This window comes from Lysinibacillus sp. NPDC096418 (assembly GCF_044762775.1).
Classification (GTDB): Bacteria; Bacillota; Bacilli; order Bacillales_A; family Planococcaceae; genus Lysinibacillus.
This window is the reverse complement of sequence record NZ_JBIWEY010000005.1, coordinates 1-115343: the sequence shown is the minus strand read 5'-3', so window position 1 is coordinate 115343 and position 115343 is coordinate 1. Positions and strand designations below refer to the sequence as shown.

The window sequence follows — 115343 nt, the reverse complement described above, 5'->3', positions numbered from 1 at the left end:
TTAAACGTATTTTCTATATGAATCTATTTGATATTTATTATTTAGATAAAAGTGTTTGTGAAAAAGAATTTTATTTTTATGAGGTGCCTATTCAAGAAGTACTAGAACATGAAAAACGTTCAGAGCTTATTTCATATTATTTTAAAGGCTATAAGCTTTATAGCGAGGATAAACAAAGTATTTCATTTTTACAACATGATCGTTGGATACGTGAGGAATCCACTGGATTTATGCAAGAGTTGCCGTCAAATTCTACTTATGTAAAAACGTTTGATAGCCATAATCTTTCGAATGTTGTAGGTGCGGTACAAAAAAAGAAACAAACAATTTTTACTTCTGTAAAGTGGTATGAGTGGCGAAAAAGGAGAGAACTTGCTAAATTGGGGTTCCAAAAGATAGAGCGAATATGGGTGAATCGATTTTTCAAGTGGAAAAAGATGGCCCGTCAAAATAATAAGTGGGAGAATTTCATTCAGAAAAAGGGGCAAAGCTTGAACCAAGTTTGGCATATGATTTTTTTGCCACTACTGATTTAGCTTTGTGACATCAATATAAAAAGTCCTCATCTGCGAATGTAGACGATGAGGACTTTTTCATATAATTAAAAATGGATACCTGGTTTGTCGCTTAGTTTACAACCTGTGCCGTATTTTGCTTTAAGAGCACCTTTGAAAGTTGTTTCTTCAAGCTCTGGGAATGCTTTCTTCCATAACTCAAAGACATTGTGATTAGAAGCGGCGCCATCTTTTGAAAGACGTACGATATGGAACCCGTACTCGTCATTGCAGCGCGCCATTGCACGGTGCTCACGAACAGAAATCACACGGCCACTTGTTGTAATTTCATATAACTCTTCATAGCCTGTAATTGCGCGGCTTTCTTCTTCAAGGTTAGAAGTTTCAACTTTTGCCGGTTCTTCTTCGAGAGCAGCTGTAGCAGCAGTTTCCTCTTGAGTAGGAAGATCTTCGACGATCATAAAGTCCTTATTGGACGCTTTGTCACTCATTGTTGACATAACATTCATGATCGAGCCTACATAATGCATTGGTGTGTCGTTACCTTCCTCATAAACGAATATATTATAATCAGTTTTATTGAATTTTTTCATAATAATATTGCCGTTTGTAATGGTGAAACCGATGAATTTATGTTTGTTTAATGCTTGTAATGCTTGTTGCTTCGTTAAAATCATTGTAATTCTCCTAAGAAATGTTTTCTCTATTTTACCATAAAATAGAGTTTTCTTCGATGTTTTATAAAAGTACTATAGAAGCATCTATCTAATGAATTTTAAAAATGGTAATATTAAGTATTATTTACATTTGTAAAAAATTATTAATTTTTGATGACATTTGTAAAATATTTAAGGCGAGGTGTTATTGGTTTGATTAATGTATTAGGGGGCATTGGGTTATTTTTACTCGGTATGACGATGCTTACTAACGGATTGAAAGAATTGGCTGGAGACGCACTAAAAAAGTGGCTAAACCGTTTTACGGGCGGTACGATTACCTCTGTACTTTCGGGGGCATTAATGACCATGATCGTTCAATCTTCAACAGCGACAACGTTAATTACGATTGGCTTTGTGAGTGCCGGTTTATTGACATTCATACAATCCATCGGAGTCATTATTGGTGCGAATATCGGTAGTACGAGTACAGGCTGGATCATTTCATTAATTGGTTTCAAAATTAATATGCAAACGATGTCATTACCGTTTATTGCACTGGGTGTATTTGTCCAGCTACTAGCGCCGCGCGATTTTAAAGCGGCTGGCGGTATTTTAACAGGTTTCGGATTATTATTTTTAGGGATAGATGTACTGCAAGGTGGTATGGCATCTGTTCAGGACATGATCCCATTCGATTCATTCCAAGCGGATTCAATAAGTGGGAAAATGATTTTAATTGTACTTGGTCTTGTCATGACGGTTATTATGCAAGCTTCTAGTGCGGCGATTGCAGCGACCTTAACGGCACTTTATGCTGGGGCTATTGATTTTGAACAGGCTGCTTATTTAGTAATCGGTCAAAATATTGGTACGACGGCGACGGCGCTTTTTGCGGCGATTGGTGCTTCAACAGCGGCAAAACGTACGGCAATGACGCATGTCATGTTTAATGTAGCTACAGCGATTATTGTAACGCTAGGTGCATCACTGATGTTTTCACTGACAAAAACTGTGACGACAGTGATTAATGGTAGCTTCGATGCAACGCTTGGTATTGCGGTATTTCATACATTATTTAGTGTGATTGGTGCGATTATTTTTGTACCGTTTGTTCGACCATTTGCACGTTTTATTGAGAAAATGATACCTGAGAAGGGTAGTTATTTAACGCGTAACTTGGATGATAGTGTTGCGAAGGTTCCAGGTGTTGCTGTAGAAGTATCATTCAATACGTTACAGGAAATTACGAAGGAAGTAACAGCAGTTATTGTGGCTCTGATTCAGACGAAGAAAATGACGACTGAATCGGAAAATAAATTGAATCAAATTGAAGAGGCAATTGAAAAAACACGTGCTTTTATGGATTCGATTCAATCGACTTCTACAAAGGATCGCTACAAGCATATTTCACTGTTACACGCTCTAGATCATTTGTATCGTTTGGCAAAAGCATTACGAGAGCAGAATCCAAATACATTACAATTACAGCCGGCGTTGACGGAAAAGTGGTTACATGTGTTGGAGGAAGTTCTTACCACAATTGATGAAGATGCAAAGCTTCCTCAAATCGCAACGCAATTACAGGAGACTTCAGCAGAAATGGCTGCTGAGCGACGGGATAAAAGAATTGCGTATTTTGAACGTTCTGTGGAAAATGCAACTATGCTAGAAGTGACTGTATCGAAGGTAGAAGCGTTATTATGGCTCGATCGCCTTGTCTATCATTACTGGCGTTCAACAGCTCGATTAGCGGAATATCAAACAGCCACGAAGAAAAGCAAGCACGGAGAGGCAACACAAAATTATGCTTTAGTAGATTAAAAGAATGCCTTGCTCCCAGATAGTTGGAAGCAGGGCATTTTTGTTTGTGGACTAAAGGTTCGATTGTAAAAAGATTATAACTAAGTGGTTCTAACTAACTGACTTACTTATTATAATGTATTTATACATGGTGGTTGATTTCCGTTCCGGCAGTGCGCTTTCCAGGGGGCGTCTGATGAGCCGCTTCACTCGCTCCAGGATCTCGGGCCAACGTAATTTTGGTCACGAAGGCGTTGTCACAGGATGTGACGTTTTTAGCCTTCCTTCCTTTATTATGCTTCCCCAGGAGTCGTCCAGCCTGCAATCGATGAGTTCTTAAAAAGAATGCTACATTAATTGGTAGAAGTCGGTCTCTCTTTTATAGCAAGTAGTTTCTTGGAAGGTCACTCTCATTTTATTAGATGGAGATAAATGACTTAACTCATTAAGAGTTAGGTAAATAATTAACGCTTTCAAATTCGTATTTAGGTTTTTTTCTTAGAATTTATAGCTAATATAGGTTCCTTTTATTGAAAAAAGATGGATTAAGTTTTTCTTGTCGAAACTTTTGCTTCAAAATTGTCTAATAGAATTGGAGAAGGGGGTATGTTTTATGGTACAACATACGTTTAAGATGGATTTAAAGTGGGGAGATGGACGAAATGGTTCTGGTGTCTTGCAGGCGGACAAGCTAAAAAGTGAGATTTCTATTCCTCAAGAAATGGGTGGTCTTGGGATAGGGACCAACCCCGATGAAATGCTACTGGGCGCAGCGGCAACTTGCTATTTAATAACGTTAGCAACATTACTTGAAAATTCGAAAATTCCAGTAGCGAGTTTATCGATGCAGGCAGAAGGGATTGTCAACGTGACAAAGGGCGTTTTTACTTACGAGAAAATACTTCATAAGCCATATGTTTTATTAGACTCTCCAACGGAACGTGAAAAAGAGCGGGTAATGAGAATTGCCAAAAAAGCAGAGCAAACATGTATGATTAGTAAGGCGTTAAAAGGCAATGTGACGATAGAATCTTATGTACAAATTGAACAAGCACGATGATTACTTATGTAGTCATCGTGCTTTATTTTTTATTAGTTTTCTGTTGTATTTACTTTCCCTAAATAGTTCTATTAATGACCAAATCGAATATATAAGTGGTAAGGGCTAAAAAATTGAAAGGTTGATGCCATGGACCAACAAGCAACACAAATTGCAACATTTTACGGACAATACGGGAAAAGGATTTTTGACATAATAGTTGCACTTGTTTTGCTACTCATCTTGTTACCTTTTATGTTTGTTGTCTTACTTGTTTTACTGCTCACTACTGGACGACCTGTTTTTTTTACACAAACGAGAACAGGTATTCATCAGCAGCACTTTATGATTTGGAAGCTTCGAACTATGGAGATGCGTACAGTCTCACTTGATATACCAATCATGAGTACAGACGGTATACCAGATGATTTTTATTTTAAAACAGCTACGGATGCACGTGTTACTAAAATTGGTGCTGTTCTTCGAAAGTTAAGTATTGATGAAATTCCACAACTCATTAACGTATTAAAAGGCGAAATGAGCATTGTTGGACCAAGACCAGAAGTTCCAACGATTACAAATGCTTATAACGCGATGCAGGCAGGCCGGCTTGACGTGAAACCAGGCTTAACAGGACTGGCACAAGTTAATGGAAGATCAGATATTTCACATGGGCAAAAAATAAAATATGACTTACAGTATGTAGAAGAATATAGCTTATGGTTGGACATTAGAATCGTCGTAAAAACCCTTTATGTTGTCTTAGCAAGAACAGGAGCTTACTAACGCACATGAGGGGAGAATATACGTACTGAAAATTGTCCAGTTGATTACGCGTATGGATAAAGTCGGTGGCGCTCAAAAGCATGTCGAGGCGCTTGCGATCGGGTTGAAGCAAGATGGACATGAAGTGACGATTGTAACGGGATTGTATGAAGCATCTCTATGGCATTTAGAAGAAGAGCAAATTAGTGTGATCAGTATACCTGCTTTACAGCGAGCTATTCATGTAACAAAAGATTTGCAGGCTTTATGGCAATTACGAACGGTCATCAAAAATTTACAGCCAGATATACTTGCAGCACATTCTTCGAAAGCAGGAGCAATTGGCCGTATCGTAGGAGGTTATTTACGTATCCCAACAGTTTTTACTGCGCATAGTTGGAGTTTTACAGATGGTGTGCCACCTAAGAAACAGTTTATTTATCGTCACCTTGAGAAGGCAGTACAGCCATTAACAACGAAAATTATTACGGTGTCAGAGTATGACAGAAAACTAGCGCTTGCAAAAAGGATTGCCCCTACACATAAAATGATGACGATTCATAATGGCATTGAGCTATTAACGGAGAACAATCAAATTGAACGCAATCGACATGAGGGCCCATTAATTGTAATGGTTGCTCGTTTTGAAGTGCCGAAAAGACAAGATTTATTGTTGGAGGCACTATCTGAACTAACAGATATCCCTTGGCAACTTCACTTTATCGGAGACGGTTCGCTACGCCCTTTACTCGAAAAATATGTAGCAGAGCATAATTTAATGGGGCGCGTGCAATTTTTGGGCAATCGAATGGATATCACAACATTGCTTGCGAAAAGTCAGCTATTTGTTTTGTTATCTGATTGGGAAGGCTTGCCGATTTCTATAATTGAAGCGATGCGTGCAGGGCTTCCCGTCATTGCTACGAATGTGGGAGGGGTCAATGAGTTAATAGTAGATGGTGAACATGGATTTCTCATTGAACGTAATGAGAAATCATTGCTGAAGACACGATTACGGCAGTTGTTGAGTGACGAGGTACTAAGGGCAAAAATGGGCAACAATAGTGAACGACATTTTCTAAGGTATTTTACATTTTCCCCAATGTATCAAAAAACGCTGTTTGTCTACGAGCAAGCATTTGCGAAAAAAAGGTGATGAAACTGCAAATAATACGCATACAAACGGTTAGGGAACTCTTACTATATAAAGGATTTTGGGATGGGATTTTAGAAGCTGAGCAAAATGATAATCCATTTATAGAATTTGCTTGGTTTCATAAATGGTGGCAAATCGTAGGGACTAATGAGCATGTAGTTGTGTATGCCATAAAAAAGGACAATGATATTATTGGTTTTTTTCCATTTAGTATTAAGAAAAGATGGGGGATAACTGTATTTTCACTGACAGGATCAAACACCGCGAATTATTCGGGTTTTGTTGTAAAAAAAGATGGGGCGCTGCAAACTGTTTCTTTTGTATTTGATGAAATATTGAAACGACATCGACATGTGCTTTTTTCTTTTCATGGCTTACTGGAAAGTGAAAATTCTTCTAAATTGATTGAACGGTATTTTGTTGAACGACAATTGGTCAAGAGTATTTTTCGTGTTGTAACTCCGTATCTTTCTTATGAACAAACTGATTTCCAAACGTTTTTTAATGCTCGAAAAAAGATGCATGGGCTGGATCGTCGAGAGAAGAAGTTACGAAATCTAGGCTCATTAAGCTGTAAGAAACCCGAACATAATGAGCTTTGGCGAATGTTTAAACTGTTTGATAGGCGTTGGTCGAAAAGAAATGATTCGAGTGGTTTTACTGTGGGGAAGAAGAAAGAGTTTTTTGAGGAACTAGCACTTATTGAAGGTGAGGCCTTACAAATTGAGGTAGATTCATTGGTTTTTGAAAACCAATGGATCGCCTTTACGTATGGCATCTGTTGTAGAGGGCGCTACGTAACGTATGCACTTGGCCATGAGCCGAACTTTAATTTATTTGGAGCAGGACGGTTAGTTAATCAAGAAACAATGAAGCGTACTTTTTCACAGGGATATAAAGTTTTCGATTTCAGCATTGGGTATGAGCCTTATAAATTTGATTGGCATACAGATATTGATTTTACAAGAAAAGTACTAGTTAGTGGTGAGACGAAGCGTGCTAAGCTTTTGTACATTTGGTTAGCTACAAAAGAACGCGTGAAAGAAATGCTTAAAAGTAGTCGGCGAATAGTAGAGTGGAAACGTAATGTTTGGGGACAATGGCGTTACTTAGTAAAACGCGGTCGTATGAAGGACTGGTTACACTATACACAACAGCTATTCAGGAAAGTTTTTCGTTATGAACAGATAGATTTATATGAATTAGTCGGATCTTCATCAACTATTCCGCTTCGTCCAGTTGGACAACTTTATGAAGAAATGTCTATTCAAGAAGCGGTGCAGCTGGAGCATGATAATTTGATTCCATTATTTTATAAAGGCTATACCGTCTATAAGGATTGCTTTGCAAAAACGAGTAAACGTGCTTTTGCCCTGCATTCAAGATATTGGCGCGTAGATGCTTTGCAAATTGTCGAGCCACTTCCACAACATACTTATTTTTTAGCACATGATGATCGGCAAAATATCGAAGTGACAACGGCCTTTTTTCAAAAGATAAAACCAACAGAGGGACTATGGGTGACAGCAAGTTTTTGGCAATGGAAGAAGCGGAAACGATTACAAAAACTAGGGTATAAAAAGATTTCTCAAATGAAACGTTTGAAATGTGGTCGTTTTGAACGTAGTCAAGTTAAAAAATTTTCAGAGACTGGGGGCGGTGTTCATTCTATCAATTAGACGCAAGCGTTGGAGTATGGCAATCCAGCATATTTATTTTGCAGATAAGCCTACTGTAGCAAGGAAAAAAATGAAGCTAGTACGTCATGTACATTCTCTAATACCGAGTCGGAAATTAGCGAGAAGTGAAACGGCTCATATTTCTTTAATACAGGATGAAAAGCAATTACGGGCAGCTATGTCCATGCGAAATCTACAAATGATTGAGCGTGCACAGAAAGAGCCATATCAAGTATTTTTATATGAAGCCCCTACACCTTCTAACTTACGTGATTTTCAGAAGTTTTATAATCAGATTGCGAAAGAGCAAAAGATAGAGCCGATTGGTCGTCGCGAAATGGACACGTTCAACTTACTAGCAAGAGAAAAGGCGTTGTTACTAACGGAAGTACGCAGCGAATGTGGACAAACACTATGCTATGGGATGGATGTTGTACATGGTAAAAAAGCGATGTCTTATTATGTTGCAACAACGAATCTGTTCATGAAACCCGAACATTTGAAACAACCTATCCGTTATGCACATTGTTATTTACTTTGGCATAATTTACTTTATTTGAAACGTCGTGGCTATGAAGTATATGATATGGGCGAGTTAACGGATGATGTTGCTGTTAGAGAATTTAAGCTTGGCTTTGGTGGACAAATTGTAGATGTATATTCGGGATATATTGCGCAATCAAAAATAAGCGCGCTACTATTAAGTATGAAAAAGTGGAGGAAGCAACAATCGATGTGAGAAATGGTGGATTGGTCATTTCGCTGGATTTTGAGTTGAATTGGGGTGTTCACGATGTATTTCGTGATGGACAATACGATGAAAATTTATTGGGTGTTCGAGCCGCCTTGCCAAAAATACTCGCACTTTTTGAGAAATATGACATACATGCGACATGGGCAACGGTTGGATTATTATTTGCCAATACGAAAGCTGAGATGACACACTATTTACGAACAATACCTGTGAAGTATGAAGAGATGCTTTATGCCGCATATACACAGCTAGAGCACGTGGGCGAAAATGAGCAGCAGGACCCTTTACATTTTGGTCAATCATTAATAGAACAAATTATCCGTACACCTCATCAAGAAATAGGGACACATACGTTCTCGCATTTTTATTGTCTGGAAAATGGACAAACGGAAATGGATTTTCGAGCAGATTTACAGGCTACAAAAGGTATTACTGTTGATCAAATCGCAGATATGAAATCCATCGTTTTTCCTCGTAATCAAATAAATCCACGCTATTTCACAGCATGTAAGGAAGTGGGTTTGTTGTGTTATCGAGGTAATGAAGAACATATATTATACAAGGCCACAAAATTTACAGATAAAAACATACTACTCAGGATTGGTAAATTGCTCGATACTTACATTAATATTTCAGGGCATCATATTATACGACTCGAGGACATGCAAAAAGAGGCATTCATTAATGTACGTTCAAGCGTTTTTTTAAGACCTTATTGTGCTTTTTTAAAAGGATTAGAAGGTTTGAAAGTAAGGCGCATTAAGGCGGGGATGCTTAAGGCGGCCAAGGAGGGGGCTTATTACCATTTATGGTGGCATCCCCATAATTTTGGCAAGCATACAGACCAAAACCTAGCAATACTCGAGAGACTATTACAGTATTATAAAGAATTGAATAAAAATTATAATTTTCAAAGCTACTCGATGCAAGAAGTAGCAATGCTTTGTCGGCAATAACGTTTCATTAGCGGAATGTTATTGCTTTTTTGCAATTTCGAGAAAATTTCATTGTTAATAAGAGGGAATTCGATAAGGTGTGCCGAAATTGTTAATTACAACAGGTAGTAATTAATCATTAGGTTCTTCATCAAAAGGTAGGGTGGACATAATATATAGCGTTGATTGGAGTGAAGCCAGCGTGACTCCTTGGGGCTTATCTGACGCCCTCAGTAAAGCACGCTGGCGAAACGGAAATCAACCCCTGGCTACGGCGATGAACTAAGCATTAGAAACAAATGGGGGAATTAGGGATGACGGAGATAACACAAAAACCAATTTGGATTCAAAATATTTCACAGTTAGTGACGCTTGCTAGTAAAAAAAAGGGGCCACGTGTACGTGAAGAGATGAGAGAATTAGGAATCATTGAAGGTGGAAGTGTTTGGATAGAGAACAGCATTATTAAGGATGTCGGTACAACACGCCAAATGATTTTGAAGTATTTATCAAGGGCCAAAGAGGCAGATATAGTGGATGCTACGGGAAAAATTGTGACACCTGGGCTGATTGATCCACATACACATGTAGTTTTTGGGGGGAGTCGCGAGAACGAATTTGAAATGCGTATGGAGGGTGCCAGTTATATGGATATTATGAATGCAGGGGGAGGCATTCATGCAACGACGCGAAAAATGCGCACATTATCAGAGGAACATATTTTCAATCAGACGGCTAGGCGCTTAGATTTATTTTTACAACATGGGGTGACAACGTTAGAAAGTAAAAGTGGTTATGGCTTGGATTTAGAAAATGAGCTCAAGCAATTACGTGTCATGCGTAGATTACATAAAAAGCATCCAGTAGATATTGTACCGACATTTATGGGGGCACATGCAGTACCTGAAGAATTTCAAAACAATCCAGAGGCATATGTTGACTTAGTAATCGAAGAGATGATTCCAGCAGTAGTTCAAGAAGATTTGGCGAAATTTATAGATGTGTTCTGTGAGGTAGATGTCTTTACACCCGAACAAGCTGAACGTATCTTATTAGCTGGTAAGGCACATGGGCTAGTTCCAAAAATTCATGCAGATGAAATTGAAGAGAATAAGGGAGCACACGTGGCAGCAAAAGTTGGCGCTATTTCAGCGGAGCATTTACTAAAGGTATCAGATGAGGGCATTCAGGAACTTGCGAAATCAGGTGTAATGGCATGTTTATTGCCAGCGACAGCGTTGTATTTGGGTGAGAAACCAGCACGAGCACGGGATATTATTGATGCGGGTGTGCCTGTAGCTATTTCAACGGATTGTAATCCTGGCTCTTCTCCAACGATCTCAATGCCACTTGTGATGAATCTAGCGTGTATAACAATGCATATGACACCAGCGGAAAGTCTGTGTGCGGCTACTTATAATGCAGCTTGTGCCCTACAAATTGAAAACCGTGTTGGTTCTATTGAGGTGGGGAAACAGGCTGATTTAGTATTATGGGATGTGCATAATCATCAAAAATTACATTACATTTTTGGTGTTAACCACGTGAAAATAGTATGGAAAAATGGAGTGAAGGTGGTCGGCTAGTATGTTTATAAAACCGAGGTGCAGCTGGGAGGAGAGTAAAGGCTCAGGCTTGCATCAATGGATTAAACAAAAAGAAAATCCACATCCAAGTGAAGTTGATGTGATTGTATATGGTTCATTATTATCGTATGCCGAGGATCCAACAAGAACGGCGCAGTACCCTAATTCATTTCGTGAGGCTTGGCCGGATTTTCAATCTTATAATTTAGACGAACAAATAAATTTACGTGCGTTATCTGTTGTGGATATTGGCGATGTAGCCATTTATCCAACCGATAAAATGCTGTCCCATTCGGCAGTAGAAGCTGCAGCGGAAAATTTATGCATGGCGTTCTCAAGAAGCTTTACATGTTTAATTGGAGGAGATCATTCGATAACCGCCGAGTCAATACGTGGCATTAAAAATGCATATCCAAGAGATCGTATTGGCATTATCCAACTTGATATGCATTTAGGTGCACACAACTTTGGTGAAATTAGAATGGGCAATAAAGCACCAATTCATGAGTTAATGGAAGCTGGGGTCGTTGAAGGGGCGCATATTTATCATGTTGGTTCGTACGGTTTCTTCAATTCGCCAGAAATGATTCATTATACACGTGAACATGGGATACATATGATTACACTAAAGCAAATGCGTCGTGATGGTCTTCAGTTAACGATTCGAGAAATGCTACGTCAACTTATGTATGAGGTAGATCGTATTTACGTTTCGGTGGATATGGATGTACTGGATGTAATGTTTGTTCCAGAAGTGCCAGCTGCTGCTTCTGGCGGTTTAACAGCTTTTGAATTATTTGATATATTAAAGCTTATCGGTGAGAACGCAGGCGTACGCCACCTTGATTTTGTCTGTGCCGATTCAAAGAAGGACGAACTACATCCAACAACGGTGAAAACAGGCATTATTGCATTTTTAAATTGGTTGACTGGCATCCAACTCGACAAGCACAATCGAATTTGATTTCTTTTTCCTGTAACTAACAATGAACAAATTTTAAAACAGTTATTTCCATTCTGTTAAAGTATAATAGCTTTTTGCTGGCACACGTAAGCCGCAACCCGCGCTACACGCCTTATCTAGTAGTGTGGAAATATTAATAACTATTTTTGCTCATTTAAAGCTGTAAGTGAAATGTTTATTAACAGCTTAGTTCAATCATTGTTTGCTATAATACAAGAATGATTGATAGAGAGGATTTTCAACGATGACAACAAAACCAAAACTTTTAATTGTAGATGGAATGGCATTATTATTCCGTTCATTTTTTGCTTCTGCAGCAATGGGGCATTTCATTCGTTTGCCAGACGGGACACCAACAAACGGGGCACAGGGGTTTGTACGTCATGTCTTAACAGCGCAATCACTAATGCAACCTACGCATATGGCAGTATGTTGGGATATGGGATCACACACATTCCGCAATGATTTATTTGATGGCTATAAAGCAAATCGTCCTGCACCACCAGAAGAAATGCTGCCTCAATTTGATATGGCTAAAAATTTATCTGCGCAAATTGGTTGGCAAAACTTCGGCGTTCCAGGGATGGAAGCGGATGATTTAATTGGCTCAATGATTGAAAAATGGAAGCACGATGCAGAAATTACTGTCATCAGTGGGGACAAGGATTTATTGCAGCTATTAAATCCATCAACACAAATTGCTTTTACGAAAAAAGGCTATACCGAATACGACGTGTATACTAATACCCGCTTTAAAGAGGAATACGGCATTGAGCCTTTACAATTCGCACAGGTGAAGGCGTTTATGGGTGATTCAAGTGACGGCTACCCTGGCGTTAAAGGAATAGGACCAAAGCAAGCCTTAACACTGATTCAAACATATGGTTCGATTGACAACGTCCTTGCTTCATTAGAGGAGTTAAAGCCAGGCCAACGTACGAAAATCCGTGAAAATATGGATATGTTGAAATTATCACATGAGCTTGCGACGATTCATACTGGTGTACCAATTGAAGCGGACTTTGCGAATCTAGTGATACAAGAATATGAACAACAGACATTCAAAGCACTAAATGAAAAGGGCTTCACATTAATTGCAAAACAAGCACGTTCTTTATACTCACTTGTTTAAGAGTAATTTGTACACATTTATATAAGGGCAGTCTAAGTAGTAAAAACCGAGTGAAGCGAGGGTTGCGACATAAGCGGTGCCCACGGTAAGCGTAGCGAGACTGTGTTTTGCGACGAAAGCGAAGCGACAGGAGTCGACGAAGCGGCTCAAGGCTCGCCCTCTGGAACGCCGTCTGCCTGGAACGGAAAACGACGGGTCCCTTGCACAAAAGAACCGCATTTCACATCTTGTGTGAAATGCGGTTCTTTTTAATTATTGTGCTGATAAGAAGTCCATCACTTGTTGTGGTGATTTAGCGTTTGCGCTATGTAAATGTGCTAACTTTTCACCGTTTTGGAAAATCAATAAGCTTGGAATTCCCATTACATCGTATTTGTCAGCGATTTCTGGAAGCTCGTCGCGGTTAAGCTCGTACCAGTCATAGTTGTTGTAATCAGCAATGATTGGATCGATGAACATGTCCATACGTGTGCAATCAGGGCACCAACCAGCATAAAATTTCACTAGTACTTTTTGGTCTCCAGCGATCAGTTCGTTGAATTGTTCAGCAGTTGTTATTGTTTTCATTAGTAATTCACTCTCCTCGTTTATCATTCTACACATTTTTTACATTTCTCGAAAGTTTTCTGTTTGTAGATTTTTGTGAAACTACTTGTTGTCGTGTTTTCGCTCGTTAAAAACGAAAAAAGATATATATTACAAAAATATTTGTTGAAAAAAGATTGCCAAAATTAACAAAATAATCTACACTAAAAACAGAAAAGGTTCTTTTATATTTTTTTGGTCATAAAATGAATGACTATTCATTCAAGGGAGAATAAGGGGGAATTGCTTGTGACTTACAACATTAAAAAAGCGGCCGTTCTAGGCTCAGGGGTAATGGGCTCTGGGATTGCAGCACATTTAGCAAACATCGGTATTCCAACACTACTATTAGATATCGCACCAAAAGAACTAACAAAAGAAGAGGAAGCAAAGGGACTTTCTCTGGAGCATCCAGCAGTTCGCAATCGTTTTGCTCAAGGCGCTCTACAAAAATTATTGAAGCAAAAACCAGCACCACTTACTTCTAAGAAAAATTTAGCGCTACTAACTGTAGGTAACTTTGAAGATGATTTAGAAAAATTAAAAGACGTTGACTGGATCATTGAAGTTGTCGTTGAAAATCTAGCAATTAAACAAAATTTATATGAAAAGATTGATGCCGAGCGTACGCCAGGCACAATTATTAGTTCAAATACATCAGGTATTAGTATTGATGCGATGGCAGAAGGGCGTTCAGCAGATTTCCAAAAGCATTTCTTAGGGACACACTTCTTTAACCCACCACGTTACTTAAAACTATGGGAAGTGATTCCGGCAAAAACAACTGCACCAGAAGTTGTAAGTTTCATGAAAACATTTGGGGAAGATGTTTTAGGAAAAGGTGTCGTACTAGCGAAAGATACACCAAACTTCATTGCTAACCGTATTGGCACATATGGGTTACTGATCACTTTGCAGGAAATGATGAAAGGCGGCTACTCCGTTGGGGAAGTTGACTCTGTAACGGGTCCAATCATTGGTCGTCCGAAGTCAGCGACATTCCGTACATTAGATGTTGTAGGGTTAGATACATTTATTCACGTGGCGAAAAACGTTTATGATCAAACAACAGGCGCAGAGCAGCAAGTATTCGTGGTGCCAGAGTTCCTACAAAAGATGGTGGAAAAAGGTTGGTTAGGAGCGAAGTCTGGGCAAGGTTTCTTTATCAAACAAGGAAAAAATATTTTGGAAATCGATCCGAGTACATTGGAATATAGCCCAGTGAAAAAATTGAAAACACCTTCTATTGAAATGGCAAAGCAAGCTCGTGGTCTAGCAAATAAAGTGAAAGCTTTAGCATATGCAAAAGACCGTACTGGTGAATTACTTTGGAATATTTTTGCGCCAACTTTAATTTATTCGGCGCAACTTCATGGGGAAATTGCGGATGATATCGTGGCGATTGATAATGCGATGAAATGGGGCTTCGGCTGGCAACAAGGTCCATTTGAAACATGGGATGCACTTGGCGTAAAAGATTCCGTTTCAAAAATGGAAGCGGAAGGTCTTGAAGTACCTGCATTCGTTAAAGAAATGTTAGCGAATGGCTTTGATACCTTCTATTCAGAAATTGATGGGGATTTAGCTTTCTATAATGGGGCTGAGTACGTAAAAGTGCCAGTGAATGAAAAAGAAATCAACTTAAAGCGATATAAGAAAAAACATGGTGTGATTAAATCAAATACAGGTGCTAGCTTAATAGATTTAGGTGATGGCATCGCTTTACTAGAATTCCATTCGCAATCAAATGCAATTGGTCTAGACATTATTCAAATGATTAACTTTGCAATTGACGAAGTAGAAGCAAACTACAAAGGCTTGGTCATTGGAAACCAAGGGAAGAACTTCTGTGTAGGTGCAAACTTAGGTATGATTTTAGTCGAAGCACAAGATGATAATATTTTCGAACTCGATTTCACAATTAAAGCATTCCAAGATGCAATGCAAAAAATCAAGTATTCTGGTAAGCCAGTAGTTGCTGCGCCATTCGGCATGACACTTGGTGGCGGAGCAGAAGTTTGCTTACCAGCAGCGCATATTCAAGCAACAATGGAAACGTATATGGGCTTGGTAGAAGTTGGTGTCGGACTAATTCCTGGCGGTGGCGGAAACAAAGCGCTTTATGAAAAATTCCTTAAGGGGTTACCAAAAGGTGTAGAAGTAGACTATCAAACGATTGCGAATAAAGTATTTGAAACAATTGCTACAGCAAAAGTTTCAACATCAGGTGAAGAAGCATGTGATAATAACTTCCTTAACTTTGCAGATGGCATTTCAGTAAATCCTGATCATCAAATATATGATGCGAAGCAAGCGGCTTTAGCGCTATATGAAGGAGGCTACTTACCACCTGTACCAACGAAAATTCCAGTAACGGGTGCTTCAGGTTACGGAACGTTAGTAATTGGTGCACAAGGTATGCTGCAGTCAGGTTTTATTAGTGAGCATGATTTGAAAATTGCCAAAAAATTAGCTTATGTAATAGCGGGTGGTAAAGTTCCATATGGCACATTAGTTGATGAACAATATTTATTGAATTTAGAACGTGAGGCGTTTTTAAGTTTAGTCGCTGATCCACTGTCACAACAAAGAATGCAGCACATGCTTCTTAAAGGGAAACCACTTCGTAACTAAAAGAGAAATTATTCGATACTATTTGCACATGTAAACAAAGGGGGATTTAAACGATGCGTGAAGCCGTTATTGTAGCAGGAGCACGAACTCCAATTGGAAAGTCAAAAAAAGGTTCTTTAGCAACGGTAAGACCCGATGATTTCGGAGCAGTCGTTGTCAAAGAGACATTAAATAGAGCGGGATATACAGGGCAGGTAGATGATCTTATTTTAGGTTGTGCAATGCCAGAAGCGGAGCAGGGGCTTAATGTGGCACGAAACATTGGAGCACTAGCGGGATTACCAGATACAACACCAGCAATCACCATTAATCGCTACTGTTCATCTGGTTTACAGGCAATTGCTTATGCAGCGGAACGTGTTATGCTGGGGCATTCAAAAGCGATACTTGCTGGCGGAGTTGAGTCAATGAGTATGATTCCGATGGTGGGGAATACACCACGTCTAAACCCTGAATTAGCTGAAAATGCACCGCAATATTATATGGGTATGGGTCATACAGCCGAAGAAGTAGCTCGCCAATATAATGTGAGCCGTGAAGACCAAGATGCATTCGCTGTACGTTCACATGAGCTAGCTGAAAAAGCGATAAAAGAAGGCAAGTTTAAAGATGAAATCGTACCAATCGAAGTGGAACAGCATTATGTAGATGCGAATCATAAACCACAAGTAAAGAAATTTACATTTGACATGGATGAAGGAGTTCGTCCAGGTACATCTGTTGAAGGATTAGCAAAGCTTCGTCCTGCTTTCAATGTGAAAGGGAGTGTTACAGCTGGTAATGCTTCACAAACATCTGACGGTGCAGCAGCAGTACTTGTAATGGATCGTGAGGAAGCTGAAAAGCTAGGCATGAAACCGATGGCGAAGTTTTTAGGCTTTGCAGTGGGAGGCGTTCCTCCTGAAATAATGGGGATTGGCCCTATCGTGGCTGTGCCAAAAGCGTTAGAAATTGCAGGCCTAGCTATCGAGGATATCGATCTTTGGGAAATTAACGAAGCATTTGCCTCACAATCACTACAAGTCGTTCGCCATTTAGGAATCGACCAAGAAAAGGTGAATGTCAATGGAGGAGCAATTGCGTTAGGGCATCCGCTTGGTGCAACAGGCGCCATTTTAACACTAAAGCTCATCCATGAATTAAAACGTCAAGGGAAAAAGTACGGTGTTGTGACAATGTGTATCGGTGGCGGTATGGGTGCTGCCGGAGTATTCGAGATTTTATAAGTTTGCTAGACAAGTATCTGGGTGCATTGTTTTCGGTTGCCTCCGAATGATGTACTCAGAGCTTATCTATAGATGGGGATTGTATCGAGCATTTTAAAAAATAGATATTTAGGGAGGAATTTAACATGACAGAAAAAACAACGGATTTCATTAAAGGCGGCGGATTTATTATTGAAGATGTGGAGTTAGATCGAGTATTTACTCCGGAAGATTTCACAGATGAACATAAAATGATTGCAAAAACGACTGAAGAGTACGTAACAAATGAAGTACTACCAGTAGTAGAAAATCTTGAGCATCATGAATTTGAGCATTCAGTACGCTTGTTAAAGAGTGCTGGTGAGTTAGGCTTACTAGGTGCAGATGTACCTGAAGAATATGAAGGTCTAGGCTTAGACAAAGTTTCTTCGGCATTAATCGCAGAAAAAATGTCAGTAGCAGGTGGTTTCTCGATTACACATGGTGCACATGTTGGTATTGGTTCATTACCAATTGTACTTTTCGGTAACGAAGATCAAAAGAAACAGTATTTACCGAAGCTAGCTACAGGTGAGTTAATCGCTGCTTACGCATTAACAGAGCCAGGTTCAGGATCTGACGCATTAGGTGCTAAAACGACTGCAAAGTTAAACGCAGAAGGAACACACTATATTTTAAATGGTGAAAAGCAATGGATTACAAATGCTGGCTTCGCTGATGTATTTGTTGTGTATGCAAAGATTGATGGTGACAAATTCACAGCATTTATCGTTGAACGTGCGTATAACGGCGTTTCAGTAGGTCCAGAAGAAAAGAAAATGGGCATTAAATCTTCATCAACACGTACATTAGTACTTGAAGATGCAGAGGTGCCTGTTGAAAACTTATTAGGTGAAGTAGGTCGTGGTCACGTCATCGCCTTTAACATTTTAAACATCGGGCGTTATAAATTAGGTGTGGGGACAATTGGTGGTTCTAAACGTGCGTTAGAGCTTGCTATCCAATATACAAACCAACGTCAACAATTCAAAACTAAGCTTTCTGATTTCAATTTAACGAAAGAAAAATTATCGACAATGGCTTCTCAATTATATGCGTCAGAGTCATTAAACTATCGTACAGTAGGTTTGTTCGAAGACCGTTTAAGCCAACTTAGTCCAGAAGAACAAAAGCAAGGTAAAGTGATTGCAGGTGCAGTTGCTGAGTATGCCATTGAATGTTCAATCGCAAAAGTATTTGGTTCGGAGACATTGGACTACATTGCTGACGAAGCGGTACAACTACATGGTGGTTATGGCTTTATGGCTGAATACGAAGTAGAGCGCATTTACCGCGATTCTCGTATTAACCGTATTTTTGAAGGCACAAACGAAATTAACCGCATGATCGTACCAGGTACATTCATGAAAAAAGCATTAAAAGGCGAGCTTCCTCTACTTCAAGTCGCACAAAATCTACAAACAGAATTACTAATGCTAATGCCTGAAGAAGTAGGAACAGAAGCTTTAGTACAGGAAAAATATCTTGTGAAAAATGCGAAGAAAATTGCAGTCCTTGCAGCTGGTATGGCAGCACAACGCTACGGTGCGAAACTTGATCAAGAGCAAGAAGTACTTGTTAACATTGCGAACATCGCAAATCAATTATTCGCAATGGAGTCTGCGGTGTTACGTACAGAAAAAGCGATTGCTCGTGATGGTGTTGAAAAAGCAAACCAAAAACTGCTTTACACACAAATCTTCTGCCAAGAAGCATTTGCAGAAATCGAAAAAGAAGCAAAAGATACAATTATTGCTTCAGTAGAAGGTGATGCTGCACGTATGACGCTTTCTGCATTACGTAAACTAACACGCAACAATCCATACAATTTAATCGCGAAAAAACGTGAAGCTTCAGTGAAGCTAATTGACGCTGAAAAATTCGTGGTTTAATTTTATTGGCCTGGCTACTATAGTGGTAGCTGGGCTTTTTTTATTGTTAAGGAAACTATAAAGTTTAATCTGTGACATAGTTGTCGTCTAGGCTAAAGCGCAACATCATCGAGGTCGCTTTGATCCCACGGGCAAAAGTGGTGGCGCGCATACATTTACTTTGGGCTCGCAAGCAGCTATCGGATGTAAAACGAGCGCTTTAGTGCACTTGTTCTTTAGACGGATAGCCATAGCAAAGTGACGGGTAGAATGGTTAAAATGACGGATGATCACTGTAATAGGGTTTTATTTTATCTGTGCTTGTTCAGATGGTATACTACAGAAAAATGAAAAAAGAGGAGTTTTACTTATGACGATTCAATTCATTCAATATCCAAAATGTACAACATGTAAAAAAGCTCAAAAATGGTTAAATGACAACGGAATTGCTTATGAAGAAGTACACCTTGTAGAGCAAACACCAACAAAGGAACAATTGGAGAATTATTGGAAAGTAAGCGAGCTTCCGTTGAAGAAATTTTTCAATACTTCTGGTATCAAGTATCGCGAGTTAGGTTTAAAAGATAAGCTTGCAGATATGACCGAAGAGGAGCAGTTAGAATTGCTTGCTTCAGATGGAATGCTCATTAAACGCCCAATTGTGACTAATGGTAAAAAAGTGACTCTAGGGTTTAAAGAATCCGAATTTGGGGACACTTGGAAATAACGGCTTATAACCTTGTTTTTACTGAAAAAATATGGCACACTAAAAGTGATTGTATTACATAATTTTGGAGGGATTTTTCATGAGCACACCTAAAGACTTACGCTACTCTGAAGAACACGAATGGGTAAAATTAGAAGACGGCAAAGTACGTATTGGTATTTCACACTTCGCACAATCTGAACTTGGAGACATCGTTTTTGTTGAACTTCCACAAGTTGGCGACGAAATTAAAACGGACGACCCATTCGGTAGTGTAGAATCAGTAAAAACTGTTTCTGAACTATACGCACCAGTTTCAGGTAAAGTGGTAGAAGTAAATGCTGATTTAGAAGATAGCCCAGAATTCGTAAATGAATCACCATACGATAAAGCATGGATGATTGTTGTTGAACTATCTGACGCTTCAGAACTTGATAACTTAATGACAGCAGAACAATATACTGCAATGATCGAAGAATAATTTACAGTATGAATAAAAAGCGTCGGCGTATTTGCTCCGGCGTTTTTTCTTATATAAGGATACATTAGGTGAGTAGTGCAAATGGAGGTGGCCGCTGTGTTTGAAGGTAAATGTTTGATTGTTGAGGGGCGATCTGATAAGCTTCGTATCGCACCAATATTAAATGAAGAAGTCACAATTCTTTGTACAAATGGTACAATTGGTGTTCATCAATTAGAGGAATTACTGGATCCATATGAGCAATACGAGCTGTTCACGTTTTTTGATGCGGATGCATCTGGAGAAAAATTACGTGCATTGATGGACAGACATTATCCAGAGGCGGAACATTTACGGACAATGCCGACATATAAAGAAGTGGAGACCACGCCTAGAAGGGTGCTAGCGGCGATTTTATTACGTGCGCATTTCTCTATTCATAAAGAATATATTTTGTAAGGTTGCGTGAAAAAATGGAAGAGTGGTCAAGAGAACAATGGGAAGCATCTGTACAGTCGGGTGCAAAAACTGCGTTTTATTTATACACACCGATGTGTGGAACGTGTGCAGTGGCTTCAAAAATGGTGGACGTTGTTGAGCAGCTTCTACCGGATTTACCTTTAGGTAAGGCGAATCTTAACTTTATGGAGCAACTAGCATATGATTATCATATTGAAAGTGTACCTTGTTTACTTGTTAGTGAAAATGGAAAAGTGACAGAAAAGGTTTATGCGTTTCAATCCGTACCATTTTTGTACGAATTGTTGAAGAAATCAATTGACTGAACTTTGATCGCGTGGTAAAGTAACAACTATATTAAAAAAATCTTATATCGAACTCTTATGAAGAGTGGCGGAGGGAAGTGCCCTGTGAAGCCCGGCAACCATCACGATTGTGAAAAGGTGCCAAATCACCCAAAGAAATTTCTATTTTCTTTGACAGATGAGAGAACGGTTCAACGTATATGGTACGTGGCCCCTTCTACTTGTTTGTGAGTGGAGGGGGCTTTTTATATGCATTCAGCAAATGTGTTCCTATCTCGACATCGTAGTGAAAAGTTACAGGAAACGACCACTTCGATAGTTGATGAATGAACAAACATAGAGCCTCCGGCGTAAGTCACAGATTTTGAATTATGCGAGGACAATTCAAAATCTGGATGCATTGTTTTTCTGCGCGAAAGCAGAGAGTCAGCGGCAATTTCGTCAAGGCGTAATTGATTATGAAGAAAAGGAGTTTTCGCTATGATACAGCTTCAAAATATAACGAAGAAGTACAAAACCGCAAATGGCGAATTAACAGCAGTCAAAGATGTAAACCTTTCTATTAACAAAGGTGAAATTTTTGGCATTATCGGCTACAGTGGTGCTGGTAAAAGTACGATGATTCGTTTATTAAACGGTTTAGAAAAGCCGACATCTGGTACGGTGACGGTAAATAACCAAGAATTTTCAGCAATTAAAGGGCAAAAGCTTCGTGATGCTAGACAAAAAGTAAGTATGATTTTCCAACATTTTAACTTACTTTGGTCAAGAACAGTGGCAGAAAATATTTCTTTCCCACTAGAGATTGCAGGAGTACCAAAAGCACAGCGCGATACACGTGTGAAAGAGCTTATTGCATTAGTTGGATTAGAGGGACGTGATAAGGCGTATCCTTCTCAGCTATCTGGTGGTCAAAAGCAACGTGTGGGTATTGCTAGAGCACTTGCAAACAACCCGGAAGTACTGCTTTGTGACGAAGCAACGTCTGCACTCGATCCAGAAACGACAGACGCTATATTAGATTTACTAGTCGACATTAATGAACGATTAGGCCTAACGATTGTGCTGATTACGCATGAAATGCATGTTATTCGCAAAATTTGTCATCGTGTGGCGGTAATGGAAGCTGGGAAAGTTGTTGAACGTGGTGAAGTGCTACAAGTATTCCAAGCACCTCAAGCTGATATTACGAAAAAATTTGTATCGCAAATTACAGATACGAAAGAAACACAAGAGACAATCGCTCAATTAAAAGCACATTATCCAACAGGACAACTTGTGAAGCTTACTTTTGTCGGTGAAAAAACTGAGGAGCCTGTTATTTCACAATTAGTGAAAAAATTTGATGTAGAAGTAAGTATTGTACACGGGAATATTTCACAAACAAAAAATGGTCCATACGGTACGCTTATTGTACAAGTTGACGGCTCGGCAGAAAATGTGTCAGAGGCATTAAAGTATTTAAATACAGTTGAAGTTCAAACGGAGGTGATTGAACATGTTAACTAGTCTTTTTCCGAACGTCGATTGGGAAAGTATGTGGGCAGCTGCATACGAAACACTTTATATGACAGCCATTTCAACGGTAATCACATTTATTCTTGGACTAGCCATTGGGATTGTATTATTCCTAACGAGTCCGCATCAGTTATGGGCGAATAGGGTTGTCAATTTCTTAACAGGTTCAATTGTCAACATCTTCCGTTCGATTCCGTTTATCGTGTTAATCATTTTATTAATTCCATTTACAAAATTTTTACTAGGTACAATCCGTGGAGCAAATGCAGCTTTACCAGCACTTATCATTGGCGCAGCACCGTTTTATGCACGTATGGTGTTAATTGCTTTACGTGAAATCGATAGGGGTGTTATTGAAGCAGCACGTTCAATGGGCGCAAAAACGTCCACTATTATTTGGAAAGTTTTAATTCCAGAATCCTTACCGGCTCTTATATCAGGAATTACCGTAACAGCAGTAGCTTTGGTTGGTTACACAGCGATGGCTGGTATTATCGGTGCTGGTGGCTTAGGGAACTTAGCCTTCTTAGATGGTTTCCAACGAGGTCGTGATGATGTAACGTTGATGGCAACAATTTTAATCTTAGTAGTCGTATTCATCATTCAATGGATTGGCGATATGATTACATCAAAAACAGATAAACGCTAATCAAGTAGGTTATTCCGGTATATTGCCGCTAACATATTTTAGATAATAGAAAAGGGAGTGTAATCAAATGAAAAAGTTTTTAGCAGGTTTATTAATATCAGTACTTGTACTAGCATTAGCAGCTTGTGGCACTGATAAAAAGGAAGACGCTGGTTCAGGTAATGCAGATACAGAAAAAGTAACATTAAAAGTAGGTGCTTCCAATACACCTCACTCAATCATCTTAAAAAAAGCACAACCAATTTTAGCTGAGCAAGGGATCGATCTTAAAATATCAACATACCAAGACTATGTACTTCCAAATCAGGATTTAGAATCTAAGGACCTAGATGCAAACTACTTCCAACATTTACCTTATTTAGAGGGTGAAATTGAGGCGAAAGGTTATGATTTCGTCAATGCTGGAGCAATTCACGTTGAGCCAATCGGTATTTACTCTAAAAAATACAAATCACTTGAAGAACTACCAAAAGGTGCGACAATTTTACTTTCAAACTCAGTAACTGACCATGGTCGTATGCTAACATTACTTGAAGCAAAAGGCCTAATCAAATTGGCTGATGGCGTAAATAAAAATGAGGCTGAATTAAAAGACGTTGTAGAAAATCCTAAAAACTTTGTATTTGATGCCAACACTGCACCTGAAATGTTAGTGTCAATGTACGAAAACAATGAAGGCGATGCTGTTCTAATTAATGGTAACTATGCAATTGACAATGGATTAAATCCATTTGAAGATTCAATCTCACTTGAAGATACAAAATCTTCATATATAAATGTTATCGCAGTACGTGCTGGTGATGAAACAAAACCAGAAATAAAAAAATTAGTAGAAGTATTAAAATCTGAAGAAATCCAAAACTTCATCACAGAAGAATGGAAAGGCTCAGTCATCCCGGTTAAATAATTTACTTAGTTGAAAAAAATAGTGATATTAGTAGTACAAACCTAGATTATGGTTTGTACTATTTTTTTTTCGAGATTAGGTAAGGACGGTCAATTTAGAATCTGTTGTAAAACAAAGAGATTTCGATCATGTGTGCTGTAGAATTCTATGATTAGTTTTGAGGGATAAGTAAGTTACATATTCTTACATTTAAACAGGTGTGTCGATTAACAAATTCTCATTATTATCTATATAAAATTACAAAGTTGCGTTCAGCTTTGGGATGCTCACTTTCCATGCGGAAACAGGAGTATCGCTTCTACCCTCAATAAAAATGTATTAACACATGCTAGCATTGAGTGAGGAAATAACCAATCTTTTGATAAGTAGAAACCTCATATTCTCCTAGTTAGCGCAAATGACTTTAAATGTTATTACAAAGGGGCGTGTGGTTTTGGTTCCCATTATTGATATTTATCTACAAGAGAATTTCCGATATAGTATAACTTATCTAAATGAATGGAGATGTTTCATATTTTAAAAAATCGAATGATCAAGTTGACGGTAGTATGCATATTATTTATGTCATTGAGTATAGGTAGTACAACGATTAGAGCTGAAAACATTACTGTATTTGATCGATCTACATGGATATGGAATCCGTGGATACTTCTAGATAATGAAGTTGATACATTGAAATTTTTAGAGAGTAAACAAATTAACAAGGTTTATTTACAAGTTGATAGTGATGTTTCAACAAGCGTTTATCAGAAATTTATTGAAAAGGCTACGGCAAAAGGTATACATATTTATGCATTAGCTGGAGAGTCTTATTGGATTACAGAGAATGGCATGGAATATCAAAGTCAATTTTTGAAGTGGGTCGAGCGTTACCAACAGGAAGCAACAGATGCCCAACGATTTTTGGGTATACATTTAGATATTGAGCCTTATGATACGAATATTTGGTCGACAAAACAAACGTTGGCGATTCAGACCTATCAGCAGCTAATTGTACAAGCAAATAAAAAAGCACAGGTCTTAAAATTACCATTAGAGTTAGATATCCCTTTTTGGTACGACGAAATTAAATATAACACTAAATATGGAAAGGGGATTTTGTCTGAATGGTTAATTAAAAATTCGGATGGCGTGACGATAATGGCCTATCGTGATACATCAAAGGAAATTATAAAAATCGTTAAAAATGAAATTGAATATGCTAAGCGGATGAGTAAACCAGTAGTTATAGGTGTTGAAACATTGAAATCAGCTGAGGGAGATAATATTAGCTTTTCAGAAGAGGGGGAGCTATATATGAATAAGCAGCTGAATAAAATTCAAAAACATTATTCAAAAAATCCGAGCTTTAAAGGCGTAGCAATCCATCATTTCGATAGTTGGAAAGGAATGGAACCGTAATAACGATTTCGTGGATAATGATGTAAAAGATTAGTCAACATGACTGATTGAGTAACTTTATATATTTTATTCGAATAATGTTCAGATTTTGTTTAGATAGTACTGATATCGTATAAAAGGTAATCTATAATGCCAATTCATGTGATTTTTTGTAATTTAGTTTTTTGAAAGTGCTTAAAGACAGTCAACTTTGATTGCTATAAAGAGTTTTTATTTTCAATTAGCTGAAAACGATCGCCTCTTTGGTATTGAGATGAATATGATTCTAGCTTTTTGCGATGGAGCTTATGCTCAAAACGCATGTTCTTTGGCAATCTGAGTGATTAACAGCCTGTTAATCGGAGCATGGGGCGGATAGATCAGTTAGATAGAAATATGCATTTCTGTCTAGTTGTAAAGTCTTATTTATTCGGGTCGCTATTTCAAACGTCCGACTAATTATGTTATTATTTACCTAATATATTCCTTATAATAGATTGTTTGGAGATGTATTCAAAACAAAATTATAAGGATTTTCTTGTTCCACAGAAAGGGTTTTTATTACAAAAATAATATAATTTATCAATTTATTAATGAAGGTTAGACGATCTTTATTATGTTTAATGCACTGTTCATGATTATAGACCTAGTTCGTTTGAAAATATTTAAAGCTTAATGAAGTTATTTATTTTCGTAGGGAAAGTAGAGGAGTATGAAATGAATATGTTAATAGAATCGCCTAGAAAGATGAATATACTGAAAGGCAGTGAAGTTATTCCTCTATTTGATGTTTTGAAAGCAAGTATTAGTCGTTCGAATATGGAGTTGACAGTTGTGTTTTTAAAGGCAGCTGCACCAAATGTAAAAAAAGAGTATGAGCGTGAAGATTTTGAAGAGAAAATTACGGATTTTCTTTTAGCGAAAGTTCGGAATACAGATCTGCTTTTTAAGCTAGAGAACAACTTGCAATGGGGAATATTGTTAATACAAAATGGTGAAGAAGAAGGAAATGCGTTTTTAAAGCGACTTTTTCATCTCGCTAAGAATGAGAATCTTTTATTGCATAACGATGATTGTGGTACATTGCAAGGCAGTGTTGTAGAAATTAAAGATGAACAGGTGTTGTTTGAAGATTTAATCGCCAGTCAATCAGCTATTTTTAGTCGAGAATCCGAGCCTTGGAAAATAGATATCGAAACGAGATTTAAGGCACAGCCTATTAAAAATGTGAAGGTAAGTATCATTGAAGAAAATGCTATTTTTAGAGATGTGCTAGAAATAACAGTGCAGAAATTGATTGTAGATTACTTCCACATTGAAACTAAAGTTTTTTCTGATGGCTATGAATTTTTACAATCGGATTGGTATTTTTCAGGGCATACGCATATTGTCGTAATGAATGATATTTTACCCCGTAAAAATGGGATGGAAGTATTACATACATTACGGAAATTAGCGAATCAAAAGAAATTTATTATTTATATGATGACGAATAGAAATTCACAGGCTGATATGGTATTTGCCTATGAAAGCGGTGTGGATGAATATTTATTTAAGCCATTCGATTTACGTTTATTTAAAGCTCAATTACAACGGACATTTGCGAGGCTATGATGATTGAATTATCTATTCAGTTTTTATTAACCGTCATTGTCGTTCTTTTTATGATTTGTGGTGTATTAATTATGTATTTGATTTTTCAAGGAAGACGCGAGGCTCGAGAGAAACGAGAGAAAGAAAATTATACCCAGGATACAAAAATATATTGGCAAGAGTACTTTTTGGAGGATCGTCCACTTGAAAATAAGTTAATTCCGAAAAATAAAAGTGAAGTAGCGGCGATTGAGAATATATTATTATCCTATTTGAAAAATATTTCTAATCCTAATATACATCTTAAAATTCACTCTTTCGCACAGATATATTTAAAGGCCTATTACGAAAAAGAATTGAATAGCAAAAGGTGGAGCCGTAGAATGAATGCGATGTACCGTATTGCGGATTTTCAAATAAAAGATTTAATCAGTACTTGTGAAGTATTGGGTAAACAAAAGTATTCTGTAGAGACATTTCAATTATTAAAAATATATTCGATTCTTGAGAAGGAAAGCTTTACACGTGAATTATTGGCATCGAATGTTACGTTTTCGGAAAGTGAGTATAAAAAATTATTTTCCTATTTAGAGGTAGCGATGCTTGAACAACTTATTATAAAAATCGAGGACTTACAAAAATCTGCACAATATGCATTAATTGATATAATTTCGGTGAAAGGGAGTATGGATGTTATTGAGAGTCTAGAGAAATTGTTAGGTAATGATAATGATGAAATTCGGATACGTATTCTAAAAGGGCTTGATAGAATGGGTGTTATTAGACAGTTAGATACATTTATTCCATTTGTCAATTCGCCGATATGGGAAGAAAGATTAATGGTTGCAAAAGTATTTAAACACGTACCTCTAACATATACAGCTGATTATTTAGAAATATTGCTACAGGATAGTAACTGGTGGGTGCGTTCACAAGCAGCAAGTACGATGATTGAAGATCCAAAAGGTCGTCAGAAATTAAAAGAATTTATTGAAACAGCCAATGACAAATATGCAATTGAAATGGCTAATGAAGTATTAGAAAAAGGATACCTATAGTATGAGTTTATTAGGCAATTTAATGTGGTTTTTTGGTGAACTAATTTTAATATATATGCTACTAGTCATAGTAGTATATGGCATTATGTTTTTTTTCGCGATGTTGCAGTTACGGAAAGAACATAAATTGGATCAATCTGAAACAGATGATATGTATATTGATGCGTTCTATTCAAAGCCAGTTTCTGTTATTGTGCCCGTTTATAATGAAGAAGTCGGTGTTGTAGATAGTGTACATTCATTACTTAGTTTGTACTACCCAGAGCTGGAAATTATCATTGTAAATGATGGTTCTACTGATCGTACGCAAGAAATCGTTATTGAACATTTTCAAATGAAGAAAATAGAAAAAATTATTAAAATGGAAATCCCGACGAATAACATTACTCAAATCTATCAATCACAAATTCATCCAAATTGTATTTTAGTAGAGAAAGAAAATGGTGGGAAGGCAGACGCTTTAAACGTTGGCATTAATATTTCTAAATATCCCTATTTTTGTTCAGTAGATGGAGACTCTATTTTGGAAAGAACATCTTTATTGCGTTTAATGAAGCCTATAACATCATCAGATGGAGAAGTGATTGCAGCAGGTGGGAATGTTCAAATTGCAAATGGGATGAATATGCAACTTGGCTCTATTGTAGAAACGAGTTTGACCAAAAAATATTTAGTTGCAATGCAAGTCATTGAATATTTAAGAGCCTTTTTAATTGGACGAATTACATTAAGTAGATTTAACTTGGTGTTAATTATTTCTGGTGCATTTAGTGTGTTTTCAAAAAAGTGGGTAGTGGATGTAGGTGGCTATACTAAAAGTACGATAGGTGAGGATATGGAGCTCGTTGTGAAGCTACATCGACATATCCGTGAAAAAAAGGAAAATAAGCGGATTGAATTTGTATCAAACCCCAATTGCTGGACAGAGGCACCTGAAACGATGTCTGTTTTAAGACGCCAGAGAAGTAGATGGCATCAAGGTTTATTAGAAAGTTTATGGAAGCATAAGAAAATGACTTTAAACCCTAAATACGGTGCAATTGGATTAATCTCATTCCCTTATTTCTGGCTGATCGAATGCCTAGGACCGATTATAGAGCTCGGTGGCTATATTTATATTGTACTCGCGTTTTTCTTAGGCAGTATTTATTATGAGATTGCGCTTTTACTACTTTTAGCATTTGTACTTTATGGTGTTATATATTCGATGATGGCAGTGTTATTTGAAGCATGGAGTAAAAATACATCGTTTAAGACTGCTGATTTATTGCGTTTGGTTCTACTAAGTTTCACAGAGATTTTTTGGTACCGACCAATTACGCTTTTTTGGCGATGTGAAGGGTTATTTAATTTTGTCGTGAAGAAGAAGGAATGGGGAAAAATGGAGCGTAAAGGTATATCAAGCAAGGAGCAGGAACCGGTATGAAACGTATTTATTTCGGAGTTATAATAGCCCTATTACTTTTAATGATACCGATAGTTCTATGGTTGATGATGCCTAGTAAAGAGCTGAATATTGCAATCATTGATAAAACAGTGTCAAACGAATCATATCGAGAGCATTTAGGGGTAACTTGGCTTTTAAATTATTTGAAATACGAGAATAAAGAAGAACAATATGATAAGTCAAAACATTATTTTGGGACGATTCCAGATGAACAACAAAACAGTGTATCCACCCGTCACTTACCGAAGGATTATAAAGATTATGATGCTATTTATTTAGCAGATACTTACGGTGTATATGAAGATGATCTTAATATGACGAAGGAAAGAAAGGGTGAGCGTACAAAGAAAATTGTTGGAGGACTTGAGCTGCAAGAATGGAATGTCATTATGGAGCGTTTAACAAATCCTGAGAAAAGTTTATTTATTGCAGAATACAACTCTTTTGCATCGCCAACATCTCCTGAAGTTCGCAATCAAGTGCTAGATTATTTAGAAATTAATTGGTCTGGCTGGGTTGGGCGCTATTTCGAAGAATTGGACTTTAGAAAAAATAAAGAAATTCCACAATGGATTATCAATGAATTTGGAGATGATTGGAAATACGATGATGGTGGCTTTATATTAGTAAATGACTTTACTTATGAGGTGTTTGTTTTAGAGTTAGATAAGCATGTAGATAAAGAAGGAATTCAACTTCAATTTACCGAAGCAGGACAACAGTTCTTTAATGTGTCAACAGGCCCACGCTATGACTACTGGTTTGATATTATTACAGCAAAAAATGAAGAAAATGTTTTAGCGAATTATGAATGGAGCTTAACAGAGGAAGGGAAGGCATTATTAACTGAACATGACGTGCCTCTTTCATTTGCAGCAGTAGTATCAGGTGAAAGAAAAAGTGCTACAAATTACTACTTTGCTGGTGATTTTAATGATAATGGGAAGGTACCATTCTTTTACAAGGTAAAGGGGATAGCAGCTGTTTATAGGGTTGCTCAAACTTTTTCAGACGATGCATTTTATTGGTCGGCTTATGTACCAATGATGAAAGCAATTTTAAAGGATTTTGAGAAAAAGAAAGTTGAGCTGAAGCCAAAGGATACCACATCAGGCTTAGGTCATAACGCGCGTATTAATGATCAAACATTTGAGGTTTTAAAGAACGGAAAGTGGGAAGCCCTCACCTTTAAAGGCGTTAATATGGGCATGGGAAAACCAGGATTTTTCCCTGGGGAAGCGGCCATTACTGAAGATGAATATTATCGCTGGTTTCAGCAAATTGGTGAGATGAACGCTAATACAATTCGAGTTTATACATTACATCCTCCCGGGTTTTATAAAGCTCTAAAAAGGTATAACGAAGAGACTAAAACACCTTTATATGTACTACATGGGGTATGGATTGAAGAAAAGGGCTTAGAGGAAACATTAGACGCTTATGACGCTGAGACGCTTGAGAAATTCCATAACGAGATGACAACACTTGTAGATGTTATACATGGTAATAAGTACGTGAAGCATGTAGTAGGACATGCTTCTGGTTTATATGATACAGATGTTTCGCAATATGTAATTGGCTGGGTTATTGGCATTGAATGGTATCCTCATATGGTGATAGGAACCAATGAAAAGCATGCAAATATTGGACAATATGAAGGTGTTTATTTTGAAACGAAGGATGCCACACCATTTGAATATTGGGTTGCGGAGCAAATGGATTATATTACGAAATATGAGCAGGATAATTACGGATGGATGCGCCCTATGAGTTTTACAAACTGGGTTACGACAGATTTATTAGATCATCCATCTGAGCCAAATACAGATGAAGATATTGTCAGTGTTAATCCGAATGTCATTTATACGAGAGGTTTAGCAGAGCAAACGGGGCAATTTGCATCGTATCATGTATATCCATATTATCCAGATTTCTTTAACTATGATGAAAAATATTTAGCATATGTAGATCATCGAGGAAAAACAAATAGTTACGCAGGGTATTTAGCAGATTTACACGCTGCACATCGTATGCCCGTATTAATTGCTGAGTTTGGAATTCCTGGTTCGCGAGGTCTAACTCATGATAATCCGTATGGCTGGACGCAAGGCTTTGTGTCTGAGCAGGAACAAGGTGAAATTTTGACTCACCTGTTTGAGGACATGATGGCAGAGAAATTACTTGGAGGGTTAGTTTTTACGTGGCAGGATGAGTGGTTCAAACGAACATGGAATACGATGGATTATGATAATCCTGATCGTCGCCCATTTTGGTCTAATGCACAAACAAATGAGCAACAGTTTGGCTTATTAAGCTTTGATAGACATAAGGTGCAGATTGACGGAGATATTTCAGAGTGGGAAGCTCCATATTTATATGGGGATCAAGAAGCAAGCAAGTCTACAATGAGCGTTGATTATGATGAACGATATTTGTATATTCAAATAAAACATAAAATGGTGAATGAATCGTCCATCCAAATATTATTAGATGTTGTACCAAATCAAGGTAAAACATCAAAAGCCGATTTGAAAGGCCTGACATTTACAAACGGTATCGAATTTGTTGTCGAACTAAATAAGGATAAAGAGTCACGTATTGTTATCGATCCCTATTACGATTATTATTCCTATTTATATGGGCATGAATTAAAGCTAATTGACATTCCGGCACCAGATGTTATGAAAAACAATACAATGTTTAGTCCGATTTACTATGCTTTAAATAAGGAGCTTTACTTGCCTGAACAGGATATAGCGGTGCCTTTTGCAGCATATGAAACAGGTATGCTGATAGAGGGAAATGGCAATCCAGAGTCGGAAAAGTACAATTCTTTAGTTGATTATACATGGAGCGACGAAGGTATAATCGAATTGCGTATTCCTTGGTTACTTATTCAAGCGAAGGATCCAAGTCGCAAAGAATTTATGGGTGATTTTTATAAAGAGAATGGTGAGGCTTCGTTTTTTGTAAAAGAGATAAACATAGGTGCATTATTTATCAATGATAAAGGTGGTATAGATTCATCGTTGCCTGCGATTGAAAATGGAGTGCTCAATCAATTGAAAAGCTATACATGGGAAAACTGGGATATTCCGAAAACTGAAGAACGTTTAAAAGAATCTTTTGAAATTATGAAGGAAACCTTCGGGAAATTTGAATAGTGGTAAAAAGTATAGAATACGTAAGGGGAGCTTATGGTTGAAATGGTGGAGAAAGTTTATCGTTTTATTAGTCGTTACTGTAGTACTTTTATCAATCAATGATATGAGTGTGACGAGAGCAGAATCAATTACAAAAAACGTAGAAATTACAGATTTGAATAAGGAGTGGACGATTACATTTAATCATGCGGTGGATAAAGCATCTATTACGAATTCTGCTATTACAATAAAAGATGAGGATGGAAATAACTTTCCAATTACATTTGAGGTAAATAATAATAAAGTAATAGTAAAGCCTAAAAAGTCATATGAAAACTATACAACATACACATTAAATGTTCTAAATGATGTGGAGAACTATAAATTAAATCGTTTAACAAGTAATTTCACAATGACTTTTACGACCAACTTTGCAATCGAAAATATGGACAAAATCAAACCTCTAGATGTTGGTGATTATAAAAGTCAGGCACTTGTGACGTTATCTTATGATGATGGCTATCGGAATTGGTATGAAAACGCAGTACCACTTCATTCGAAGTACAATATGCCAGGTACTTTCAATATTATTGGTGATAAATTGCACTCAGGTGATGAAAATTATATGATTCCATCGCAAGTATGGGTTGCACATGATCTGGGTATAGAAATTGCATCGCATACTCAAACGCACTCTTTTTTAACAGAGAAATCAGTAGATGAAATGCATTATGAATTTGCTGAAAGCATAAATGTAATTGAGTCTTTATTAGGTGAAGATTTAGTTTCCACTCTTGCAGTTCCGTACTCATCTTATAATGAAGACATTCAAAAAATCGCTATGCAATATTTCGATGGAGTTCGCGTATTAGGGCGAGAAACTAATTCACCTAATAATTATGATCCGTACTGGTTAAAATCATATGCTGTCACAAATACAATAGAACTTTCTGATGTAAAAAAATGGATTGATAAGGCAGTTGCTGAAAAATCGTGGGTAATTATTATGTTACATGGTATTACTGAGGATCGTTTGGAAGAGTATGAAACAACGCCTCAAATTTTAGAACAAATAATGCAGTATATTGATAGTTTGGGCACAGATGCTATCTTACCAGTGAACACGAAGGATGGGCTACAGCTTACTAAGCAGTGGGCACAATAAAAAGAAGCTATAATGAACAGTGAAAAGATTTATAATTGAGCCTTATTTTTTGTAATGTCATGTTAGATAGTAAGTATTCCTGTTAAGTAAATAGTTAATGTTAAACCGACAACACTTCTTTACCGTGTTATCGGTTTTTTCATTGTTAAAGTAAATATAGGTTTGAATGTGACGTTTTGGAGATCGGATATAAATAGACGAACTAGCGTATTAGTTCTTCAATATGAAATGTTTCAAATTTTAAATAGTGTTTTTCGCTGAAAGCGCAGCGAGCATTTCGAAGTGAAAATAAAGTTACTACTTTAATAGTGATGACAATTGGTTTATTGATACACTTGGTTTTTTATTAGAAAATTAAGAAGATATAAATTATTCCGCCTATATTTCAAACACTACAAAATATAAATTATTTATGATAAATTACTGTTAGTATATCTGAAAAAGACAGTTGTTTTTATAGGGAGGACATATTGATGAAATTAAAGTTTGGTTTATTAGCGAGGATTATCGTAGCTATTTTGCTAGCAGTGGTGCTTGGTAACTTTGTCCCGGAACCATTTGTACGTGTATTTGCAACATTTAACGGCTTATTCGGTAACTTCTTAAACTTTATAGTACCGTTAATTATTATTGGATTTATTGCACCGGGGATTGCCCAACTTGGTAAAGGCTCTGGAAAGTTATTAGGATTAGCAACATTCTTTGCTTATTTTTCAACATTAGTAGCTGGATTTATTGCTTTCTTTGTAGCACGTAACGTGTTGCCGAACTTCATCTCAAATGAAGGTGCGAAAAACATGGCTAATCCAGAAGAGTTTTTAGCGCAAGCTTTCTTTAAAGTTGAGATGATTCCGCTAATGGACGTAATGGCGGCATTAATCTTTGCATTTATCGTAGGGATTGGGATGGCTGCTATTAACAGCGATGTGATGAAGCGTGGCTTTGAGGAATTTAATTCAATTATTGAGAAGGTAATTTCTTATGTAATTATTCCATTATTACCTTTCCACATTTTTGGTATTTTCCTGAACATGACATTCGGTGGTCAAGTAGCAAAAATCTTATCTGTGTTTGCGGTGGTATTCTTATTAATCATTGTGATGCACTGGGTAATGCTACTTATTCAATTTACAACAGCGGGTGCGTTAAATAAGAAAAATCCATTTACACTGATTAAAGCGATGCTACCTGCATACTTTACAGCTCTAGGGACACAATCTTCAGCTGCAGCAATACCTGTTACACTTCGTCAGACGCAACAAACGGGTGCTTCAGAAAAAGTATCGAGTTTCACCGTGCCCCTTTTTGCGACAATTCACTTATCGGGGAGTACGATTACACTTGTAACATGCTCACTTGGGGTAATGATGATGAATGGTATGGATATTAGCTTTACACTCTATGCTGGTTTTATCTTCATGCTAGGTGTCACAATGATAGCAGCTCCAGGTGTACCTGGTGGCGCAGTAGTGGCTGCATTAGGTTTACTTCAATCAATGCTCGGCTTTGATGAAACAATGGTAGCATTGATGATTGCTCTTTACTTAGCGCAAGATAGCTTTGGTACAGCAACAAATGTTACTGGTGATGGTGCGTTAACAATGATTGTCGACCGTTTCGGCAACAAAGAGAAATAAAAAAAGAAATGCCCAATGGATTGCAGAAAATCCATTGGGCATTTTTGTATGTACGGTGATTTTTTATTGGAATTGCGATATGCGTGAGAAAAAATCTTTTACGAACTCTAAGAAAATTTTCTCTGAGGGGGCAATATCACGGTTAATTGGAGAAATAATGCCAACTGTTCTTGGAATCGTCGGTGATTTAATTGGTACTTTAACGGTAAAACGCGCAGCTGAATCATAAAGTGTGCTTTCAGGTAATAAGCTGACGCCAATACCAGCAGCGACAAGCCCTTTTAGCGCGTCTAAATCTTCACCCTCTGAAATAACATTAGGCAAGAAGCCAGCAGCACGGCAAGCGTCCATCGCAACTTTATGTAAAATAAATCCGTCGGGAAATAATACGAACTGGTCGTTACGTAAATCGGCAAGCATAATACTTTCTTCTTTTGCTAAAGGATGGTTTGCAGGTAATAATGCTGCAATGTTCTCAGTAAATAATATTGTCGGCTGAATCGTTTCATCTTTTGGTGGAAGTGGACCTAAAAAAGCTAAGTTCAATTCACGATTCTTCACAGCGTCGATTAAAAATTTATAAGAACCTTGTCGGAGTTGAAACTGCAAGTCTGGATATTCTTTTTTAAAAGCAGAAATAACTGTTGGTAGTACATAGCTTGCCAGACTAGTTGGGAAACCGATTTTAATCGTTCCTTTTGCAGGATCTAAATATTCCTCAACTTGCTTTGCGGCAAAATCGATTGCCTTTAATGCAGTAATCGTATGCTCTAAGAAAATTTTCCCGATTGGCGTTAATTTCACATTGCGCCCAATACGTTCAAAAAGTGGTGTACCTAATTCATCTTCTAAATTTGCTATTTGTCGGCTAATTGCAGATTGTGCAACATGTAAATGTTCCGCTGCTTCCGATATATGCTCTCGCTCCGCAACCTCAACGAAATAGCGTAATTGACGTAATTCCACTGAAATTTCACCCCTATTGATCGAAAAATAAGATAAATCATATCTCAATTATATAGTATTTATGAAAAAATATGATTATAAAAACGGTAATTGTAAATGTTTAATGAATTCAAAGAGTCTGAGATGCTTAGGGAGGACTTTTTTGAATAAGTATTTAGTAATGGTTATAAATGGTTAGGTTTGATGATTTTAAAGTACCTCAAATAGTAATCTCTTTGTTTTCATTTTAATGCGAAAGGGTATATTATATGTATTGTTATTTGTGGATAACTGTCACAAAACGGCTACAATTGGCGTTTTGTGCGAGGTTTTCACTATGATGCTAGATGAAATCGATTCTCAATTAAGTGGTTTTTATTGAAAATGAAGGGTGATGATTCTCAATAAAAGCTTTTACTAACAATCGTCTGAAAATGCTTTAAAAGCCTTTGCTTTTCGAGATTTATATAGAGAAAAATGAAAGTAGTTAAAATGGTTTGCATAGAGAAGTATTTTCAGTTAAGATTAGAATGATAATAATTAAGGAATGGTTTGCCATTCAATGAACACACTATGGAGGTATTCTCATGTCAACTTTAGTAATTAAAGATCTTCACGTTGAAATCGACGGTAAAGAGATTTTAAAAGGCGTAAACCTTACAATTAATACAAATGAAATCCATGCAATCATGGGCCCAAACGGTACAGGTAAATCTACTTTAGCTTCTGCTATTATGGGTCACCCTAAATATGAAGTAACTTCAGGTTCAGTTGAACTTGACGGTGAAAATGTACTAGAAATGGAAGTAGATGAACGTGCACAAGCAGGACTTTTCCTTGCAATGCAATACCCATCTGAAATCGCTGGTGTAACAAACGCTGATTTCTTACGTTCTGCTATCAATTCTCGTCGTGAAGAAGGCGATGAAATTTCTCTTATGAAATTCATCCGTGAACTAGATAAAAACATGGAATTCCTTGAAATGGACGAAGATATGGCACAACGTTACTTAAACGAAGGCTTCTCAGGCGGAGAGAAAAAACGTAATGAGATTCTTCAATTAATGATGATTAAGCCTAAATTTGCTATTCTTGATGAAATCGACTCTGGTCTTGATATCGATGCACTTAAAGTAGTTTCTAAAGGTATCAATGCAATGCGTGGCGAAGGCTTCGGTTGCTTAATGATCACTCACTATCAACGTCTACTAAACTACATCACACCTGACCATGTTCACGTAATGATGCAAGGTCGCGTTGTTAAATCTGGTGGCGAAGAGTTAGCACACCGCTTAGAAGCAGAAGGTTACGACTGGATTAAAAAAGAATTAGGTATTGAAGACGAAACAGAAGAACAAGAAGCATAAGAAGGAGGACGAACTAGCATGACAGTGGAAATTAACTTGCCTGCAACTGCACAGGACGTGCGCTCGTTCTCTGAAGCAAATGGTGAACCAACTTGGTTTACAGCACTTCGTGAGGCAGCACTAGACAAAGCAGCTGGTTTAGACATGCCAAAACCAGATAAAACAAACATTACAAAATGGGATTTCATGAACTTCCCTCAGCATACAGTGGTAAGCGAAACATTCGCTTCACTTGATGCACTACCAGAAGAAGCAAAAGGTTTAATCGACCTTGATGCACAAGAAAACTTATATATTCAACGTAATAACACACCAGCCTTCATTAAAGTTTCTCAAGAACTTACTGACAAAGGTGTAGTATTTACAGATATTTTAACGGCTGTTCGCGAACATAGTGAACTAGTTGAAAAGTACTTTATGACTGAAGCGGTTAAAGTAGATGAGCATAAATTAACAGCGCTACATGCTGCATTAGTTAATGGTGGCGTATTCGTATATGTACCTAAAAACGTAATCGTAGAAGAACCTCTTCAAGTTGTTTTCTTAAATGATAATGCAGAGGCTTCACTCTTCAACCACGTGTTAGTAGTTGCAGAGGCGAACTCAGCTGTTACTTATGTTGAAACTTATGTATCTACAGTTGAAGAAGCACAAGGACAAGCAAACATCATTGCTGAAGTAATTGCCTTAGACAATGCACAAGTTACTTATGGCGCTGTTGATGTACTAGCTAAAGGCTATACGACGTATGTAAACCGTCGTGCACGTTTAGCACGTGACGCTAAAATTGACTGGGCACTAGGCTTAATGAATGATTCAGACACAATTTCTGAAAACATTTCACACCTAATCGGAGATGGCTCTCAAGCAGATACGAAATCAGTTGTTGTTGGACGCGGTACGCAAAAGCAAAACTTCACAACTGAAGTTCGTCATTGGGGTAAAAACACGAACGGTCATATTTTAAAACATGGTGTGATGAAAGAAGCTGCACAAACAATCTTTAATGGTATTGGTAAAATTGAGCATGGTGCTACAAAAGCTGATGCACAACAAGAATCACGCGTATTAATGCTTTCTGAAAAAGCACGTGGTGATGCTAACCCAATTTTACTAATTGACGAAGACGATGTAACAGCAGGACACGCAGCATCTGTTGGACGCGTAGATCCACTACAACTTTATTACTTAATGAGTCGTGGTATCTCGAAAACAGAAGCAGAGCGCCTTGTTATCCATGGATTCCTTGCGCCAGTTGTTACGCAATTACCAATCGAGGGCGTTAAAAAGCAACTGACGGAGGTCATCGAAAGGAAAGTTCGCTAATGATGAATAAAGACATTAAAAGCTATTTCCCAATATTAAATCAAGAAGTAAACGGCAATCCGCTTGTTTACCTTGATAGTGCCGCAACTTCTCAAAAGCCAATTCAAGTAATTGAAGCGATGAAGAATTACTATGAATTTGATAATTCTAACGTTCACCGTGGTGTACATACACTAGGGAATCGTGCGACAGACAAATATGAAGGCGCACGTGAGAAGGTTCGCAAATTTATCAATGCAAAATCGACGGAAGAGATTATTTTTACACGCGGTACGACAACTGCTTTAAATACTGTAGCAGCTAGTTATGGCCGTGCAAATGTTTCAGAAGGTGACGAAATTGTTATTACACATATGGAGCACCACTCAAACATTATTCCTTGGCAACAACTAGCGAAAGAGCAGAAAGCTACTTTAAAATATATCGATTTAGAGGCTGATGGTACGTTAGATCTTGAAAAAGTTCGTGCTACGATTACGCCAAATACGAAAATTGTTTCAGTTACAATGGTTTCAAACGTTCTTGGTACGATTAACCCTGTGAAGGAAATTGCTAAAATTGCACATGCAAATGGTGCAATAATGGTAGTGGACGGCGCACAAGGTGTACCACATGCTGTTGTAGACGTACAAGATTTAGATTGTGATTTCTTGGGCTTCTCAGGACATAAAATGTGCGGTCCAACTGGAATAGGTGTACTATATGGTAAAAAAGAACACCTTGAAAAGATGGAGCCAATTGAATTTGGTGGCGAAATGATCGACTTTGTTGGTCTTTATGATTCAACGTGGAAAGAGTTACCGTGGAAGTTCGAAGGTGGTACACCAATCATTGCAGGTGCAGTTGGTTTGGGTGCTGCGATTGATTTCTTAAATGAAGTAGGGCTTGAAAACATCGCGAAGCATGAACATGCACTTGCTGGTTATGCGATGGATGAGCTTGAAACGATTAACGGACTTAAAATATTTGGCCCACGTGATCCAATGAAGCGTTGTGGTCTTGTGACATTCAATTTAGATGATGTGCATCCACATGATGTGGCGACTGTTCTTGATATGGGCGGTATTGCTGTTCGTGCTGGACATCATTGCGCACAACCACTAATGAAGTGTCTTCAACAAGTTGCCACAGCGCGTGCAAGCTTCTATATGTACAATACTGAAGAAGATATTGACCGCTTAGTACAAGGGTTGCGTTCTGCGAAGGAGTATTTTAGCGATGTCTTTTAATAACTTAGATCAACTTTACCGTTCAGTAATCATGGATCATTACAAAAATCCTCGTAACAAAGGGTCTTTAGAAAATGATGCTGTAACGATTGATATGAACAATCCGACTTGTGGTGACCGCATTCACTTAACGCTAAAAGTGACTGATGGTGTTGTAGAAGATGCGAAATTTGACGGCGAAGGCTGCTCAATTTCGATGTCTTCTGCATCGATGATGACACAAATCGTCAAAGGGAAGAAAATCGAAGAAGCACTAGAGCTTTCAGACATTTTTTCAAAGATGATGATGGGTGAAGAATACAGCGAAAAATACGACCTTGAGGATGTAGAGGCGCTACAAGGCGTGGCAAAATTCCCAGCACGTATTAAATGTGCAACATTGGCTTGGAAAGCGATGGAAAAAGGCGTAAAAGAATAAAAGTGCTAAAGCGCCCGTTTATCCCCGACAAGCGCTGGAGGGTCCTAACAAGTGTGCTTGCACACGTAGGAAGGAACCGAAGCGACCTCGAGGGGATGGCGCTTTAACCTAGATAAAAGAAGAATAGTAATTTATGAACGGAGGAGAAATAATGGCTAAAAAAATGCCTGATATTGGCGATTACAAATACGGATTCCATGACAAGGACGTATCGATTTTCCGTTCAAAACGTGGTTTAACTGAAGAAATCGTCCGTGAAATTTCAAATATGAAAGAAGAGCCTGAGTGGATGCTTGAGTACCGCTTAAAATCTCTTGAAACTTTCTATGCAAAACCAATGCCACAATGGGGTGGCGACCTTGGTTCTTTAGACTTCGATGAAATTACGTATTACGTAAAACCATCTGAAGCAACACAAAAATCTTGGGATGAAGTACCTGAAGAAATCAAAGCTACTTTCGATAAATTAGGTATTCCTGAGGCAGAACAAAAGTATCTTGCAGGTGTATCTGCTCAGTACGAATCTGAGGTAGTATATCATAACATGAAACAAGAGCTTGAAGATCTTGGTATCGTGTTCAAAGATACAGATTCAGCACTTCGTGAAAATGAAGATATTTTCAAAAAGTATTGGGGTACAGTTATTCCTTACTCTGACAACAAGTTCTCAGCACTTAACTCAGCAGTATGGTCAGGTGGTTCATTCATATACGTACCACCAGGCGTAAAGGTAGAAACGCCATTACAAGCATACTTCCGTATTAACTCTGAAAACATGGGTCAATTCGAGCGTACGCTAATTATTGTAGACGAAGGCGCTTCTGTACACTATGTTGAAGGTTGTACAGCACCTGTTTACACAACAAACTCTTTACACTCAGCAGTAGTAGAAATCGTTGTACGTAAAGATGCATACTGCCGTTATACAACGATTCAAAACTGGGCGAACAACGTTTACAACTTAGTAACGAAACGTACAGTTGTTGAAGAAAACGGTACGATGGAATGGATTGATGGTAACATCGGTTCTAAATTAACAATGAAATACCCAGCATGTATCCTTAAAGGTGAAGGTGCTCGTGGTATGACATTATCGATCGCTTTAGCAGGTAAAGGACAACACCAACATGCTGGTGCGAAAATGATTCACTTAGCGCCAAATACATCTTCAACAATCGTATCAAAATCGATTGCTAAACAAGGTGGTAAAGTAACGTATATGGGTCAAGTACGCTTCGGCCCTAAAGCGAGCGGTGCACGTGCAAACATTGAATGTGATACATTAATCATGGATAATGACTCTACTTCAGATACAATTCCATACAACGAAATGTTAAATGATAATGTTTCTTTAGAGCATGAAGCGAAAGTTTCTAAAGTATCAGAAGAACAATTATTCTACTTAATGTCTCGTGGTATTTCTGAAGAAGAAGCGACAGAAATGATCGTAATGGGCTTCATCGAACCATTTACAAAAGAATTACCAATGGAATATGCAGTAGAAATGAACCGCCTGATCAAGTTTGAAATGGAAGGTTCTATCGGCTGATTTTTCGTTGATAGATATGCGACTAGAGCTATATTAGCTTTGGTCGCATTTTTTTGTGGTTGAGCATTTGTATATTGAGCGTATATGCTATGATAATGTTAAATAAAGGAGGGGGTTACTTGATTCGAGTAGGATTAACAGGCTGGGGCGATCATCCTTCGCTATATAGTAAAGTGACTGCCTCGAAAGACAAATTATTTGATTATACCGGTCATTTTTTAACAGTGGAGGTAGACACATCATTTTATGCCATTCCATCTGTCGATAATGTACGGAAATGGTGTGAAGGTACACCGGACAATTTCCTCTTTGTTGTAAAGGCATACCAAGGAATGACTGGGCATCTCCGTAGTGATATTCCTTTTGAGACGAAAAATGATATGTTTCAGACGTTTATCGAAAGTGCCAATGAGTTCAGACGACATGGTAAGTTAGCCATGATACTGGCACAATTTCCACCTTGGTTTGATTGTCAGACTAAAAATGTACAATATTTACTATATATAAGGCAACAACTAAAGAATTTTGATGTAGCAATAGAATTTCGTAACAAAACATGGTATGCAGAAAATGTGAGAGAGAGAACGATGGATTTCCTGAACACAAATGCTTTTATTCATACGATTTGTGATGAACCACAGGCGGGGGTCGGATCCGTACCATTTTATCCTATCGCAACCGCAAAAAAAGCTTTGATTCGTATTCATGGGCGTAATATTCAAGGTTGGCGGAATACAGGGAATACAGAGAACTGGCGTAAAGTTCGCTTTTTATATGATTACAATAGGGAAGAATTACAACAAATTGGGCAAAATATAAAAATGCTTCAATCGCAAACAGAGGAGCTTTTTGTATTGTTCAATAATAATTCGGGTCATCATGCGGCAAAAAATGCAAAGGAATTACAATCGATTTTAGCCATTAAGGATGACGGCTTAGCACCTAAACAATTAAATATGTTTGAAGGAGAATTTTAATGGAATTTATTCTATTAGTATTTATTGCGCTTTGTTCAGGTATCGTGGGCGCACTTGTTGGATTAGGTGGCGGCGTAATTTTGGTACCGGCTACCTTGTTTATCGGCTTAAATTTAGGCATGATTCCTGATTTGACACCACAGAAGGTTGTTGGATTATCTGTGGTAATGATGATTTTTACAGGCTTAGCTTCGACAATAAGTTATATGAAATCGAAAACGGTTGATTATAAAAGTGGATTTGTCTTTTTTATAGGTAGTGTACCAGGTACTATTTTGGGGGCGTGGATTAATAAAGGATTGGATTTACCATCCTTCAATTTATATTTTGGTATTTTACTTATTATATTATCCACGATTTTACTTGTACGGGATAAGATAAAACCAGTAAAATGGTTTGTGAAAAATGGTGTGAAACGTGAATTTACCGATAACGAGGGGAAAGATTACATTTATGGATATCCAATCTGGTTTGCAGTATTACTGACGTTTTCAATTGGTTTTGCATCGGGTCTGTTTGGCATTGGTGGAGGATCAATGCTTGTGCCAGCAATGATTATTTTATTTTTATTCCCACCACATGTGGCAGTTGCAACTTCGATGTTCATGGTATTTTTATCATCGATAGTAAACTCGGCTAGCCATATTTACTTAGGAAATGTACCGTGGTTGTATACAATTCCAGTCATTCCTGGGGCATACATTGGTGCAAAAATAGGGGCTGCATTAAATAAAAAAATCAAGTCAGATTCACTTGTACTTGCATTAAGAATTATTTTATTATTACTAGGAATTCGCTCAATATTGGATGGTTTATTTTAATTCAAAAAATCATGTTCCTAAAGCGTGGCGTCAGCGGTAGGTACAATTCCACCGAGGCGTAATTGATTGAAAAGAAGAGGTGGCTTAAATGCTAGAAAAAATTCATATTTTTCACACGAATGATTTGCATAGTCATTTTAAGTTTTGGCCTCGTATGCAAAACTATGTGAAAAAGAAACGGGTAGAATTTGCGGCTCGTGGTGAGACAAGTTATTTATTTGATGTTGGTGATCATTTAGATCGTTCAAATATATATACAGATGCAACGGTTGGGAAAGGAAATGTTGCACTGTTAAATGAAGCACAATATGATGTTGTGACACTTGGGAACAATGAAGGAATAACATTATCCCATAAGGAGCTTTATCATCTATATGATGAAGCTAATTTTGATGTAGTTATTGCTAATTTACAGGCGACATATGGCAGTAATCCAGCTTGGTTGAAGCCATATGTCATTTTGACAACTGAGCATGGAACAAAGATTGCTGTAATCGCAGCTACTGCAATGTTTGAGGCGTTCTATAAAGAATTAGGTTGGGATATTGAAGATCCAAGATGTGCGATGGTTCGTTTAGCATATCAACTTCGTAAGGAAGCCCATATTGTTGTTTGTTTGTCACATTTAGGAATTACAGAAGATGAATTGTTAGCGGAAGAATGTCCTGAAATTGATGTCATTTTTGGCTCGCATACGCATCATATCTTGTCAAATGGGAAAATGGTAAATGGTGTATTACTGACTGGTGGGGGGAAATTTGGCCAGTTTACAGGACACCTAGTTTTAGAATATGATAAAGATAAATGTACACTTATTGGAAAAACAGACAAATTAATTCATAATGAAGAATTGCCAGCTGTTGAAAATGAGGATAAGTTTTTGTTGTCATTAGACGAAGAGGGAGAACGGTTACTGAATGTACCTGTTTTTACAACACCTCAAGCATTTAATAAAGAGTGGTTTCATTACTCGCAGCTTTCAGATTTATTTGCGCAGGCAATTCTAGAGAAAAGCGGTGCAGATTGTGCATTGTTTAATGCGGGGATTTTTATGGATGGACTACCAAAAGGCCCCGTGACTACTCTTGATTTGCACAAGATTTTCCCACATCCTATTAATTTATGTACAATTGAATTATCTGGGATGGAGTTAAAGGAAATATTACTTCAATCAAAAAATGAAGAGTGGCCTTTTATAGAATTAAAAGGGCTGGGCTTCAGAGGTGTCATTTTCGGTAAGATGTTGCTGTATGGTTTTTCTATGAATGAAGATCGGCAATTACTCATAAATGGAGAATTAGCAGATGCTAGACTTACGTATACATTAGTAACGTTAGATCTATTTACGTATGGTTATTTTTATCCGAGTTTTAAATATGCGAAGAAAAAATATATCATGCCTGATTTTTTACGTAATATTATGGAGAGTTATGGTCGGAAAGTTTTTAAATGAATATTAGAAAACTAGCTTTAATAATAGATTGGGGAAGAGGTCATGCGATTAATTTCAATCGATGTATTAAAAGAGGGAATGGTGCTAGGAAGAACTATTTGGAATGAAGCGGGACATCCACTTTTGAAAAAAGGTGTAGTTATTAATGAGCGCATTATTTTAAGACTTCAACAATTACATACTCATTATTTATATATTGACGATGAAATTTCGAAGGGTATTGAGGTAGAAGATACAGTTCCTCCAATTGTTCGAAATAAAGCTATCTCAACTATTAAAAACTCTTTCCAGTCATTGAATGGATTAAATGCGATTAGTGCTTCTTATGTGCTCGATCAACAATCGAAGGAAATTGTCTCTATTGTTGATGAATTGCTGCTGGCAGTGATGGGAAATAACGAAATTTTAACTGTGTTGGCGGATGCATATTTGTTCGATGAATATTTATATCAGCATTCATTTCAAGTGACCTTGTATTCAATTGCAATTGCCAGAGAATTAGGGCATTCGGCAGAAGATTTACGTTTGATCGGTATTGGAGCTCTATTGCATGATATCGGTAAAATTATGGTGCCAAAGGAGATTGTTACGAAGCCAGGACATTTAACGCATGAAGAATTTGAAACAATGAAAATGCATACACGTTATGGTTTTGATGTCTTACGAAATTTACATTCCATTTCATTACTAGTGGCACATTGTGCATTTCAGCACCATGAGCGGATTGATGGTAGTGGGTACCCACGTGGGTTAGTAGATTTTGAAATTCATCCATTTGCAAAAATTATTGGTGTTGCAGATGTTTTCGATGCAGTAACGACAAACCGTGTATATCGTGAAAAAATGCTCCCATCACAAGGGTTAGCGATTGTTGAAGCAGGTTCTGGCACAATTTATGATCCGAAAATCGTCAATGCCTTAAAAAAATCCGTCGTACATTACCCGAATGGTGCAATCTTAAAATTATCGGATGGCCGTCGAGGGATTGTCTCGAAACAAGATCCTATCGATCCGAATTGGCCTTGGATTCGTATTTTTGAAGAACATGATGAATTATTATCAGCTACATATGAAATAAATTTGGCGGATGATCCAACTGTCGTAATTGCAAAGGTTGAAACGGATTATCTTGTTGCCGCTAATATCGAATAATTGTCTCTTCCTGTTCATACGTTATGGAACAGGAGGAGATTTTTTTGTATTTCCCTCGAAAAAGGATGAAATTAAGAAAAAATAGTAGAAGAACTAAAAACTCGAACCGTCTTACGATCTTTTTAGTAAGTTTTATTGGATGTATGCTCTTATTTTTATACGTTTTAAATCAAAGGCTGATGCCGACGTATTTACAATATGCAGAAAAACAAACAGATAAGATTGCTTCCTATGTTGTCAATGAAGCTATTAGTTCTCGAACGTCAAGTGTTTTAGATGTGAATGATATTATTGAAGAATTACCTGCAGGTTCGGCGGAAACAGTTACCGTAAAATTTAATACAGACATCATAAATCGAGTACAAGCGGAAATACAAGGTTTAGTAAAAAGTTATTTAGCGCAGGCTGAGCAAGGCGATTTAACGCATTTACCAGAGTTAGAGACTGTTGAATATGATGTTGGAAAAATCGAAGAGGGTGACGGGATTGTATTTTTTGTACCGCTTGGGCAAGCGGCAAATCTCCCATTACTCGGCAATTTAGGTCCGAAAATTCCGATTCGCTTTCATATCATTGGTAATGTGCATAGTACTGTGACATCAAACATAAAAGAATTTGGTATTAATAGCGCATTTGTCGAGGTGTGGATTAATTTGGAGGTAAACGTACAGATTATTGTACCTTTTGCAAGTAAATCTGCCACTGTTGCACAGAGTATCCCAGTAGCAATGGGTCTAACGAGAGGGCCGGTACCAAATATCTATACGAATGGTAGTGATGCGCCGCAGCCATCTCTTGAGGTACCATTAAAAATGGATTAGAAATGTTTGGTGGAATAGTAAAAGCTAGTTGTTGCAGTGCGTGTAATGTGATACATTGACAACAGTGATGACTTTTTAACCTGATTTAGCGGAAGGTTCCCCACTTCCATAAGTAATGGGATGAATGCGGATTTAGTAATCTATGCAAAGGGTGTCTAAAAGCCCGCTGAATCAGGTTAATGCCTTTGGCTGATGTTACAGAATTTGAATTATACAGGTACAATTCAAATTCTGGACGAAATTAAGCCGAAGCGTAATTAATAATGTACTAATACTCGATAGGGGCGATATTCGTATGACATCTTGTAAACCTACAAGCAATCAAAAAGAAGAACATTTGCGAAAACCAGATTGGCTAAAAATTAAACTAAATACAAACGATGAATATAAAGGGCTCAAGAAGCTCATGCGAGAAAAGAACCTACACACAGTTTGTGAAGAAGCACGCTGTCCAAATATTCATGAATGTTGGGGCGAACGTCGTACTGCAACGATGATGATTTTAGGTTCAGTTTGTACACGAGCTTGTCGTTTTTGCGCTGTAAAAACAGGCTTACCAAATGAGTTAGATCTTGCAGAACCAGAGCGCGTAGCAGATTCAGTTGCTATTATGAACTTAAAACACGTCGTCATTACAATGGTAGCTCGAGATGATTTAAAAGATGGTGGTGCGGAAGTATTAGCAGAAACAGTGCGTGCGATTCGCCGAAAAAGTCCACAAACATCAGTTGAAGTATTACCGTCTGACCTCGGTGGTACTGAAGAAAATCTTCAGTTGTTAATGGATGCAAAACCAGATATTTTGAATCATAATATTGAAACAGTCCGTCGTTTGACACCAAGAGTTCGTGCACGTGCCAAATATGAGCGTTCATTAGAATTTTTACGTTTGGCAAAAGAAATGCAACCTACTATTCCAACAAAATCTTCATTGATGATTGGCTTAGGCGAAACACATGAAGAGATTTTAGAAGTAATGGATGATTTACGTGCAAATGACGTAGACATTATGACAATCGGTCAATATTTACAGCCAACGAAAAAGCATTTAGCGGTAAAAAAATATTATTCACCTTTAGAGTTTGGCAAGTTGCGTAAAATTGCGATGGAAAAAGGTTTCAAACATTGTGAGGCAGGTCCATTAGTACGTAGTAGTTATCACGCAGATGAGCAAGTAAATGAGGCAACGAAAGCACGACAGTTGCAAGCGGACATTTAACGAGAAGATAATAGTATATATAGAAGGGTGGTGTCACTTTGATTATCATTGAAGGATATGAGTATGAACTTATAAATGATTACCGAGAAGCTTTTCAAGAAGAGGTATTAAAGGAGCGCTATTCGGATATTTTAGCAAAATACGATTATATCGTTGGAGATTGGGGCTATAACCAATTACGCTTAAAAGGATTTTTTGACGATAAAAATCAAAAATCTACGTTTGACACAAAAATTAGTACACTTCAAGATTACTTATATGAGTATTGTAATTTTGGCTGCGCTTATTTTGTCTTACGAAAAGTTGGGAAAGTTATGCAACAGCCAGAAAAAACAACAGTAGAAGTAACCGAAGTGACGGAGCCTGTTTTAGAAGTAACTGAATAATTATACTAACCTGATGTGTTTTTTTGCATCAGGTTTTTTGTTTGTAAGATGTACGTCGAGAAATTAGAAAATTGGGGCGATAAATTTATTTTAATGGGTGATAAATTTCGAATTATTGGAGACAATAACCATAACTAGGGCGATAAAACGATTACACACATAAAAACATCCTATACCGTGAATGATAAGGATGTTTTTTAAAGTCTATTAGCTTAGTAATTCACGTAAATATTCACGTAGCTCTACAGTTTCTTCCTCGGAGCGGTTGTATACGTGCTCGAGATAACCAGGTTCCTCTACATCGTCGGCGCCGATAATGGCAAAGCGACCAAATTGAATATCCATAACAAGTACTTTACCGAAAAAACGGCTTGATTGTAGAATTGCTAAATCATAGCGTAACTTTTCACCTGCAAAGCTTACAAAACGGGTCTTTGTATCTTCTACATCATCATATAAGAAAAAGCGTTCCATCTTTTAATCCCCTTCCAGTTCTATTGTTATGGTACTATAGAAGGGAAAAGACTATCAACTTTAATTGATTTGAATGGGGGCATACCTTGTGTATTTTGTAGATCGTAATAAAATCACAGAAAATTTACAGTACTTAGATGGACTACTTGCTATTTTGGAGTCAGAGAATAATTGGCTACAAAACGATATATCAAGACTAGCAATTGAGCGTATTGGTCATAATATTATGGAGTCAATGATGGATGTTGGTAATTTGATGATTGATGGCTTTATCATGCGTGACCCAGGTAGCTATGAGGATATTATTGATATTTTAGTCGATGAGAAAGTCGTAACAGTCGACATGGATGCGCCTTTAAAAGCAGTTGTCGGTTTACGTAAGATGCTTGTTCGAGAATTTATAAATGTAGATGTAGATGAGGTTGTCAATGTGTTAACAACGAACCTACCTACGTTAAAGCAATTTCCACTAGCTGTGAATGATTACTTAACAAATGAACTAGGACCTGTTTCGGCATTTTTGCCAGAAGGGGCTCATAAATGAGAACATATAAGGCTTATTGTTTTGATCTTGATGGCACTGTTTACCGTGGGAAAGAAGGAATTCCTTCTGCGATTAAATTCATTCACAGCTTGCAAGAACAAGGAATTGAACCTTTTTATGTGACAAATAACTCTTCCAAAACAAGAGAGCAATTACAAAAAGCTTTACGAGCAATTGATATTGAGGCGCCTTTAGACCATCTCTATTCGAGCGCACTTGTAACTGCAAAGTACATTGCAGCAAATTATGCTGGTAAGAAAGTGGCGATGATAGGATCTGACGGTCTTCGTTCAGCATTATTGGATGAAAATATAGCCATTACAGAAGAACATCCAGATGTATTTGTAATGGGCATTGACCGTACAATTGACTATACAAAACTTGCGAAGGCAACGATTGCTATCCAAAATGGAGCGACATTGATCGCGACAAATCCAGATGTTAAATTTCCAACTGAGCAAGGATTTGTGCCAGGGAATGGCTCATTTGCACGTTTAGTAGGGGATGTAGCTGGTGTTGAACCACTTTATATAGGAAAACCATCACCTGCTATGCTTGAGGTAATAGCTAAAGATCATGGCTTTGAAAAAGGTGATATGGTAATGGTAGGGGATAATTATGACACGGATATCATGTGTGGCATTCGTTACGGTTGTGATACAATCCACGTCAATACTGGTGTAACCCCAACTGCTGCTGTTTTAGAAAAAGAACAGCAGCCAACTTATTTACTGGAAACATTAGTAGATAAGTTGGACTGAAGAATCTAACTATCGTATTGTCTCTAAGAAATATTGAAGCGCCTAAATAGATAAAAAATCAAAACCACCAGGTATACTGGTGGTTTTGATTTTAGTTCAATTGAAACAATTCACCACATAGGGTTATCTTCAATATATTGATATATCGCATTCGTTAGCTCTGCAGGTGAATCAGCTTCTACTAGTTCACCATTAACAACAGCGTAAAAGGATTCCGCACATTTTGTACAATAGCTAAGACATCCGTATTCTAAAACGTCGATATTTGGGTCGCGCTCTAGTATTTCATATGTTTTTTGAGAGCCATTTGCTAAGTTGCTTATACAAAATTCAACCATTGGATTCATAAGTGTCACCTCACCTTTGTTATGCTACTCGGTTTTGGAACGTTCGTCAACAAGGTATGTTTTGGATACTAAAAGTGAAGTAATTCATTAATTTTGATGAAAAACTCTTAGTTTTGTGAAATCTTTCACAAAATGCAATTCTTATATTGTGAAACATCTCACAATCAGTTATACTCAATTGTGGATACTTTGTGAACAATTATTATGAGACACATCAAAGGAGATTATTATGGGGAAATTAGTACTTTTAGGGGGCGGCTATGGCAATATGCGTGTCATGCTTCGCCTATTACCGAATAATTTACCATTAGACACGGAAATCGTGCTGGTAGACAGAGCACCTTTCCATAGTTTAAAAACAGAGTTTTACGCACTTGCAGCAGGGACATCAACAGATAAAGAAATTCGTGTGAATTTCCCTGAACATGAACGTTTAACAGCTGTATACGGTGAAGTTGTCGAGATTAATCGCGAAGAGAAAGTGGTTATTCTAGATGGCGGACAACGTATAGATTATGATGATTTAGTTATTGGGCTTGGTTGCGAGGATAAATACCACGGTGTGCCTGGAGCAGAGGAACACTCGTATAGTATTCAGACAATCGCTAAGTCACGTCAGACATTTAATGCACTTTGTGGGCTGCCATCGGGTTCTACTGTCGGTATTGTCGGTGCTGGGTTAAGTGGCATTGAGCTTGCTAGTGAACTTCGCGAAAGCCGTGCAGACTTAAATATAAAATTATTTGATCGTGGTCAACGTATTTTAAAAGACTTCCCTGAGAAGCTTAGTAAATATGTGAAAGAATGGTTTATCAAACATAATGTTGATGTTATCGCAGAATCTAATATTACAAAAGTTGAACCAGGTAAAATTTTTAATCATGAAGATGAAATACCATTGGATGCTGTCGTTTGGACAGCTGGTGTACAACCTGTAAAAATCGTTCGTGATTTAGAGGTGGAAAAAGATCGTCAAGGTCGCCCAGTTGTAACACAATACTTTAACGTTTTAGATGATGAGCATGTATATGTTGTTGGAGACTGTGCTTCTTCTACATTTGCACCAAGTGCTCAACTTGCAGAAGAACAAGCAGAACATATCGTTAAAGTACTACGTATGCGTTGGAAAGGTGAGCATCTACCAGAGAAAATGCCAGACATTAAATTAAAAGGCTTCATGGGCTCACTTGGTAAAAAACAAGGATTTGCATATTTAGCAGATACAACAGTAACGGGACGAATTGCACGTCTGATGAAATCTGGTTTACTGTGGATGTATAAATATCAAAACGATTAATAAATAGTTGTGTTAAAGCACACTCGTATCCTTCACAGGGAATTATTGCGAAAAATGTCGTATTATCGTACCGGATGAGTTTAGGTGCAATATAAAGCTTCAAATAGCTATCAGATAACAAGAAAGGGAGACTGCTATCAGTCTCCCTTTCCTGTTATCTATTACTAAACCGTTTCATCAGGTGTGAAGCCTAAATTTTCAAGAGCGGTAAAAACAGGTTTCAATTGCACGTAGCCTTCTCCGACTACTTCATTATTAATAAGTACGAGAGGGTAGAAAAATTCGTCATCTTGAATGCGTGCAGCATAGTCTGCGTCGCGTTCATTCTCAATTGGACCTTCGATATCGACATAACGAATATCGTACGCTTGATTAGGATATTTGCGATCAATGGCAGCTTGTAGCCATTCATATGTATCTTTAGAAGATGGTGCATTAACACAGCTGGCGCAAATAATTGCTGTCCCGTAAATTTCAATGGATGGTTTAATGTATTCCATGGTATTTCCGCTCCTTGTGATTCTATATTGGATTTTTTCTGTTGCTAACATTATAATCATTATAAGGAAAGGAGTCGAGATAAAATGGCTGAAGCAACAATTAACGACCAAGTTCAAGAAGTTTTAGATAAATTACGCCCATTCTTACTACGCGATGGTGGGGATTGCGAATTAGTAGATGTAGAAGACGGTATTGTAAAATTACGTTTATTAGGTGCATGTGGTAGCTGCCCAAGTTCTACAATTACTTTAAAAGCAGGTATTGAACGTGCTTTATTAGAAGAAGTACCAGGCATTATTGAAGTAGAGCAAGTATTCTAATTGCACTTATAAATAAAAGTTCTAGCTCATTCAGGGCTAGAACTTTTTTTGAGGTTATATTTGGCTTGCTTTCTCTTTTCGAATGATTGCCCATTGTTCCTTAGCCATCTCAATAATCTTCGCTTCGCCACCAGTGTTTTGTTTTTCTATCACTTTTGAGAAGAAGCGTGTCGCATTTTCCATATCGCTAATACGTCGTGAAAGTTCAGCAATCATATACATAATGCGGACATCCGACATTTGGGTAGAGCTGTAATCCTCGTTTGAATAAGAATCCATATAATGATCACGGGAAATTTTTAAGAAACGCTGTTCTTGACCTTCATTTTTTAAGGAGCGGTAAAGCCATGCTAAACGAAGCGCAAGGCCTGCTGAAGCAACAAATTTTTCTTTTTTTATGGTGCCACAAATAAACGCTAACTTATAAGCTTGGATTGCTTGAAAAACAGTACGTTCACCCTTAAAATCATGGTGCACCCATTTTTCAGTAATTTGCGTACGGATTTCATCTTGTACACCCGGAGCAAAATATTTTGAGAAATCTTCGGTAAAAGAGAAGCCGCAATGTTCACAGACGAATACATTGTAGTACAGTGCGTTGACATCATCGACGTAAATTGGCTGGAAATCACTTTCAGTATGTTCGACTTTGATGAATTTAGAGCGTACTTTTAATGTTGGAAATTCTTTTTTACAATTAATGCATTGAACATTTTTTTCATAATAAGGTGAAATCTCCATATATAATACCTCTTTCATTGACTTTGATATAACTATTATACCAACTATAGTTTGAGAAACATGAATAGAAATGACTAATTGTTGGGAAGTTAAATGGAGAATCGCTACAAGAATAGATGACAAGCCGAATAATTGCCATTCAATAGACAAAATTGATATGATATTAATAAGAAAGAAGGTGATTGGGTTGACAAGTTTACAAAAAGTAGTAGAAGTAACAGAGGCAGCCGTCTTTCATATTCATGAAATGATGGAGCACAATGAAGAACAAGGTTCCTTTTTACGCGTTGTTGTTAAAGGCGGGGGATGTAGCGGCCTTTCTTATGGCATGCATTTTGATAAAGAAAAAATGGATGACGACTTAGAAGATGTGCAACATGGTTTGACTGTTCTTGTTACCCGTGAAGATGCGCCTATTTTAACGGGAACTAAAATCGACTACAAACAATCGCTAATGGGCGGAGGCTTCACCATTGATAATCCTAATGCCATTGCTTCATGTGGCTGTGGCTCAAGCTTTAAAGCTGCAAAACGTGAAGGTACGCCAGAAGTTTGCGACTAATTGAATATTTTGGAAATGTTGAACTAGGGTTGTAAATAACAGTAGAAATTGATGTGTACACAATCCTGAAAATGTGTAAACACAACCCTAAAACGGTGTATTTAGGATTGTAGATACCAAGCCTTTTTGATTTGTATGTTGCGAAAACATAACAAATTGAGGAGGCTTTTTTGTATGGTTTTAAAAAAGAGGAAAAGAACAGCAATTGGTAAGTTGGCAATGGAGAAGGAATACCCAAAGATTAATTTTGAGCAAGCGATTGACTTTGTAGTGTCTGCTAAAAGTGCGGAGGGAGTTCGACCACGAACATTAAAGGATTATCAAAAAGATTGGGGTTACTTTGTAAAGTGGCTAGAGCAGAACTATGAGATTGAAACTGTTGATGAACAAACACCACAAATTTTTCGTGATTATATCAACTACTTAAAGTATGACGCTGTTCGTTATGAGGGGCATATATACATCAAAAAAGTGGGTGGTGTGGGATTAGCAGATACAACAATTAACATTCGTTTACGAGTATACAAAGCAATGTTCAACCATTTAGAGCGTGAGGGGGTGATAGCGTTTAATCCAATGGATTCAGTGAGATTGTTGAAACAAGATTTAGACCTCACAAACTATTTTACTGATGAGGAAGTCAAGGAGCTGTTTTGCTGACGGTTGAGAAGAAAGTCGTTTTTTGTTGTTCACGTTTCAGCGCTTCATCAAGCTGAGCAGCTTTGTGTTGTCGCCTTTGAAGTAGTATTGTGGAAAGAAAAGGCAAATAGGTACTAAGCACATCACAATTAAGTTGGTGTGCTTTTTCAGATTGTTCTATCCTAATCACCAACCCAAAGAACGCTCAAAGGTAGTGGGTAGAACAGAGGTGCTAGATAGAGTAGGGGGCTTGTAATACTACCTAACACTGAGCTTGCTACAACTAAACAAGTGTAGGCTTATATAAGGTTGGTGTAAAAGTTATCAATAAAACTATTCAGCGCTAAAATCATAGCAACCACTTAGGAGGGTTTAACGAGCATGTGAGTGTTGGTGTTGAAGAAAACATTCACACAGGCATCTAATCATTGCTATAGAGCTGTCATTGAGGGTACAGGAGCAAGTATGGGGGGCATAACAAAAGGACTTGCAGTAGTGTTACGCACAAGTCCATAAGATTTAAGCGTGGTGGCTATTGGTTTGATTGTTAAAAGGAGATTATAGTCCTTGTTAACGTTTTAATTTTTCATTGATTTCTTCCAATAATAAAGATTGCCTTTTTAATTGCTTAGTTGTACTGATAGCAAACCAAAGGAAAAAAATAAATGGAATAAGAGAAAATAATAACCCGAAAATCGAGAAAGCACTAAATAAAATATCTCCTGAATTAAAACTGTTCATATCTTCTGTATAATAACTATTCAAAACTCAAATCCTCCTACTTTTTTCACTAACTGAAAATTTTTTCTATATCGAAATTGTAACATAGCAGAGTTTGGGTTGGTAGAGGAATGGGAATTAGCAACAAGTGAGATTGACAGCTACAAGAACTGAGTAACAAGCACCTAAGTAGAGTTGAACGAGCCTTTAACGAACCTGTGAGTGTGGTTAGTGGAGCAGAGGGAAACATTAACACAGGTTGTCTAATGGTTGTTACAAAGCCATGTGTGGAGCTACATGAGAGGTTGTGTGAAGACATAACAAAAGGACTTGTGTATAAACTTCATATGCACAAGCCCTAGAATAAACAGCTATATACTGTTCTCTTGAGTTTTGTCTTTTAAAGACATTTCCTTTAATGAATTTTGTTTTTGGATTAATAGAATTACAAGGGCTTGGACTGTCATAGCAACTACAATCAATACAAAATGGGTGTTGTGATAAAACATTTTAGAAATGAAATAAAATATCGGTGCTGATGATAAGTAAGAAATGTATTGGTTTTTAGTTATAAGGAAAATGATTGTTGAGATACATGTAGTAACTAATAAAAGCTCGAACACAATTCCAATTGAACCACTGTCTAAGTAATACTGTAATTCGTTAATATAGGACATTCAAATTTCACCTCGCATTCCTTGATTAACTCAATTTATATATTTACAAAAAATTGTAACATAACAAAATATGTTTTGGTGGATAAATGGAAAATGAAGAACAAATGAGATTGACAGTTACAAGAACTGAGCAACAGGTTCTTAGAAGCGTTTAACGAGCCTATGAGAGTCGATAGAGAGCTGAGGAATTATTGACGCAGGTTATCTAATCGTGGATGCAAAGCCAACTGTGAGGTTAAATGGGTTATTGTGAGAGCATAACAAAAGGACTTGCATTTAAGAGGAATAATCATAAACACAAGTCCTGTTCTTCAACTTAAGCCTCTTGTTAGTTGAGAATGAAAGAATAACGTGGTTTATACTAGAATTAAGTAATGAACAAACCAAATAAATTTTAAATAGAAATATTTAAAAATTGATGAAGAAACATCCGAGTGAAACAGCAATAAAAATTATGGCAAATACTAAACTATTCCACAGACCTAGCATAATAAAAGGAGAAGTACTTTTATCTCCGTCTTTCTTGAGACCTGTGAATGTTCGCCAGGTTATTATTAGCTGCCAAATACCTATTAATAAAAAAATGAATCCAAATAAATATCTCATATAATTACCTCCTTTGTATAAAAATACCACGTTTGGAAAGAGCTATCAAAAATGGAATATTCATTTTATGTTTTAATATATAATGAAAAATTCTTCTCCCGTTAAGCTAGGGCTTCGCAAAAAAACGAGACTACTATCAAAAAACTCATGAAAATCCACAAACTTTAGATAGCTATGAATAATTCAGGTAGAAATATTTTTTACGGTACTTTGTATAGTTAATACTTTATGTAACTTGTGAAGTTGAATTGAAATGTTTCAGGTTCAAATTTATTTTTTATAATAACGTCAGTTGCTATTTGATGTACTTCTTCTTTGGTTTTACTATCGAACTCATCGTGTGGTAATACTAATGTTATTACAATTTTTTTGTCAGAAGATGTTCCCTCCTGTACGGCAACATCATAGCCTTTTTCATTTAAACTTACCATAATGACACCCATTAAATCATTGTAACTAAGACTTTGTAAAGGATGATTACCTTCTTCTTGTTTACTAGTAACTTGTATATATAAAAATAAGGTTGCTACTACAAGTATTAGCGTGGCAAAGCAAGTAATACCGACTTTTACTTTTTTTTATAATACCCCTCCTTTTTCTTTAGGGTATTCCTGTTGTCTTATTAAAAGAATAAAAAAATCCTTTCTTAAATTAATCTGCTGTAACAGAACAAATATCACCAACAAGAAAGATTGACTGTTACAAAACCAACGAGACGATAAGGTCTAAATGGCTTAGAAACGCATTCAACCATAATCACAGAATTTAATGGGAAAATTCCTATACAATACTCAAATTAATTAGTTATCCAAGTAGTAGCGGGACATAAGGGTAAATGTATCATCATCTAAAGAGTGTGTTGATACAGGTAAATAAGAAGGGGAAATTAAGGTCTTGAAGATAGCGAGTACAATAGCCAACCATAAGACTAGATTAAATGTATGCTTTTTAATAAAAGGATACATAGGGAATGTTGACATATAGCCATTTGTTAATTGATCACTTTTCCAATGTATGGTATTGTTTGTTTGTGGACAAAAGGATACATAAGAAAAGGGGTCGTAAGTATGGCAAACATGAACGAGAAAAAAGGCATGTTGATTGATGTACAACCGTTGAAAACGAAACAGGAGGTAAATGAGCTGATAGAAGCTCTAGGAATGACAGAGCAAGGCAAGGTAAGTGAGTATGCTAAACGCAATCAACTTTTGTTCAAGCTAGGTATCTCTACAGGTTTGCGCTGTGGTGACTTGGTGGCTCTGACACTGAAACAGGTAAAGGGGAAATCTAATTTTAAGATTCGTGAGGGCAAGACTAAAAAAGAGCGTACAGTGTATCTTAACAACTTGATGGCTGACATTGCAGACTACATTGACACATTACCAACAGGCGCAGTTTACTTATTCCCTAGTCGCAAAGGTGAAGGACACATTACTACTACACAAGCCTATCGTATTATTGCCAAAGCAGGCGATATGATAGGGAATCAGTCTATAGGTACACATACCATGCGTAAGACGTTTGGCTACACGTACTACCAAGCGACAAGAGATGTAGCTACACTAATGGAAATCTTCAATCACAGCTCGCAGAAAACGACTTTACGCTACATAGGAATTACAGAAGAATCTATTGAGAACAGCATTAAAGGTGTATCTTTCTTCTAAGCTGTTTGGGTGAATCCTTGGGTGTACCTGAACGTAACCTTTGGTATTTATCCTTTGATTTATAAGGCTCTAAATCACTTCATTATTGTTTATGTGAAGGAGATAAAATCAACCTTTTAATGAGTCAAGGTGAAGCAGTTATGAACATGTCAGATGGCTTATTTAAGGGCATAGCAGGCTCGTATCTAGCCCCTAGAGGGCGAGTTGAGTTTATTTGGTCAGTGGAGGTCAAAAGCTTGTCACAGAGCCGTTTGAAGAGTCACATGGTAAGGCACAGGTAGGGGGTGTTTTCCGATATTGAGATAGGGTATCTTCCTATTTATATGTGACCTCTGACAGCCACACGAAGTGAAGTTGCTAACGAAACGACTCACCACATTTAATAATGGTTTTTCTACGTAAGTTAGGGTACAATCGAATCAGCGCTATACATAATCATAGAGGCATGGGATACACAATCCACACTGTGATTTACAATCCATCAAAACAACGACAAACGTTGATATAACAACATTTACAAACAATCGCTAATGGGCGGAGGCTTCACCATTGATAATCCTAATGCCATTGCTTCATGTGGCTGTGGTTCAAGCTTTAAAGCTGCAAAACGTGAAGGTACGCCAGAAGTTTGCGATTAATTGAATATGAAAGAAGCCACCATTATTAGTAGAAATAATGGTGGCTTCTTTATGTACTCGCAAGGAGCAACTTAATGAATTTGTGTTAAAACGTATTCATAAATTTCTTCAGATGGTTTATCGAGTGCAATGGAGAACTCAGAAAATATCATTTCCTGCAAAGATTGAAGTGTCTTTTCTTCTTGTAGCGGGAATTTTTTTTCAATAGAGATATATTCCTGCTTTTTACGCATTAATGTATTCAAAAGACTTGCTTGTTTTTGTCTGTCTCCAGATTTAATAATTTCTACATGAAGTTTCATACGATGTGTATTTTGATCAAGCCATTCAACACCAGGAGAAGTAAAGGATTCTAAAATCTTTAATGCTTCATCTTTATCAATAATGTCTCGTAGCTGTTTTTTTGCATTGTCAGTAGGGGTGCGGATTGTTAATTTTGAATCATTTAGTGGTTGCAAAACATAATAGGTTTGCGTAATGTCACTGTAAGTTTGTTCGCAGATATCTTCAATAGAACAAAGACCATGTGCTGCATAAATGACTACGTCGCCAACATTGTACATGTAAGGTCCCTCCATCAAACAATATTGTCAACTTAGTTGACTAATTTAATTATAGAGCAAACAAGTGTATTTTGTCAACTTAGTTGACGATTTGGGTATTTTTTTGTATAGTTGTTACGAAAAAATATGGAGTGAAGGTGGACTAGTTGATGATGGAATTACAGAATCTTGATGTAATTGATTTGTTGAGTGAACGTCACGCTATACTTCATCGACTAGTTGAAGATAAGTGGAATGAACATAATGAAATTTATATTTCCAATTCGGAATGGTATATTTTAGCGAGAATTTATAAAAAGCGACCAACTATTTCAGATGTAACAAAAAGTGTTGATTTTTCTCGACAAGCAACTCATAAATTTATAAAAAGGTTGCAGGAAAAAGGATTAGTAGAGGTCACTAATGTCGAGCATAGTAAAAAGCATAAAGCGATTCGTATGACTGCGTTCGGTGAAGAGTGCTATGAAAAGAATAAGCTAATAAAAATTGAAGTCGAACAACAGCTAATCAATGTTATTGGAGAAGAGCAAGTGACGAATCTGAAGAACATTTTAAAACTAGACTGGGGTATGGAACGTTTAGAAGCGTAAAATCCCGTGTAAGTCGCCGTATATGACGGTTTCTATAAATAAATTCACTATTTAATAGTTAAGCTTTTGTGGAGAATATCCAGCTAGTGCGAAAAGTATGGGTGCATTCTTAGTATTTTAAAGAAAAAGGTGGTTAGGATGTCGATGAATAAACCGACGATTTTAGTGTTAGGCGCTGGCTACGGTGGCCTCACGACAGTAGTTAATTTACAGAAACAATTAGGTGAAAATGAAGCAGACATCGTATTAGTGAACAAAAATGATTATCATTATGAAACAACATGGTTGCATGAAGCTGCCGCTGGTACGATTGCTGCATCGAAAGCGCGCTATGATATTTCAAATGTGGTAAATCACAGTAAGGTTTCTTTTGTGAAAGCAACTGTACAGCAAATCAACGTGCAAGAGAAAAAAGTAATTACCACTGATGGGGACATGACTTACGATTATTTAGTTATTGCTCTTGGCTCTGAAGGTGAGACATTCGGCATCCCTGGTTTGGACAAGTACGCCCTGTCACTTACTAGCTTAAATGCGGCTCGTAATATTCGTGAGCATATTGAGTACCAATTCGCGAGCTGGTCGTTAGATGAAGAAAAAGATGATAGCAAGCTAACATTCGTTGTTGGTGGTGCAGGTTTTACAGGTATTGAGTTTTTAGGGGAGCTTGGAAATCGTGTTCCAACACTGTGTAAGGAATTTAATGTTTCTCAAGAAAAAGTACGTATCTTATGTGTGGAAGCAGCACCCATGGTATTACCTGGATTTGATGAAGAGCTTGTAGAATATGCTGTAGCACAGTTAAAGAAAAAAGGCATTGAGTTTTCTATAGGCACACCTGTTGTCGAAGCAACTCCAGAAGGCGTGAAGATTAAAGTTGCTGAAAATGAATTTGAATTTGTGAAGTCACGAACAGTCTTATGGGCGGCTGGCGTTAGAGGCAATCACTTAATCGAAACGTCTGGTATTGAAAATAATCGTGCGCGTGTGCGTGTAGAGCAAGATATGCGTGCGCCTAACTTCGATGATGTATTCGTAGTAGGAGATTGTGCTTTCTTATTTAATGAAGAAGCAGATCGGCCATATCCACCTACTGCCCAAATTGCGATGCAGCAGGCAGTTGTGGTTGCTATAAATATCGTACGCTTGATGAAAGGTGAAGAAACTGTAGCATTCGTTCCAGAATTAAAAGGTTCTGTTTGCTCTCTTGGTCATAATGATGCGATAGGCGATGCACTTGGACGTAAGTTTACAGGTAAATCTGCATCAGCGCTGAAAAAAGTTATTGATAACCGTGCGTTATTCTTAGTAGGAGGTCCAAGCTTAGTAGCGAAAAAAGGGAAGTTTAGATTTCTTTAACTGAATAAATGATTTCACAAATAGAGGCTGTCTCAAAAGTAAAATTTATACTTTGGGGCAGCCGTTTTTATGGGCCGTCATAAAAGAAAAATAGTTTGCTGAGAGTAGCGTTTTTGTAATACAGCTACAAATTTGCGTAGACTCTCGTGGAAAAGAAAATATTTACCATATAGAAAGCAGTTGTGTTGCTTAAAGGGCATTATAGGGTAGTCTATTCTTTTTTTACTTCATGATCTTAAAATTCTGAATTTATTCTTCTAATTATACATAGCAAAAAGTTATAATAATTAGATAGAGGTGAAGGTTGATGAGAAAAGAAAGAGGCAAGGTTTGGTTAGGCGTAGCGGGTGTAGTTGTCAATGAACTTGGGCAATGGCTCGTTGTAAAAAAAGCCTATAGTGGATTAAAGGGGCGTTGGTCTTTGCCAGCCGGTTTTGTGAATGAGGGAGAAACTGTTGATGAAGCAGTTTTACGGGAATTACAAGAGGAGACAGGTATTGATTGTTTTGTAGCTGGATTAATCGGATTCCGCTCTGGTGTGATTCGCGATGAAATCAGTGATAACATGGCTATTTTTTATTGCCGAATGAAAAATGAAGAACAGCCATTAGCTATACAAGAAGATGAATTACTCGAAGCAAGGTGGTTATTTCCACAGGAACTGGTTCAAGATGAAATGACATCTGTTATGTTAAAAGAAATGGCGTCTAACCAATTCGAAAAGCATCAGTTAGATATGATTAATGGCATTAATCCAGGGGATGTGTTTGGTTATTCCTCGTATAAATTGTTTTTTAGAAAATGATTTATTAATTATAGTGAAGCATGCTAGCTTTGTCTTTTAAGTCTGCTTTTCGCTAATTATATAAATATGGAAAACTAGTGAAATCAAGGACATGTTCATTGAAAGTGCTACTCGTATCATGTAGACTAATGAGAGGAAAACGGAGGTTATACATACATGGATGGTCCAGTAACATTAGTGCAGTTAATCATTTCAGTGGTATTATTTTTCGTCATGTTTTTCGGTATCGGGTTCTTATTGAATATGTTACTGCGAATGACATGGTTAATGGCGGTTGTGTACCCAATTGTTGTTGTCTTTATTGTCGACGATGTAAGCTTTTTAGACTATATTTTTAAACCAGGATCTGCCTTTCCAGCACTTTTAGATAAATTGCAAGCGCTACAAATTGTAGATATTGCCATTTTATCGGGAGGATTTGCGGGAGCAATTGTCGCCGGTATTGTGATGATTTTTTTAAGAAAAAATGGTTATCGCATGTTCTAATAAAAAATGTGCCTTCATTGCGAAGGCACATTTTTTTATAGTACGAATTGATAAGTGATGACGGCGATAAAAATTCCAGTTAATGCTCCGAAAAATACCTCACTGCGCTTATGACCCAGTAATGTTTTTAACTCTCCAAGCTTCTCTTCGCCACCCATCTTAGGCCAATGTTTAATGTCCTTTACAAGCGTTTGAAAATCCTTACGGAGCTGATTTAAAATCACTGCATGCTGGCCTGCTTGATAGCGTACACCGCTTGCGTCATACATCACGATAAATGAGAACATGGCCGCTACTGCAAAAATGGGAGAATCCAATCCCGTTTCGTAAGCAATAGCAGTTGTCAGTCCAGTTACTGATGCAGAGTGTGAACTAGGCATACCACCAGTTGAAGTGAACAATGCAAAATTCAATTTTCTCGTCATTAAAAAGTGGATAGGGATTTTAACGAATTGTGCGAAAATGACTGAAAAGAGGGCAACAAGTAAAGGGGTGTTTTGAAGTAAGCTTATTGTCATCACAACCTTCAAATAGGATTACATATAGTATAGCATTCGTAATTTTCTAAAAAAAGGCGGAGTTGAATTTTACGTTCATTTTCAGGGGTTTGGTATAATAAGGGATAGTGATAGGGGGAATTTTTATGCGCATTATTAAAGAGGCAAAAACATTTGAAACGATTTCTACGGAATTATTAATCGTAGGCGTGCAAAAACACCGAGAGCAAATGCACAATTGGGCAAGTTTCACTTCATTTTATGGAGAAGCGATTGAGTCTTGGATTGTTGCAGGCGATGTATCAACTGGGCTAAAGAAGCTAACAAAGTTACCTTTTATAAAAGAACATATTGCACTTAAACGCATACTCTTTGTGGGGCTTGGCGATCAAAAAACGTTAACAGAAGAAAATCTACGTGAAGTGTTTGGATTAGTAGGAAAAGAGCTGAAGGCGCTTAAAGTAAAGAACTATTCAATTTGGCTAGAATCATTTACAACGAGAGATATAAATGTAACAGAGGTAGCTAATTTAGCGGGTGAAGGAATTGGCCTGGGTTATTATTCAATTCCTCATTATAAAACAACGTTAAATGAAATCGAAACACGCATTGATGATGTGTACCTTGTGACGGAGACCGAAAATCTAGATGCAGTTGTGGCAAACTTTAAGGTTGGTGCCATTTATGCGGATGCTGTGAATGAGGCACGTAGCTTAATTAATTTACCGCCTAATCTTTTGACTGCGACAGACTTAGCAAATTATGCAGAGGCTTTGGCAAATAAATATGGGTTTGAAGTGGAAATTTTAGATAAAGCACAATTAGAAGAGCTTGGTATGGGCGGAATTTTAAGCGTCAATCAAGGCTCAACGGAAGAACCTCGCTTAATAACATTAAAGTACAAAGCGACTGAAGATTTTGTGGATCCAATTGGCTTAGTAGGAAAAGGAGTCACATATGATACAGGTGGTTATTCATTGAAACCACCTGCGTCAATGGTGGGTATGAAAGGGGATATGGGTGGCGCAGCAGCAGTACTTGGTGCCATGAAAATTATCGGTGAATTACGTCCAAAGAAAAATGTCGTAGCTGTTATCGGTTCTACAGATAATATGGTGTCTGGTATGTCGTTTAAACCAGATGATGTCATTACAACGTATAGTGGTAAAACTGTGGAAGTTTTAAATACGGATGCGGAAGGCCGTTTGGTGCTGGCAGATGCTATGACGTATGCAAAACAACAGGGTGTCACTTCTGTCATTGACATTGCCACATTAACTGGTGGTGTCATTACAGCACTAGGTATGGATAAAACCGGTGCACTTTCTAATAATGATGTGTTCTTTGCTGAATTTATGGAAGCGGCAGAGGAAACGGATGAATTCGTCTGGCGGATGCCGTTAACAGAAAGTGATAAAAAGCGTATTCGTAAATCTGATTTAGCAGATTTAAACAACTCACCAGGTCGAGATGGTCATATGATTTTCGGTGGCGGTTTTGTTGGTGAATTTGCAGGAGATACACCATGGATTCATTTAGATATTGCAGGTACATCTGATGCTACTTCTGCATATGATTTAGGACCTAAAGGTGGTACCGGAGTAATGGTACGCACATTAGCAAGCTTCATCCAACGATTAGGTGAAGAAAAATAAAGTAGGCAATGTACACGCGGTATATGTACCTCCTTTCATACGATAGAGTAAAAAGGGAGGTAACAGATACCTATGTTTGGATATCCAGGAGGCTTCTTATTACCATTTGGTGTGCCGTTTGTTGGGGGATTTTTAGGCAGTTTTCTAGGTCAACAGTTCAATCGATATCCGTACTATCAAAATTACCCGAATTATTATCATTATCCAAAACAACCACCGTATTATCGTCCAGGACCATATCGAAGGCCGTTTTAAAAAGTATTAAAGTTCTCAGGAAATTGTATGAAGAAAGGATTATCCAATCATTTGCCGATAGTGTATCGGTGACTGGTTGGATATTTTTTATTGAAATTTAGGTATTCGTGTCAGCTGCTCAGTAATCCGAAAAGAGATGGGATGATCCGAAAAGTAGAGAAATAATTCTTACATTCAATAAAATTTTTTTGTGGTAAATCGGGTGTTGACAGAATATACTAAATTGTATATTATTCTTAGTATATTACTAAGGATTCAAAATAACTCGGCTGACTAGAAAACTAGAGGCTCTTATTATTCACAGGTATTACTTTGCCTGCGTGGATAATAGGGGCCTCTTTTCGTCCTTCTAGGGAAGCCTCGCTTCAAGTAATAACATATGGGGCTAAAAGGAGTGTAGAAGTATGGGATTAGTTTATATAGTCGGTGCAGGTCCTGGAGATGTGGATCTTATAACTGTAAAGGGTTTACGTTGTATTGAGGCAGCAGATGTCATTTTGTATGACCGACTTATCAATCAAGATTTATTAGCGTATGCAAAAAAGGATGCCAAACTGATTTTTTGTGGTAAGTTACCAAATCGACATGCCATGATTCAGGAAAATATCAATCAATCACTTGTGCACTATGCACAGCAAGGGCTTGTTGTCACTAGATTAAAGGGAGGTGACCCATTTGTCTTCGGCAGAGGGGCCGAAGAAGCAGAGATACTTGCAGAGCATGGCATACCGTTTGAAATTGTACCTGGTATTACTTCTGGAATAGCAGCACCAGCTTATGCGGGAATTCCTGTAACACATCGTGACCTAAGCTCAAGCTTTGCAATTGTCACGGGGCATATGCGAGAGGGAAAAGACGATTCAATTCAGTGGGAAAGTCTAGCGAAAGGTATCGATACGATTGCGATTTATATGGGGGTTGGGAATCTTCCATATATCCGTCAACAACTACTCAAATATGGGCGTGACGAACAAACGCCAGTAGCACTTGTCCACTGGGGAACATTTGCTAAACAAAAAACGATTACTGGTACTTTAGCCAATATTGTAGATGTAGCTCAGCGTGAAAATATAAAAAACCCTAGCATGATATTGGTCGGAGAAGTTGTTGCATTACGCGAGAAGATTCAATGGTTTGAGCAAACGAATCTTCAGTCTCAGCTACAAGAAATTTCAATTTAAGGAGTGTTTTCATGCAAGCCATTTTATATATCGCACATGGAAGTCGCGTAAAGGCTGGTGTGGAGCAAGCCGTTTCTTTTCTTCAGCGTGTGCAACAGGAGGTTGACACACCCATTCAAGAAATCTGTTTTTTAGAGTTAGCACAGCCAACGATTGCACAGGGAATAGAAAGCTGTGTTCAACGAGGGGCCACAGCAATTGCGGTTGTTCCGATTTTACTCTTGGCTGCAAAGCATGCAAAAGAAGATATTCCGGAAGAGGTAGAGCAGGCAAAGACACTATTTCCAAATATACGATTTACATACGGAGAGCCGTTAGGTGTGCATGAACTATTGATTGATACACTTCAAGCCCGTATCGACGAGACACAAGTATCGAATGAAGGTGCACGCGTTTTACTCATTGGACGTGGAAGTAGTGATCCTGCGGTGAAACAAGATTTAGCAACCATTGCAGCAAGGTTGCGTGACAAATATTTCTACACATCAGTGGATACATGTTTCTTGTATGGAACAGGTCCTACTTTTGAGGAGTGGCTACAGCAAGAAAGGCATTTGCAAGCACGCGTTTTTATTGTGCCATATTTATTATTTACAGGTTTATTGCGACAAGGAATTACTAAGAGATTAGTAGGGTATGAAGAAACGAACGTTATTTTGTGTGAAAGCTTAGGTTATGACGATAATGTGAAACGAGTTTTACTGGAGCGAATACATGAGGTGTTAGCGATCTGATATTTTTAGTTCATCACCAAAAGACAGAAATGATAGTTAATGAAAGGGATTAGAGATTTTAGAAGCTTGTTGATTGAAGCTGCTCGTCGGACGCCCCTGGAAAGCGCCCAGTCGGAACGGAAATCATCCCCGCGTGGTGATGAGCCAAATTTTTAGAGTAGGTGATTAATAATGGTAGATAAAAGGCAGGAAAATATAAATCTAGCATTAAATAATGTCCGGGAAATTTTAAAGACAGTGAGCCATGGATCCATTAATTTAATTATACAGAATTCCTATGTAGTGCAAATCGAGAAGAAAGAAAAAATTCGTCTAAGATAATTTTAGACAGAACATTTGTGAGGTGGCAAAGTTTGAAACTGCAAGTAATTAATAGTCCATTTAGTGAGGAGCAGGTGAAGCTTTTAAATGAGCTTCTTCCTAAATTAACGGTAGAACAAAAATATTGGTTGAATGGTTATTTAAGTGCACCGCAAGCGACGATTGACAGAATTGTGGAGGAAGGACCACCAACTGTTGCACCGGTTACTAAAACGGTAACGATTTTATATGGCTCGCAAACAGGCAATAGTCAGGGGCTAGCTGAAAAATATGCAGCTGCATTAAAGCAAAATGATGTGGAGGTAACAATCGCTTCTTTAGCAAAATTCAAGCCGAATAATCTAAAGAAAACGACGAACTTATTACTTGTAGTTAGTACGCATGGTGAGGGTGAGCCGCCAGATCAAGCTATTCAGTTTTACGAATTCCTACACAGTAAGCGTGCACCAAAATTAGATCATCTTCATTATTCGGTGTTGGCGCTAGGAGATAGCTCGTATGAATTTTTCTGTAAAACAGGGCGGGACTTTGATGAACAGTTCGCAAAGTTAGGTGCAACTCCTATCACCCCACGTGTAGATTGTGATTTAGAATATGACGAGCCCTCAGCGCAGTGGTTCGCATCTGTACAGCAAGAACTACTACAGAATACAAATACCGAGACAGTATCTGAGCAAACTGCGGGGGTACAAGGAGAATCTAAGTACTCTCGAAAAAATCCATTCTATGCCGAAGTACTGGAAAATATCAATTTAAATGGTCGTGGTTCAAACAAGGAAACATATCACGTGGAGCTAGGGATTGAAGGCGCTAACTTCACTTTTGAACCTGGTGATAGTATCGGCATTCAGCCAGAAAATGAAGAATCTTTAGTAGATGCACTAGTAACTGCATTGCAATTCGATGGTCAAGAGCAGGTAACGGTATTTGAAGAGACATACTCGTTAAAAGAAGCATTACAGAAAAAACTAGAAATCACCGTTTTATCGAAGCCATTACTGCAAAAAATTAGTGCGTATACAGTGCATAAAGAATTTTCTAAACTACTGGAAGACGACGATGTTCGGAAAGCGTATGTGTATGGTCGTGATTTACTTGATGTTGTGAAGGACTTCGCACCGTTTACATGGGATGCACAGCAATTTCTAGCGTTATTACGTAAAATTCCAGCACGTCTCTATTCAATTGCAAGCAGTCAAAAAGCCAATAGTGAAGAAGTGCATTTAACAATCGGTAAAGTAAGTTATGAAACAAATGGTCGAGTACGCCAAGGTGTATGTTCTGGTAGCATTGCAGAACGTATTCAAGTAGGTGACACATTACCAATTTACGTACATCGAAATCCAAATTTTAGACTTCCAGAACAAGAGAATACACCGATTATTATGATTGGTGCAGGTACAGGGATTGCACCATTCCGAGCATTTTTAGAGGAGCGCGAGGAAATTGGTGTTGGCGGAAAGTCGTGGTTATTCTTCGGCGACCAGCATTTTGTAACAGACTTCTTGTATCAAACAGACTGGCAACGCTGGCTAGCCTCTGAGACATTAACACACATGGATGTAGCCTTTTCTCGCGATACAGATAAAAAAGTGTATGTTCAACATAAAATCGCAGAACAAGCCGCAGCTATCTATGAATGGCTTGAACAGGGTGCCGTAATTTACGTATGTGGTGATGAAAAAACGATGGCAGCTGATGTCGATAAAACATTACATCGCATTATTGAACAACAAGGCAAAAAAACTGCTGAAGAGGCAAAGGCTTTTGTGAATGAGTTAAAACAACAAAAACGCTACCAACGTGACGTTTATTAAATGAAGGAGCGAGAACAATGACTGAAAAAATTATTTTACCCCCACAAGAGGGTAAACCAAGCGATGTAGAACGGATAAAAACTGAAAGTAATTACCTACGAGGTACACTTGAACGCACAATGAATGATCCATTAAGTTCAGGAATTCCAGAAGATGATAACCGTCTAATGAAGTTCCACGGCAGTTACTTACAGGATGATCGTGATCTTCGTAATGAACGCCAGCGCCAAAAGCTCGAACCTGCTTATCAATTCATGGTGCGTGTGCGTACACCTGGTGGGGCTGCAACTGCTGCACAATGGCTAGTGATGGATGAAATGGCTACAAAGTATGGTAACGGTTCATTAAAATTAACGACACGCCAAGCCTTCCAAGTGCACGGTATTCTAAAATGGAACGTCAAAAAATACATGCAGGAAATTAATGAGATACTTCTGGACTCTCTTGCGGCATGTGGAGACGTGAATCGAAATGTAATGTGTAACGTAAATCCAAACCAATCGGCTCTGCATGAGGAAATTTACAATTGGTCTGCAAAGTTGAGTGAGCATTTATTGCCAAGAACACGTGCGTACCATGAGCTATGGTTAGATGGAGAAAAAATCGTTGATAGCCAAGATGAAGAAATCGAACCGATTTACGGTGCGCAATATCTACCACGTAAATTTAAAATTGGTATTGCCATTCCACCAAGTAATGATGTCGATGTGTATTCACAGGATATTGGTCTGATTGCGATTGTTGAAGAAGGTAAACTAGTTGGCTTTAATGTAGCAGTTGGTGGGGGTATGGGTATGTCGCATGGCGATAGTGAAACGTATCCACAATTGGCACGCGTTATTGGTTTTATCACACCAGATAAGTTACTTGAAACAGCGGAGAAAATTATTACGATTCAACGTGATTACGGTAATCGCTCGGTACGTAAAAATGCGCGCTTTAAATATACAATTGATGCCCGTGGTCTTGAGTGGTTCAATACAGAATTGCACCGTCGACTTGGCTGGGAAATTCAGCCGGCACGCCAGTTTACTTTTGAACGAACTGGTGATGAATTTGGCTGGATCAAAGGTGCAGACGGTAAATGGCATTACACATTATTCATCCAAAATGGTCGAATTAAGGACTTTGAAGATTACAAGCTCTTAACTGGTCTACGAGAAGTTGCAAAAGTACATACAGGTGACTTCCGTTTAACACCAAACCAAAATTTAATGATTAGTAATGTATCATCACAGAAGAAGCGCGCAATCTCTGCCATTATTGAACAATATAAGTTAACAGATGGTGCGCACTATTCAGCACTTCGTCGGAATGCGATTGCTTGCGTATCTTTACCAACATGTGGATTAGCAATGGCTGAAGCGGAGCGTTACCTGCCATCGCTCATCACAAAAATTGATGCAATTATTGATGAAGCAGGTCTTCGTGACACTGAAATCGTCATTCGTATGTCAGGTTGTCCAAATGGTTGCTCACGTGCAGCAATGGGGGAAATTGGCTTTATCGGTAAAGGACCAGGGAAGTATAACATGTATCTTGGTGCTAGTTTTACTGGAAATCGCTTAAATAAAATTTACCGTGAAAATATCGGTGAAGAGGAAATTTTAGCGGAGCTTCGCCCAATTCTCTTACACTATGCAAAAGAGCGTTTAGAAGGCGAATATTTCGGTGATTTTGTCATCCGTTTAGGTTATGTTGAAGCGGTGTATGATGGACGGGAATTCCATATTAAATAATAGGTAAGCCTATGGCAGATTAGGTATGATTACTCTTAGAGGAACAGGCTGATATAGCAATTATCAGCCTGTTTTTGCATGGGGAAATTCTTAAGAATTTACTTGATGGGCCTATTATCTGGCATCAGCGAGATTTTCAAAATGAAGCTGTTTTTATTATGAATACAACAGCAACAAATGACTCAGCCATTAATACAGCAGAGTGCTAACCTTACTCGTTACTTATACTGGTAAGAAACACAAGATGAAATTAGATGCCATGTAGCTGGGAATGCTACATGGCATTATTAAATGGAGAAATCCTCAGGGATGAATACTTTTAATTGCTTCGGCTTTACAAATACATGATCTCCTACTTTCAGCTGGAGGGTATGGAATTGTTCTTTTGACAGTTCGGCTTCCAAATATTCATCGATTTCTTCTCGACGTAATTCAACTTGCACGATTGGACCAAGTAAATGAATATGGCTAACTTTCACAGGTACAGTACCTGTTACAGCTGTTTTTTTAATTTGAATATCGTGTGGACGAACATAGCCGACTGCATATTCCTGCGTATGGGCATGTGCGTCAGGTACATCAATGGCGAACTCACCATGTGTTAGTTTGCCATTATGTAAGCGCCCTTTAAAAAGGTTGACATTGCCTAAAAAGTCATACACGAACGGACTATTTGGATGTGTGTATACTTCATCTGGACTTCCAATTTGCTCGATTTTGCCGTTGTTCATCACGACGATGCGATCTGCTACATCCAGCGCTTCTTCTTGGTCGTGTGTCACGAAAATACTCGTAATGTGGAAGTCATCATGAAGTTTTCGGAGCCAACGCCGCAATTCCTTACGTACTTTGGCATCGAGTGCGCCAAATGGTTCGTCTAGCAGTAACACCTTAGGCTCGACAGCTAACGCTCTTGCAAGTGCAACACGCTGGCGCTGACCACCAGAAAGTTGTGTCGGGTAACGGTCTGCAAAGTTTTCTAGTTTGACCAGTTGTAATAGTTCCATCACTTTCGCTTCGATTTCAGCCTTAGAGGGTCTGGTTTTACGTGGTCGTACCTTTAAACCATATGCCACATTATCAAATACTGTCATATGGCGAAATAATGCATAATGCTGGAAGACAAACCCGACATTACGTTCCTTAGGATGGTGATTTGTAATCGACTGTCCATCAAAGAGAATTTCTCCAACATCGGATGTTTCGAGTCCTGCAATAACACGCAGTAATGAAGTCTTGCCAGAACCAGATGGACCAAGTAGAGCAATGAGTTCTCCGGATTGAATGTCTATAGAAATATCTTGTAAAGCTTGAAATGTACCGAAGCGTTTTGATACGTTTTGAATTTGAATGCTCAAGGGGTAGTTCCTCCTACTTAAACTGATTTTGATTTCCAATCCACAATGTCTTTAATCACGAGCGTTATGATAGCCAATACACTCATCAGTGAAGCAACGGCAAATGCAGCAGCAAATTGGTATTCGTTGTATAAAATTTCGATATGGAGAGGCATTGTATTTGTCATACCACGGATATGGCCGGAGACAACAGAAACTGCACCAAATTCACCAATAGCACGTGCGTTACATAAAATCAGACCATAGAATAGTCCCCATTTAATATTGGGCAAAGTTACATGCCAAAATGTTTTAAAGCCACTTGCCCCTAGTGAGATAGAAGCCTCCTCTTCTGTTGTACCTTGTGCTTGCATAAGTGGGATGAGTTCACGAGCTACAAAGGGTAATGTCACGAAAATCGTAGCCAGTACGATACCTGGTAGGGCAAAGATAATTTTAATATCATTGGCAAATAGCCATTCTCCGAACAACCCTTGTGCACCAAATAAGAGTACAAAGACAAGTCCTGCAATAACAGGGGACACTGCAAAAGGCAAGTCAACAATTGTTAGTAATAGATTCTTTCCTCTGAAATTGAACTTTGTAAGAGCCCATGCGGCCATAATACCGAAAATGGCGTTTAATGGAACCGCAATCGCAACGACGGTTAGGGTTAATGTAATAGCGGATAGTGCATCAGGATGGGTAATTGCATCGAAATAGACCTGTGCCCCCTTTTGAAATGCTGTGATAAAAATAGAAACAAGTGGTAGCACGATAAAGAACGATAAAAATGCTAATGCAATAAAGGTTAATGTATACCGTACAAATCTTGGTTCCTGTAAGGCTCCTTTGTTAGGCACCGTTTGTTTGATGGAAGTAGAATGTTCCATAAAAGCCTCCTAATGCACAAAGCGACGATTCGCCAGCCATTGCATAATATTAATTGTCAGCAGTAAGACAAAGGACGTGATGAGCATGACCGTTGCAATAGCAGTGGCGCCAGCATAATCATACTGTTCAAGCTTTGTCATAATAATTAGTGGTGTAATTTCCGTTTTCATCGGCATATTTCCGGCAATAAATACGACCGAACCATATTCACCGAGCGCACGCGCAAATGCTAACGAAAAGCCTGTTAAAATAGCAGGCGCCAGTTCGGGGAAAATTACTTTGCTAACTGTCTGAAAACGTGTTGCGCCGAGACTAGCAGAAGCTTCCTCAACTTCGGCGCTTATATTTTGTAATACGGGTTGAACTGTACGGACAACAAAGGGAAGGCCGATAAATGTCAGTGCGATAATAATGCCTAAGGGGGTAAAGGCGATTTTAAAATCGAAAAATTGACCAATCCACCCATTTGGTGCATACAAAGATGTTAAAGCAATCCCAGCCACAGCTGTTGGTAAGGCAAATGGTAAATCAACAAGCCCATCGATGATTCGTTTAAATGGAAAGTGGTATCGCACCAACACCCAAGCGATAATGGTGCCAAATATTACATTGAGTAAACCCGCTGCCAAGGCAGTACCAAAGCTTAGCTTATAGGAAGCTACTGCACGTGGATCACTCACAATGTCGATAAACTCTGCCCAACTTAAGGACATTGTATTAATAAATATCATCGATAGTGGCAGTAATACGAGTAAGCTAACATAGAGCATCGTATAGCCAAGAGAAAGGTGGAAGCCAGGAATAATGCGGGCTGGCTTCTTTTTTAATGTCAAACTACTCATGAAAAGCCTCCTTATGATTGCGGTACATAAATTTCATCGAATGTGCCGCCATCTTTAAAGTGCGTTGCTTGAGCTTCTTTCCAACCGCCAAAGTCAGCAATAGAAATTAACTCAAGCTCGGGGAATTGATCTTTGTATTTTGCTAGTACTTCTGTATTTCGTGGACGATAGTAGTTAGCTGCAGCGATTTCTTGACCAGCATCACTATACAAATGCTCTAAGTAAGCTTCAGCCACTTCGCGTGTACCTTTTTTGTCGACAATCTTATCGACAATCGCAACAGGTGGTTCCGCTAGAATACTTAATGAAGGTGTCACGATTTCAAACTCATCTTTCCCTAACTCATTTAGCGATAGGTACGCCTCGTTTTCCCAAGCTATTAGTACATCGCCAATTTCACGTTCAACAAATGTTGTCGTTGAGCCACGTGCACCAGAATCTAATACTTCTACATTGCTATAGAGAGCAGTCATAAATTCTTTCACTTTGGCTTCATCATTTGTATAGAGTTTTTTTGCATAGCCCCAAGCAGCTAAATAATTCCAACGGGCTCCACCAGATGTTTTTGGATTCGGTGTGATGACAGACACATCTTTTTTCGTTAAGTCATTCCAATCCTTTATACCTTTTGGATTGCCTTTCCGTACTAAAAATACAATTGTAGATGTGTAAGGTGTAGAATTGTCGTCAAATTCTGTTTGCCAGTCTTCGTTTAATAGTGCACGTGTTTGTGAAATTTCATCGATATCATAGGCAAGAGCAAGTGTTACAACATCTGCTTCTAGTCCGTCGATCACAGCACGCCCTTGCTTACCAGAGCCTCCGTGCGACTGTTTGATGGTAACATCTTGCCCTTGTTCTTCTTTCCATTTGGCGATAAAGTCTTTGTTAAATTCTTCGTATAGCTCGCGCGTTGGGTCATAGGATACATTTAATAGTTCTACAGATTCCTTTTTTCCCTCAGCACTATTATCTTTTTCAGAAGAACTGGTAACACCGCAGCCTGTTAAAGTCAGCGCTAGTGCTGATAATAAAGCTATCGTTTGCAAAATAGGTTTTCTTTTTGTCATGAAAAATCTCTCCTTTTTTGTCATGGAAACACAAAAGGCCATCTCATAATCTGCGTTGTAGCAGTTTAAAGAGATGGCCTTCAGGTAGCCTGATCAGCGTTATGATGGATTTTCACTTCTGTGCACGTAAAAGCTTATTTCCACATTAAACCTACATTTCCGATTAGTCAACAGGGAATAAAATTTTTTTTGATTAGATAATTTATTTTATTTGGGATCATACATGTAACGGAAACCGTCCATCTGTAGTGAAATGTACCGCAAAGTGCAGATTTAGGCATTGAGCCTTCATTTGAATTATTTTTATTTACTTTACAAAACCTAGTTGACTACTTGGTGTAATGTGGTATATATTAGTAATAAGAAATGTGGTTGTGGAATGAGGTAAACGATTACCAGTGCACAATCGTCTGTAAGGAAAGCGATTTTTTAGTAAATAGCAACAAAATGCTAGCTAGTCAACTAGAGGCGTTTTAACAAGGGTATGTATGATTACAGCCTTTTGTTAAAACGCCTTTTATCTTTATTCAGTAGAAAACTCCCAACTCTATTTGTGGTGAGCTGAATGAAGATTCAACCTTTTTTTAGTAGGTGTTCAAATACCAACTGAATAAAGATAAAGCCTCCGGCGGATGTCACAGATTTTGAAGGGAGTTAATTGTGCATGCACAATTCAAAATCTCGACGCAATTACGCCGAGGCGTAATTGATTTGTTACGGGGGGAATAACATGTTAACGTATGCGACTTGGCAAGAGCCAACAATTGTTTTTGAACAAGACGAAACTTATAAGGCTGCGCTAGAAGTTTTACGATGGAGCTATGCGCAATATGGGGAAGAGATTGTCTACGCTTGTAGCTTCGGCATTGAAGGCATTGTCTTAATTGATTTGATTTCAATGGTAAAACCAGATGCAACGATTGTCTTCTTGGACACAGATGTCCACTTCAAAGAAACGTATGAAACAATCGATCGCGTAAAAGAGAAATACCCTGATTTGAATATTATTTTAAAGAAGCCTGCATTGACACTTGCTGAACAAGCTGCGCAGCACGGGGATGAACTTTGGAAATCTAACCCGAATAAGTGCTGTGAAATTCGTAAATTAGCACCACTTAATGAAGCATTAGCAGGTGCGAAAGCTTGGATCTCAGGATTACGCCGTGAGCAATCGCCTACGCGTGCAGCTACAAATTTCATCAATCGTGATGATAAATTTAAATCGATTAAAATTTGCCCACTTATTCACTGGACATGGAAGGATGTATGGCGTTACGTTTCCAAGCATAATTTGCCGTACAATCCTCTACATGATACAGGATACCCAAGTATTGGCTGTGAACATTGCACACAACCAGCTTTTAATGTTGATGATTTGCGTGCAGGTAGATGGCAAGGGTCTGGAAAAACTGAGTGTGGGTTACACGAATAAGGGAGTGTCGCCATGCTTGAATATATTGCCATAGCTATTAGTTTGTTTTTTGCTATGAATATTGGGGCGAGCGGTGCTGCCGCCTCGATGGGTGTTGCTTACGGAGCGGGGGCTATAAAAAAGGCTCGGCATGCGTTGTTGATTTGCGCAGTTGGTGTTTTTGCTGGAGCTGTACTCGGTGGTGGAGAGGTTGTAAAGACCATTAGCTCCGGTATTATGCCACAAGAGTATATTACAGTAAAAGTTGTGGTCATTATTTTAATTTCTGCGACTAGCTCGTTATTTCTGGCCAATATTCTAGGGATTCCATTATCGACAAGTGAAGTAACAGTAGGAGCAGTTGTTGGAGTAGGGATTGCTTATCAAGTGCTCTATGTGAAATCGCTACTTGTCATCATGTCATTTTGGGTCATTGTCCCTGTTGTTGCATTTATCAGCGCACTCCTATTTGGTAAATTATTATACAAATTACAAAGTAAAGGACGCTTAAAAGATCGCCCAATATTAACGGTATTATTAGTACTTGCTGGATTTTTAGAAGCCTTTTCAGCAGGGATGAATAATGTCGCAAATGCGGTAGGCCCATTAGTAGGCGCTGGCATAATGAGCGTTTCAAATGGAATATGGCTTGGCGGTGCTTTTGTTGCACTTGGTGCAGTGTTACTCGGTAAACGCGTGCTTGAAACAAACGGCAAGAAAATAATCCGCTTTGAAAAAACAGAAGGGATTTTGATTTCGAGTACAGGAGCCGTACTTGTCGGCATCAGTTCAGTATTTGGACTTCCAGTGCCTCTAACGCAAGTGACTTCCTCCGCGATTATCGGGATGGGGGTAGCGAAAAATGGGACACAAGTTTTTCATAAGCACATTGTGAAGAAGATTATTCGTATTTGGGTTGTATCACCTATTTTTTCATTAGCAATTTCTTATTTTCTTGTACAGTTATTTTTGGAGAAAGATTTATATGCCATTGTCTTAATTGGAAGTGTCATTATCGGAACGCTTGGCGCAATTAGTTTAATGCGAACAATGCGTGAAGAAGAACAATCCATCTATGACGCAGGGGAAGGCATTTAAATATAAAACATAGTATTAAAATAAAATTAGGAGGATATTAAAATGAGTTTACAACCACATGGTGGAGTGTTAGTGCAAGCTTACAATCCAGAAAAAGTGATTACACATATTACGAAGGAGATCGAGATTGACGCAATGGCTTTGAGTGATTTAGAGCTAATTGGCATTGGTGGCTATAGCCCGATTGATGGCTTTTTAACAAAGGAAGATTACGAATCTGTCGTTACTCGAACACGCTTAGCATCAGATGTTGTGTGGAGTATTCCGATTACATTACCTGTGACAAGGGAAGTAGCCGCATCGATACAACTTCGTGATGAAGTGAAGCTATTACATAGCGGTGAGGTTTATGGCGTAATCGAAGTAGCGGATATTTATGAGCCAGATAAGGAAAAAGAGGCACTATTAGTTTACGGTACGAAGGATTTAGAGCATCCTGGCGTGAAAAAACTATATGATCGCCCAAGCATTTATGTTGGCGGGAAAATTACGTTATTAAAGCGTTTAGAGAAAAAATTTGAAACGTATACATTTGATCCTGCTGAAACACGCCAATTATTTAAAGACAAGGGCTGGAAAACAATTGTAGGTTTCCAAACACGTAATCCAGTTCATCGTGCACATGAATACATTCAAAAGGCAGCATTGGAAACAATCGATGGTCTATTTTTAAACCCATTAGTAGGAGAAACAAAGTCTGATGATGTGTCTGCTGCAATCCGTATGGAAAGCTACGAAGTATTGTTGGAAAATTACTACCCGCAAAATCGTGTGCAATTAGGGGTATTTCCAGCAGCAATGCGTTATGCAGGGCCAAAAGAAGCAATCTTCCATGCATTAGTGCGTAAAAACTACGGTTGCACGCATTTTATTGTCGGACGCGATCATGCAGGTGTTGGTGATTATTACGGCACATATGATGCGCAAAAAATCTTCGAGCAATTTACAGAGGATGAGCTAGGCATCGTGCCACTAAAGTTTGAACATAGCTTCTACTGCAGTAAATGTGAGGGCATGGCAACGACGAAAACTTGCCCACATGACAGTGCTTCACATGTTATTTTATCGGGAACAAAAGTACGCGAGATGCTACGCAATGGTGAAGTACCACCAAGTACATTTAGTCGTAAAGAAGTAGTAGAAGTGCTTATTAACGGAATGCGAAAGGAGGTACTAAGTTGAATACAAATATCGTATGGCATGAAGCATCGATTGCAAAAGAAGAGCGTTGTGCACAAAACAAGCATCAAAGCTTTATTTTATGGTTTACAGGCTTATCGGCTTCAGGGAAATCTTCTGTTGCCAATGCCTTTGCTCGCACATTGTTTGAACGAGGCAATCAAGCTTTCGTATTAGATGGCGATAATGTGCGTCACGGATTAAACAATGACTTAGGGTTTGGCGAGGATGATCGTAAGGAGAATATTCGTCGTATAGGAGAAGTATCAAAATTGTTTGTGGAGAGCGGTCAAATTGTGTTGACGGCATTTATTTCACCGTACCGAGCAGATCGCCAGGTTGTGCGTGAGCTTGTGGAGGACGGAGAATTTATAGAAGTGTATGTGAAGTGTTCTGTGGAAGCTTGCGAAAAAAGAGATCCAAAAGGGCTGTATAAAAAAGCACGCAATGCAGAAATTCCAAACTTTACAGGTATTAGTGCACCATATGAAGAACCAGAAAATCCAGAAATTACTTTAGATACGGAGCATTATTCAATTGAAGAATGTGCACAGCAGCTGACAGATATTTTAACAGCAAAAGGGCTAATTTAGGGTAAATAGAAAACGACAATACACTACAATGGGTAGCGTATTGTCGTTTTTCATTTTACTTAATTAAAGTCGCTCAACATTGATGTCGGTTCGCTCAAGTTTGCCTCGAGGTCGCTCAACATCGGTGTGGGGTCGCTCAAGTTTAACCTGAAGTCGCTCAACATTGATGTCGGTTCGCTCAAGTTTTACCCGAAGCCGTTCAACCCCGACACCAAAGTCGCTTAAGCCCACACTACAAGGTACTTTTCAGCAATATCATTTAATACCTTGTTCTTTTTTCATTCGTTCAATTTCTGGAGCTAAGTCGTCACGGACAGTACCTTTCCATGGCTTGACGCCAGCAATGTACGAAGAACGAGTCATAATATGTCCACCGACAGGCCCTGTAATGAATAAGAATAAAATCCCTAGTAAAATACGAGGATTAAAGTGATCTTCGATGAGCCAGAAGTGGAAGAACACGCCAATTAGCACACACATAACACCCAGTGTTGCGCTTTTAGAAGCTGCATGAGCTCGTGTATAAAGGTCTGGCAGACGCATTAAACCAATGGCTGTCACAACAATGAATAACACACCTACAGAGATGAAAAAGAGTACTAAACTATTAGCGAGAATTGTCACGTTTAATGATATCTCCCTTCTCTATAAATTTAGAGAAAGCCACAGTACCGATGAACGATAAAATCGCTAACAATAGGATAATCTCAAGGAAGAAGGTTGTTTCCACTAAAATTGAGAACAGCCCGATTAAAGAAATCAGTGATACACCAATTGAATCCAGCGCTACTACTCGGTCAGATGTAGCTGGTCCTTTGACCATACGATAAATAACCGGAATCATCGATAAGCAAATCACTACAATAGCTCCAATCATAAACGTTGTCATGATTTACTCACCTCCAAAATCGCTTTTTCAAATGAATTTTTAATGGATGCAACTGCTTCGTCCACATCATCGATATCGATGGCGTGTATATAAAGTGTTTTGGCATCGTCAGATACATGTACTACGACAGTACCAGGCGTTAGTGTAATGAGGCTGGATAGGAGTGTAATTTCCCAATCCTGCGTTAGTACGGTAGGGTAAGCGAAAAAGGCGGGTTGCATATCGAGTTCCGGCTTTAAAACTACCTTTAGTACTTGTATATTCGCTAAGATTAATTCTTTCAAGAACAATAGGCTTAGCTTAATAATAGCCCACACGCGTGCGAGATATAGTCGAGATGTAAAGAAGCGTTGCATTATAAGTATAATTATAACACCTAATATAAACCCGACAATAAAGCCTGCTGCTGTAAAGTTCGATGATAAGAACATCCAGACAAAGGCAAGAATAAAGTTTAACATGACTTGAAATGCCATCGCCTTAATCCCCCTTCATCACAGCATCTATATAAATAGATGGGTCGTTTAGTAAGTTTGCGGCATCGTCCATAAACGGCGTTACCCATTCAGTACCAACACCGTATACTACAGCTACTAGCACGAGTAGAACGGTCGGCACAAATAAGTTTGTATACACCTTTTTGTCGACAACCTCAGTTGTTTCTTTTACTTCGCCCCAGAATGCATATAGGAAAATACGAATAACAGACAGTAGCACAAGTAATGAGGAAGCTAGGATGAAAATACTGCTCCACATGTTTTCTGCTTCAAAACCACCTTGTACAATTAACAGCTTGCCCACGAAGCCACTAAGTGGTGGAATTCCTGCTAAACTGAATGCTGCAATCAAATAAAACCAGCCCAGTGCTGGATATTTCTTGATAAGACCGCCCATTTTGCGTAAATCAGACGTGCCTGTAATATAAATCACAATCCCTATAAGCATAAACAGAGCTGCTTTAATTAGCATGTCGTGGATTAAATAGAACATTGCGCCTTTTAATGCCACTTCATTCATCTGTGAAACACCGAATAAAATGACGCCAACTGCAATAACGATGTTGTAAATGATAATGAGCTTCACATCAAAATAGGCTAGAGCTCCAATACAACCCGCAATAATTGTTAGAATGGCTAATCCCATTAGTAAGTCATGTGTATACGATAAATCGTGCACGAAGAACAGCGTATATGTACGCGTAATTGCATAAATACCGACTTTCGTAAGCAATGCACCGAACAGTGCCAACACTGGAATGGGTGCTGCAGCATAGGATGTAGGTAGCCAGAAATATAATGGGAAAATCGCTGCTTTTAATCCAAACACTAACAGGAACATTACGGCGATAACAGTGATGATGCCTGGTTGGTTGATTTCACCAATTTTTACTGCGATATCTGCCATATTGAGCGTACCAACTACTGAGTATAAAAGCGCCACAGTAATTACAAATAAAGCAGAAGAGATTACGTTGATTAAAATATATTTAATCGATCCTTTAAATTGTTCTTTTTCACCGCCAAGTACAATGAGTAAATACGATGACATTAATAACACTTCAAAGAATACGAATAAGTTGAAAATATCGCCTGTCGTAAATGCTCCGTTTACACCAGTTAAAATGAACATTATACCTGGATAGTAAAAGAAGCGTTCACGTTCTTTCGTGATTAAGCCGAAGCCGTACCATACGATGAAGAACGTAATAAGTAGTGTCGTCGTAACAAGAAGAGCCGATACCATATCCGACACCATTGTAATACCAAACGGGACAGGCCAATCGCCAAACGTAACTTTTTGAATACCATCAATTTTAACTTTGAATAGTAAGAAGATTGCTGAAGTAAGCGAAATACCTACGCCAAACAAAGCAAAAGATCGTTGGTATTGTAAATTTTTCTGCCCGAACATTAAAATCATCCCGAAGAAAAACGGAATAATGATCGGTAGTAAAAGGAAGTTATTCATCCTCATCACTTCCTCTCATTAAGTTAATATCATCTGTCTCTAGTTCTTGATAAGAACGATATGCAAGTACTAGGAAGAATGCTGTTACACCAAAGCTAATTACGATTGCAGTTAAGATCAGTGCCTGTGGAAGAGGGTCAGCAAATGTTTTTGCGCCTTCCTCTAATACAGGTGGCGCTTCACCACCAAGACCACCCATTGTCAGAATAAGTAAATGTGCACCATGACTGAGAAGGCCTGTACCGATAATAATACGTAATAAGCTTTTCGATAAAATTAAATAGACAGCGGCCATAAATAAAAAGCCGATTGTAAATGCCATAAGTATTTCCATTATTCATCCTCCCCAATTGTTTGAATAATGGTCATCGTTACGCCGACAACAACACAATAAACCCCACCGTCAAAAAGCATCGCCGTATGCAATGATTGTTTGCCTAAAAGCGGTAAATTGAAGTAATCGAAGTAATGCGTGAAGAATGGTTTGCCTAGAAACATAGGGAATGCAGCTGTCCCCAGCGCTAGTAGCAAACCTATCGCTGTTAAGTACGTATAGTTGATGGGTAATACACTACGTACTGTATTTAAATCAAATGCTAACACAAGTAATACGATGGCGCTTGCTGTTAACAAGCCGCCAACGAAGCCTCCACCGGGCGTATAATGCCCAGCCATAAAAATATGAATGGAGAAGAAGAAGATTATGAAGAAAACGAGTTTAGCTGTGAATTGAATAATCACATCATTTGTTCTCATATGCTTTCCCCTTTCTATTCATACGTAGCTTAATCATTGCTAGAATGCCCATACCTGCGATGCTTAGTACAGCAATTTCAAATAATGTATCGAAGCCACGATAATCTACTAGTATAACGTTGACGATATTACCGCCACCTGCTAATGAATACACAGTTTCCTCATAATATTTTGAAATAGTAGGCACTAATTTTTGTGAGTGTGCCGATAAAGCTACAAGTGTCACCATGACACCAACAGCCACCGAAATAATCGCACGGTTTACTTGGAATCGCATGCGTTCCTCGGATTTCCCAAGCTTCGGTAAGTGATAAAATGCCAGTAAAAATAGCGCTACTGAAATTGTCTCAATTACGAGCTGCGTTAGGGCTAAGTCAGGTGCATTGAAAATAACAAAGAATAATGCAACTGTATAGCCGACTGTACCTAGCCCGATAATTGCAGTTAAACGTGATTTCGCAAAAAGCGTTATACACGTCCCACAAATAAGGACAATGATTAAAATTACACCATAAGGGTGAATTGGTGCTGCCCCTTCAAAGGTAAGGATAAAGGCATCTTTCACAATTAATGTACCAATGACAATCACTACAATGGCACTAAACATATACAGTAAATAATGACGCATATAGCCTGTCATATATAGACGAGATACGCGGTTTAAGCCAACGTCTAGGCCAAGCATTGTTTTGTCATAGAAGTTATTTAAAGTTAGAGCACGTGGGAAGAAATTGTAAAGTCCTTGCCATTTTGGAAGTGCTACAAACAATAAGACACCTATAAGAACGATACCAATCGTCATAAGTAATTCTGGTGTTAATTCGCCGTGCCAAGCAGCTACGTGAATACCAATATCACCCGGTCCATTATACAAAAATGGTTGAATGGCATAGACAGCTGGTTTAACAAATGTATCGCCAATAATGTTCGGGATGAAGAAAATCGTTACAACTAAAGTTGCTAAAATCATTGGTGAAATTAGCATGCCAATCGGGGCCTCATGAGGTTTTTGTGGCAGTTGTTCAGGCTTATATTTCCCGGAAAATGTTCGGAACACAAAGTAAAAACTATAGATAAATGTAAAGATACTAGCAATCCATGCGACGATAGGGAATAGAACACCCCATGTATCAAAACCAAATAAATCAAAGTTTTGTAATGCGAGCATAGCTGTTAAAAACATCTCTTTACTCAAGAAGCCATTGAATGGTGGAAGACCTGCCATTGAAAAGCTTCCGATTGCCGCTACTGTAAAACTAAGCGGCATAATGCTCATTAAACCACCAAGCTTTCGAATATCGCGTGTGCCTGTTTCGTGGTCAATAATACCTGCAATCATAAATAGACTACCTTTAAAGGTAGCGTGGTTGATAAGGTGGAAGATTGCCGCAAAGGCTGCATACTTAAATATCGTATCAGCAGCTCCATTGACATGGAATGCAACAGCGCCTGCGCCCAATAAAGACATAATAAGCCCGAGCTGACTGACTGTTGAAAAGGCTAAAATACCTTTTAAGTCTGTTTGCTTTACTGCAAAGAAAGAGCCCCAGAATAACGTAAGTAAGCCTACCCCTGTTACGAGCCATACCCAAAGTTCAGAAGCCGCAAAAATAGGTGTAAAGCGAGCTACTAAGTATATGCCTGCCTTTACCATCGTTGCCGAGTGAAGGTATGCACTGACTGGTGTTGGTGCTTCCATAGCATCCGGTAACCAGATGTAGAATGGGAACTGTGCAGACTTAGTAAATGCACCAAGTAATAGTAACACTAACGACCATGTAAACCATGGATGTTGTACTAACTCAGGTGCCATTGCAATGAGTTCACGAATCGAATACGTATCGCCCATTAGATAAAGAAGGATAAATCCTCCTAACATCATTAAGCCGCCGCCGACTGTAATCATCATTGATTTAAGGGCACCAAAGCGCGACGCATCACGTGTGTACCAGTAACCAATCAGTAAGAATGACGAAATCGATGTTAATTCCCAGAAGAAGTACAACGTAATTAAATGATCCGATTGTACAACTCCAAGCATGGCAGTCATGAATAATAATAGATAAACATAAAAATTATGCAATTTTTCTTTTTGTTTATCTAAATAAAATATAGAGTAAAGTACAACAAGTGAGCCGATTCCTGTGATTAGTAATGAGAATAATAAACTCAGTCCGTCTAAATAGGAAACAACTGAGATATCGAGTGACGGAATCCACGGAAGCTCAGTAAGAAAGACTTCCCCTTTTGCCACTTTCGCTATATATGTAGAATAAATAATAGCGAGTGTAGCAGGTACTGCAAGGACAAACCAGCCTGTATGGATATTTTTAATACTTTTATATAAAAAAGGTACGAATATCGCTGCAAGCATTGGGATGAAAATATAGAGTACTTGTGACAAAAAAATCCTCCTTTATGCAATAATAATAGTAATTATAGCGCATTTTTTAGCCGAATGCATACGTACCACGGGATTTAGCTTGCGAGGATAGCCAAAATTTAGCTATAGTATATATAGGAAGTTATCAATAAAAAAAAGAGGAAATTTTTTTATGAAAAACCCTTACTTGTACGGTTATTTACCTTTAATTACGATTTTATTATTTAGTTTGACGTTTGGTATGTACGCTGTTGGTGTTTCATTGCAATTATTCCAATCAATCGGTGTATATTCCGGCATGCGTGAATTTTTATCTGATTTTGAGTTGCGTATTTTTTTACTGATCGTGTTTGCGTTGATTTTCTTTATGGTATTTTCAGCACTTAAATTAATCGGCGAGACAATTCATGAGTTAGGTATGTTGTTTTTCTCGAAAGACAGTGAAGGAGAGACGATGAGCCAAGCGCGGGGTGGCTACATTATTCTATTTATAGGTGCTGCTTGTTCTGCGGTTGCTATCCAGTCACTGTATTTTCTAGTTGGTATCTTCATGGTCACGATTATTATGTACTTTATTTTCGTTATTTATAAGATGAGTAATTTCTTATCTGTTGGGGGAACGGTAGGTATACTCATTTTTGAGGTGCTTTCGTGGATGCTATTAGTATCGCTTATTATCTATGTTGTACTAAAGTTATATAATGGTATTTTAGCGAGCTTACCATTCGCACAATAAATTCTGTGTGAATATTTATGGGAGTTTGTACAAGGACCCGTGGATTTAAGATAATTTATCAACCGAAATAATAAAAATGGAGATGCCTGGGCATCTCCATTTTTATTATTCTAGTAGGACATTAAATAGTTTGTGGTGAATTTTGTATGCTTCTAAATTTTGCATAGATTGTGGTTTGTCGTAACCAATCCATACTGCTGAAGTGTATTCATCGTTTAAACCAGCTAGCCAGTAGTCACGGTAATCGTTGGTTGTGCCTGTTTTAGCTCCAACGTAATTGCTTTTACTATAAACACCTTGCCCTGTGCCATTTGCAACAACATCGGCTAACAAGGAGCGCATATGCTTTACCGTTTTTGGTGACCAAATTTGTTCACGAGCTGTATCAGTGTTATACAATTCAGTGCCATCACTAGCCGTCACTTTACGAATACTATGTGCCGGGACGTATGAACCATCGATAAAACTTGTATAGGCGTCTGCGAGTTCGAGAGCAGTGACCCCATATGTTAACCCACCTAAGGACGTAGCATAGTTACGGTCCTTTTCAACGATTGAGCGGAAATTGAAGCGTTCCAGATAACTAAAGGCTGTATCCAAACCTACAGTATTAAAGAGCCGAACAGCAGATGTATTGTAGCTATGCCTGAATGCTGTGCGAATTGACACATCTCCATATACAAAGCCCCCATAGTTTTGTGGACAAAAAGAACCAATACAGTAATTTCGCCCACTTACTGTCGAGTCGGGTGTGTATGTTGTTGTTTCAAATAAAGGAGCATAAACAGCTAATGGCTTAAATGCGGACCCTGGCTGACGTGTCCCTTGATAGGCCCGATGAAAATCAAACTTTGCATAGTTTTTTCCTGCATATAAGCTAACAATTTCACGTGTTGCATTATCGATGACAGCTCCAGCTGCTTGCAACTGTCCTGAGCCTAAAATTGGCGTCATACGATTTTCATCGTGTATTTGTTTGTCAGGATCGAGTGCAGTATGAATGGTTAAGCCATTTTGATATAAAGAATTAAGACGCTCGTCAAGCTGTTTTATTATCGTTTTCTTTTCTTCATCGCTTTTCGCATTGGCAAGGCGATTAGCAAAACCTTCTTTTTCAGATACGAGCCAGCGGAGTTCTTGTAACACATAAGTACTGTACATAGGATGGCTCTGCAATTTATTTTTCACATTTAATGTGATCGTTTCTGCTTTGTAGGTAGTTGCTTCAGTCTGTGTAATGGCATCACTTTTGGCAAGTGTATCGAGCAGTCGTTCTTGTCGCGCTTTTGTATCTTGGAAATTTTTCAAAGGATTATAGAGCGATGGATTATTTGGAATAGCTGAAATAAATGCAATTTCAGCAACTGATAATTCCTGCAAAGGTTTTTGAAAGTAATAGGTGGCAGCAGCACCAATTCCATATACTTGATTGCTAAAATAAGATTCATTTAAATACATAGCTAAAATTGTTTCTTTATCAAATTCTTTTTCTAGCTCATAAGCATAAAAAAGTTCGGTTAGTTTTCGTTCATATGTTTTTTCTTCTGATAAATAACGCATGCGAACGAGCTGCTGCGTAATTGTACTGCCACCTTGCGAAACACTGCTAGAATTTGAGTTTGCAACAACTGCCCGAGTAATTGCGCTCAAATCAAATCCGATATGCTCGAAAAAGTCTGCATCTTCACTCGCAATAAAAATTTCTTGAGCAATTTGAGGGATTTCTTGCAATGTCAGTGGTTGTCTCCATTCCACATATTCCTCGCTAAATGTCTGTCCGTTTTTATCGATTAGTGTGACTGGAAGCTGTGCCTGTACTTCTGGTAAACGAATGGCATCTTTAATACTCTCTTCATGTGCTGTTGCAATCTGCATTTCAGTAAATATATTGTCTCCAATCCACCAAAGAATTGGAATACATAAAAAAATCAATAAAAACCCAAAAGCCTTATTCATATGTACCTCCAGTCAATTAAATTCCTCTAGAAAAGTTTGTCATGTGTAAAAAACTATCGTGATATCTTCCTGAGATGCTTCCTTTAATCAACAGAATAGCATATATTTAAACGTTGCAAAGTGCACAAGGTGGAAATAAGCAATATTGGCTATTTCTATTTCAAAACAAAAAGTGCAAATTTCGTCAATACTTAGTTGAAGAAAACCCATAAGAAGTGTGTTAGACTAAAATGAGGTCAGGAAAAATGTAGTATCGTTTTTTCCATTGAAACTGAAATTTTACAATCTAAAGGAGAGACATCAATGTTTCCACAATTAACAAAAGAAGTACAAGCAGGCGAAGTATTAGTAGAAATGAACACAACTTTAGGTGCTGTTAAGATTAAATTATTCCCAGCACAAGCACCAAAAACAGTAGAAAACTTCTTAGGTCATGCAAAATCAGGTTACTATAACGGTATTATCTTCCACCGTGTAATCCAAGATTTCATGATCCAAGGTGGCGACCCAACAGGTACAGGTATGGGCGGCGAATCAATCTGGGGTAGTTCTTTCGAAGATGAATTCTCTGATGAGCTATTCAACTTACGTGGTGCGTTATCAATGGCGAACGCTGGTCCAAACACAAACGGTTCTCAATTCTTCATCGTACAAATGAAGCACTTACCAAGTGATATGCTACGTCAATTACAAGGCGCTGGTTTCCCGGAAGAAATCATTAAGGCATATGCTGAAAATGGTGGTACACCTTGGTTAGACCACAAACATACTGTATTTGGTCATGTTGTAGAAGGTATGGACATCATTGACAAAATTGCAGAGGTAGAGAAAGATGGACGCGACAAACCACTAGAAGACATTAAAATCGAGTCAATTACAGTTTTTGAATAATAAATTGTAAGGGAGTTTAGAAAATATGGATTATTTATATTTTCCAGATGATAAATCAGCTTATATCCCAGCTGCCTTTGAATTTCTAGTAATAATGATTTTGTGTATGGCTGTGTTCTTTATGTTCAAAAAGATTTCGAAAAAGCAAGAACTAAAAGCACAGGAAATTGAAGCACGTATTCTTGGCGAAAAGAATAAAATGCACAACAATCAGGACAAATAAAGAAAAACGAGATGCTCATGTAATGTGAGATATCTCGTTTTTTTATTTGTGCCCATTACGCTTATAGCGGCGAAGATGGTTACGTAAAACTGTAAATGTTGAATAGCAAATAAGTATAAATGACAGAGTAATGCCACTTAATGCCGTCAACAAGGCAAGCCATTCAAAAAAAGAAAATTGCCAAATGTTTGACCAATGTATTTGTCCATTCCATTCCTCAATGACTAAATTCATGCCGTATATACCCGACACAACAGTAAATACAGTTAAAATGAATAGTAATTTATTATTACGATTAACGGAGCGATCTTCTAAAGCACGATACAAATTATCAAGGGTAGTTTTCGTTTCCAGGTAGTTTTCTTGAATACGAAAAATTTTGCGTAGCATATGGGAGATTTCTTTGCCCTCACTCCGAACAACTACTTCATCAAAATAATAATGTGATGAAAATCTTGTAATAAGTTCAATCAGATCATCTACAACGAATTTATCTTTGTTCCAGCTAATTTCACTATGTTCAAAGGATACTTTTAACAGCATCATCTTATAAAAATAATGGATGAGCAAGTTATAATAATATTTCCCCAAAAATTTTTCAATATCTCGGATTGAATGAGAAAAGGGACGATTAGATATGGTGATTTGTGCCTGAGTAGAAGTTACGATGTAACTAGTTGGCGCCCATCGCATATGTGTATGTTCAGCAACATAATCAGCGATATAGTCGGGGTTGGTACTAGAGATAAAAGGTTGTCCATCAGTATTTTTTCCGTCAACTTGCCCTAGTCGAAATAAATGCTCATCTAGTATTTCTGCATTTTCTTCACATAAGAGATAAGCAGATGCTAGCATGCGTTCGTCTTCTGAAAAAGGCAAGCCGCCAAAAGTATTCGTTTTATAATCAATCAAATAATCCTCTAAGAAGGGAAGAAAATACTGAAACAATAAATTGCTTGTTGATGGGTATTGTCCAAACGCAAAATGATGACTTGTACCTTTTTCTTCATCTAGTTTGGCCTCGAGAATTCGAAAAAAATGAATGAAATTAACGACATCACTAAAATCCCTTATTTCATCAGTCATTTTTAATCGTGTGGTAATAACGCCATTGCCAAAAGGACACAGTGTGATATCAATACTTAGAAGCTCATAGGGGAAGATTTCGTGCTTACTTTGTAAATGACCAGTTATATTAAAGGCTTTTGAAAAACGTAGAAAGTCTTGGGTATGCGTTTTGGCTGGAAATAATTTATCTTCAACAAAAGGGTAAAAGAATTGGGCAATCTCTTCATGTGATACAGTGATACCTTCACCGTAATAAGCATTTTCTAGCTCTTTGTCTTGTAACGTGAAAAATGTAAATCTTTCATTCTCTAACTGTTCACTAAGCTCTTCTCTACTTTTTGTATGGTAAGCAAATGGAAATAAAAAGGTCATATATGCATGTTCAATCGTTAAAGTCATTGTGTACACCTCTCTATGCATAAAACTTTTCCACAATCTTTTTTTTCTAAACATTTTTATTACAATAAATCTAAAGGTCAAACCAGATACCGATAAAGGTTAATCGAAATGAATATTCTTTAATTAAACATGAAAGATAAAAAAGGCATCGAGAAATTTATACTCGATGCCTTTTTTTTACAATATGAACAGACAGAGGGAAGTTCACTCTGAATTATGCTAGTGCTTGTTTGAATCGAGCTACACCATCTTTTACAGTGTCTAGGGAGCAAGCGACATTCATACGTAAAAAGCCCTTGCCTTCAACTCCGTATTTAGAGCCGGGTTCTAAAGCGAGACGCCCAACTTCTAGTAAACGTTTCATCATATCCTTTTCGTCAATACCTAGCTCACGATAGTCAATCCATATTAAATAAGTACCTTGTGGCTTTTGAATATGAATACCAGGTAACTGCCCAAGTTCTGAAATGACATAATCTATATTTTTAGATACATAGACTAGTAGCTCATCTAGCCAAGGTGTTCCTTCTGTGTAGGCTGCATGCAGTGCGATAGGTGCGAAGTTATTTAATGAGCCGTGCCCACTTGCTGCAATAACAGTCTCTAATTGTGCACGCTTTTTCTTATCTGTCGCAATCATATAAGCAATTTGAATACCCGCTAAATTGAAGGTTTTCGTCGGTGCCATGCATGTAATGATGCGATCGATTTCATTACCAGCCACTTTTGCGAGTGGTGTGTGAACTGCACCATCTAACATTAAGTCTGCATGGATTTCGTCTGAAAGTATGAGTACGTCATATTTGGCACAAAGACGTACGATTTCTTTTAGCGTCGCCTCACTCCACACGTAGCCCCCCGGATTATGTGGATTACATAAAATGTACATCTTTACATCCTGTGCAAGTGCTTGTTCAAAAGCTTCAAAGTCATAAACAAATGTACCGTTCTCTTCTATTAATGGGCATGTGATAACTTCGCGGTCGTTTGTTTTCGGCACATTGAAAAATGGAGGATAGACCGGTGTTGAAACAAGTACTTTATCACCTGGGTTTGTAAGTGCTGTTAAAATATTTGCCATGGCCGGAATGACACCCTGACGGAATAAAATAGTTTCTTTCTCAATTTGCCAACCGTGACGCGTATTTAGCCAGTCGGCAATTGACCCTTTTACATCATCATGAATGAAACTATAGCCGAAAACAGCTTGCTCTAAATGGTTGTGAAGTGCTTGCGTTACAGCTTGTGGTGCGGCGAAATCCATATCTGCCACCCACATCGGTAAAATATCTGATGTATCTTTCAGATTATATACTTGCTCCATAGCATCCCATTTAAAGGAATTGGAATGACGACGATTAACTGGTTGATCAAAAATAGACAAGCAAATCACTCTTTTCATTTTTATTTACTATGGTATCATACGAATATGATAAAAGGATAATAGGTGAGTTATTTTGGAAAATATTAAAATGAATCAAACTGCCGTACAGTTACTAGAGGAATGGGACCCATTTCACTTAGGTTCGGATCACTATGACACTGAAACAGCAGATGTTGTTGCAGCATTACAAGGCATTGATGATCCATCGACGCTTGCGAAATTTATTCAAGAAACATATGAGCACTCATATGAACAATGGATTCCATTTGAAGATTGTGTGGCTATTTCATACAAACTAATTGCCGTTAAATTTGAAGCAAAATGTATTATCTAATATAAAATCCTCGCTACCATTAAGGTGCGAGGATTTTCATGTTATTTAAAAACAATTACGTCCATAAATTATTTGTGGACGTTTATGGGGCTCACTCAAGGGACACATTTAAGTAAAGGAATGCTCTGAAATGAAGAGAAGTGATCCGTTGAGTGAAGGATAGATACAATGAAAAATGAGTAGGGATTCCGTATTTCAGCTATTAACCAATAAGACGTTTTTTTGCTCCGCTTATTTCCGTATGTTATAATTTAACATGATATTTACGTAGCGAACATACAGAAAGTGGGCAAGAGGTTATGGCAAAAAAATATGAATTAGGGGACGTGTTGACCGGTAAAGTAACAGGAATTCAACCGTACGGAGCTTTTGTGGCACTCGATGATGATACACAAGGCCTTGTACATATTTCCGAAATCACATACGGCTTTGTGAAAGAAGTCGGGGAGTTTTTGACAGTTGGGCAAGAAGTTGACGTAAAGGTTCTTGAAATCGATGAAGCTACGGAAAAAATTAGTTTATCGATTCGTGCTTTACAGGAACGCCCAGTAGCATTACGTAAAAAGGACGCTCCACCTCGAAAATCATTGCAGGACCGTGTTGATGAGTCAGATGCCAATGGCTTCAACTCCTTAAAAGACAAATTGCAAGACTGGATCGAACAGTCGGGACAATAGCAGAACACTTCGTATTCGGTTAGGCGGAATGCGAAGTGTTTTCATTGTAAATAGTTCAATGCAAATAAGTATTTAACTTTCCAATCTACCTACTAAAATCCTCAAAATTACTATGTGACGCCTTACATACAAATTTAGTATAGTAACCAAACAAAAATTCTTCGGTACATAATGGAATCTGTTATTATTACATTTAATGATAAAGTCTCAATGAATATCCTCTGCTAATAAAATTTTCTCTTCCATACATACGCTAAGTTATAACTTGTTACTCTTCAGAAAACATAAGAATCTACATCATGACAACGATAAGTTTAACAGTATCCAAAAGTGGGAATATATCATTAATCGTTGTCATTTCAATTTGCCTATTGAAATACACAATTAAATTTAGCATATATTATCAATATAACGTTTTTTTATATTGGTGATTTTTGTGTATTATGCTTACTCTACAATTCACAAAGGGAGGATATATTATGATTCCGTACAAACATGAACCATTTACAGATTTCTCACTTGAAACGAATTACAATGCATATGTGGAGGCATTAGAAAAGGTAGAGAGTTATTTAGGAGAAGACTATCCATTGATTATAGGTGGAGAACGTATTACGACTGAAGACAAAATTGTATCTTACAATCCGGCAAAAAAGACAGAAGTAATTGGGCGTGTATCGAAGGCAAATCAGGAACTTGCTGAACAGGCGATGCAAGCTGCAGATGAAGCGTTTAAAATGTGGAAAAAGGTAGATCCAGCTATTCGTGCAGATGTGTTATTTAAAGCAGCAGCGATTATTCGTCGTCGCAAACATGAATTTTCGGCACTGTTAACAAAAGAAGCAGGAAAGCCGTGGAACGAGGCAGATGCAGATACAGCAGAAGCTATCGATTTTTTAGAATATTATGGTCGCCAAATGTTACGCATCAAAAATGGTCAACCGGTAGAAAGTCGACCAGGTGAATACAATCGCTATGACTATATTCCACTAGGTATCGGCATCGTCATTTCACCGTGGAATTTCCCGTTTGCGATAATGGCGGGTACGACAGTCGCTGCACTTGTAACTGGAAATACAGTCTTATTAAAACCGGCTTCTACTACACCTGTGGTTGCGTATAAATTTATCGAAGTATTAGAGCAATCAGGACTTCCCGCAGGGGTTGTCAATTATGTACCAGGTTCAGGGGCAGAGGTAGGTGATTATTTAGTGGATCATCCGAAAACACGCTTTATTAGTTTTACCGGCTCTCGCGATGTCGGGTTACGTATAAATCAACGTGCAGCCACACACAATGATGGCCAAATTTGGATAAAACGGGTTATTGCTGAAATGGGTGGTAAAGATACGATTGTTGTTGATAAAGAAGCCGATTTAGAGCTTGCGGCACAATCTATCGTGAAATCAGCGTTTGGCTTTTCCGGCCAAAAATGCTCAGCTTGTTCTAGGGTTGTTATCGTTGAGGATGTGTATGATACAGTTGTCTCGAAAGTAGAAGAATTGACAAATACATTAACAGTTGGAGACCCTACTGACTACAATAACTATATGGCAACTGTAATTGATCAAGCGGCATTCGATAAAGTTACAGCGTATATTGAAATCGGTAAAGATGAAGGACGCCTCGTTGCAGGGGGGAGAGCGGATGATACAGTCGGCTATTTCATCCAACCAACTGTATTTGCAGATGTTGCACCTTCAGCACGTATTATGAAGGAAGAAATCTTTGGCCCTGTTGTTGCCATTACCAAAGCAAAAGATTTCGATGAAGCAATAGCTATTGCCAACGACACAGAATACGGCTTAACAGGTGCAGTTATCACTACAAATCGCTTCAATCAGGAAAAAGCACGTGAAGACTTCCATGTTGGGAATCTTTACTTTAATCGTGGTTGCACAGGTGCCATCGTAGGTTATCAACCATTTGGTGGTTTCAATATGTCTGGAACAGATTCGAAAGCAGGCGGCCCTGATTACTTACAACTGCATATGCAAGCAAAAACGACTTCGGAAATGCTTTGATTTTTAATAAGACAGACTTCAGGACAATTGTAGTCTGTCTTTCTTAAAAGATAAGAAAGTATAAGTATTTAGTGATGTCTAGGCATTCGCGCCGCACGCTCGAGCGCGTTTTTCTTATATATTGATGTAATTTCCGAGGTGTAGGGAGAGAAGTACCATGACGAAATCACAACAGATTATTGCACAAACGCAAAGCTTTGGTGCAGCAAACTATCACCCTCTGCCAATCGTGATTGAAGAAGCCGAAGGGGTGTGGGTAAAAGACCCTGAGGGGAATAAATATTTAGATATGTTATCAGCTTATTCTGCAGTAAATCAGGGGCATCGGCATCCGAAGATTATTGCTGCTTTAAAAGAACAAGCTGACAAAGTGACATTAACTTCACGTGCTTTTTATAGTAAAAACTTAGGTGAATGGTATGAACTTGTCAGTAAATTAACGAATAAAGAAATGGTATTACCAATGAATACAGGGGCTGAGGCAGTAGAAACTGCATTTAAAGCAGCTCGCCGGTGGGCATATGATGTAAAGGGAATAGAAGAAGGAAAAGCAGAGATTATTGCATGTAATGGAAATTTCCATGGACGTACTATGCTTGCGGTATCGCTATCTTCGGATGAAGAGTATCGACGTGGTTTTAGTCCCATGATTCCGAATATAAAGCTTGTAGATTACGGTAATCTGGAAGCGTTGGAAAAAGAAATTACACCAAATACAGCAGCGTTTTTAATTGAGCCAATTCAAGGAGAAGCGGGCATTATTATTCCACCAGAAGATTTCTTAAAGGCAGCAAAAGAGTTATGTCGCAAAAACAATGTGCTATTTATAGCCGATGAAATTCAAGTTGGATTAGGACGCACTGGTAAGATGTTTGCCTGTGATTGGGAAGGTGTAGAGCCAGATATGTACATTCTCGGGAAAGCACTTGGAGGTGGTGTATTCCCAATCTCTTGTGTAGCGGCGAATCGTGAAATTTTAGGCGTATTTAACCCAGGCTCGCACGGTTCGACTTTTGGTGGAAATCCATTAGCATGTGCAGTATCAATTGCAGCTCTTCAAGTACTACAAGAAGAGAAACTCGCAGAACATTCATTAAAGTTAGGGGACTATTTTAAAAAGGCACTGCAAACGATTAATCATCCAGCCATTAAAGAGGTACGTGGCCGTGGTCTATTGGTAGGGATGGAATTAACCGAACCTGCAAGACCTTACTGTGAACGGTTAAAAGAATTAGGATTATTGTGTAAAGAAACACATGAGACTGTGATACGTTTTGCACCACCGCTCATCATTTCGCAGAAGGAGTTAGATTGGTCTATTGAGCGAATTGTAAAAGTATTTAAACTTTAACAAATCGTTCACATTTTCAGTCAGAAGTGTGTTACAATGTTGGCGATATACTACCATTATTAAAGAATGAAGAGGCGATTTAATATGTCTGAAAATTTAAATCTATTTACATCAACTCAAGAAGTCATTCACGAGGCGTTAAATAAACTAGGCTATGATGAAGCAATGTATGAATTATTAAAGGAACCACTTCGTATGTTGCAAGTACGCATCCCAGTGAAAATGGATGATGGCACGACAAAAGTATTCACAGGATACCGCGCACAACATAATGATGCTGTAGGTCCAACAAAAGGTGGAGTACGTTTCCATCCAGCTGTTTCTGAGGAAGAAGTTAAAGCGCTTTCAATGTGGATGACATTGAAATGTGGTATCGTCGACCTTCCTTATGGTGGTGGTAAAGGTGGCGTTGAATGTGATCCACGTCAAATGTCGATGGGCGAAATCGAACGTTTAAGCCGTGGTTACGTACGTGCAGTAAGTCAAATCGTTGGGCCGACTAAAGATATACCGGCGCCAGATGTATTTACAAATGCACAAATTATGGCTTGGATGATGGATGAATATAGCCGTATGGACGAATTTAACTCTCCAGGTTTCATCACAGGTAAACCATTAGTACTTGGTGGCTCTCAAGGTCGTGATCGTGCAACTGCTCAAGGTGTAACAATCGTTATTGAAGAGGCAGCAAAAAAACGAGGTATCGACATTAAAGGTGCACGTGTTGTTATTCAAGGATTTGGGAACGCAGGTAGCTTCCTAGCTAAATTCATGAGTGACTTAGGAGCAAAAGTTATTGGTATTTCGGATGCGCATGGTGCTCTTCATGATCCAGATGGTTTAGATATCGACTATTTACTAGATCGTCGTGATAGCTTTGGAACTGTGACAACGTTATTTGAAAACACAATTTCTAATACAGAATTACTTGAATTAGATTGTGATATTTTAGTGCCAGCGGCGATAGAAAATCAAATTACTGCACTTAATGCACATAATATTAAAGCGAATATTGTTGTTGAAGCGGCTAATGGCCCTACAACTACAGAAGCAACAAAAATCTTAACAGAACGCGGTATTCTACTTGTACCAGACGTACTAGCATCAGCTGGTGGCGTAACGGTGTCTTACTTTGAATGGGTTCAAAACAATCAAGGTTACTATTGGACAGAAGAAGAAGTTGAAGAACGTTTATATAAAAAAATGGTGGATGCATTCGAAAATGTGTACACAACAGCTATATCACGCAACATCAATATGCGCCTAGCAGCTTACATGGTCGGTGTACGCCGTACTGCGGAAGCTTCACACTTCCGTGGATGGGTTTAATTAATAAAATAGATAAATACAAAACGAGTCATACCTAAGTAATTAGGATGACTCGTTTTTTTCTTGAGGTGACTTGTGTTTATTTGTTTGGATAATATGCTTCAGACGCTTTTCTAACATCACTTTTCTTTCTTTCCGCTCTTTTTGTATACGCAGAAATTTCAATAACCCTATTCCACCGAAAATAGCAACAAAGCAAACAATTACAATAATTAACATAAACATAAGCAAAATTCCTTTATTATATGTACTGTCTCTACTATACAATGACTAACTAAACAAAATCTGAACACATGGATAGATTTTGTGTGTAGGTGGATGGAACTAATAAATAGATGGATAGAACTATTGTAAATGAATAGAAAAACTATCTTGTTAATGGTTCTGTTCAGATTTTGTTCAGAAAGACTATAGTAAATTGAAGTATGGTGGTGTTAAAAAGTTGAAAGGGGCGAAAATATTTAATGGAGAATAATGGAATTTCAAATAGGTGGGAGGAAAAAGGATGCATATCATAACGAAACAGAAAAAATGGTGGAAGCGTTCACTTACTGTTATGCTTTCACTTATACTTGTGGCAAGTAGTGTTTCGCTGACAGGATTGCCTAAAAAAGCGCAAGCAGCGGAGCCTGTGAGTCCGGGTGGTTTAAGTACACAACCAGTGCTATGGTTGAAAGCAAATGATGGAGTAGCAGAAAGTGCTGGGGAGTTAACACATTGGGCTGATCAATCTATAGACCCAGTGAATTTTACACTTGATATCCCAACAGGAGAAGAAGCGAGAACACCGAAGTATAACGAAAATGGTGTGAACTTTAACCCAAGCGTAAAATTTGATAACCCAAATGTAGCAGTTCACTATGATCAATCTGCTAAATTAGTAGGAGATAAACAGATTACTTTCCAGTCTGGATACACGGTTTATAAATGGCCTGAAACGGGGAGTGCAGGGGCACTTGTTGGTTCTACGGAAATAATCTCTTACGGTACTCAGATTTTAGGTGGGGGAACTGGAGAAATTTTTGCAGTAGGGACAGGTGCAAACAGTGTATGGAACTCTTTTGGACCTCCTAACAGAAAAATATTCCAAATGGCAAACTATGAAATGAATGACGATGGCACAGAGGCATCAGCAAGGATAAATGGACAGCCGACTACTGTAGCGCGAGGATATACAATTAAACCAATTACATTTACACCTGTTATTGGGGCTACTGGAGCTACTACTACTAGTGGTCAGAACTGGAGAAGTCTCCGTGCTGATGTGGCAGAGATTATTTTGTATGATGGGGAAACAAGTGCAAATGCTGCTAAAATTGAAACGTATTTAGCCGTAAAATATGGCATTACGTTAAATGATGGTACTAGCAATTACGTGGCGACGAATAACGCTATTGTATGGGATGCAACTGTAAACACCGAGTATCAACAAAATATTGCTGGTATCGGTCGTGACGATGCAGAGGACCTTGAGCAAAAGCAAAGCCGAAGCATTAACGAAGGTACACAGGTTGCAATTGGTGTTGAGGCACTTACAGCTACAAATTTGGCTAATCAAGGTACGCTTACAGATGGACAATATTTGATTTGGGCCGATAACGGTAAGGGTCTAGCGTTCACACAGCCAATTGGCACAACTAACAAAAAACATACTGAACGTATTTGGAAAGTACAAAATACAGGAAGTGTGGGTAAAGTAGAAATTGCCATTCCAAAGAGTGCTCTTCCAGAAAACACAACATTACTAGTAGGGGACAGCGATACAGATTTTGCACTAGCAACTGAACATACATTAACAGAGATTACTTTAAACGGCACACCTCATTATGCAGCAAAAGTCACGTTAGAAGATGGTCAGTATTTCACGTTTGCAGAGGATGTCCCTACTCCTAAAACACCTGGAGGTATTGATACAACTAAACTTTCCTTATGGGTAAAAGCAGATAGTGCAACCGCTGTAAATGGAAATGTGACAGCATGGAAAGATGAAACAAATGAAAATGATTTTTCAATAACTGGAAATCCTAAAATTGAATCTTCTAGTGTTAACTTTAATCCTTCAGTGTCATTTGATGGTATTGACTATTTTGTAGGGAATAAATCAATCTCGATGACAGAAGCTTATACTGTGGCGATGTGGAATGGAAATACAAAAGGTACATCTGCCCAAACAACTAAAGGGGTAATTCTCTCACCAACGCTACAGAATGGGGCAGCAGACTATTATTTTTGGAATAATGGTAATCTTAATGGGCTGTATTCAGGAGATGGAACTTATAGTATCATGTCTCTACCTAAAGATGGCGAGTACAATTTGTGGAATGCTGCACAAGGCATTTCACGTAAAGACGGTAGCGTTAATGGAAATACAAATGGTAGATTTGCTATTTCAGGTATACCGCAAATTGGTAAACGAAATGAATATACAACTCCTGCTAATGAGATGGGTAACATGAATGGTAATATCGCTGAAATTGTTAGCTTAAATGCGAAAGCAGATACTACTGAACGAAATAAAGTAGACAGTTATTTAGCTTTAAAATATGGCATTACCTTGAATAATGGAGCGAGCAACTATGTGGACACTGCTAGTACCCCAGTATGGACAGCAGATGCTACGTATAAAAATAATATTGCTGGTATTGCTCGTGATGATGCAGAGGCTTTATATCAAAAACAAAGCCGCAGTATCAATGCAGGAACACAAGTAGTGATTGGACTTGATACACTTGTTAACACAAATAGTGCTAATAACGGTTCGCTGACAGATAAACAATATTTAATCTGGGGCGATAATGGGGCAGCGTTGAAATTTACGAAGCCAGTCGGCACAACAGATAAGAAACATGCTGAACGTATTTGGAAAGTACAAAATACAGGTAGTGTTGGTGAGGTAAATATTGCGATTCCGAAAGCTTCTGTGCCAACTGGTACAACATTATTAGTGGGAACAAGTGAGACGGATTTCACTACTGCTACATCTCATCCAATGACAGAGGTGGTAGTTGCAGGCACAGATTACTATGTAACAAAAGCGACTTTAGCTAATAGTCAGTATTTCACGTTTGCAGCAGATGTACCTGTTCCGCAAAGCGTGAAAGTGGAAGAAATCACAGCGAATCAAAATCAAATTGCCGTGACATTTGATAAAGACATCAAATTAACAGCTCCTGAAGCAACTGGGTTTACTGTGACTGTAGGTACTGAAACAATTACACTTACGAATGCAGATCTTAAAGTAGATCCTGCAAATCCAAAACGACTACTGATTACATTACCAGCAGGGACAGATGCGACTGGTAAATCCGTAAAAGTGGCGTATGATGGACAAGGCCATTTAACAGGCTCAAATGATGTACCTGTAAATGAATTTAATAAAGATTTAACACTTGTTGATAAAACAGCGCTTGGCAATAAAATCACGGAAGTAAAGGGCTTAACACAAACAGACTACACACCAGATAGCTGGACAGCATTACAAAACGAACTAACAAAGGCACAGGCTGTTTTCAATAACCCAAATGCTGAACAAGCAGAAGTAACTGCGGCATTAACAGCCTTAACAAGTGCAAAAACAGCCTTAGTTCTTGTGAAACCAAAACCAGAAACAGCTGTACTTGAACAAACTACAGGTGGCAATAAAGTCACAGTGACGTTTGATAAAAATATTCAATTAACAGATTTAGCGGGCTTTACAATAACAGTGGATGGCACTGAAGTAACGCCTACTGGTTATGAAGTAGTTGGGGATAAGGTAGTATTAACCTTCCCAAATAATCCAGACGTCACAGATAAAGCTGTAAAAGTGAAGTATGATGGCACAGGGAACTTACAGGGGACAAATGGTGCATCAATCGGACAATTTGAATTGCCTGTAGAGGACCCATATAGTGCAGCATTACAAATTACACAGCCTACGACATCAACAGTCACTACATCTAATCCAACATTCGGCGGTAAGGTAGCAACAAATACAACAACACCTTCAACGGTTACAGTTGTATTAACGGATGCAGCAAATAACCAAATTCCAGGGCAAGTTGCTGTAGATCCAGCAACAGGAGAATGGACATTTGTGCCAGACAGCGCTTTACTAGAGGGCACATATACAATAAAAGTGACGGCAACTGATGGCAATCAAACAGCAACAAAAACGAAAACATTTACAGTCTCCACACAACCAATAGTGGATAAAACAAAATTACAAGCTAAAATCAATGAAAAAACAAATCTCGTAGCTGGTAACTACATACCAGCAAGCTGGTCGAACTATCAAACAGCTTTAAATAAAGCAAAAGAAATCCTAGCCAATCTAAACGCAACACAGGAAGAGGTTAACCAAGCATTAGCGTCATTGACAGCGGCACAAAATGCGCTTGTGAAAATAGGCAAAGGGCTAGGCACATTAACCCCATCCACAGGTACGTTAAGTCCAAGCTTCCAAACAGGTGTAACAGATTACACAATGACTGTGGGCTATCCAACAACTGTTATTGACTTTACAACGATTCCAGTGGAAGCTGGTGCGTCAGTGACGACAACCGTTAATGGACAGCTAGGTAATATTGGACAAATTCCATTGCGTATAGGCGAAAACATACTTGTGATTACAGTAAAAGATGCAAATGGTAACGAGAAGCACTACACAGTGAAAGTGTATCGTCAAGCTGATACATCTTACCCAGGTGGTGGGAATACAGGTGGCACGACAACACCTACACCACCAGTAACACCGACACCAGGCGAAACAAAAACAAAAATCCAAGTAGAGCTTGAAATCGATGGGGAAAAACCACTGGCAAAAACAACTGTAGAAATTGAGCGTACAAAACATGCCAATGGCGATATCACGGACTTCGTAGCCCTCACAGAGGCGAATGCAAAAGAAGCTGTGGCAAAGGCAAAAGAAATCGGTAACGATATTGCTCGTATCGTATTGCCAGATGTGAATGATGAAGTGAAGGAAGCGAAAGTTGAAGTTCCAAAAGAGTCCTTGAAGTTACTACGTGATAACGGCTTATCGTTAGAAATTTCATCAGAAAACGGACATATCGCAATTCCAGCGAGTTCAATGGAAGGCATTGACGATAACTTCTACTTCCGTTTAGTACCAGTGAAAAAGGAAAGTGAGCGTCAAGCTATTGAAGAGCGTGCACGTGCAGAGCGTGTTGTACGGGAGACACTCCAAAGCAATGATGTGCATGTGGTAGCACGCCCAATGACGATCGAAACGAATATGCCAAGTCGTCCTGTGCAGGTGACATTGCCATTAAAAGGCGTGAAAATACCAACAGATGCAGCAGAGCGTGAGGCATTCCTCAAGCAATTAGCGGTATTTATTGAACATTCCGATGGTGAGAAAAAAGTGATCATCCCTGAAGTGTTAACAATGGCGAAGGGTGAGCTAGGCCTACGCTTCACAGTGGAGAAGTTCAGTACATTTACAATTATTCAGGTGAATAAGGAAGAAGAAACAAAATCACCTGTAGAAGTAAAAGAGCATGATGCCTATATTAAAGGCTTCCAAGATGGTACATTTGGTCCGGAGAAAAACGTAACACGTGCGCAAATCGCAACGATGATTGCACGTATTTTAGGCTATCAAGATGAGTCAGCTGACTACGCACCATTTAAAGATATTCCAAGCAATCACTACGCAGCAGGTGCTATTGCCTTCATTAAAGAAGCGGGTATTATGAGTGGTGATACCAATGGTAATTTCCGCGCAAGTGAAAATATCACACGTGCACAAATGGCAACAGTGGTAGCGAACTTTAAAAAGCTAGCTATTCAAGAAAATGTAGCGATTACCTTCAAGGATACAAAAGGCCACTGGGCACAATGGATTGTTGAAGCGAATCGTAATGCAGGCATTATTAACGGTCGTGCAGATGGTAGCTTCGCACCAGATGAACATTTAACACGTGCACAAGCAGTGATCATGATGAACCGTATGTTTGAGCGTGGTCCACTAAACGGTATCACAACACCAAGCTTCCCAGATGTCAAAGCAACACACTGGGCATTTAAAGAAATCGAAGAAGCAGCAAAAAACCACTCGTACATTATCGATGAAGGTGGTGAAGAGCAGCTTTCTAAATAAGATATAAAAAATACAGGCTAGGAGAAATCCTAAGCCTGTATTTTTTAGAATGAATGACGAATAAGTGTGAATTACATCTAATGCTGAATCCAACTCCCGACGATTGTATAAGCCTTTCCCTCCTAGAAAGTCCTATGCAATAAGAATAGATGTCAGGTTTGTTTAGTTTTTGTTCAATCACTATATGATAGGATATTAAGAAAAGTGGCTATACAATTATTTAGGTGAGCGTAAGGTAACGCTAAATTTCAAATTGCTTCATTATTTAATAATAAGTAGTTCATCACCAAAAGTCGGGGATGACATTTGATTAAAGAGCGTATCGATTTTAAAAATCGTGTTGATTGGAGTGAAGGCTGGACGCCCCCGGAAAGCGCCCAGTCGGAACGGAAATCAGCCCCAAGTTATGGTGATGAGCCTAATAAGTGTTTTTTAAAACTCTCCCTTAAGGAAACTTCACTTTATAATGAAAATCAGGAGGAGGCGTGATAATGAAAAGAAATGTAGGTATTGTCGTGACCATTATCATGTTATTTATGGTAGTGTTTTTCCTCGGTAATCGCAATTATTTGCTGACCAATAGCCCGCAAATTGTACATAATGGAGAAGGAATTATTGATCATAAGCAGCTAAAGGGAAATTCTGTTTTAAAATTAGAGGGAGAGTGGTCTTTTTATCCGAATGTATTGATTGCACCTAGTGAGTCATTTGATGCCTACGAGGATCAGCGTATAGTTATTGATGTACCGTCTAACTGGAATAATCTCGTTGAGCCAAATAAAGAAGGGCTCACGATTGGGACGTATCATGTCAAGATAAAGGTACCTGTCGAAGAGCAATACGGTTTATATATTAGTACAATTCGTCAATCAAGCCGTATTTTTATTAATGGTGAAGATGTGGGGGCCATGGGAAATCCAAGTGAAACCTTAAAAGCCTTTCGCTTTGAATATAATGATAAGTATACGGTGTTTGCAAAAAGCGAGAATCAAGTATTGGATATTGTCATTCATGTGGGAAATTATACTTATTCAGAAGCAGGTATTCTTTTCCCTATTGAATTTGGTACAAAGGAAGCGATTCAAAGCTATTATCGCGTCAAAGTATCAGCAGATGCGTTTGTTAGTATTGGTTATTTCGTATTTGGTATAATTTATGTGATTTCATATAGCCAAAATCGCAAGCGTAAGGAAGAATTGTTTTTTGGTCTTTTTGCGATATTCTTTGGCTTGTTTATGTCATTCAACAATCAAAAAGTATTCTTTTTGCTTTTTCCGTCTATACATATATCAGAACAAATTCGTTTGCAGTTAGGTGTTTTACCTTTAGCGACCGCTTGTTTAATTTATTTTGTTTACTATATGTATCCAGAGTTTGTGAGAAAAAGAACACTTTATATTATTAGTCTCTTATTAAGTATACTTATTGTCAGATATTCAATTTACAAACTGGTTACAGATACCGCCCCAATTGCATCAGAAGAATATTTGATGTTTTTACATCTCGTTTATATGGCAATCATTATTCCGTCGGGTCTGTATAATGTATTTGTCCTATTACGTGTACTTAGGAAAAATGTAGAAGGAGCGCATTATATTTTAATCTTCTTAGCATCCCTGACTTGTTATACAATTTTACTAGTAATTAATTATTTATTTGGTGTACCTATAAACTTTAGTGAGCTACTCTTGTTTATTCTCATGTTATTTAGTTTTGCATCTCTTCTTAGCTTCCGAGCAAATGCATCGTACAATAAAGTACAAACATTGTCGGAGGAGCTATTTACGTACAATCAAATGAAGGATGAGTTTTTGTTAAAAACATCCCATGAATTACGCACACCTTTAAATGGAATTTTGAATTTGTCAAAAGTATTAATGGAAGGTGAGGAAGGCCCTTTAAAACGTGCGCAGCAGGAAAATGTCATTTTAATTCATAACGTCACACAGCGTTTGGGCTATTTAGTAGAGGATTTATTGTTTTCATCGAATCATATGACAGGGGATGTGCGTGTCACACCACGAGTTGTGTCGGTTAGCGTGATTAATGAAGTCATCGCAGAAATTCGTAGCCTTATGCCGAATGACCAATCTGTCAGTATAGTGAGTGCTGTCAATCATGATTTGCCAGCCATGTATACAGATGAATTGCGTGTGAAGCAAGTGCTTTATAATTTGTTACATAATGCGATGCAGCATACACTACATGGACAAATTACAGTGTTTGCGAATGTTCGTGGAGGACAGATGGAAATACAAGTAAGTGATACAGGAATGGGTATCCCCTCACAAGATTTACATCGTATTTTTAATGCTTTTTACCAAGTGAAGAAAGAGGGCACTAGTGGAGGTCTTGGCTTAGGTTTGAGTATTACTAAAAATATTGTAGAAAAGTTAAATGGTGAAATTTATGTGACGAGTACACTTGGTGTAGGCACAATTTTTACTTTTACGATGCCACTTGCAACAATGGAACAATTAACGGATGGAAACCGACAGCAGCAAGTTACGCTTAGAGCAGATAACGCGGTGTTTCAACTGAATTTACCATTTTTTCACAAAGGGAATGACAAGACAATACTTGTTGTCGATGATGATCATGTAAATATTAAAGTACTTGTAGATGCCTTAACAAAAAAAGGATATACAATTATTGCTGTTGATAATGGCTTTGATGCGATTGACTATTTAAAAATACATAAAGTAGATTGTATGTTAATCGATCTAATGATGAGTGGCATGTCAGGTTATGAATTATGTAAAAAAGTGCGTAAGCATTACGATATGTTGGAATTACCGATTATTGTTTTAACAGCAATTATACAACATTCAGATTTAGTATTATCTTTACAAGTTGGAGCAAATGATTATTTACAAAAACCGATTGCAATGGATGAATTATTAGTACGTATACAATCATTACTGGCAGTTCGACAATCTTCCATTGATGCGATTGAGGATGAAATGAATTATTTATATGCGCAAGTGACTCCTCATTTTGTCTACAATACACTCAATACTATTATTGGCTTAAGTTATACAGATATTGAAAATGCACGAGAGGCGTTATACTGTTTAGCAACTTATTTCCGTGCAAAGCTGAATGTCCATTATCGTCACAGCATGGTTTCTCTAGAAGAGGAAATAGATCTTGTAAAAGCATATCTCTATATTGAAAAAATGCGCTTTGGTGATCGTCTTACAGTAGCGTATGATATCGATGAATCCATTCGTTCTTTGATTCCAGCATTATCAATTCAGCCTATAGTTGAAAATGCAGTTTTTCATGGGATTTCGAAGAAAAAAGAAGGTGGTACTATTGAGTTAAGTGTGCAACGAGAAGGTCAATTTGTACGTATTAAAGTTTATGATAATGGTGTCGGTATTCCAAAAGAAAAATTGCAACAGTTAGTAAATGAAGAAAACTCACGTATTGGTTTTACGAATCCACTCAAAAAATTTAAGCTAATTAAAAATGCCAGTTTACGTATATATAGTGAAGAAGGCGAAGGAACTACAGTTATTATTTTATTACCAGAAGGTGATGCATAGTGAATATAGTCATTATTGATGATGAAAAAATGGCAATAGATGTATTAGGTATTATGCTAAAAAAGCTTACACAATTTCCGCTTTGCATTAAAGGTACTTATACAAATGCAAAGGATGCATTTGCTCTTTTTGAAAAAGAACAAATTGATGTCGTTTTTTTAGATATGGAGATGATTGACATTCATGGGTTGCAAGTTGCTAAAAAGCTACTAGTGAAATATCCAAATATGCAAATTATTTTTGTGACAGCACACGCGAAGTTTGCGGTGGATGCTTTTGACATTGAAGCAACAGATTATTTATTAAAGCCAGTTCGTGAAAGCCGTTTATTGAAGGCGGTAGCGAAAGCACAGCAGATGGTCAATCTACGACAAGAAATGCAATCTGAAAAAATTGAATTACATATGTATGCACATACTTTTGGTAGCTTTCGTTTATTAGATGTCCAAAATGAAATTGTGAAATGGCGTACTAGAAAAGTAAGGGAATTGTTTTTATATTTATGGTTTCATCGGAATAAGCCGTTATTAAATGCTGTCATTATGGAAGAATTGTGGCCAGAAGCAGAATTAGAAAAAGCGGGCTCGAACCTTCATACAACCATTTATCAATTACGAAAAATATTAAAACAAAATGGTAGTGAGAATCCTATCTTGTTAGTAAATAATCATTATCAATTAAATATTGAAATTAATAGTGATTATGAGGAACTTATACAGCTGTTAGAAAAAGAGAGCCATGATGAACAATCGATTCAACGTATCTTAAATTACTATGAAGGTGACTTTTTAGCAGAAGAAGAATACCATTGGGCGATTCAAATGCAACTACGTGTAAAACAGAATGTATTACATTTGCTAGAAGTGTATGTCACCAATACGAATGAAATTAACCCATTACTAAAACTGAATTGCCTACAAAAAATGCTAGAACTCGATGAATTCAATGAGCAATACATGTTTTTACTCTTGCAATTTTTAATCGAACAAAATAAAAAACAAGATTGTACGCAATGTTACGATATGATTCGCCAAAAGTTACAGGAAGAGTTAGGTGTGCAGGTGCCAGATAATATCGCTAGCATTTATGCTGAATACGTAATGCGCGTATAGAACGATACCCTAATCATTGCTTTCGTTCTTAGTAATGTGAGAAAATCCCACTAGAAAGGGGCGATTTCCATGAATTCATTTACATTTTATAATCCAGTAAAATTACATTTTGGTGTAAATGCACTGGACCATTTACCGAAAGAATTGGCGAAGCACGGAAACAAGGTACTTGTAGTGTATGGTGGGGGAAGTATTAAGAAAAACGGTGTCTATGATGCGGTAATCAAGCAATTACAAGAAGCGGGTAAGACGATTTTTGAATTGAGCGGTGTTGAACCAAACCCACGTGTGGAAACAGCGCGATTTGGTATTGAAATTTGTAAAGCTGAAGGTATTGATGTTGTACTTGCTGTTGGTGGTGGTTCTGTAATTGATTGCTCGAAATTGATTGCTGCAGGTGCAAAGTATGATGGGGATGCCTGGGATCTTGTAACGAAAAAAGCATTTGCTAATGAAGCATTGCCATTAGGAACTGTGTTAACTTTAGCAGCAACAGGGTCTGAAATGAATGCAGGTTCTGTTATTACAAATGCGGCAACTGAAGAAAAAATAAGCTGGGGAGGTCCAGCCACATTCCCGAAATTCTCTATATTAAATCCTTTGTATACAGTGAGTGTACCAAAGAATCATACAGTGTATGGCATCGTTGACATTATGTCGCATGTGTTAGAGCAATATTTCCATAATGCGACGAATACACCAATCACAGATGAAATGTGTGAAGGTGTACTGCGTACAGTAATTGCAACTGGGCCTAAGCTTATCGAAGATTTAGAAAATGTTGCTTTACGAGAGACAATTCTATTGGCCGGTACGATTGGTTTAAATGGCTTTTTATCGATAGGTTCCCGCGGAGACTGGGCATCACATAACATAGAACATGCGATATCAGCAGTGTATGACATTCCGCATGCAGGGGGATTAGCTATTCTACAGCCACATTGGATGCGTCATAGTGTATCAGTGAATCCTGAACGATTTGCTGGATTGGCGGCACGCGTATTTGGTGTTGATCCAACTGGTAAGACTGTAGAGGAAGTTGCTCATGAAGGTATCAATTTCTTATCTGCTTTTTGGACATCATTAGGAGCGCCAAATCGTTTGAAAGACTATCAGATTGATGATGCAAAATTTAATCAGATTATCGAGCATGCAATGTTAAATGGGCCGTTTGGTAATTTTAAAAAGCTTCATGAGGAAGATGTACGAGAAATTTTGCAAAATTCACGTTGAATTGTATTAAATAATAAAAGGAATGCGAGACATTATACTATTGTCTCGTATTTTTTTATGAGTAAAATATTTTTTTGTATTATGATGGGTGAAAGTAACTATGAGTATATCAGAGTGAAAATAATTGATTGAAAAAACGGAAAATTGTCATAGAAGAATTCGATGCTGTGCTATATAATAAGAAAAAGGTCGGATTTATGAAGAATCGATAGATATTTGTGTGCAGGATTAAAGTATTTACAATTATTTAATTGCAATATTCCGATATTCATTCCTGGATGGGAGGAACGATTAGGTATTTTATAGTTCATTAGAATATCGCTTATTTTCCCACCTTGTCGAAAGTGGTGCTTAAAGTTCGATTCACAACTTAGTTGATGCATTTTTTGTCAAAATTTCTTAAAAATTTTAGAATTGTTCAGAAATTGTTCAACGATGTCTTTTAAAATAGTTTTATGAATAATTAAAGGATAGGAGAGGGAGCAAATGTTGAAACAATTGCTTGAAAATCGTAATTTTCGTTGTATTGAAACATCATTTCAGCAAAATGTTTATGAAATGCAAAATTGTATTGAAGTTTTAGGGATTGTGGCGAAATCAATGCAAATTACAGATGATCAAATTATCGCTGGATACATAGTCGACAGTAGAATATTTTTAAAAAGTATGCAATATGGACAAACTGCAATTACGTTAACGGATGGCATAAACGAAGCAATTGTGGAGCTATTTGTACATCCTTCTGGTGAAATAGTAGTAGAGGTAAAACCTTATTTAGGAAATGCGGAGATTGTCCTTGCATATTATCGCACAATCTTAGCAGATACAGCAATTGCCATTGATTTAAAAGGAGCATTAAAACATTATTTAGTGGCACATCAATTAATGCAGGACGAGGACTCAATTACTGAGGTACATTATCGATCCATGCATCCGAATGTATTGAAAGATTCATACGCTGGTAATTTTACTTTAGGTTGTCATCCAAATGGGAAAGAGATTACTTTTTCAGAAGAGTATACATTGGCAAATCGTGTGGCGACATTGCAATTCTCAAAAATAGTTATTCTGCAAAAAGGCGTAAAAAAAATAATTGCCTTAAAAATGTTATTGACATTCATGATTACTAATCATGTGTTTGTAAGTTACGAAAATGTCAATGAACTCTTAAGTCCCAAAGAACTAGAGGTAAATAAAGGAGAGTTAGTACTTGTATAAAAAATAGCCGACTGCCGAAATGAACTGCACCTTAATTGCGAGAAATAAATTCCACGATTAAGGTATAGTTCAACAAGACAATTGGCTTTTTTTATTTATTATATAGGTAAATTTGGTGGACGGTCCCCAACATGTACCCAGGTTTGTTCACCATCATCTTCATCATAGAGAATGGTTACCTTTGTTACACCTTTTTGGCTTAGGATAATTTCAGTCAAATGATCACGCACACCATCTAGGTATGCAAGTGATAAATCGGAATTAGCCTCAGCGACTAACTCTACATGTAGAAACTCGCCTTCTTTTATCACTTCTAATCGTACAATATCTTTGATGTTGGGGTTGTCCAATACAAGGTGGGCGATATGATTTAGCATTTCCTGATCAGTTTCCCCAATAACACCGCGTGCATTATCAAGGAATATTTTACCTACAACGTAGAACATCATACAGCCAATTATCATTGAAGCGAGACCTTCGACTTGAGCCCAACCGGTAAAATGGGCAATTAAAATGGCGCTAAAAGCAAGCACATTACCACCTGTAGCTACTAAATCCTCCATGAAAACAAGCTTTGTTGCGGGTTTTGCTCGATTTAAATTTCCAAATGCCTTTGGAATAGATAAAAGTCCGGCTTTTTCTTGCCCAGCCTCATGTAAAACTTCAACAGCTGCTTTGGCTAATACAGTTCCCTCAAGAACTCCGCCGATAAAAAGAACACTTAATGCTATCAGCACTCCTTTGGATTCGGTAGAAGGATGTAGGAAATGGTGCCAACCTTCTTTAATTGTTTCATAGGAAAGAATTGCGACGATGATGACAGCAAATAAACAAACGAGATTGACGATTCGGCCATACCCACTTGGGAATTGTTTTGTTGGTGCTTTTTTGGATAACGCAGAACCGATATAAACAAAAAATTGGTTTGCTGCATCTCCAAATGAGTGCATCATTTCAGCAAACATCGCAACGTTGCCTGTGAAAATAAAGGCAGCACCTTTAATAATGCCTAAAAAGGTATTTACGAATGCTGCCAGTAGGGAAGGTTTATTACCCTCTTTTAAGAGTTTAAGCATTTCTGCCATTGAAGTGTCCTCCGACTAGTTTAAAATTTCCATTTCAATTTCCTCTATATAAGACAAACTTTGCAAAGAACGATAAAACGACAGCAAATTATCTGAGATAATAAGTGATACGCGTAAATCTAATTCGTGTAAAACTATATCATTTCTTAATGGGACATCTTTTATACGCATGTTTTCAATAATAATATTGTTTTCCTTTAAAAATTGAAGCAATGATTCCATTTTAGTATCGTCGTCAATTCGAACCTTTAACGATATTTCACGCATCCGAATTCGTTTAGGTCCGATTTTCATTAGAAATGGTGATAATACTTCAATACCAAAAACGATGATGACAACAGCTATTGCTGCATCCATGTAGAAACCTGCACCAACTGCTATTCCAATTCCAGCTGCTCCCCAAATCATCGCAGCTGTCGTTAAACCTGAGATACTATCATTGCCACGTCGTAAAATAACACCAGCACCTAGAAAACCGATACCACTCACGACCTGTGCTGCTAAACGCAGTGGATCCATAGTAATGTTAATATCATGTCGTGCGGGTGTTGAATAAGCAGTTTCGATTGAAATAATGGTCAGAAGACAGCTGAATGTCGCAATGACTAGGCTTGTTTTTAGCCCAACAGGTTTCCTCTTCAATTCTCTTTCAATGCCAATAACTAAACTTAAAGTGGCAGCGATTACTAATTTTATGATTACTTCAATTGTAATCATATTTTCCAATAATGTATTCATGCTAAACCCCCCACCGATATTTCGTATTGCTAAGAGATATGCAAAGTGCCATTATTATATGTACATTGCTTTTTTGTATTGTACAACACGTAAGTAGTGAAGTATAAAGATTTTTCAGTAAGGAAGTGCAACTAGAATGGAACAACCTAAAATCCATCCGTATATCCCGATTTTTATTGGGGTCGTTTCGGTATCGCTCTCCGCGATTTTTGTGAAATTAGCTAATGCGGAGTCAGGTGTTATTGCTTTCTATCGTATGTTGTTTTCGGTAATTATCATGGCTCCAGTATTCTTTTGGAAGTATACAGGTGAATTAAAGGAACTAACTAGGCGGGATTGGCTTTTTTCTTCTATAGCAGGCGTGTTTTTGGCATTTCATTTTATTCTGTGGTTTGAGTCACTAAATTACACATCTGTCGCGAGTTCTACTGTCCTTGTAACACTGCAGCCACTATTCGCCTTTGTAGGGACATATCTTTTCTTTAAAGAAAAGATCACTGGAAAGACAATTCTTGCTGGAGTAATCGCTATCGCAGGGAGTGTATTAATTAGCTGGGGTGATTTCCAACTTAGCGGCTCTGCCTTTTACGGAGATATACTTGCACTAATTGCATGCGCACTTATTACAGCTTATTTATTGTTTGGACAAGATGTACGAAAACGGTTGTCTTTGGTTACGTATACGATGATTGTTTATGGAGTTAGTACGATTACTTTATTTTTATATGTTCTTATTAAAGGGGAGTCATTTGGTCCTTATCCAACTATTGATTGGATTTGGTTTATTTTATTAGCAATTGTGCCGAATTTATTAGGTCATACACTATTCAATTGGTCCATTAAATACGTAAGTACAAATGTAGTTTCAATTGCGATATTGCTCGAGCCGATTCTTGCAGCTGTTCTTGCAATCTTTATTTTTAAAGAGTATTTAGTAGTTACTCAAATTATCGGTGGGCTAGTTGTTATACTAGGCATTGTATTATTTGCAATAGATGAGAAAAAGATTTTTAAGTTTTTTTCTAAAAAAGCTTGATTTATTAATTGGTATGTTATATATTATTACTTGTCCTTAACAAGAAGGAACACTTGAGAAAAATATTTCAAAATAGTTATTGACTTCTTGTTAATTACAAGTTATGATGTAAAAGTCGCTAGAACAAGCGGCAACAAAATGAACCTTGAAAACTGAACAAGCAAAACGTAATCAATAACGTTTTAAGTAACTAACAACTAAGTTAGCGAACGAAACATAAGTAATAAATAGATATCAACTTTTAGTTGATACGCTAGCAAAGCTAATGAGTTTTCAAACTACTTTTATGGAGAGTTTGATCCTGGCTCAGGACGAACGCTGGCGGCGTGCCTAATACATGCAAGTCGAGCGAATTGATGAAGAAGCTTGCTTCTTCTGATGTTAGCGGCGGACGGGTGAGTAACACGTGGGCAACCTACCTTATAGTTTGGGATAACTCCGGGAAACCGGGGCTAATACCGAATAATCTATTTCCTCTCATGAGGAAATACTGAAAGACGGTTTCGGCTGTCACTATAAGATGGGCCCGCGGCGCATTAGCTAGTTGGTGAGGTAACGGCTCACCAAGGCG

106 protein-coding genes, 1 rRNA gene, 1 pseudogene and 1 riboswitch (1 of these 109 running past the window's edge) are annotated in these 115343 nt (G+C 38.0%); of the genes and pseudogenes, 79 read left to right on the top strand and 29 right to left on the bottom strand.

Going from position 1 to position 115343, the window contains the following annotated elements; genetic code table 11:
- On the top strand, positions 1–536 hold the end of the coding sequence (locus ACIQZG_RS07005; protein WP_402754452.1) for a GNAT family N-acetyltransferase. It extends 1165 nt beyond the left edge of the window; the window shows 536 of its 1701 coding nt (coding positions 1166–1701); the start codon falls outside the window, past its left edge; the stop codon is at positions 534–536.
- A 65-nt stretch (positions 537–601) separates the two neighbouring features.
- Here ACIQZG_RS07005 and ACIQZG_RS07000 read toward each other — a convergent pair whose 3' ends face one another.
- Positions 602–1192, bottom strand: coding sequence for an NUMOD4 domain-containing protein (locus tag ACIQZG_RS07000; RefSeq protein ID WP_402754451.1), 591 nt, complete (start codon positions 1190–1192; stop codon positions 602–604).
- 192 nt (positions 1193–1384) lie between these two features.
- Here ACIQZG_RS07000 and ACIQZG_RS06995 point away from each other — a divergent pair, with 192 nt between their 5' ends.
- From ACIQZG_RS06995 to ACIQZG_RS06950, 10 genes are all read left to right on the top strand, one after another.
- Positions 1385–2995, top strand: coding sequence for a Na/Pi cotransporter family protein (locus ACIQZG_RS06995; RefSeq protein ID WP_402754450.1), 1611 nt, complete (start codon positions 1385–1387; stop codon positions 2993–2995).
- Positions 2996–3587: 592 nt separating this feature from the next.
- Positions 3588–4034: an SACOL1771 family peroxiredoxin gene (locus ACIQZG_RS06990; protein ID WP_402754449.1), complete on the top strand. Its 447-nt coding sequence runs from the start codon at positions 3588–3590 to the stop codon at positions 4032–4034.
- Positions 4035–4163: 129 nt separating this feature from the next.
- Positions 4164–4799, top strand: coding sequence for a sugar transferase (locus ACIQZG_RS06985; RefSeq protein WP_402754448.1), 636 nt, complete (start codon positions 4164–4166; stop codon positions 4797–4799).
- Positions 4800–4851: 52 nt separating this feature from the next.
- Positions 4852–5934, top strand: a complete 1083-nt coding sequence (locus tag ACIQZG_RS06980) for a glycosyltransferase family 4 protein (protein WP_402754447.1) — start codon at positions 4852–4854, stop codon at positions 5932–5934.
- A complete protein-coding gene (locus ACIQZG_RS06975; RefSeq protein WP_402754446.1) occupies positions 5934–7613 on the top strand; it encodes a GNAT family N-acetyltransferase in 1680 nt (559 codons plus the stop codon). Before ACIQZG_RS06980 ends, ACIQZG_RS06975 begins: the two co-directional genes overlap by 1 nt.
- 16 nt (positions 7614–7629) lie before the next feature.
- A complete protein-coding gene (locus ACIQZG_RS06970; protein WP_402754445.1) occupies positions 7630–8352 on the top strand; it encodes a hypothetical protein in 723 nt (240 codons plus the stop codon).
- Positions 8328–9323: a polysaccharide deacetylase family protein gene (locus ACIQZG_RS06965; RefSeq protein ID WP_402754444.1), complete on the top strand. Its 996-nt coding sequence runs from the start codon at positions 8328–8330 to the stop codon at positions 9321–9323. The genes ACIQZG_RS06970 and ACIQZG_RS06965 overlap by 25 nt, the downstream gene beginning before the upstream one ends.
- Before the next feature lie 293 nt (positions 9324–9616).
- Positions 9617–10888 (top strand): imidazolonepropionase, encoded by a 1272-nt coding sequence (gene hutI / locus ACIQZG_RS06960; protein WP_402754443.1) that lies wholly within the window; start codon positions 9617–9619, stop codon positions 10886–10888.
- A gap of 1 nt (position 10889) precedes the next feature.
- A complete protein-coding gene (locus ACIQZG_RS06955; RefSeq protein WP_402754442.1) occupies positions 10890–11852 on the top strand; it encodes an agmatinase family protein in 963 nt (320 codons plus the stop codon).
- A gap of 244 nt (positions 11853–12096) precedes the next feature.
- A complete protein-coding gene (locus ACIQZG_RS06950; RefSeq protein ID WP_402754441.1) occupies positions 12097–12984 on the top strand; it encodes a 5'-3' exonuclease in 888 nt (295 codons plus the stop codon).
- Between the two features lie 252 nt (positions 12985–13236).
- Here ACIQZG_RS06950 and ACIQZG_RS06945 read toward each other — a convergent pair whose 3' ends face one another.
- Positions 13237–13551, bottom strand: coding sequence for a thioredoxin family protein (locus tag ACIQZG_RS06945; RefSeq protein WP_402754440.1), 315 nt, complete (start codon positions 13549–13551; stop codon positions 13237–13239).
- 267 nt (positions 13552–13818) lie between these two features.
- On the opposite strand from ACIQZG_RS06945, the gene ACIQZG_RS06940 reads away from it, so the two are divergent.
- The 17 genes from ACIQZG_RS06940 to ACIQZG_RS06860 all read left to right on the top strand — a co-directional run bounded on the left by ACIQZG_RS06940 (position 13819) and on the right by ACIQZG_RS06860 (position 35745).
- Positions 13819–16203, top strand: a complete 2385-nt coding sequence (locus tag ACIQZG_RS06940) for a 3-hydroxyacyl-CoA dehydrogenase/enoyl-CoA hydratase family protein (protein WP_402754439.1) — start codon at positions 13819–13821, stop codon at positions 16201–16203.
- Between the two features lie 53 nt (positions 16204–16256).
- A complete protein-coding gene (locus ACIQZG_RS06935) occupies positions 16257–17429 on the top strand; it encodes an acetyl-CoA C-acetyltransferase (RefSeq protein WP_402754438.1) in 1173 nt (390 codons plus the stop codon).
- A 125-nt stretch (positions 17430–17554) separates the two neighbouring features.
- Complete coding sequence (locus ACIQZG_RS06930; RefSeq protein ID WP_402754437.1) at positions 17555–19339, top strand: acyl-CoA dehydrogenase family protein; 1785 nt, start codon at positions 17555–17557, stop codon at positions 19337–19339.
- Positions 19340–19688: 349 nt separating this feature from the next.
- On the top strand, positions 19689–20045 hold the full coding sequence (locus ACIQZG_RS06925) for an arsenate reductase family protein (RefSeq protein WP_402754436.1): 357 nt from the start codon (positions 19689–19691) through the stop codon (positions 20043–20045).
- Between the two features lie 79 nt (positions 20046–20124).
- Positions 20125–20505: a glycine cleavage system protein GcvH gene (gene gcvH, locus ACIQZG_RS06920; RefSeq protein WP_402754435.1), complete on the top strand. Its 381-nt coding sequence runs from the start codon at positions 20125–20127 to the stop codon at positions 20503–20505.
- A 96-nt stretch (positions 20506–20601) separates the two neighbouring features.
- Entirely contained in the window at positions 20602–20943 is a 342-nt protein-coding gene (locus ACIQZG_RS06915) for a toprim domain-containing protein (protein WP_402754434.1), read from the top strand.
- A 14-nt stretch (positions 20944–20957) separates the two neighbouring features.
- Complete coding sequence (locus ACIQZG_RS06910; RefSeq protein ID WP_402754433.1) at positions 20958–21269, top strand: thioredoxin family protein; 312 nt, start codon at positions 20958–20960, stop codon at positions 21267–21269.
- Positions 21270–21321: 52 nt separating this feature from the next.
- Positions 21322–21433, top strand: a riboswitch (SAM riboswitch).
- Between the two features lie 295 nt (positions 21434–21728).
- Entirely contained in the window at positions 21729–22757 is a 1029-nt protein-coding gene (locus ACIQZG_RS06905; protein WP_402754432.1) for a methionine ABC transporter ATP-binding protein, read from the top strand.
- On the top strand, positions 22747–23415 hold the full coding sequence (locus tag ACIQZG_RS06900) for a methionine ABC transporter permease (RefSeq protein ID WP_402754431.1): 669 nt from the start codon (positions 22747–22749) through the stop codon (positions 23413–23415). The genes ACIQZG_RS06905 and ACIQZG_RS06900 overlap by 11 nt, the downstream gene beginning before the upstream one ends.
- A 67-nt stretch (positions 23416–23482) precedes the next feature.
- The gene (locus tag ACIQZG_RS06895; RefSeq protein ID WP_402754430.1) at positions 23483–24322 is read left to right on the top strand and encodes a MetQ/NlpA family ABC transporter substrate-binding protein; all 840 of its coding nucleotides are present in this window, start codon (positions 23483–23485) and stop codon (positions 24320–24322) included.
- 561 nt (positions 24323–24883) lie between these two features.
- Positions 24884–25723 (top strand): amidase, encoded by an 840-nt coding sequence (locus ACIQZG_RS06890; protein WP_402754429.1) that lies wholly within the window; start codon positions 24884–24886, stop codon positions 25721–25723.
- Positions 25724–26377: 654 nt separating this feature from the next.
- On the top strand, positions 26378–27316 hold the full coding sequence (locus tag ACIQZG_RS06885; protein WP_402754428.1) for a response regulator: 939 nt from the start codon (positions 26378–26380) through the stop codon (positions 27314–27316).
- Positions 27316–28353 carry a HEAT repeat domain-containing protein gene (locus ACIQZG_RS06880; RefSeq protein WP_402754427.1) on the top strand — a complete coding sequence of 346 codons (1038 nt, stop codon included), beginning with the start codon at positions 27316–27318 and terminating at the stop codon, positions 28351–28353. Before ACIQZG_RS06885 ends, ACIQZG_RS06880 begins: the two co-directional genes overlap by 1 nt.
- Position 28354: 1 nt before the next feature.
- The gene (locus ACIQZG_RS06875; RefSeq protein WP_402754426.1) at positions 28355–29779 is read left to right on the top strand and encodes a glycosyltransferase family 2 protein; all 1425 of its coding nucleotides are present in this window, start codon (positions 28355–28357) and stop codon (positions 29777–29779) included.
- Positions 29776–32964, top strand: a complete 3189-nt coding sequence (locus tag ACIQZG_RS06870) for a hypothetical protein (protein WP_402754425.1) — start codon at positions 29776–29778, stop codon at positions 32962–32964. The genes ACIQZG_RS06875 and ACIQZG_RS06870 overlap by 4 nt, the downstream gene beginning before the upstream one ends.
- Positions 32965–33001: 37 nt before the next feature.
- Positions 33002–34108, top strand: a complete 1107-nt coding sequence (locus ACIQZG_RS06865; protein WP_402754424.1) for a polysaccharide deacetylase family protein — start codon at positions 33002–33004, stop codon at positions 34106–34108.
- Between the two features lie 473 nt (positions 34109–34581).
- Positions 34582–35745, top strand: a complete 1164-nt coding sequence (locus tag ACIQZG_RS06860; protein WP_402754423.1) for a dicarboxylate/amino acid:cation symporter — start codon at positions 34582–34584, stop codon at positions 35743–35745.
- Positions 35746–35808: 63 nt separating this feature from the next.
- Here ACIQZG_RS06860 and gltC read toward each other — a convergent pair whose 3' ends face one another.
- Positions 35809–36711 carry a glutamate biosynthesis transcriptional regulator GltC gene (gene gltC / locus ACIQZG_RS06855; RefSeq protein ID WP_402754422.1) on the bottom strand — a complete coding sequence of 301 codons (903 nt, stop codon included), beginning with the start codon at positions 36709–36711 and terminating at the stop codon, positions 35809–35811.
- 560 nt (positions 36712–37271) lie between these two features.
- Here gltC and sufC point away from each other — a divergent pair.
- The 12 genes from sufC to ACIQZG_RS06795 all read left to right on the top strand — a co-directional run bounded on the left by sufC (position 37272) and on the right by ACIQZG_RS06795 (position 49408).
- On the top strand, positions 37272–38057 hold the full coding sequence (gene sufC / locus ACIQZG_RS06850) for a Fe-S cluster assembly ATPase SufC (RefSeq protein WP_402754507.1): 786 nt from the start codon (positions 37272–37274) through the stop codon (positions 38055–38057).
- A gap of 18 nt (positions 38058–38075) precedes the next feature.
- Positions 38076–39383 (top strand): Fe-S cluster assembly protein SufD, encoded by a 1308-nt coding sequence (sufD, locus tag ACIQZG_RS06845; RefSeq protein ID WP_402754421.1) that lies wholly within the window; start codon positions 38076–38078, stop codon positions 39381–39383.
- Positions 39383–40612 carry a cysteine desulfurase gene (locus ACIQZG_RS06840; RefSeq protein WP_402754420.1) on the top strand — a complete coding sequence of 410 codons (1230 nt, stop codon included), beginning with the start codon at positions 39383–39385 and terminating at the stop codon, positions 40610–40612. The genes sufD and ACIQZG_RS06840 overlap by 1 nt, the downstream gene beginning before the upstream one ends.
- Positions 40602–41030 carry a Fe-S cluster assembly sulfur transfer protein SufU gene (gene sufU / locus ACIQZG_RS06835; RefSeq protein WP_402754419.1) on the top strand — a complete coding sequence of 143 codons (429 nt, stop codon included), beginning with the start codon at positions 40602–40604 and terminating at the stop codon, positions 41028–41030. The genes ACIQZG_RS06840 and sufU overlap by 11 nt, the downstream gene beginning before the upstream one ends.
- A 151-nt stretch (positions 41031–41181) precedes the next feature.
- Complete coding sequence (gene sufB, locus ACIQZG_RS06830) at positions 41182–42579, top strand: Fe-S cluster assembly protein SufB (protein ID WP_402754418.1); 1398 nt, start codon at positions 41182–41184, stop codon at positions 42577–42579.
- 119 nt (positions 42580–42698) lie between these two features.
- Positions 42699–43556 (top strand): DUF72 domain-containing protein, encoded by an 858-nt coding sequence (locus tag ACIQZG_RS06825; RefSeq protein WP_402754417.1) that lies wholly within the window; start codon positions 42699–42701, stop codon positions 43554–43556.
- Positions 43556–44377 (top strand): sulfite exporter TauE/SafE family protein, encoded by an 822-nt coding sequence (locus ACIQZG_RS06820; protein WP_402754416.1) that lies wholly within the window; start codon positions 43556–43558, stop codon positions 44375–44377. Before ACIQZG_RS06825 ends, ACIQZG_RS06820 begins: the two co-directional genes overlap by 1 nt.
- An 88-nt stretch (positions 44378–44465) precedes the next feature.
- Entirely contained in the window at positions 44466–45830 is a 1365-nt protein-coding gene (locus ACIQZG_RS06815; RefSeq protein ID WP_402754415.1) for a bifunctional metallophosphatase/5'-nucleotidase, read from the top strand.
- A gap of 42 nt (positions 45831–45872) precedes the next feature.
- Positions 45873–46982 (top strand): HD-GYP domain-containing protein, encoded by a 1110-nt coding sequence (locus ACIQZG_RS06810; RefSeq protein ID WP_402754414.1) that lies wholly within the window; start codon positions 45873–45875, stop codon positions 46980–46982.
- Positions 46983–47005: 23 nt separating this feature from the next.
- On the top strand, positions 47006–47803 hold the full coding sequence (yunB, locus tag ACIQZG_RS06805) for a sporulation protein YunB (protein WP_402754413.1): 798 nt from the start codon (positions 47006–47008) through the stop codon (positions 47801–47803).
- A gap of 295 nt (positions 47804–48098) precedes the next feature.
- On the top strand, positions 48099–49022 hold the full coding sequence (gene lipA, locus ACIQZG_RS06800; RefSeq protein WP_402754412.1) for a lipoyl synthase: 924 nt from the start codon (positions 48099–48101) through the stop codon (positions 49020–49022).
- Between the two features lie 38 nt (positions 49023–49060).
- Positions 49061–49408: a YutD family protein gene (locus ACIQZG_RS06795; RefSeq protein WP_402754411.1), complete on the top strand. Its 348-nt coding sequence runs from the start codon at positions 49061–49063 to the stop codon at positions 49406–49408.
- A gap of 207 nt (positions 49409–49615) precedes the next feature.
- Here ACIQZG_RS06795 and ACIQZG_RS06790 read toward each other — a convergent pair whose 3' ends face one another.
- Positions 49616–49882, bottom strand: coding sequence for a DUF3055 domain-containing protein (locus ACIQZG_RS06790; RefSeq protein WP_402754410.1), 267 nt, complete (start codon positions 49880–49882; stop codon positions 49616–49618).
- Positions 49883–49970: 88 nt separating this feature from the next.
- On the opposite strand from ACIQZG_RS06790, the gene ACIQZG_RS06785 reads away from it, so the two are divergent.
- A complete protein-coding gene (locus tag ACIQZG_RS06785) occupies positions 49971–50426 on the top strand; it encodes a DUF86 domain-containing protein (RefSeq protein ID WP_402754409.1) in 456 nt (151 codons plus the stop codon).
- Positions 50423–51187, top strand: a complete 765-nt coding sequence (locus ACIQZG_RS06780; RefSeq protein WP_402754408.1) for a TIGR01457 family HAD-type hydrolase — start codon at positions 50423–50425, stop codon at positions 51185–51187. Before ACIQZG_RS06785 ends, ACIQZG_RS06780 begins: the two co-directional genes overlap by 4 nt.
- Before the next feature lie 110 nt (positions 51188–51297).
- Here the strand turns inward: ACIQZG_RS06780 and ACIQZG_RS06775 are convergent, their stop codons facing one another.
- On the bottom strand, positions 51298–51534 hold the full coding sequence (locus tag ACIQZG_RS06775) for a YuzB family protein (protein ID WP_402754407.1): 237 nt from the start codon (positions 51532–51534) through the stop codon (positions 51298–51300).
- A 229-nt stretch (positions 51535–51763) separates the two neighbouring features.
- Between ACIQZG_RS06775 and ACIQZG_RS06770 the strand changes: the two genes are divergently transcribed.
- Positions 51764–52831 carry an NAD(P)/FAD-dependent oxidoreductase gene (locus tag ACIQZG_RS06770; RefSeq protein WP_402754406.1) on the top strand — a complete coding sequence of 356 codons (1068 nt, stop codon included), beginning with the start codon at positions 51764–51766 and terminating at the stop codon, positions 52829–52831.
- A gap of 164 nt (positions 52832–52995) precedes the next feature.
- On the opposite strand, the gene ACIQZG_RS06765 is transcribed toward ACIQZG_RS06770, so the two are convergent.
- Complete coding sequence (locus ACIQZG_RS06765) at positions 52996–53331, bottom strand: YuzD family protein (RefSeq protein WP_402754405.1); 336 nt, start codon at positions 53329–53331, stop codon at positions 52996–52998.
- Between the two features lie 84 nt (positions 53332–53415).
- Here ACIQZG_RS06765 and ACIQZG_RS06760 point away from each other — a divergent pair, with 84 nt between their 5' ends.
- Positions 53416–53652: a NifU family protein gene (locus tag ACIQZG_RS06760; protein ID WP_010857481.1), complete on the top strand. Its 237-nt coding sequence runs from the start codon at positions 53416–53418 to the stop codon at positions 53650–53652.
- A gap of 54 nt (positions 53653–53706) precedes the next feature.
- Here the strand turns inward: ACIQZG_RS06760 and ACIQZG_RS06755 are convergent, their stop codons facing one another.
- Positions 53707–54393, bottom strand: coding sequence for a DUF2225 domain-containing protein (locus ACIQZG_RS06755; RefSeq protein ID WP_402754404.1), 687 nt, complete (start codon positions 54391–54393; stop codon positions 53707–53709).
- A gap of 157 nt (positions 54394–54550) precedes the next feature.
- On the opposite strand from ACIQZG_RS06755, the gene ACIQZG_RS06750 reads away from it, so the two are divergent.
- Both ACIQZG_RS06750 and ACIQZG_RS06745 read left to right on the top strand, forming a co-directional pair.
- Positions 54551–54955 carry a HesB/IscA family protein gene (locus ACIQZG_RS06750; RefSeq protein ID WP_402754506.1) on the top strand — a complete coding sequence of 135 codons (405 nt, stop codon included), beginning with the start codon at positions 54551–54553 and terminating at the stop codon, positions 54953–54955.
- A 174-nt stretch (positions 54956–55129) separates the two neighbouring features.
- Positions 55130–55615 (top strand): tyrosine-type recombinase/integrase, encoded by a 486-nt coding sequence (locus ACIQZG_RS06745; RefSeq protein WP_402754403.1) that lies wholly within the window; start codon positions 55130–55132, stop codon positions 55613–55615.
- 549 nt (positions 55616–56164) lie between these two features.
- Here ACIQZG_RS06745 and ACIQZG_RS06740 read toward each other — a convergent pair.
- The 3 genes from ACIQZG_RS06740 to ACIQZG_RS06730 all read right to left on the bottom strand — a co-directional run bounded on the left by ACIQZG_RS06740 (position 56165) and on the right by ACIQZG_RS06730 (position 58028).
- Complete coding sequence (locus ACIQZG_RS06740) at positions 56165–56359, bottom strand: hypothetical protein (RefSeq protein ID WP_142510140.1); 195 nt, start codon at positions 56357–56359, stop codon at positions 56165–56167.
- 1040 nt (positions 56360–57399) lie between these two features.
- A complete protein-coding gene (locus ACIQZG_RS06735) occupies positions 57400–57597 on the bottom strand; it encodes a hypothetical protein (protein ID WP_402754402.1) in 198 nt (65 codons plus the stop codon).
- A gap of 218 nt (positions 57598–57815) precedes the next feature.
- A complete protein-coding gene (locus ACIQZG_RS06730; RefSeq protein ID WP_402754401.1) occupies positions 57816–58028 on the bottom strand; it encodes a hypothetical protein in 213 nt (70 codons plus the stop codon).
- A 636-nt stretch (positions 58029–58664) separates the two neighbouring features.
- Here ACIQZG_RS06730 and ACIQZG_RS06725 point away from each other — a divergent pair.
- On the top strand, positions 58665–59264 hold the full coding sequence (locus ACIQZG_RS06725; protein WP_402754400.1) for a tyrosine-type recombinase/integrase: 600 nt from the start codon (positions 58665–58667) through the stop codon (positions 59262–59264).
- Positions 59265–59779: 515 nt separating this feature from the next.
- Positions 59780–59902, top strand: a pseudogene (locus ACIQZG_RS06720) (HesB/IscA family protein); the annotation flags it as partial.
- Positions 59903–59973: 71 nt separating this feature from the next.
- On the opposite strand, the gene ACIQZG_RS06715 reads toward ACIQZG_RS06720, so the two are convergent.
- The gene (locus tag ACIQZG_RS06715) at positions 59974–60465 is read right to left on the bottom strand and encodes a CarD family transcriptional regulator (RefSeq protein WP_402754399.1); all 492 of its coding nucleotides are present in this window, start codon (positions 60463–60465) and stop codon (positions 59974–59976) included.
- A gap of 149 nt (positions 60466–60614) precedes the next feature.
- Between ACIQZG_RS06715 and ACIQZG_RS06710 the strand changes: the two genes are divergently transcribed.
- From ACIQZG_RS06710 to ACIQZG_RS06695, 4 genes are all read left to right on the top strand, one after another.
- Positions 60615–61055 carry a MarR family winged helix-turn-helix transcriptional regulator gene (locus ACIQZG_RS06710; protein ID WP_402754398.1) on the top strand — a complete coding sequence of 147 codons (441 nt, stop codon included), beginning with the start codon at positions 60615–60617 and terminating at the stop codon, positions 61053–61055.
- A 144-nt stretch (positions 61056–61199) separates the two neighbouring features.
- Positions 61200–62414 (top strand): NAD(P)/FAD-dependent oxidoreductase, encoded by a 1215-nt coding sequence (locus tag ACIQZG_RS06705; protein WP_402754505.1) that lies wholly within the window; start codon positions 61200–61202, stop codon positions 62412–62414.
- Between the two features lie 307 nt (positions 62415–62721).
- Positions 62722–63219, top strand: coding sequence for an NUDIX hydrolase (locus tag ACIQZG_RS06700; RefSeq protein WP_402754397.1), 498 nt, complete (start codon positions 62722–62724; stop codon positions 63217–63219).
- Between the two features lie 156 nt (positions 63220–63375).
- Positions 63376–63705: a YuiB family protein gene (locus ACIQZG_RS06695; RefSeq protein ID WP_402754396.1), complete on the top strand. Its 330-nt coding sequence runs from the start codon at positions 63376–63378 to the stop codon at positions 63703–63705.
- 35 nt (positions 63706–63740) lie between these two features.
- Here ACIQZG_RS06695 and ACIQZG_RS06690 read toward each other — a convergent pair whose 3' ends face one another.
- Positions 63741–64223, bottom strand: coding sequence for a divergent PAP2 family protein (locus tag ACIQZG_RS06690; RefSeq protein ID WP_402754395.1), 483 nt, complete (start codon positions 64221–64223; stop codon positions 63741–63743).
- Between the two features lie 125 nt (positions 64224–64348).
- Here ACIQZG_RS06690 and ACIQZG_RS06685 point away from each other — a divergent pair, with 125 nt between their 5' ends.
- The 7 genes from ACIQZG_RS06685 to cysI all read left to right on the top strand — a co-directional run bounded on the left by ACIQZG_RS06685 (position 64349) and on the right by cysI (position 71904).
- Positions 64349–65857: a leucyl aminopeptidase gene (locus tag ACIQZG_RS06685; protein ID WP_402754394.1), complete on the top strand. Its 1509-nt coding sequence runs from the start codon at positions 64349–64351 to the stop codon at positions 65855–65857.
- Between the two features lie 72 nt (positions 65858–65929).
- Positions 65930–66112, top strand: coding sequence for a uroporphyrin-III methyltransferase (locus ACIQZG_RS06680; protein ID WP_402754393.1), 183 nt, complete (start codon positions 65930–65932; stop codon positions 66110–66112).
- 404 nt (positions 66113–66516) lie between these two features.
- Positions 66517–67293, top strand: a complete 777-nt coding sequence (cobA, locus tag ACIQZG_RS06675; RefSeq protein ID WP_402754392.1) for a uroporphyrinogen-III C-methyltransferase — start codon at positions 66517–66519, stop codon at positions 67291–67293.
- 11 nt (positions 67294–67304) lie between these two features.
- Positions 67305–68027 carry a sirohydrochlorin chelatase gene (locus ACIQZG_RS06670; protein ID WP_402754391.1) on the top strand — a complete coding sequence of 241 codons (723 nt, stop codon included), beginning with the start codon at positions 67305–67307 and terminating at the stop codon, positions 68025–68027.
- 171 nt (positions 68028–68198) lie between these two features.
- Positions 68199–68348 (top strand): DUF2292 domain-containing protein, encoded by a 150-nt coding sequence (locus tag ACIQZG_RS06665; protein ID WP_402754390.1) that lies wholly within the window; start codon positions 68199–68201, stop codon positions 68346–68348.
- Positions 68349–68380: 32 nt separating this feature from the next.
- Entirely contained in the window at positions 68381–70165 is a 1785-nt protein-coding gene (locus ACIQZG_RS06660; protein WP_402754389.1) for an assimilatory sulfite reductase (NADPH) flavoprotein subunit, read from the top strand.
- Between the two features lie 17 nt (positions 70166–70182).
- Complete coding sequence (gene cysI / locus ACIQZG_RS06655; RefSeq protein WP_402754388.1) at positions 70183–71904, top strand: assimilatory sulfite reductase (NADPH) hemoprotein subunit; 1722 nt, start codon at positions 70183–70185, stop codon at positions 71902–71904.
- Positions 71905–72191: 287 nt separating this feature from the next.
- Here cysI and ACIQZG_RS06650 read toward each other — a convergent pair whose 3' ends face one another.
- Genes ACIQZG_RS06650 through ACIQZG_RS06635 form a run of 4 tightly spaced genes read right to left on the bottom strand, consistent with a single transcriptional unit; the run spans position 72192 to position 76047 of the window.
- Positions 72192–73262, bottom strand: coding sequence for a sulfate/molybdate ABC transporter ATP-binding protein (locus tag ACIQZG_RS06650; protein ID WP_402754387.1), 1071 nt, complete (start codon positions 73260–73262; stop codon positions 72192–72194).
- Positions 73263–73279: 17 nt separating this feature from the next.
- Positions 73280–74134, bottom strand: a complete 855-nt coding sequence (cysW, locus tag ACIQZG_RS06645; RefSeq protein ID WP_402754386.1) for a sulfate ABC transporter permease subunit CysW — start codon at positions 74132–74134, stop codon at positions 73280–73282.
- A gap of 9 nt (positions 74135–74143) precedes the next feature.
- The gene (cysT, locus tag ACIQZG_RS06640; RefSeq protein WP_402754385.1) at positions 74144–74977 is read right to left on the bottom strand and encodes a sulfate ABC transporter permease subunit CysT; all 834 of its coding nucleotides are present in this window, start codon (positions 74975–74977) and stop codon (positions 74144–74146) included.
- Between the two features lie 11 nt (positions 74978–74988).
- Positions 74989–76047 (bottom strand): sulfate ABC transporter substrate-binding protein, encoded by a 1059-nt coding sequence (locus tag ACIQZG_RS06635; protein WP_402754384.1) that lies wholly within the window; start codon positions 76045–76047, stop codon positions 74989–74991.
- A gap of 730 nt (positions 76048–76777) precedes the next feature.
- Here ACIQZG_RS06635 and ACIQZG_RS06630 point away from each other — a divergent pair.
- Genes ACIQZG_RS06630 through cysC form a run of 4 tightly spaced genes read left to right on the top strand, consistent with a single transcriptional unit; the run spans position 76778 to position 80328 of the window.
- A complete protein-coding gene (locus ACIQZG_RS06630) occupies positions 76778–77479 on the top strand; it encodes a phosphoadenylyl-sulfate reductase (RefSeq protein WP_402754383.1) in 702 nt (233 codons plus the stop codon).
- A gap of 12 nt (positions 77480–77491) precedes the next feature.
- Complete coding sequence (locus ACIQZG_RS06625) at positions 77492–78556, top strand: sulfate permease (RefSeq protein WP_402754382.1); 1065 nt, start codon at positions 77492–77494, stop codon at positions 78554–78556.
- Between the two features lie 42 nt (positions 78557–78598).
- Positions 78599–79738, top strand: coding sequence for a sulfate adenylyltransferase (gene sat / locus ACIQZG_RS06620; RefSeq protein ID WP_402754381.1), 1140 nt, complete (start codon positions 78599–78601; stop codon positions 79736–79738).
- Positions 79735–80328 (top strand): adenylyl-sulfate kinase, encoded by a 594-nt coding sequence (gene cysC, locus ACIQZG_RS06615; protein ID WP_402754380.1) that lies wholly within the window; start codon positions 79735–79737, stop codon positions 80326–80328. Before sat ends, cysC begins: the two co-directional genes overlap by 4 nt.
- A gap of 255 nt (positions 80329–80583) precedes the next feature.
- Here cysC and mnhG read toward each other — a convergent pair whose 3' ends face one another.
- From mnhG to ACIQZG_RS06580, 7 genes are read right to left on the bottom strand one after another with little or no spacing between them, the layout of a single operon-like run.
- Positions 80584–80952, bottom strand: coding sequence for a monovalent cation/H(+) antiporter subunit G (gene mnhG / locus ACIQZG_RS06610; protein WP_402754379.1), 369 nt, complete (start codon positions 80950–80952; stop codon positions 80584–80586).
- On the bottom strand, positions 80936–81217 hold the full coding sequence (locus ACIQZG_RS06605) for a Na(+)/H(+) antiporter subunit F1 (RefSeq protein WP_402754378.1): 282 nt from the start codon (positions 81215–81217) through the stop codon (positions 80936–80938). The genes mnhG and ACIQZG_RS06605 overlap by 17 nt, the downstream gene beginning before the upstream one ends.
- Positions 81214–81693 carry a Na+/H+ antiporter subunit E gene (locus ACIQZG_RS06600; RefSeq protein ID WP_402754377.1) on the bottom strand — a complete coding sequence of 160 codons (480 nt, stop codon included), beginning with the start codon at positions 81691–81693 and terminating at the stop codon, positions 81214–81216. Before ACIQZG_RS06600 ends, ACIQZG_RS06605 begins: the two co-directional genes overlap by 4 nt.
- A gap of 4 nt (positions 81694–81697) precedes the next feature.
- Positions 81698–83185, bottom strand: a complete 1488-nt coding sequence (locus ACIQZG_RS06595) for a Na+/H+ antiporter subunit D (protein ID WP_402754376.1) — start codon at positions 83183–83185, stop codon at positions 81698–81700.
- Positions 83178–83519, bottom strand: coding sequence for a Na(+)/H(+) antiporter subunit C (locus tag ACIQZG_RS06590; RefSeq protein ID WP_402754375.1), 342 nt, complete (start codon positions 83517–83519; stop codon positions 83178–83180). The genes ACIQZG_RS06595 and ACIQZG_RS06590 overlap by 8 nt, the downstream gene beginning before the upstream one ends.
- The gene (locus ACIQZG_RS06585; protein WP_402754374.1) at positions 83519–83941 is read right to left on the bottom strand and encodes a Na(+)/H(+) antiporter subunit B; all 423 of its coding nucleotides are present in this window, start codon (positions 83939–83941) and stop codon (positions 83519–83521) included. Before ACIQZG_RS06585 ends, ACIQZG_RS06590 begins: the two co-directional genes overlap by 1 nt.
- Positions 83928–86345 carry a Na+/H+ antiporter subunit A gene (locus ACIQZG_RS06580; RefSeq protein ID WP_402754373.1) on the bottom strand — a complete coding sequence of 806 codons (2418 nt, stop codon included), beginning with the start codon at positions 86343–86345 and terminating at the stop codon, positions 83928–83930. The genes ACIQZG_RS06585 and ACIQZG_RS06580 overlap by 14 nt, the downstream gene beginning before the upstream one ends.
- A 151-nt stretch (positions 86346–86496) precedes the next feature.
- Here ACIQZG_RS06580 and ACIQZG_RS06575 point away from each other — a divergent pair, with 151 nt between their 5' ends.
- The gene (locus ACIQZG_RS06575) at positions 86497–87060 is read left to right on the top strand and encodes a DUF5366 family protein (protein ID WP_402754372.1); all 564 of its coding nucleotides are present in this window, start codon (positions 86497–86499) and stop codon (positions 87058–87060) included.
- Positions 87061–87165: 105 nt separating this feature from the next.
- Here ACIQZG_RS06575 and ACIQZG_RS06570 read toward each other — a convergent pair whose 3' ends face one another.
- Complete coding sequence (locus ACIQZG_RS06570; RefSeq protein WP_402754371.1) at positions 87166–89016, bottom strand: transglycosylase domain-containing protein; 1851 nt, start codon at positions 89014–89016, stop codon at positions 87166–87168.
- A 303-nt stretch (positions 89017–89319) separates the two neighbouring features.
- On the opposite strand from ACIQZG_RS06570, the gene ACIQZG_RS06565 reads away from it, so the two are divergent.
- Complete coding sequence (locus tag ACIQZG_RS06565) at positions 89320–89907, top strand: peptidylprolyl isomerase (RefSeq protein ID WP_402754370.1); 588 nt, start codon at positions 89320–89322, stop codon at positions 89905–89907.
- A 25-nt stretch (positions 89908–89932) separates the two neighbouring features.
- Positions 89933–90130, top strand: coding sequence for a hypothetical protein (locus ACIQZG_RS06560; RefSeq protein ID WP_402754369.1), 198 nt, complete (start codon positions 89933–89935; stop codon positions 90128–90130).
- Positions 90131–90172: 42 nt separating this feature from the next.
- Here the strand turns inward: ACIQZG_RS06560 and ACIQZG_RS06555 are convergent, their stop codons facing one another.
- On the bottom strand, positions 90173–91597 hold the full coding sequence (locus ACIQZG_RS06555; protein ID WP_402754368.1) for a hypothetical protein: 1425 nt from the start codon (positions 91595–91597) through the stop codon (positions 90173–90175).
- Between the two features lie 214 nt (positions 91598–91811).
- Positions 91812–92981 (bottom strand): MalY/PatB family protein, encoded by a 1170-nt coding sequence (locus ACIQZG_RS06550; RefSeq protein ID WP_402754367.1) that lies wholly within the window; start codon positions 92979–92981, stop codon positions 91812–91814.
- Between the two features lie 73 nt (positions 92982–93054).
- Here ACIQZG_RS06550 and ACIQZG_RS06545 point away from each other — a divergent pair, with 73 nt between their 5' ends.
- From ACIQZG_RS06545 to ACIQZG_RS06525, 5 genes are all read left to right on the top strand, one after another.
- Positions 93055–93315 (top strand): DUF1871 family protein, encoded by a 261-nt coding sequence (locus ACIQZG_RS06545; protein WP_402754366.1) that lies wholly within the window; start codon positions 93055–93057, stop codon positions 93313–93315.
- Between the two features lie 299 nt (positions 93316–93614).
- Complete coding sequence (gene yugI / locus ACIQZG_RS06540) at positions 93615–93992, top strand: S1 domain-containing post-transcriptional regulator GSP13 (RefSeq protein WP_402754365.1); 378 nt, start codon at positions 93615–93617, stop codon at positions 93990–93992.
- A gap of 476 nt (positions 93993–94468) precedes the next feature.
- Complete coding sequence (pruA, locus tag ACIQZG_RS06535; protein ID WP_402754504.1) at positions 94469–96016, top strand: L-glutamate gamma-semialdehyde dehydrogenase; 1548 nt, start codon at positions 94469–94471, stop codon at positions 96014–96016.
- A gap of 157 nt (positions 96017–96173) precedes the next feature.
- On the top strand, positions 96174–97367 hold the full coding sequence (locus ACIQZG_RS06530; RefSeq protein WP_402754364.1) for an ornithine--oxo-acid transaminase: 1194 nt from the start codon (positions 96174–96176) through the stop codon (positions 97365–97367).
- A gap of 84 nt (positions 97368–97451) precedes the next feature.
- Complete coding sequence (locus tag ACIQZG_RS06525; protein WP_402754363.1) at positions 97452–98696, top strand: Glu/Leu/Phe/Val family dehydrogenase; 1245 nt, start codon at positions 97452–97454, stop codon at positions 98694–98696.
- A 42-nt stretch (positions 98697–98738) separates the two neighbouring features.
- Here the strand turns inward: ACIQZG_RS06525 and ACIQZG_RS06520 are convergent, their stop codons facing one another.
- On the bottom strand, positions 98739–98921 hold the full coding sequence (locus ACIQZG_RS06520) for a hypothetical protein (RefSeq protein WP_402754362.1): 183 nt from the start codon (positions 98919–98921) through the stop codon (positions 98739–98741).
- A gap of 280 nt (positions 98922–99201) precedes the next feature.
- On the opposite strand from ACIQZG_RS06520, the gene ACIQZG_RS06515 reads away from it, so the two are divergent.
- From ACIQZG_RS06515 to ACIQZG_RS06490, 6 genes are all read left to right on the top strand, one after another.
- A complete protein-coding gene (locus ACIQZG_RS06515) occupies positions 99202–104799 on the top strand; it encodes a DUF8202 domain-containing protein (RefSeq protein ID WP_402754361.1) in 5598 nt (1865 codons plus the stop codon).
- Positions 104800–105105: 306 nt separating this feature from the next.
- Positions 105106–105288 carry a hypothetical protein gene (locus tag ACIQZG_RS06510; RefSeq protein WP_402754360.1) on the top strand — a complete coding sequence of 61 codons (183 nt, stop codon included), beginning with the start codon at positions 105106–105108 and terminating at the stop codon, positions 105286–105288.
- Between the two features lie 2 nt (positions 105289–105290).
- Entirely contained in the window at positions 105291–108350 is a 3060-nt protein-coding gene (locus ACIQZG_RS06505; protein WP_402754359.1) for a sensor histidine kinase, read from the top strand.
- Positions 108350–109462 (top strand): response regulator, encoded by a 1113-nt coding sequence (locus tag ACIQZG_RS06500; RefSeq protein WP_402754358.1) that lies wholly within the window; start codon positions 108350–108352, stop codon positions 109460–109462. Before ACIQZG_RS06505 ends, ACIQZG_RS06500 begins: the two co-directional genes overlap by 1 nt.
- A 69-nt stretch (positions 109463–109531) precedes the next feature.
- A complete protein-coding gene (locus ACIQZG_RS06495) occupies positions 109532–110695 on the top strand; it encodes an iron-containing alcohol dehydrogenase (RefSeq protein ID WP_402754357.1) in 1164 nt (387 codons plus the stop codon).
- A gap of 486 nt (positions 110696–111181) precedes the next feature.
- Complete coding sequence (locus tag ACIQZG_RS06490) at positions 111182–111913, top strand: hypothetical protein (RefSeq protein ID WP_402754356.1); 732 nt, start codon at positions 111182–111184, stop codon at positions 111911–111913.
- Between the two features lie 98 nt (positions 111914–112011).
- Here ACIQZG_RS06490 and ACIQZG_RS06485 read toward each other — a convergent pair whose 3' ends face one another.
- Positions 112012–112998, bottom strand: coding sequence for a cation diffusion facilitator family transporter (locus ACIQZG_RS06485; RefSeq protein WP_402754355.1), 987 nt, complete (start codon positions 112996–112998; stop codon positions 112012–112014).
- Between the two features lie 15 nt (positions 112999–113013).
- Complete coding sequence (locus ACIQZG_RS06480; protein ID WP_402754354.1) at positions 113014–113736, bottom strand: MgtC/SapB family protein; 723 nt, start codon at positions 113734–113736, stop codon at positions 113014–113016.
- Positions 113737–113872: 136 nt separating this feature from the next.
- On the opposite strand from ACIQZG_RS06480, the gene ACIQZG_RS06475 reads away from it, so the two are divergent.
- Together ACIQZG_RS06475 and ACIQZG_RS06470 are read left to right on the top strand one after the other, a co-directional pair.
- A complete protein-coding gene (locus ACIQZG_RS06475; RefSeq protein WP_402754353.1) occupies positions 113873–114772 on the top strand; it encodes a DMT family transporter in 900 nt (299 codons plus the stop codon).
- A 283-nt stretch (positions 114773–115055) separates the two neighbouring features.
- Positions 115056–115343 (top strand): 16S ribosomal RNA (locus tag ACIQZG_RS06470); the annotation flags it as partial.

Coding starts and splice junctions, on each gene's coding strand:
- ACIQZG_RS07000 (WP_402754451.1), bottom strand. CDS start 1,192: ATGATTTTAACGAAGCAACAAGCATTACAAGCATTAAACAAACATAAA.
- ACIQZG_RS06990 (WP_402754449.1), top strand. CDS start 3,588: ATGGTACAACATACGTTTAAGATGGATTTAAAGTGGGGAGATGGACGA.
- ACIQZG_RS06985 (WP_402754448.1), top strand. CDS start 4,164: ATGGACCAACAAGCAACACAAATTGCAACATTTTACGGACAATACGGG.
- ACIQZG_RS06980 (WP_402754447.1), top strand. CDS start 4,852: ATGGATAAAGTCGGTGGCGCTCAAAAGCATGTCGAGGCGCTTGCGATC.
- ACIQZG_RS06975 (WP_402754446.1), top strand. CDS start 5,934: ATGAAACTGCAAATAATACGCATACAAACGGTTAGGGAACTCTTACTA.
- ACIQZG_RS06970 (WP_402754445.1), top strand. CDS start 7,630: ATGGCAATCCAGCATATTTATTTTGCAGATAAGCCTACTGTAGCAAGG.
- hutI (WP_402754443.1), top strand. CDS start 9,617: ATGACGGAGATAACACAAAAACCAATTTGGATTCAAAATATTTCACAG.
- ACIQZG_RS06955 (WP_402754442.1), top strand. CDS start 10,890: ATGTTTATAAAACCGAGGTGCAGCTGGGAGGAGAGTAAAGGCTCAGGC.
- ACIQZG_RS06950 (WP_402754441.1), top strand. CDS start 12,097: ATGACAACAAAACCAAAACTTTTAATTGTAGATGGAATGGCATTATTA.
- ACIQZG_RS06945 (WP_402754440.1), bottom strand. CDS start 13,551: ATGAAAACAATAACAACTGCTGAACAATTCAACGAACTGATCGCTGGA.
- ACIQZG_RS06935 (WP_402754438.1), top strand. CDS start 16,257: ATGCGTGAAGCCGTTATTGTAGCAGGAGCACGAACTCCAATTGGAAAG.
- ACIQZG_RS06930 (WP_402754437.1), top strand. CDS start 17,555: ATGACAGAAAAAACAACGGATTTCATTAAAGGCGGCGGATTTATTATT.
- ACIQZG_RS06925 (WP_402754436.1), top strand. CDS start 19,689: ATGACGATTCAATTCATTCAATATCCAAAATGTACAACATGTAAAAAA.
- gcvH (WP_402754435.1), top strand. CDS start 20,125: ATGAGCACACCTAAAGACTTACGCTACTCTGAAGAACACGAATGGGTA.
- ACIQZG_RS06910 (WP_402754433.1), top strand. CDS start 20,958: ATGGAAGAGTGGTCAAGAGAACAATGGGAAGCATCTGTACAGTCGGGT.
- ACIQZG_RS06905 (WP_402754432.1), top strand. CDS start 21,729: ATGATACAGCTTCAAAATATAACGAAGAAGTACAAAACCGCAAATGGC.
- ACIQZG_RS06900 (WP_402754431.1), top strand. CDS start 22,747: ATGTTAACTAGTCTTTTTCCGAACGTCGATTGGGAAAGTATGTGGGCA.
- ACIQZG_RS06895 (WP_402754430.1), top strand. CDS start 23,483: ATGAAAAAGTTTTTAGCAGGTTTATTAATATCAGTACTTGTACTAGCA.
- ACIQZG_RS06890 (WP_402754429.1), top strand. CDS start 24,884: ATGTCATTGAGTATAGGTAGTACAACGATTAGAGCTGAAAACATTACT.
- ACIQZG_RS06885 (WP_402754428.1), top strand. CDS start 26,378: ATGAAGTTATTTATTTTCGTAGGGAAAGTAGAGGAGTATGAAATGAAT.
- ACIQZG_RS06880 (WP_402754427.1), top strand. CDS start 27,316: ATGATTGAATTATCTATTCAGTTTTTATTAACCGTCATTGTCGTTCTT.
- ACIQZG_RS06875 (WP_402754426.1), top strand. CDS start 28,355: ATGAGTTTATTAGGCAATTTAATGTGGTTTTTTGGTGAACTAATTTTA.
- ACIQZG_RS06870 (WP_402754425.1), top strand. CDS start 29,776: ATGAAACGTATTTATTTCGGAGTTATAATAGCCCTATTACTTTTAATG.
- ACIQZG_RS06860 (WP_402754423.1), top strand. CDS start 34,582: ATGAAATTAAAGTTTGGTTTATTAGCGAGGATTATCGTAGCTATTTTG.
- sufD (WP_402754421.1), top strand. CDS start 38,076: ATGACAGTGGAAATTAACTTGCCTGCAACTGCACAGGACGTGCGCTCG.
- ACIQZG_RS06840 (WP_402754420.1), top strand. CDS start 39,383: ATGATGAATAAAGACATTAAAAGCTATTTCCCAATATTAAATCAAGAA.
- sufU (WP_402754419.1), top strand. CDS start 40,602: ATGTCTTTTAATAACTTAGATCAACTTTACCGTTCAGTAATCATGGAT.
- sufB (WP_402754418.1), top strand. CDS start 41,182: ATGGCTAAAAAAATGCCTGATATTGGCGATTACAAATACGGATTCCAT.
- ACIQZG_RS06820 (WP_402754416.1), top strand. CDS start 43,556: ATGGAATTTATTCTATTAGTATTTATTGCGCTTTGTTCAGGTATCGTG.
- ACIQZG_RS06815 (WP_402754415.1), top strand. CDS start 44,466: ATGCTAGAAAAAATTCATATTTTTCACACGAATGATTTGCATAGTCAT.
- ACIQZG_RS06810 (WP_402754414.1), top strand. CDS start 45,873: ATGCGATTAATTTCAATCGATGTATTAAAAGAGGGAATGGTGCTAGGA.
- yunB (WP_402754413.1), top strand. CDS start 47,006: ATGGAACAGGAGGAGATTTTTTTGTATTTCCCTCGAAAAAGGATGAAA.
- lipA (WP_402754412.1), top strand. CDS start 48,099: ATGACATCTTGTAAACCTACAAGCAATCAAAAAGAAGAACATTTGCGA.
- ACIQZG_RS06790 (WP_402754410.1), bottom strand. CDS start 49,882: ATGGAACGCTTTTTCTTATATGATGATGTAGAAGATACAAAGACCCGT.
- ACIQZG_RS06780 (WP_402754408.1), top strand. CDS start 50,423: ATGAGAACATATAAGGCTTATTGTTTTGATCTTGATGGCACTGTTTAC.
- ACIQZG_RS06775 (WP_402754407.1), bottom strand. CDS start 51,534: ATGAATCCAATGGTTGAATTTTGTATAAGCAACTTAGCAAATGGCTCT.
- ACIQZG_RS06770 (WP_402754406.1), top strand. CDS start 51,764: ATGGGGAAATTAGTACTTTTAGGGGGCGGCTATGGCAATATGCGTGTC.
- ACIQZG_RS06765 (WP_402754405.1), bottom strand. CDS start 53,331: ATGGAATACATTAAACCATCCATTGAAATTTACGGGACAGCAATTATT.
- ACIQZG_RS06760 (WP_010857481.1), top strand. CDS start 53,416: ATGGCTGAAGCAACAATTAACGACCAAGTTCAAGAAGTTTTAGATAAA.
- ACIQZG_RS06755 (WP_402754404.1), bottom strand. CDS start 54,393: ATGGAGATTTCACCTTATTATGAAAAAAATGTTCAATGCATTAATTGT.
- ACIQZG_RS06750 (WP_402754506.1), top strand. CDS start 54,551: ATGATATTAATAAGAAAGAAGGTGATTGGGTTGACAAGTTTACAAAAA.
- ACIQZG_RS06745 (WP_402754403.1), top strand. CDS start 55,130: ATGGTTTTAAAAAAGAGGAAAAGAACAGCAATTGGTAAGTTGGCAATG.
- ACIQZG_RS06735 (WP_402754402.1), bottom strand. CDS start 57,597: ATGAGATATTTATTTGGATTCATTTTTTTATTAATAGGTATTTGGCAG.
- ACIQZG_RS06730 (WP_402754401.1), bottom strand. CDS start 58,028: ATGGTAAGTTTAAATGAAAAAGGCTATGATGTTGCCGTACAGGAGGGA.
- ACIQZG_RS06725 (WP_402754400.1), top strand. CDS start 58,665: ATGGCAAACATGAACGAGAAAAAAGGCATGTTGATTGATGTACAACCG.
- ACIQZG_RS06715 (WP_402754399.1), bottom strand. CDS start 60,465: ATGTACAATGTTGGCGACGTAGTCATTTATGCAGCACATGGTCTTTGT.
- ACIQZG_RS06710 (WP_402754398.1), top strand. CDS start 60,615: ATGATGGAATTACAGAATCTTGATGTAATTGATTTGTTGAGTGAACGT.
- ACIQZG_RS06705 (WP_402754505.1), top strand. CDS start 61,200: ATGAATAAACCGACGATTTTAGTGTTAGGCGCTGGCTACGGTGGCCTC.
- ACIQZG_RS06700 (WP_402754397.1), top strand. CDS start 62,722: ATGAGAAAAGAAAGAGGCAAGGTTTGGTTAGGCGTAGCGGGTGTAGTT.
- ACIQZG_RS06695 (WP_402754396.1), top strand. CDS start 63,376: ATGGATGGTCCAGTAACATTAGTGCAGTTAATCATTTCAGTGGTATTA.
- ACIQZG_RS06690 (WP_402754395.1), bottom strand. CDS start 64,223: ATGACAATAAGCTTACTTCAAAACACCCCTTTACTTGTTGCCCTCTTT.
- ACIQZG_RS06685 (WP_402754394.1), top strand. CDS start 64,349: ATGCGCATTATTAAAGAGGCAAAAACATTTGAAACGATTTCTACGGAA.
- ACIQZG_RS06680 (WP_402754393.1), top strand. CDS start 65,930: ATGTTTGGATATCCAGGAGGCTTCTTATTACCATTTGGTGTGCCGTTT.
- cobA (WP_402754392.1), top strand. CDS start 66,517: ATGGGATTAGTTTATATAGTCGGTGCAGGTCCTGGAGATGTGGATCTT.
- ACIQZG_RS06670 (WP_402754391.1), top strand. CDS start 67,305: ATGCAAGCCATTTTATATATCGCACATGGAAGTCGCGTAAAGGCTGGT.
- ACIQZG_RS06665 (WP_402754390.1), top strand. CDS start 68,199: ATGGTAGATAAAAGGCAGGAAAATATAAATCTAGCATTAAATAATGTC.
- cysI (WP_402754388.1), top strand. CDS start 70,183: ATGACTGAAAAAATTATTTTACCCCCACAAGAGGGTAAACCAAGCGAT.
- cysW (WP_402754386.1), bottom strand. CDS start 74,134: ATGGAACATTCTACTTCCATCAAACAAACGGTGCCTAACAAAGGAGCC.
- cysT (WP_402754385.1), bottom strand. CDS start 74,977: ATGAGTAGTTTGACATTAAAAAAGAAGCCAGCCCGCATTATTCCTGGC.
- ACIQZG_RS06635 (WP_402754384.1), bottom strand. CDS start 76,047: ATGACAAAAAGAAAACCTATTTTGCAAACGATAGCTTTATTATCAGCA.
- ACIQZG_RS06630 (WP_402754383.1), top strand. CDS start 76,778: ATGTTAACGTATGCGACTTGGCAAGAGCCAACAATTGTTTTTGAACAA.
- ACIQZG_RS06625 (WP_402754382.1), top strand. CDS start 77,492: ATGCTTGAATATATTGCCATAGCTATTAGTTTGTTTTTTGCTATGAAT.
- sat (WP_402754381.1), top strand. CDS start 78,599: ATGAGTTTACAACCACATGGTGGAGTGTTAGTGCAAGCTTACAATCCA.
- ACIQZG_RS06605 (WP_402754378.1), bottom strand. CDS start 81,217: ATGACAACGTTTATGATTGGAGCTATTGTAGTGATTTGCTTATCGATG.
- ACIQZG_RS06600 (WP_402754377.1), bottom strand. CDS start 81,693: ATGGCATTTCAAGTCATGTTAAACTTTATTCTTGCCTTTGTCTGGATG.
- ACIQZG_RS06595 (WP_402754376.1), bottom strand. CDS start 83,185: ATGAATAACTTCCTTTTACTACCGATCATTATTCCGTTTTTCTTCGGG.
- ACIQZG_RS06590 (WP_402754375.1), bottom strand. CDS start 83,519: ATGGAAATACTTATGGCATTTACAATCGGCTTTTTATTTATGGCCGCT.
- ACIQZG_RS06585 (WP_402754374.1), bottom strand. CDS start 83,941: ATGAGAACAAATGATGTGATTATTCAATTCACAGCTAAACTCGTTTTC.
- ACIQZG_RS06575 (WP_402754372.1), top strand. CDS start 86,497: ATGAAAAACCCTTACTTGTACGGTTATTTACCTTTAATTACGATTTTA.
- ACIQZG_RS06570 (WP_402754371.1), bottom strand. CDS start 89,016: ATGAATAAGGCTTTTGGGTTTTTATTGATTTTTTTATGTATTCCAATT.
- ACIQZG_RS06565 (WP_402754370.1), top strand. CDS start 89,320: ATGTTTCCACAATTAACAAAAGAAGTACAAGCAGGCGAAGTATTAGTA.
- ACIQZG_RS06560 (WP_402754369.1), top strand. CDS start 89,933: ATGGATTATTTATATTTTCCAGATGATAAATCAGCTTATATCCCAGCT.
- ACIQZG_RS06555 (WP_402754368.1), bottom strand. CDS start 91,597: ATGACTTTAACGATTGAACATGCATATATGACCTTTTTATTTCCATTT.
- yugI (WP_402754365.1), top strand. CDS start 93,615: ATGGCAAAAAAATATGAATTAGGGGACGTGTTGACCGGTAAAGTAACA.
- ACIQZG_RS06530 (WP_402754364.1), top strand. CDS start 96,174: ATGACGAAATCACAACAGATTATTGCACAAACGCAAAGCTTTGGTGCA.
- ACIQZG_RS06525 (WP_402754363.1), top strand. CDS start 97,452: ATGTCTGAAAATTTAAATCTATTTACATCAACTCAAGAAGTCATTCAC.
- ACIQZG_RS06520 (WP_402754362.1), bottom strand. CDS start 98,921: ATGTTTATGTTAATTATTGTAATTGTTTGCTTTGTTGCTATTTTCGGT.
- ACIQZG_RS06515 (WP_402754361.1), top strand. CDS start 99,202: ATGCATATCATAACGAAACAGAAAAAATGGTGGAAGCGTTCACTTACT.
- ACIQZG_RS06505 (WP_402754359.1), top strand. CDS start 105,291: ATGAAAAGAAATGTAGGTATTGTCGTGACCATTATCATGTTATTTATG.
- ACIQZG_RS06495 (WP_402754357.1), top strand. CDS start 109,532: ATGAATTCATTTACATTTTATAATCCAGTAAAATTACATTTTGGTGTA.
- ACIQZG_RS06490 (WP_402754356.1), top strand. CDS start 111,182: ATGTTGAAACAATTGCTTGAAAATCGTAATTTTCGTTGTATTGAAACA.
- ACIQZG_RS06485 (WP_402754355.1), bottom strand. CDS start 112,998: ATGGCAGAAATGCTTAAACTCTTAAAAGAGGGTAATAAACCTTCCCTA.
- ACIQZG_RS06480 (WP_402754354.1), bottom strand. CDS start 113,736: ATGAATACATTATTGGAAAATATGATTACAATTGAAGTAATCATAAAA.
- ACIQZG_RS06475 (WP_402754353.1), top strand. CDS start 113,873: ATGGAACAACCTAAAATCCATCCGTATATCCCGATTTTTATTGGGGTC.